Consider the following 115,343-nt stretch of genomic DNA (forward strand, 5'->3'; position numbering starts at 1 on the left):
CTCGGGGCCGCATTGACGCATCCGCATATCACTACTGATTATTCCGAGGCGCTATTGGAATTGATCACGCCGGCATTGCCGGATGGAAACGAGATGCTGGGTTTTCTGACCCACCTGCATCAATACGTCTGTGCCAACCTCGGTGATGAACTGTTGCTGGCAGGCAGCATGCCTATCGGCGATTTGCGGGACCCGGCAATTCCCATCGCCGAATATGGTTCGTCCAATGTGGGAAGGATGAAGCATATCTACCGGCAGGGTTTGAGCTACCGCTACGGCCGTTGCATGCAGGTCATCGCCGGAATCCATTTCAATTACTCGCTTCCTGAGCCATTCTGGCCGCAATACCAGCATTCCATGAAACATGCCGGCGATCTGCGATCATTCACGACGCAGGCTTATATGCGAATGATCAGAAACCTGCAGCGCTATGGCTGGCTTATCCTGTATTTATCCGGCTCGTCCCCGGCGGTCGGCAAGAGCTTCGTCGATAGCCGCAATTCCCTTTATTCCGGTACGTTGCAGCAATTCGATGAGACTTCATATTACAAACCCTTTGCCACTTCCTTGAGGATGAGCGAGATCGGCTATTTGAATCCCGTTCAATCGATGTTTCATGTTTCCTTTAACAGTCTCGATGAATATATTCGGGATTTGGGCAGGGCAACAACGATACCTTATCTCGGATATGAAAGAATCGGGGCGAAGGTGGGCGATCAGTACCGGCAGTTGAATACCCATTTCCTGCAAATCGAGAACGAGTATTACACTTCGGTGCGGCCGAAACAGCCGGCGCAATCCGGCGAGAGGCCGTTGCAGGCGCTGGGAAGCCGGGGGATTCAATATGTTGAAATACGCTCCGTGGATGTGGATATGTTTGAACCCGCGGGCATTGCGATCGAAACCACGCGCTTTCTTGAAGCACTGGGTCTTTTCTGTCTATTCCAGCCCAATGCGGGGCATGACTTGAAGCAGCATGACGAGATCAGTCATAACGCATTGTCTGTGGCCAATCGCGGCAGAGAGCCGGGACTGAAGCTGTTAAACGACGGACGGGAAATCCCGCTGCAGCAATGGGCGTTGAGGCTGTGCGAGCAGATGCGGGAGATCTGTGAGATCCTGGACAACGGCCATGCCGATAAACCCTACACCCGCGCATTGCACCGGCAGATCGAAGCGATTCGCCATCCCGAGTTGACGGCTTCAGCCAGGGTGCTGGCGGCCATGCGCGCGCAAAAGATGTCGATTACCGAGCTGGTATTGCAGAAGTCCCTTGAATATACCCGTTATTTCCAGGATGCCGCACTGGATGCCGCGGTAGGGAGGAGTTTTGATCTCCACGTCGCCGCTTCGCTGGCGCAACAGGATCAGATCGATGCCACGGATGAGATCCCCCTCAACGAATACCTGGACAATTATTTCTCTCAGGACCCCTCCCCCAGCATCATTCATTCACAGGACACACCTCCAGAGATACCTGATGGTTTTCTCAAAACCCGGAATTAGCGGTTATCTTTACGAACGATTTTACGGTGTTTGTCGTTTCTGATACTTTGATACGGCACGATTGTGATCCGCCAGATTGTCGGAAAAATGCGATTCCCCATTCCCTTTTGCGACAAAGTAAAGAGCCTTGGTTTTAGCAGGATTCAACGCTGCCTGAATCGAGGCCAGTCCCGGCATGGCGATGGGGGTGGGGGGCAAGCCGCCACGCATGTATGTATTGTATTCTTGATCAGTCAAAAGATCCTTTTTACGCAGATTGCCGTCAAATTTTTTACCCAGACCATAAATAACAGCCGGATCAGTTTGCAGCAACATGCCTAATCGCAACCGGTTGATGAATACGCCTGCCACCATCGTGCGATCGCTTTCCCTGCCGGTTTCTTTTTCAACGATGGAAGCCAGGATCAAAGCCTGGTAGGGATCTGTCAGTGGCAAATCCGCGGCGCGTTCGGCCCAGGCCGAATGGAGATGGTTTTGCATCGCATGGTAAGCACGTCTCAATATTGCGGTGTCGCTGCTGCCGCGGGCAAAAAAATAGGTATCGGGGAAAAATAATCCTTCCGCTGGCGTTTCGCCTGCGCCGATCAAGCGCAGGATTTCCTTGTCACTCAGGTGGGTAGTGTCGTGCCGGACGGCTGGATGCTCGTCCAGGATTTGTCTAAGCTGTGAAAAAGTCCAGCCTTCGATGAATCTGATCTCACTTTGATTGACGTCGCCTTTGGTGATACGCTCCAGCAATTGCAGGGATGAAGTACTCCCCCCAATTTCATAGTCTCCGGCCTTGAGGGAAGATGCGAGACCCATCACCCGCGACAACAGGACAAAGGACCAGACGTCCTGCAAAACACCTGCATCGGCTAATTGCTTTGCAACACTTCTCAAGCTGCTGCCAGGTTCGATGGAAAACTCGTAGGGAACAACGGGAAGCCGAACGGGTTTGTTGATCTCATAGACAAACCATCCAGCAAACAAGATCGCCCCGGCCAGTACAAGGAGAATAATCCGTTTTAGCGTCCGCATGCGCTACAACGACAGGTTAAATCCTGCGAAAGATCAGCGTACCGTTTGTGCCACCAAAGCCAAATGAATTTGACATCGCCACGTCGATCTTCATTTCTCGCGCGATATTGGGAACGTAATCCAGATCGCATGCGGGATCCTGGTCAAAAATATTGATGGTGGGCGGAGAAATCTGATGATGTACCGCCAAGGCGGAGAATATTGCCTCCACCCCGCCTGCTGCACCCAGCAAATGTCCCGTCATGGATTTTGTGGAATTCACCACAAGTTTCTTCGCATGCTCACCAAAACAGCGCTTCACCGCGATGGTTTCTGCGATGTCACCCAGCGGAGTGGAAGTACCGTGAGCATTGATGTAATCCACCGCGGCGGTCTCTAATCCAGCATTTCTGAGCGCATTGGTCATGCAACGTGCGGCACCCTCACCATCTTCAGAGGGCGCGGTCATGTGATAGGCATCGGCGCTCATGCCAAATCCGGCGAGCTCGGCATAAATTTTCGCTCCCCGGCGCTTGGCATGCTCCAATTCCTCCAGCACCAGAACCCCCGCTCCCTCACCCAGCACAAAGCCATCCCGGCCTTTATCCCACGGCCGGCTGGCGGTAGCGGGCTCATCATTTCGAACCGACAACGCCCGGGCCGACGCAAAGCCGCCAATAGCGAGCGGGGTCACGCAGGACTCGGCGCCACCCGCAACCATTACATCCACATCACCGTATTCGATCAGACGTGCCGAGTCGCCAATGCAATGAGTCGCAGTGGTACACGCGGTGACAATCGCGAGATTCGGCCCCTTGAACCCGAACATGATGGACAGGTTACCGGCAATCATGTTGATGATGGTACTGGGAATGAAGAAAGGCGAGATCTTGCGCGGACCACCCGCGTGATAAGTGTCATGGGTATTCTCGATCATCGATAAGCCCCCGATTCCGGAGCCGATATTGACACCGATACGCTCGGCATCTAGATGCGTACCGGCTATCTCCCCGATACCTGCATCCTTGACCGCCTGGATTGCCGCAGCCATGCCATAGTGGATAAAAATATCCATTCGGCGCGCATCTTTAGCAGAAAGATAGTTCGTGACATTGAAATCCTTGACCTCACCGGCAATCTGGGACGCAAATGCGGAAGCATCGAAACGGGTAATACGGGTAACACCCGATTTTCCCGCGACAACATTCGCCCACGCATCCGGAACAGTGTTTCCGATGGGCGAAATAATACCTAGACCGGTAATGACTACCCTACGCTTGGACAAAGCGACTCCGAGTGGGAATGCGTTTAAAGCAGGAATTAGTTAGAGTGAGAATTGATGTAATCAATGGCCTGTTGAACGGTATTTATTTTCTCTGCCTGCTCATCGGGAATTTCGCACTTGAATTCTTCTTCCAGCGCCATGACCAGTTCTACGGTATCGAGTGAATCAGCGCCCAGATCATCCACGAAGGACGATTCGTTCTTGACATCCGCCTCATTCACTCCCAGTTGCTCAGCTACGATTTTTTTTATACGCTGCTCTACATTTTCCATCTAGATACCTCTTCTCCGGTAAGAAAAACGCCGTCATTCTAGCAAGTTTTTGGTATTAATAAAATCAGAACACTATCAACCATAAAATGAATAACCAGAAGGCACCCGACAGGGCGAGCCATCCTGCTTAAAGTACGTGCCGTTAATCCATATACATGCCGCCATTTACGTGAAGCGTGGCACCGGTAATGTATCCCGCGTCCGGTGAAGCAATAAACGCAACTGCTGAAGCGATCTCCCTGGGCTGCGCCAATCTGCCCAGCGGTACATGCTGGATCAAGTCCTGATGCTGTTTGCCGGTAAGTGCGCGTGTCATGTCGGTCTCTACGAAACCCGGTGCGATGCAGTTGACCGTAATGTTGCGGCTGCCCACTTCACGCGCCAAAGATTTACTGAAGCCAAATATCCCGGCTTTGGCCGCGGCATAATTAGCCTGTCCCATATTGCCTGTAGCGCCCACCACCGACGAAATGTTGATGATGCGTCCGTACCTTGCTTTCATCATGGCCCGCAGCACCGCGCGGCTCAATCGGAAAACTGATTTAAGATCAGTTTCCATGATTTCATCCCACTCTTCGTCTTTCATACGGACGAGTAAATTGTCCCGCGTAATACCGGCGTTATTCACCAGTATTGCGACATCACCAAATTCCTGGCGTACCGTATTAAGCACGTTTTCAATCTGAACTACATTATTTACGTTCAGCATCATGCCGACACCCTTAACGCCTGCCTCTTTCAGGTAACGGCTGATGGTCTGGGCGCCATCTTCGGTGGTGGCGGTCCCAATCATGGTGGCACCTTGCCTGCCGAGTTCAAGCGCGATCGCCTGTCCGATACCCCGGCTGGCGCCGGTTACGAACGCTATTTGATTTTGCAGCATCATCCTCCAGTTTTGTTCAATACGAATCAACCTGCGCGACAAACGCCCGGCTTCTTCATCCTACATTAATACGGCCGCAGCATGCTGAAGTGCAATGCCATCCGTCAGTGCAAAACTCTGCACATTTCCATCTATACGCTTGTTAAGTCCCGACAGCACCTTGCCTGGGCCGCATTCCATCACATGAAGAACACCCGCTGCGGCAAAGGAGCGAATAGTTTCTGTCCATCGCACTGGCTCGCATAATTGCCGCACCAGAATTTTCTTTATTTCAGCAGGCTCATCGTGCTGTTGCACATCCGCATTGTGCAATACCGGGATCTTTGGCCGCATGAGCGTCACCAGCTCCAACTTTTGTTGCATTTTCTCGGCTGCTTCACTCATCAAAGAGCAATGTGAGGGCACACTCACTGGTAACATCAATGTTCGTTTTGCACCCTTCGACGCCGCCAGTTCCATGCCGCGCATCACCGCATTTCTATGTCCCGCGATTACGATCTGGCCAGGCGAATTAAAGTTTGCCGGTTCCAGCAATTCCCCGTCAGAAGCATCCGTGACTTGCTTACATACCGCGCGCACCAGCTCATCCTCAAGTCCGAGGATCGCAGCCATGGCCCCCACGCCTTCCGGGACCGCCAGTTGCATCGCCTCTGCCCGAAAACGCACCAGTGACAAGGCATCGGCAAAAGCCAAAACTCCCGAGGCTACCAATGCAGTGTATTCGCCGAGGCTATGCCCCGCCATAAAAAACGGTTTCGCATCTCCTCCCAGGCTTTCCCAAGCGCGATATACCGCAACACCCGCCATTAACATCAGCGGCTGGGTGTTAACTGTCAAATTGACCTTATCAGCCGGGCCATCTTCGGCCACTGCCCAGAAATCCTGCCCGAGAATATCGGATGCTTCGGCAAAGGTTTTGCGCACAATGGGAAAATCGGCGTATCCATTCATCATTCCCACCGATTGGGAACCCTGACCAGGAAACACGCATGCAAATCTTATGGGAACCGACATTGACGTTCCGTCTTTAATCGAACAGATAGAAAAACTGATAATCCACTGATAACAGGCCGCAAACAGATGCTTGAGGAATCATTTATCCTAAATCTGGCAGTTGGGCGAGATGAAGTGCGCACTTTTGAGGTGCAGGCATTGCAACGCAGCCATGCATCGTAAAAACCGTGCGATCCGCTGCGAGCAAATTCCCCCGCATAGGCGAAGATCAGGGAGCATAAGAAATTTTCGTGGATCATGGAGAGCGGCCAGCCGCGGGATTTAGGTTTATTGACCAGCTTATTCATGAATGCTCGTGCTTTACCAGCGAATCAGCACCGATCCCCAGGTAAATCCCCCTCCTACGCCCTCCAGCAGCACATGCTGACCGGATTTAATGCGTCCGTCACGTACGGCTGCATCCAGCGCCAGGGGAATGGAGGCTGCGGAAGTATTACCTTGCCGGTCCAGGGTAACAACTACTTTTTCCATCGAAATCCCCAACTTCCTGGCAGTGGAGACGATAATACGGATATTGGCCTGATGCGGAATCAACCAATCAATATCGGATACCTGCAGATTATTCTCAGCCAGCGCTTCATATACCACTTCTTCCAATACCTTTATTGCAAATTTGAAAACCGTATTACCTTCCATCGTAACGAATGGCGTGCCCTGCACCTTGCCGCCGCAGATACTCCCGGGCACCGCGAGGATTTTGCTGTGGCTGCCGTCAGCATGCAGATGACTTGAAAGTACTCCAGGCTGGTCACTCCGGGTCAGTATGACGGCGCCAGCGCCGTCACCGAATAGCACACAAGTGGTGCGATCAGTCCAGTCGAGTATACGCGAATAGATTTCGGTACCAACCACCAGTGCGGTGCGGCATTTTCCGGCGCGAATAAACATGTCCGCCGTGGCAAGCGCATAGATGAAACCGCTACATACCGCCTGCACATCAAATACCGGGCAACCCTTGGCCCCGAGCTTATCCTGCAAAATGCAGGCAGTGCTGGGGAAAATCACATCCGGCGTGGTAGTGGCAACAATGATCAGATCGATATCCGCAGCCGTCACACCCGCCGCCTCCATTGCTTCACGGCTCGCGTTGAGTGCCAGATCACTAGCCATTTGATTGTCCGCTGCGATGCGACGCTCCGCGATACCGGTGCGAGTACGTATCCACTCATCGCTGGTATCCACCATGCGCTCAAGGTCATGGTTTGTGAGAATCTTTTCCGGCAGATAACTGCCTGTCCCCACAATCCTGGAATACATCATGTCGGACGCTCCTCCGGCATGGGTTGGGAATATGAAGACGAATTTTCCGGCTGATGCGGCAATCCCGCCACGCGTTCACTCAGGCGGCGCAGCATCCCGCCGCGCACTTCATCCACTGCGCGCGCAATGGCGAAAGCGAATGCATAACTGTCCGCCGCGCCGTGGCTCTTGATGACAATGCCACGCAACCCCAGCAAGCTCGCACCATTGTATTGACGGTGATCCACTCGTCGCTTGAATGCCTTGATGACCGGCAAGGCGATGAGTCCCGCGAATTTCGTGAGAGGATTTCGCCTGAATTCTTCACGCAAGTAAGTGGAAAGCATCTGTGCTACCCCTTCCGACGTTTTTAAGGCAACATTGCCGACGAAGCCATCACATACAACCACGTCAGTTGTCCCTTTATAAATGTCATCACCTTCGATATTGCCGTAAAAATTAAGTCCGCTGTCCCGCAGCAATTCCGCAGCCTGTTTCACGACTTCATTGCCTTTAATCTCTTCCTCACCAATATTCAGCAAACCAATGCTTGGCCTCTTTTTATTTTCCACGGAAGATACCAAGGTAGCCCCCATGACACCGAATTGCAGCAGGTGCTCGGCGCTGCAATCCACGTTGGCGCCCAGATCAAGCACATAAGTGCGTCCCCGTATCGTAGGCAACACCACTGCGAGTGCTGGCCGGTCAATGCCTGGGAGCATCTTCAATACAAAACGTGAAGTTGCTATCAGCGCACCCGTGTTACCAGCACTCACACAAGCTTGGGCTTCCCCGCTTTTCACGAGATCAAGCGCAACCCGCATCGAGGAATTTTTTTTATTACGTAACGCCAGGGCGGGAGACTCATCCATACCTACGACCTCGCTCGCGGCATGAACTCTAAGTCGCGGACCGGGTGCAAATTTGATGGCACGCAATTCTGACTCGATGGCGTCGGGCAATCCCACCAGAATAATGTCCGTCCCGGGATTATGACGGAGATAATCGACGACTGCGGGAACCGTCACATGAGGGCCGTGATCGCCGCCCATGCAGTCTATGGCTACGGTAATATCCAATATTGACGCCTTTGAGACCGGGATAAGCCGGAATTTCGATGTCCCCGGAACAATGGGGCGAAATTTTAATCTTCCTTGGTCTTGACGACTTTCCTGCCGCGATAATAACCGTTGGGACTGATGTGGTGACGCAAATGGACTTCACCGGTTTTAGAGTCCACCGTCAATGGTGAACTGGTCAAAAAATCATGCGAGCGGTGCATACCGCGCTTGGATGGAGATTTTTTGTTTTGTTGGACTGCCATGGGGTGTTACTCCTTAAGTAAATTTCAATGCAGCTTTTTCAGTTGCGCCAGCGCAGAAAATGGAGATTTTTCGCCGGCTGTATCTCCGCCGCCGGCTTTGATGATCGCACATTCGCTCTCCACGTGACGCGGCGAAATCGGCAGGCTCAGGATAATTTCATCTTCAATCAACGCCAGAACGTCCATGCCGGACCCCGCCAGAATAACATCGGTCGATTCGTCTTCATCGAAACGGCAGAGTTCGCTTTCATTACTTGCCAGCAATAGATCCGTCCTCAAATCCAGCACGTGCTTGATTTCCCCGAGACAACGCTGGCACCGGAGGTTTATGGATCCCTGAACAGTGATACGCAAAACCGGTTTGGCAGTCTTGTCCAGAGTGCCGGCAACGGTATACTTCAACTCGCCGCAATTGCCAAGCAGATAATCCTGCAAGCGCCCAAGCCCGGCAATTGAGATTTTACCATGATGCACGCCATCATTACGGGCAAAATCGATGGCATCCACGATGAGCTGTTCTGGCATAAATGGAATCTTTATAAAATCAAATTACACACACCCGGCATTGTCTCGCGAGCCAGATTGCGGGCCGCCTGCCTACCGTACTGCGTGCCTTCAATTGATAAATCAACGCATTTAGTATTAGAATCCCGGAGTTTCCCGTACGGCGCGCATAATATATTTTTTGCCTCCGGGTGTCAAAATCCATCTAACAGCAAACTTGAAAACACAACAAATCGCTCAACGACTTATATTGGGATCCAGCTCTATTTATCGCCATGAACTACTCAAACGCCTGCAAGTTCCGTTTGAGGTATTTAGCCCGGAAATTGACGAAACTCCCCTGACAGACGAGATTCCCGAAGCCACCGCCCTTCGCCTGGCTGCAGCAAAGACCCGTGCGGTTGCGGCCACCTACCCGGATGCGCTCATTATAGGCGCCGATCAAGTAGCGGTGCTGGAAGGCATCCAGCTCGGCAAACCCTTGAACCGTGTCAATGCAACCAGGCAATTACAATTCGTTCGCGGGAAAGAAGTTGTATTTCATACAGCTTTGAGTCTTTTCAATGCTCGCAGTGGCAACATGCAGATACGACTCATTCCTTCCCATGTCAAGTTTCGCAAATTAAGCAATCAGCAAATCGACAACTATCTCGATAAAGAACAGCCGTATCACTGCGCGGGAAGCGCCAAGGCCGAGGGACTGGGTATTGCATTGATCGAACGCATGGTGAGCGATGACCCCAGTGCGCTGATTGGCTTGCCGCTGATCGCCCTAGTGGAGATGCTGGCATATGAAGGTGTGGGTATAGTGTGAACCCCGGTACGCTCTATCTCATTCCCACCCCGCTTGGCGGGGGTGATATTGCCTGGATGATCCCCGCCGCCGTAAGGCACTGCATAGCGGGACTTGGCCACTATGTTGTCGAGCACCCAAAAACCGCCAGGCAATTTTTGAACCAGATTGGCTGTATCCTGCCGTTACAGCAAATCAGCATGCAAGTGTTGAATGAGCATACTCAGACCAAAGAACTGGCGAGCCTGCTTGGACCACTGCTTGCGGGAAATGATGTCGGATTATTGTCTGAAGCGGGCTGCCCCGCTGTCGCCGACCCTGGTGCGGGACTGGTACGCCTTGCTCATCAAAAGAATCTTCGAGTGGTGCCGCTGGTGGGGCCATCTTCCATACTGCTGGCACTGATGGCATCGGGATTGAATGGCCAGCGCTTCGTGTTTCACGGCTACCTCCCGATAGAAAAAAGTAAACGTGTCAAGACAATCGTTGAGCTGGAAAGAGACTCGATAGCCCGCGATCAGACCCAGATATTCATTGAGACCCCCTACCGCAATCAAAAACTGCTGGAATCCCTTCTTTTCACCTGTCACGATGATACTGTTCTCTGCATCGCGTGCAATCTCACGCTGGCAAGCGAATATATTTCAACCAGGACAGTCAAGGAGTGGAAAGGCACGCTGCCCGATCTCGATAACAAGCCTGCCATTTTTTTGCTGCAAGGTTAGCCAGGAATCCTTGGTGAGGCGTATAACCGGAAAATTTGCGGTTTTTTCAAGAATTCCCGGATAAATCGGGATTTATTACCGCAATCCCCAGCCGCTTCCGGTACTAATCAACGTATCCGCCATTACCGCCCCAAAGCGTTTGGCAAAACGCTCGGCAAACCCCTCCCTGGCCGTATAATCCACGATGTGTTCAGCCTTGATAATTTCGCGCGCCACATATTCGGCACTCCCCATGGCGTCGGCAAGTCCGAGATCGATACTTTTCTGGCCAGTCCAGACAATGCCGCTGAATATCTCCGGTACATCCTTCAAACGCTTTCCCCTGCCTTGCCGGACCACCTGAATAAACTGCTCATGGACGTCACCCAGCATTTCCTTGGCATATTCCTCCTGCTCAGTATTGGGCGGCGAGAAGGGATCAAGAAAACCCTTGTTTTTTCCCGCCGTGATCAATCGGCGCTCGACACCCAGCTTTTCCATTGCACCGGTGAAACCAAAACCATTCATCAGCACGCCGATGGAACCGACGATACTGGCCTTATCCACATAAATCTTGTCAGCCGCGGCAGCGACATAATAGCCACCGGAGGCGCAAACATCCTCGACGACGGCATAAAGTGGAATTTGAGGATATTCTGCGCGCAAGCGACGGATTTCGTCGTTGATATATCCCGCCTGCACGGGACTGCCGCCAGGGCTGTTGATACGCAGAATCACACCCTGCGTTTTCTTATCCTTGAACGCATTCTGTAGGCCCGCGTTGACATTATCCGCGCTGCCAATACTGTCGGGCGAGATTACGCCACGCAGTTCGACCAAGGCGGTATGCTTACCGGAGATAGACATTTCTTTGTCATCCAGCCATCCCAATCCAAAAAACAAAAGCATAAACAGATAGATAAATGTCAGGGACTTGAAAAATATGCCCCATTGCCGTACCTTGCGCTGCTCCTGCACGGAAGAGAGCAAAAGTTTCTCAAGTACCTGCTTGTCCCAGTTTTCATTGCGATTATCAGAATCCGCCATGGTTCATTCATCCTTCCAGTAAAGTAGGCAGCAAACCCTTATAGGCATGGGCGGCTGCTCACAAAATATAACCCTCTCGCTTCTCGATTTTGCAGCACTACTCATTTTGTATCGCATACGTCACGAAAAATATCCACCCTTCCCATTTGCCAAATTTAAGACTAAATCGCACCATGCGCGGAACGGATCGGTATTATCATGAATCGCAAATTCACTCTCCATCTGATCTGACTGTCATGAGGGCTTGTTTACTCCTACTCGGTGGACTCATCGCCACTGCCGCCAATATCCAATCCATTCAGGAATTCCTGTAAATCATTCGCCAGCGGCGCCTTCAGAAGTAAACTCTTGCCGGTCACAGGATGTGCTACTTCAACCAGAAAAGCATGCAGGAACATGCGTTCCAGACGGAGTTTTGCAGCGCCCCTCGCCAGCTTCTTGTTCAAGGCGAAATCCCCATACTTGTCATCACCCGCTATAGGAAAGCCGAGATGAGCAAGATGCACCCTGATCTGATGAGTACGACCTGTTTTTAGTTCCGCTTCCAGCAGACTGAAGCCCTGCCAGGATTTTTTCAGCGTAAATACAGTATGAGCCGTCACTCCCACGGTTTTATCGCGCGCATCCATAGCCACCGCCACCCGCCGTTCCCCGGCAGCTGTCACGTATTTATTGAGGGATAACTTCACGCTTTGGCGCGCGTTATGCCACTTGCCTTTCACCAGCGTCAGGTAACGCTTCTCCATCAGTCCTGCACGGATTTGTCGGTGCAGTTCAACGAGCGCCGCACGCCTTTTTGCGAGAAGTAGAACTCCCGAAGTTTCCCTGTCAAGCCGATGAACCAATTCCAGGAATTTCCAATCGGGATGCTGAGCGCGCAGTTGCTCGATAACACCGAAGTTGACGCCGCTTCCGCCATGAACCGCAAGCCCCGCGGGCTTATTGATTACCATGAGCGTGTCATCCTCATATAATACCTCGAATGGAATTAACGCGGATTTAACAATCTTCTTTCTGGGAAGAGGGCTGGCCTGAGCTATTCTCACCGGCGGAATACGCACAATGTCGCCCAGTTTGAGCGCTTGTCCCGCATCGACGCGCTTGCTGTTAAGCCGCACTTGTCCGCTATGCAATAGCTGATAGATATGGCTTTTGGGCACGCCTCTAAGGCGCTTCATCAGGAAATTATCTATACGCTGACCGTCGCTGTCCTCCCCTATGATTTCCTTGATCACAGCACGCGGAGGAAATTCTTTGCCTAAATCCTTAATTCTACTTATACTTACCAATTCGGAGTTCCAGCCTATCCTTTATCCGGTGCGCAAAATGGCGCTGTTGATGAGATTTTGTCCGACAGAGACAAGAGCCGACTTCGAAAACCTGGTTAATGTCGCTCACCAATAAAGTAGCGATGGTAATTGATTTGCGCGCTCAAAGCACACGTAGATTTCAGTTTTCAGTTTCGTAGCGTCCGCTTGCCGGAATAGCCATAGTCGAAACCTGATTGAAACTTAATTTTCCGGTTCTGCTTGGAAAGAAAGCAGGACCCCCAGTGACAAGCCAGAGAAATAGTCATCTTTAACAAGCAGCCCGACACCATGATCAAAGTTGCCTGACTAAAAAAGTTCTCGTATACGTGCGTCGGACACAGTCTCCCTCGCGCGTAGGCTGTCTGCCCGTGACCAGAGCGCGGGAGGCATAAAATGAAACGTATGTTATTTAATGCGACACAGCCGGAAGAACTCCGTGTCGCCATTGTAGACGGTCAGAAGCTTATTGATCTCGACATTGAATCCGCCGGCAAGGAACAACGCAAGAGCAATATTTACAAGGCAGTCATCACCCGTCTCGAGCCCAGTCTCGAAGCCGCCTTTGTTGAGTATGGCGGCGAACGCCACGGTTTTCTTCCATTCAAGGAAATTTCCCGCTCTTACTTCAAGGACAATGCCGATCCGGCCCGTGTTCGCGTTCAGGATGTGCTCCATGAAGGTCAGGAACTCATCGTACAGGTGGATAAGGACGAACGCGGAACTAAAGGTGCTGCGCTTACTACCTATATCTCGCTGGCGGGCCGCCATCTGGTTCTGATGCCCAACAATCCGCGCGGCGGCGGTGTGTCACGCCGCATCGAAGGCGAAGATCGGGCGGAACTGCGTGACGTAATGTCACAATTGAATGTCCCTCCGGGCATGAGTATTATCGCCCGCACCGCGGGAATAGGACGCAGTGAAGAAGAACTGCAGTGGGATCTGAATTATCTGCTACAACTGTGGCGGGCCATTGAAGATGCCTCAAAAAATCAAAGCGGCGCTTTCCTGATTTACCAGGAAAGCAGTCTTGTGATCCGCGCCATCCGTGATTACTTTCATCAGGAGATCGGCGAAATCCTGATTGATACCGAAAGCATCTATGAGCAGGCCTGTCAGTTCATGAGTCATGTCATGCCCGCCAACGTTAGCCGCGTCAAGCTCTATCGCGACGATGTACCGTTATTTTCACGTTTCCAGATCGAGCACCAAATTGAAACGGCCTATTCACGCCAGGTGACGCTACCCTCGGGCGGCGCAATCGTTATCGACCATACCGAAGCCTTGGTATCGGTCGATGTAAATTCCGCACGTGCCACGCGCGGATCCGATATCGAGCAAACCGCGCTGAACACCAATTTGGAGGCCGCCGATGAAATTGCACGGCAATTGCGCCTGCGTGACTTGGGCGGATTGGTGGTAATTGACTTTATCGATATGGAAATCACGCGCAATCAGCGGGAGGTGGAGAATCGGCTGCATGAATCACTACGTTATGATCGTGCTCGCGTGCAGATGGGTAAGATTTCCCGTTTTGGCCTGCTCGAATTGTCGCGCCAGCGCTTGCGCCCTTCGCTGGGTGAGAGCAGTTACATTTCTTGCCCGCGTTGCCATGGCACAGGACACATTCGTGGTACCGATTCCTCCGCATTGCATATCCTCCGGATCATCCAGGAGGAGGCGATGAAGGAGAACACCGCCGTGCTTCACGCCCAGGTACCGGTTGATGTCGCCACCTATCTGCTGAATGAAAAACGGGCGGAAATACATGCCATCGAAGCACGATTGAAGGTAAATGTCATATTAATTCCAAACATTCACCTGGAGACACCGAACTACAATATCACCCGTTTGCGCCATGACGATGTAAAGCTTGGTGAAGTTCAAACCAGCTATCAAATGGTAGAGAAACCGGCACAGGAAATTGCTCTGCCGTCGGCCGCACAGGAAGCCAAACCCGCACGGCAGCAGGCAGCGGTGCGCGGCATCACGCCATCACAGCCGGCTCCGGTGCGCGAGCAAAAACCGCCGCACCGGGAACCCCAGCAACTCTCGTTTCTGGATAAGATATTTGGCTGGTTCAAGCAAATGAGTGGTGAAGAAAGGAAAGTTCACCCGGAACAGGTCACGACCCACCCCCAGCGGCCGGAGCGCGGACGCGGGCGACGCGATCGCGTCCGTGAGGGACGCGATGGTGATTACAATGAAAAACTGCCACGTGGCAATCAGCGCGCACGTGACGAGCGCGGCGGCGAGGCTCCGGGTGTTTCGGGTCCAGCCAGGGAAACAGCGGCTCAGCGGCCCGAGCGTGGCGAAGCCAAACTTCAGGGCGAACGATCCGCTCAAAAAAAACAGCAGCGCGCACCGCGTGAAGAGAAAATTCGGATCGACGCCAAGTTATCTGCGGGGGAAGAGCGACCAGCGACCGAAGATTCCTTGCAGCAAAGCGAGGACGGCGGACGCCGCCGGCGTCGTGGCGGAAGACAGCGTGATCGGGGTGAACGCTCAGAACGCATTCCGCACGAAAGTAAACAAGCCGGTGGGCGAGACCTCCCTCCACAGCAGGCGGGCAGTCAGGCTACGCTCGAAAAAAGCCTTCCACCGACGGCAGTCGCTATTCCTGAACCCATACAGGAGACATCAGAGCCTATTGTTGCTTCTTCTTCGCCTGCAATGGAGTTGCGCCCAGAACCGGAAACCACAACCACTCCCGCATCATTGCAAATGGAGAAGACTATACCCCCGGCAGCGGAGCCAGCAGTACAGGATGAATCATTGGAACCGCGCAGTATTCCGATACTGGTTGAGCCGGAAACCGCGTCAGGCATACAGCCGCCCACGCAGGAATCCGTTCTGGAGCCTTCGTCAGCCAATGCGCCCTCTTCCGCCACCGCGGTCCTGAAACCCTTCAAGAATGAAGCGGAAGTAGAGGATGAAATTCCTGTGCCAATGATCCAGTCAACATTCGTACCGGAACGGGTACAATCCCCGCAGCATCAAGCACCGCATGCAGCCGAAACACCGAATCTGGCTGAAAGTGGGTTGATAATGATAGAGACCACTCCGGAAAAAATAAGACCCACGGAGGCCAATGTGGTGGACGAACCGGCTCCGGCGGAGCGGCGGCGCAAAAGACCTGCTCCAACACCATTAGTGGAACATGATGAACCGTTAGTACAGATCGAGACACATAAATAGATAAGCATCCTTATCAGTAGATAAACAACCCCCTCCCCAAGGGGGCGGTACATTATTCATAATGCGTCGGCTGTTGCAACGCCGCAGGCGGAGGGAGTTTGTCCCAAGGAGATAAAAGGCGGAGAATTGCTTCCACCTTTTATCTCACCGTGAAGAGTCTTGCAGCAGATGGATTATGCAATTGCTCCCAAGGGACCGCTCAAAAGATAAGAATCAATTGGCGCAAGGAATCTTTACGAATCATCGCGCTAAACAAACAGATAAGCGGCTAACTGCGGAATTCAGGTTTTATTCCTTTTTCATTGCGAATTTCATCAAGCAGCCCACGCCCCGCTTCCTCTACCAAATTCAGGACGTGCTCAAAGCCCTGTTGTCCACCAAAATAAGGATCGGGTATCTCTGTTATACCTTCAGAAAACTGTTTGCTATATTGCATCAGCAGCCCTAGCTTGTGGCTGTATTGAGGCGGGCATTCCCGCTTGAGTACGGCAAGATTCCCCCTGTCCATCGCCAGAATATAATGATAAACCTCGAAATCCCTCTCATGTATCTGCCGTGCACGTAATTCCCTGGCGTCATAGCCTCGGCGCACGGCTGCTCTTTGGGCCCTTTCATCCGGCGGTTCGCCAATGTGAAAATCATGGGTACCGGCGGAATCGATATGAACCGCTTCTTCAAAACCGGCGGCCCTGACCTGGTGTCTGAACACCGCCTCCGCAGTGGGTGAACGGCAAATATTGCCCATGCAGACAAAAAGAACTTTAATCATCATATTTCCAATCAATACGTTACAATCCATTTTTCACACCCGGCACAGGGTATGCAAGTTCCTCATGAATCTGATTCACACCTGCTTGCTTATGAGAGAGCTGTGCCCATTCCAAAGTGTACCAAAGATGAGAGATAATTTGGGTGGACCAGAACGTCCGGCCGCATGCCCTGCGGCACAAGCTTCCTGATCGCGACCTTGTCAGGGATAATCAGCATGCAATGACCACGCTGGGCAAGGAATAAATCGAGAAGTAAGATAAAGCCTATGCCCCGCCCCCGATATCCCTCCCTGTTTCAGGTCAACACTCGTGTTTATTTGTCGGAGCACGCCGCCGGGTTAGCTCATCCGGCGACTCTGGATGACATTCCGGACCGTGCGCTGGACGAATGGGTCCAGGCTGGCTTCGACTTGATCTGGTTCCTCGGGGTCTGGCAGACAGGACCCGCTGGCCGACGAGTGTCGAAGTCCAACTCGGAATGGCTGAAGGAATTTCATCAGATACTCCCCGACTTACGCCCATCTGATATCTGTGGTTCCTGCTTCGCGATTCAAGACTATCGGGTGCATGATGAATTTGGTGGAAACGAGGCTCTCGACCGGCTCCGTCAGCGCCTTGGAAACCGCGGCCTGCGCCTGATTCTCGATTTCGTACCGAACCATACTGCACTCGATCATCCCTGGGTAAGTGAGCACCCGGATTACTATGTCTGGGGAAGCAAGAAACAGCTGGCTGCTGAACCACATAATTATTGCCGGACAGAGACGAGTGAAGGAGAACTTATTCTTGCCCATGGGCGCGATCCTTATTTCGCTGGCTGGCCGGACACACTCCAGTTGAACTACGGCAACCCCGCCGTCCGGCAGGCCATGAACAGGGAATTGCGGAGAATCGCCACCCAATGCGACGGCGTGCGCTGCGATATGGCGATGCTGGTGCTGCCCGAAGTCTTCGAAAGGACATGGGGGATTGCCGCGGAGCCCTTTTGGCCATGGGTGACAAAGACCGTTCGTGATGAAATCACGGATTTTCTATTTCTCGCCGAAGTGTACTGGGACCTGGAATCGATGCTCCAACAGCAGGGATTTGACTATACCTATGACAAGCGGCTTTATGATCATCTGCATGAAATGCACGTACCCCCGCTACGGAAACACTTCCTGACCAGCCTGAATTTCCAGGACAAACTGGTGCGTTTCCTTGAAAACCATGACGAGCCGCGCGCGGCGGCAGCCTTCTCTCCGGAAACCCACCGCCCGGCGGCGATCATCACGTATCTGGCACCGGGATTGCGTTTTTTCCATCAGGGGCAATTCGAGGGCTGCAAGATACGAGTTCCGGTCCATTTGCGGCGGAGACCGGCGGAGCCAGTGGATCATGCTCTCGCCGAATTCTATGCGGCACTGCTTGAGTGCGTGCGAGTTCCGGTCTTTCGAGAAGGCGAGTGGCGGTTGCTCGAGTGCCGTCCCGCTTGGGATGGCAACTGGACCTCAGACTGCTTCGTCGCCTATTCCTGGATTGGAAAGGACGGAGAAAGGAGCTTGGTTGCAGTCAACTACTCGGATCACCAAAGCCAGTGTTATGTCGTAATTCCGTGGATCGGCCTCGAAGGACAAATGTGGCAACTGAGCGATCGAATGGGAGCGGTGGTTTATGAAAGAAGCGGGGACTGTCTTGCCGCCCAGGGTCTTTATCTGGATATGCCGGCGTGGACTTATCACGTGTTTGATGTCCATGAGACCGGGAAGCACAGGGTCGGCGGGGATATAAGAATTACTACCCATAAAACGGTGATCCCTTGGCATAACCGTGGGAGACGCAGCTGGGTAGAGCCTAATACGGCAGTAACGAATCCGGTTTGGCCAGCAAGATGACTCTGCGGAAGTCATCCTGGATACGTTTCAAGGCTGCTTCGTTATCCGCCTCAAAGCGTAGTACGATCACGGGCATGGTATTGGATGAGCGAGCCAGGCCAAAACCATCTTTGTATTCCACCCGCAATCCATCGGTGGTGATAACGCGCTCCGGGTTATCAAAGCGGGCGGATTCCTGGAGTTGCGCGATGACGGCGTAGTTTTCGCCTTCTTTCAATCTGATCTGCAGTTCCGGCGTGCTGATCGCGTCGGGGATGCCATGAAGGATAGCGTCAATGTCCGCATAATGACTGAGCAACTCCAGCAGACGGGCGCCCGCATAAAGACCATCGTCAAACCCATACCAGCGCTCCTTGAAGAAAATATGGCCACTCATCTCTCCTGCCAGCAGCGCACCCGTTTCTTTCAATTTCCCCTTGATGAACGAATGGCCGGTTTTCCACATGATAGGCTTGCCGCCATGACGCTCGATCCATGGCGCCAGATTACGGGTGCATTTCACATCAAAAATAATCTGGGCGCCGGGATTCCTGGATAACACGTCCGCGGCAAACAACATCAATTGGCGGTCAGGATAAATAATACTGCCGTTCTTGGTTACCACGCCTACACGGTCACCATCGCCATCGAAGGCAAGCCCGATTTCCGCATCGGTGGTTTTGAGTGCGTGAATCAAGTCGCGCAGGTTCCCGGGCACGGACGGATCGGGATGATGATTGGGAAATGTGCCATCCACTTCGCAAAACAGCTCGATTACCTCGCACCCCAGTCCGCGATACAACCGTGGCGCATAGGCACCGGCTACACCATTACCGCAATCGATGACAATTTTCATCGGGCGCGTCAGTCTTACATCGCCGATTATGCGCCGAAGATAAGTTTCGCCAATGTCATGTTTACGATACCCACCCTCCCCATGAATAAGGTCATTGGTTTCAAGACGCAAACGCAGAGCCTGGATGGATTCGGCGGCCAGGGTTTCACCACCCAGCACCATTTTCAAACCGTTATAGTCGGGGGGATTGTGGCTGCCGGTGACCATTACCCCGGAATAATCGCACAACGTATGGGCCGCAAAGTAAAGCATGGGGGTGGCGACCATCCCTACATCGACCACGTTAATTCCGCTTTTCTGCAAACCCCTCGCCAGTGCCAGCATAAGGTCCGGCCCTGATAATCTGCCATCCCGGCCCACTGCTATTGATGTAAGCCCACGGCCCCGCGCCTCGGAACCAATAGCATGTCCAATGGCTCCGACGATTTCGGCTGTTAGCGTCTTACCTACGATACCTCGAATATCGTAGGCTTTAAATATTTCTTGGGGAAATTCGTGCATGAGATATCCGCGAAACAGGATTTACGCTCTGCTCAATGGTGTCCCGACACCGCGCCGCCCTTGAGCTTGTAGCGTGTGCCGCAGTATGGGCATAGCGCTTCACCCGTGTCCTCTATGGGTAGAAACACGCGCGGATGCGAATTCCATAACAGCATTGATGGCATTGGACAATGCAACGGCAGGTCATCCGCCGTGACTTCGATTTGGCGCTGTTTGTTATCGTTAACTTGATTCTGCATCGACTATTCTCTTGGATTAGTTGGATATTAATCAGATGTAATCAACCGTGATCAGACGTAGGTGAGCCAGGCAGCATGCTTCTCGGTCTTTCCATTGACACAGTCGAAAAACATGGCTTGCAGTCGGGCGGTGATCGGGCCGCGCTTGCCACTGCCTATACTGCGATTATCAAGCTCTCGAATCGGCGTCACTTCGGCTGCGGTGCCGGTGAAAAATGCCTCATCAGCACAATAGACTTCGTCACGGGTAATACGCTTCTCGATCACCTGAATTCCGATTTCCGCAGCCAGCTCGATGATGGATGCACGCGTAATGCCATCCAGACAGGAAGTCATGTCCGGCGTGTAGAGCTTGCCGTGCTTGATAATAAATATATTCTCACCTGACCCTTCCGCCACATAGCCGTCCACATCCAGCAACAGGGCCTCATGATAGCCGTCATGGGCAACTTCCTGATGGGCCAGGATTGAATTAGCGTAGGTGGCGACCGACTTGGCACGGCACATGTTGACGTTAACATGATGGCGTGTGAATGACGAGGTCTTGACACGGATACCGTTTTCCAGACCGTCTGCCCCCAGGTAGGCACCCCACGGCCAGGCTGCGACAGCCACATGTACGGAAAGCGTCTTGGCGGAGATACCCATGGCCTCTGAGCCGTAAAACACTATCGGACGGATATAGCACGATTCCAGGTTATTCTGCTTCACCATATCGCGTTGGGCTTGCATCAGCGTCGCCTTGTCATAAGGCATTTTCATCATGAAAATATGCGCTGAATTGAATAACCGGTCGGTATGTTCCCGCAGACGAAAAATAGCGGGACCTTGGGGTGTCTGATAGGCACGCACTCCTTCGAATACCCCCAAGCCATAGTGCAGCGTATGGGTAAGCACATGTGTGGTAGCATCGCGCCACGGAATTATTTTACCATCGCTCCAGATCACGCCGTCGCGGTCAGCCATTGACATGCAGAGACTCCCAGGGAAAATTAATATCTAAGTATTCTAACGCATTTTCACATTAAAAAATGAAAACACCCGGCCCGTGTCAGCGCTGTTTTTTACATTTATTTCCAGGCCACACAACGAAATTACCGAGCCCGAGAGGGGGGCTGTATGACAAATACCTCTTCCCATAAACGTAACACTGCCGCAACGTTGTCCCTCAAACAATCCAATTCGACACGTGCAAACTGTTGTGATTTATTCCCTGCCGATGGAATACCTCCAAGCCCCGAATCCCCATTTAATCTCAACCGATGCTGCACCCGCCGGAATTCCCGGTAAGCATGAAGCACCTTTTCCGCCGTTTCCACATGAATAAGCCCAAGCTCGCCAGCAAGTCTAAGCAGTCCGATATTACCGATATTGTTTGTTAATTCCGGATATTCGCAAGCGTAGCCCAGAACCAAATATTGCACGATGAACTCAACATCAATAATGCCGCCGCGATCATGTTTAATATCAAACAAGCCGGTTGAATTAGGGTGAGCGTCCTGCATTCTCTGACGCATCCTCAAAACTTCGCTGGCGAGATCCGCCAGATTACGCCGCTGGGAAAGGACTGCTTTGCGGATATTCTCGAACGCCTCTCTTACATAAGCGTCTCCTGCCACGAAACGCGCTCTTGTCAGAGCCTGATGCTCCCATACCCAAGCCTGATTTCGCTGGTATTGATCAAAGGCGTCGATGGAACTCACCAGCAAGCCGCTGCCCCCGTCGGGCCGTAAACGCAAATCGGTTTCATATAATAACCCGGCCGATGTGTAACTGGTAAGCCAGGAATTAACGCGCTGGCATAACCTGGCGTAGATTTCCGGCGCATCGGGATGCGGATCATCATACAGAAAAATGATATCCAGATCGGATGCATAACCCAGCTCCTTTCCGCCCAGCTTGCCGTAGCCAACGATACCGAAAGCCGGGGTATCCCGATGCTTCCTTCTCAATCCAGACCAAGCCAGGTGCAACACGGTATCGAGTATCAAGTCCGCCAGGTCGCTCAAGTGATCACTCAGCGTTTCCAACGGCAGCAATCCTTCCAAATCCCTGGCCAGCAACCGGAATACTTCGGTATGGTGAAAATGCCGCAGCACATCCATTTGCTGCTCAACATTGTCACGTCCGGAATCGCCTATATCGGCTAATTGCCGGTTTAACCTCGCGCTTGACCGGGACCAGTCAGGTACACTTTGGAAATCGGCGGGACTAAGCAGCTCGTCCAGTAAAATAGGATGCTGGCTCAGGTATTCGCCGGCCCATTGACTTGCACTAACAAGCTTGGCTACGCGCTCCAGTGCCTGGGGATATTCCCGCAACAGTGCAAGATAGGCGGCACGCCGGCTTATGCTTTCGAGCAGCAACAACAAACGTTCCAGGGTAATGTCTGCAGGCGGGAATTTGGCAGCCACCTCGATCAAGGCGGGAACGAGCGCATCGACCCGATTTTTACTGGATTTGGGAAGCTGCCGATAGCGGACGCTGGCACGAAACTCCTGCAAGCGTCCAAGAATTCTTTCGGGGTTGGAAAATCCCATGGTAACCAGTTGCGCGGTGGCGGCTTCGGCCCCAGCCCCCTCCATAGCTTGTTCCTGCCACAGCCATGCAAGTGTGTCGAGCTTTTGGGACTGCCGCGGCGCCGCGAATATTTGCTCAAAGTGACCGGTTACATTGCATCGATGACGATCGAGTTCGCGCAAAAAATCGTCATAACCATGAAAACCCATTGTGATGGCTATCAGCGCCTGATCCGCGGAGCTTTCTGGCAACGTCTGGGTCTGTTGATCGTCAAGGTACTGCAAGCGGTGCTCAAGATTGCGTAAAAAATAATAGGCATCTGAAAGTTCCGCGGCTGCTTGGTCCGATAGTTGACGTTTTTCCCGCAGAAGCTCCAACACCGCAAGCGTGGGACGAATTCGCAGGCTGGCATCACGCCCGCCGCGGATCAGTTGAAATACTTGAGCGATGAATTCGATCTCGCGAATGCCGCCTGGGCCAAGCTTGATATTTTCATGCATTTCGCGACGGCTGACCTCGTGGCGAATTTGCGAATGCAGGTCGCGCATTGATTCATAGGCACCAAAGTCCAGATATTTCCGGAATACGAACGGTTGCGTTATCCGCTCCATAAGGACCGATCCCTGCGCCCAGGGACCCGCGATGACTCGACTCTTGATCCAGGCGTAACGCTCCCACTCCCGCCCCTGAGTGACGAAGTACTCTTCCAGCATGGCAAAGCTCATCGCCAGCGGACCGCTCTCGCCATAGGGACGCAACCGCATATCCACCCGAAAAACAAATCCATCGGGAGTCATGTCATTGAGACTGGCAATCAGCCTGCGGCCCAGGCGAGCAAAAAAATCATGATTTGAAATAGACCGGGCGCCACTGGTTTCGCCATCTTCCGGGTAAATGAAAATCAGATCAACATCCGATGAGACATTAAGTTCACCGCCCCCCAGCTTACCCATGGCGATCACCAGCATCTCCTGGGGAATTCCACGCTCCGCACTTCTGGGTTGACCGTAGCGGCCAGACTCGGCTAACCACGCGTGGTGGCGTCCCAGCGCGAAATCGATGACGGTTTCCGCCAGGTCGGTCATGCTCATCATGACTTCGGCAAGATCGGCCAATCCACCCAGATCACGTACTATCAGGCGCAGCATTACCCTCTTGCGCAAGCTGCGCAAGAGATTATTCAGTCCTGCCTCATCATTCGCTGCGCCGACGCTTGCATCCAGAAATGCTTGCATCTCCTCCCGGAAAATAGCGTACTTCAAATTTTGCCTGAGTTCCGTCAGCAACCCCGGCTCGCTTTTCAGCAAGTGCTGTACATAACGGCTGCATGGCAAAACAGCTTCAATTATTTTTTCATGGGGATGATCAGCATGCATGGTTAAGAATTCGGAGTTACAATAAATTTTTCAAAAAACCGGCTATTCCAGCAGCATGGCATAATTCACCCGAACAATTGAACAAAGAATGGCGCACTATATCTAATTCGATAATTTACTCATCCTTTCAACGCTGAGTACACTTTGTATCTTCCCCGCCCGACACGGAAAAACGGATTGTCTGGATATAAAACTGGAACCATTTATTGAACCCATCAGTAATTTTACCTCTTGCGAGGGGGAGTGGCCGTCTATTAAGGTTATTCACGTGGGTACTGATTGTGGCGGCGGTCGTTTTCTCTTTTCTGCTGCTATCGCTACGCTACTGGCTGTTACCCGACATTGAGCGTTACCGTGAAACTATCGCTTCCGCCATCAGCCACGCTTCCGGACAGCACGTAACCCTCGGCGGAATCAGCGCAAACTGGGATGGATTTCGCCCCCATATGATGCTGCGCACCATCAAGGTGCACGATAAAGCGGGCAATATCGCATTGTTGCTACATCATCTGGAAGGTACGCTTTCGTGGCGCTCATTATTGCATGGCGAGTTGCGGTTTCGTGAAATTGGAATCGAACAGCCTGACCTGATTGTGCGTCGCGATACCTCGGGCGGGATTCATGTGGCAGGCTTTGCGCTTACCAGTGAACTGACGGACGACGAGCAGGGTTTTTCTGACTGGCTTCTGCGTCAGCGGCAAGTCCTCATCAATAACGCCAGCATCCTCTGGCAGGACGACCTGCGCGGCGCACCCGAACTGGAATTACTGGTCGACCTGCGACTTGAGAATCATGGCAACCGACATCGCTTCGGTATTCGAGCCACTCCCCCCGCCGAACTTGCTGCACGACTGGACATTCGCGGGGATTTTACCGGTGAATCGTTGAGCATCCCCCAGCAGTGGCGAGGACAACTATTTGCGCAAATCGATCATGCCGATATTGCTGCCGCGCTTGTCTGGCTGCCCTTTCCACAGGAAATAAAATTCAGCCGCGGTACAGGCGCGCTGCGCATGTGGACTCGGGTAGACCAGGGAGATATGAATAAATTGACGGCTGACATGCGCTTGCATAACGTGAGAACGCAGCTGGCGGAAGGCTTGCCGGAGTTGAATCTCATCCGTTTGCGGGGTAGAGTGGGTTGGCAAACGAAAAGTGATGATGCGAAAAAGAGTATGGAACTATTTGCACGCGGACTGAGTGCATCGGTCAGCGGCGAAGGAGAATTGCAGCCGGTAAATTTTTCGCTGCGGCTGATTTCCCCGCATGGCAATCAATCCGGTGGTGGAAGATTAAGTGTCGACAACCTGAATCTGAAAGCATATGGGGATCTGGTGGAGTATCTGCCGATGGGTCGGCCTCTGCGCGAACAGCTTGAAAAGGTATCGCTTCGTGGAGAAATTCACTACATGCGGGCAAAATGGGACGGTGAATGGCCAACACCCTCCCATTTCAGCGCGAAAGGAGGATTTGCCAATCTGGGCATGAGAAAGCATGAAAGCCTCCCAGCTTTCAGCGGCGTTACAGGTAATATCGACGTTACGGAACGAGGCGGCACCCTGAATCTTAATTCTCAACAGGTCAGGCTGGAATTACCCGACACATTCCCCGAACCGCTGATGCTGGATGTGTTTACCGGCCAGACGAGCTGGAGCTTTCTGCCTGAGGGAAATTCCATTGCATTCAAGTTCAACAATATCTCTTTCTCCAATCCCCATGCGGCCGGACTGGTTTATGGAAGTTATCATTTCATTCCGGGTAAACCCGGGGTGATTGATCTGACTGGCCACCTGACCCGGGCGGATGCCGGCTCTCTGCGACACTACACTCCCATAACGGCAAACCCTTACCTTCACGATTGGCTTGGTAAATCCATCATTGCTGGAGAATTTCTGGATGTGCGACTGCATCTTAAGGGCGATCTGGTCGACTTTCCTTTCGCTCGAGGGAATACGGGCATTTTCCGGCTGCATGCGAAAGCGTCGGAAGTCATACTGGATCATATCCAGGGAGCGCCACGGATAGAGAATATATCGGGGAATCTGCAGTTTCAGGGCAACGGTATGAAGCTCGATGCTTCGCAGGCAAGTATCTCTGGTGCGAGATTAAGCAAGGTGAAGCTGCAAATTTCGGACATGACCGCATCCAATGCGGTGCTGGAAACCCAGGGAGAAGCAAATGGCCCCACCAGCGAGTTCCTGAAATTTGCCGCAAAATATGTGACAGACAGCCGCAGCAATAGCCTCACCGATGATGTCAACATTAACGGAAATGGAAAATTATTGCTTAAGCTCGATATTCCCCTGCACGAGGGGGATATCAAGCTCGCGGGCAATTACCAGTTCATCGACAACCAGATCAATCCCGGTGCGCGCATACCCAATATAGGCAACGTCAACGGCATACTCGCTTTCTCCGGTTCCGAGATAAAGATAGAAAATATTACCGCTCAATTTCTTGGTGGACCAGTTACCGTCAACTCCACTCCCATGCCCGGTGGAGGCATGCATCTGTCCGCTATTGGCAAAGCCAGTCCCGGCAATCTCTATCAGTCGTCGCTGGGCGGGATCATGAATCCCGCCCAGCTATGGACGCGGCATCTGCGTGGCAGTGCGGATTGGCGGGCATCCATTCATATCCACAACAAGTTGGTAAATATATCCGTCGAATCATCACTGCAAGGCATGACGTTGGCACTGCCTGAGCCTTTTTCCAAAGCGGCGGCGGATAGTGTGCCACTTCGCTTTGAAAGAAGAGCATCGGAACACGGAGATGTCTTGAGTTTTGGCTATGGCGGGCTGGTAACAGCAAGAATCAGGCGTGCCCAAGATAAAACGGGCAACTATCATGTAGAGCGTGGCGTCGTGAATTTCGGTACCAGACCCGCCCTGTTACCTGAAGAAAAGGGAATATCGTTGACGGGCGCCTTGCCACGACTTGATCTGGATCGCTGGCGAAATCTGCTCGCAGAATTCAACGACGAGGCTGCGCCATCCCTGAGTCTTGCAAGAATCAACGCTCACATCGGCATACTCGACGTTCTGGGTAAGCGCCTCAACGATATTACGCTCAACGCCAGCAAGGAAGATGAATTATGGCATTCCACCGTTACAAGCGCGGAAATCAAGGGAGGCGTGAGCTGGGACCTGACAGGCAATGGCAAGATCATAGCGCGCTTGAGAACATTGACAATACCCGCCGATTCACCGCTCAGCCCAAGCCTGGTAACCTCAGTGCAACATCGAGAAAAAAATCCGCCTGCGCTTGATGTGACGGCGGATAATTTTACTATCGGCGAAAAGCTCCTGGGCGAACTGGAATTGATAGCCGGTCAGCAAGAGCAGGGGTGGCGTGTCGAGAAACTGCACATCACCAATTCAGACAGTTCCCTAATGGCACGGGGAATATGGCAAAGCCGCGCCACTCCGCCACGCATACAGACCACTATCACGCTGCATGCAACCGATATTGGCGAGCTTCTGACGCACCTCGGCTATCCCGACCGCGTGAAACGCGGCAGCGGCAAACTTGAAGGGGAATTGTCATGGCATGGCAGTCCGCAGTCAATAGACTATCCCACACTGTCCGGCAGCTTTAAGATAAAGGCAAGACGGGGACAATTTCCCAAATTTGAGCCGGGAATTGGCAGACTGTTCGGAATGTTCGATCTGCGAGCACTCCCTAGAAGAATAACACTGGATTTTCATGACGTCTTCAGTGAAGGATTTGGTTTCGACGATATTTCCGGCGATGTTAAAATCGTCCGTGGAGTAGCGGCTACCGACGATTTCAGAATCGAAGGACCTGCGGCAAAGATTGTCATGGACGGGGAATTGAATCTGGAGGCGGAAACACAGAAGCTGCACGTGACAGTTACGCCCTCGCTCGGATTAGCCACTCCAGTGGTTGGTATCGTAAGCCAGGCATTGCAAAACTCGCCCCCATCCAAACAGTATAGCGTAACGGGTACTTGGGAGGATCCGATCATCACCCGGATACCCCGGCAGATGCAAGAATAATCCTGATCCCGAATCCAGCGAATAATCGCTCATTTTTGACGCATTTTTTCAACCGGATGCTATGCTTACCCGCCTCCGCTTCAATTTAAGATACCTTTTGATCAACGCAAATCGATAAAATGGACATACTGCGAGCCTCCAATCACAAAATCCAGCCCTCACGGTCAACGGCATTGCATTTTAAGGGTTTATAAAGGTATTCTTTTGAGTTACCCTGTTCCTTACAGTCAAATTCATCTCGGAGCGCTGTCATCAGGGTGTCCAGGCATTTGAAACGTGGGGTCTTATTTTTGCTGCTTATGGAAATCAGGTACGTAAATTATGCTCGATAGAGCCACTCGTGCTGCATCCGCACCGGGAAAAGCGCACGATGGTTCTATTCGCATTGCCGCCATTCAGATGGCGGCGGGGCCCAACATATCCGGCAATCTAGAGGAAGCTGCGCGACTGCTTGATATGGCCGCCTCTCAGGGGGCGAAACTGGCGGCGCTGCCAGAATATTTTTGTATTATGGGAATGCAGGATGCCGATAAAGTCGCGGCGCGCGAGCAGGATAATCATGGGCCAATACAGGAATTCCTGAGCCAAACCGCGAAACGCCTCGGTATCTGGCTAGTTGGCGGTTCCGTACCCCTGGCGTCTTCCAGGCCCGACAAGGTGCGGAACAGTTGCCTGGTTTATGACGATAAAGGCAAGCAGGTAGCGCGTTATGACAAAATACACCTGTTTGGTCTTGAGCTTGGCAACGAACGCTATGCCGAGGAGGAAACCATTGAGGCGGGCTGCGGGGTGGTTGCCCTGGAGTCGCCGTTCGGCCGCATTGGTCTTTCCATTTGCTATGATCTGCGCTTTCCGGAGCTTTATCGTTCAATGGGGAAAGTGGACATCATTTTTGCCCCCGCAGCGTTCACCGCGACCACCGGCAAGGCGCATTGGGAAACGCTAATTCGTGCTCGCGCCATCGAAAATCTCGCCTATGTCGTTGCTCCGGCTCAGGGAGGCTATCATGTCAACGGCCGGGAAACGCATGGTGACACCATGATTGTCGACCCATGGGGAGTCGTGCTCGATCGCCTTCCCCGCGGATCGGGCGTAGTCATTGCAAACATCAATAGGGAATATCAGGCAAGCCTGCGCAATAGCCTTCCCGCATTGAAGCACCGCACTCTATATCACTGTTAAATCTCTCGTCGATGATTTTTCCTTACCCGGATACACCATGATCACAGAAACCGTCACCCAACCCAACGATCTCTTTGCCACTGCCAACAGCTGCCTTCTTGCACCTCACGAGATCGATACAGCGGGATTACAGCAGGTGTTTGGGCAAATGCTTACGCATCATGTGGATTACGCCGACCTGTATTTTCAGTACAGCCGTGCCGAGGGCTGGGCTCTGGAAGAAGGCATAGTCAAGTCAGGCAGCTTCAATATCGATCAAGGAGTGGGCGTACGCGCGGTGAGCGGTGACAAAACGGCATTTGCCTACTCCGACGACATCAGCATGCCCGCGCTTGCCTCGGCGGCACAAGCTACCCGTGCCATTGCCCGGCAAGGGACGGCGCAATCGGTGCAGGCCGTCAGACGCAGCATAGGACGGGAACTTTATCTGCCTCAGGACCCTATCACCAGCCTTAGAGATACTGACAAAGTGGCATTGCTCGAAAAGCTTGAGGGTTATGCCCGTGCCATCGACAAGCGCGTTATCCAGGTCATGGCATCTCTCGGCGGGGAATATGAAGTGGTGCTGGTGGCGCGCAGTGATGGCGTCGTGGCGGCGGACGTGCGGCCTCTGGTAAGAATCTCGTTGCAAGTCATTGCCGAGGAAAATGGCAATCGCGAACAAGGCGTGGCTGGCGGAGGCGGACGCTTCGACTACGCTTATTTCACTGACGATGTGCTGCGAGATTATGCGGCGAAAGCAGTGCATCAAGCCCTCGTTAATCTGGCGGCAAAACCCGCTCCCGCCGGAACCATGACGGTGGTACTTGGCGCGGGCTGGCCGGGTATATTGCTGCATGAGGCCATCGGGCATGGACTGGAAGGAGATTTCAATCGCAAGGGTAGTTCGGCATTCTCCGGACGCATCGGCGAACGCGTCGCTGCCACTGGCGTGACCGTGGTGGACGACGGCACGATTGCACGGCGGCGAGGATCGCTGAATATCGACGACGAGGGGAATCCCACCCAATGTACCGTACTGATCGAAAACGGGATACTCAAAGGTTACTTGCAGGACAGCTTGAATGCTCGGTTGATGAATGTACCTGTCACCGGTAATGGCCGGCGCGAGTCGTTCGCCCATATTCCCATGCCACGCATGACTAATACCTATATGTTGAACGGCGATAAGAGCCCCGAGGAGATTATTGCTTCAGTGAAGCATGGTCTGTATGCGGTGAATTTTGGCGGTGGCCAGGTGGATATCACGAGCGGGAAATTTGTCTTCTCCGCTGCGGAAGCCTACATGATCGAAGATGGAAAAATTTCTTATCCGGTAAAAGGCGCGACCTTGATCGGCAATGGGCCGGATGTGCTTACACGAGTTTCAATGATAGGCAATGACATGACGCTCGATCCTGGTGTGGGTACCTGTGGAAAGGAAGGTCAGAGTGTACCGGTAGGGGTGGGTCAGCCAACGCTACGTATAGATGGACTCACGGTAGGCGGTACTGCCTAAGGGTAATTTGAACAAATCCTCCGTGGAGCATGCTGTTTTTTGGCTGCGGGATGGTTCAAAGGCCTTGCGGGAGTCAGTCCTTGCGTGTCAGGGGTAGTCTCAAGCTCATACATTATCCTCCAATTTTACGATTCGGGTGCCTGCTAGCCTGTCGTGCAGGAACTGGCGGTTGCGGTCAAATAATGCCCAGAATATTCCGCAACCAAAGAAAAAGATACCGATCACCGCAAACAAATAACGCGCAATCGCCTGCTTTATCGAAAGCTGGCTCCCATCAGTGCTGATAACACGAAACTTCCAGGTTTGCATGGGCAGCGTTTGCCCGCCGTGGGTCCAGAACCAGGAGAAGTAAGTCCCCGCAACTAGCAGCAGATAAAGCTGAAATGCGGGTCTGAAAAAAATGGAGCCGGTATCGCGGAATACGAGATGGAAAACAAAGCCGGCTATAAACAAAACCGCGAGCAGAAGCAGCGATTCATATATCATGCTCACCAGCCGCCGCCAAAACCCAGGTGCGGAAATCTTCATTTGTCACCAAAATAACGAGCCCATACGGGACTAGTTTTTGCCTCGCTGACCCTCGGGAATCTGCTTATATTCTCGCCATTTCTGCTTTATTTCCTGGCGCTTGTCCGGCGGCAGTTTTTTGATTGTTTTGTACTTTTCACGCACCAGCTCGCGCTGCTCGGGGGTCAGCGAGTACCAGTCACGCATTTGCAGCTGCGTGCGATGCTGCTCTGAGGGCGTCATTCCTGGGTAGCGTTTAGCAATGCCCAGCCATTTCTTTTTTTTTGCGGCATCCATACTATCCCACTCTTGCGCAAGCGGGGCCAGGACTTCTCTCTGCTGAGGATTCAATCCATTCCAGGCAGGCTGACTGGGTTCAGATAGTACGGGAGCTGAAAGCAACATGCATAGCCAGAACGCTATTGCTAAGGGCGATCTAGCCATGCATCAAACTCGTCATTGAGATAGGCGTTGATTGGCAGGTCATCGACCAGTAGCATTATGTCAATTTCCTCGTTTTCATCGCTCTGCTGGAGTGTCTGCCAATAGATCACACTGAGAAGAGCGAATAGCAAAGTCATCAGGGACAGCAATTTTCTTGTTTTAACATGCGAATCATGTCCGCCTCGCACGGAAGCATTGTGACCGGCCGTGACGATTTCCTCGGCCATGTGATAATTTTCGAGAGCGGCTCTGCGTGCCGATTGCAGCTGATTCAACGTGCTCTGCCTGATGTCACCCAGACCATGATCCAGCAAACGTGCAACTTTTCTCCCCAATTCCGGTTCATTCATAGCTCAATTCCTTCTTTTCTTAGTATGGTAGCAAGAGCATGGGTTGCACGCGAGCAATGAGTTTTCACGCTTCCTTCAGAGCATCCCATAATCGTTGCGGTTTCCGTAACATCCATTTCCTCCCAGTAACGCAGCAGGAAGGCTTCCCGTTGACGCGCCGGAAGGGTTTCAATGGCTTTCTCAATCAAACTGACAAGTTGTGCCTGCTCCAATTGCGCATGAGGATCATCAAAATCTGACTTACTCTTTACCCGCAAAGTTTCCAGGAAGTCATAGTCTTCTTCATCCCTTTCCTGTTTAGGTGCGAACGATGAAAAAAGTGTAGTCCACAAGGAGCGGGTTTTCTGCCGCCGGTAAAAATCCCGTATGGTATTTTGCAGGATACGCTGAAACAGAAGCGGCAGCTCTTCCGTTGGCTTGGCGGCATACTTCTCAATGAGCTTCGTCATGGAGTCCTGAACAATATCCAGCGCCACATGTTCGTCGCGTACCGCAAATAATGCTTGTTTATAGGCGCGCCGCTCGACCTCGGTCAGAAAATTTGAAAATTCCTGTTGAGTAGCCAGGACAATTTGCCTATAAGTAGATAAAAAAAGCGATGGGAAAAAATATTCCTGGCAGCCGCCCGGACTTGAAGAATTAGGGCGAAAAAATGTCTAAGGGCAGATTTTGACGATTTCGAAGACTCGTATCTGGCCTATTTACCAAAAAAACCATCTCTTTTAAGTCCGACAGACTGCCGTCAACAATGTTAGCAAAGTTTTTCCGGTTTCCCGAAAAAAATTTACTGAAAGAAAAGACAGGGCGTAAGGCAATCAGTACTGCAAGTTATTCGCATGAATCAGCTAAGCCAGCCATGCTGCCTGCCTGAAAATCCAATACGAGAGTCAAAGGATATTGCATGAACCCGACAGCATCATCTTCGCGTATTTCACATACGACAGATCCTATAGTGTTTCCGTATGGATCCTTCCATATAACGAACTGTGGGGATTTCATCCATAAATTGTCATCGTAGCCTAACCCATTCTAACTGCGACAATTTGTCGCATTGTGATACTGGCATCTCACGCCTATCATTGTATTTTTCTGAATTAAAATCGGGTACTGTCCACGGAACAGAATTCTGTAATTGGCAAAGGCAGTAAAAAAATATTCATGACACTTCGCATGCTTCGCATCAAGGTACGAATTAAGTGCTAAAATATAAGTGCGATTGATTCTTAATTAGATTTACATTACCTAATGCTCAATATCTTCCAACTTGGATTTTTACCAGCGCATGGCGAGATGAATGGCTGCGGCATCATGGGGAGCCTGCTTTTGGTATTGATGCTCACCTTCATGAATGCTACCGGTGCGGCGGAAAGCGTTCGCCCATTCACACCGGGAAGTCTTGAGAAAGTTCTTGGCCCCCGCGAAGGCAAACCTTTCATTCTCGTTTTCTGGTCGCTTGATTGTCAATATTGCCCAACCGAATTGAAAATGCTGAGTGAACTCAAGCGCAGTCACCCGGCACTGGATGTCGTCCTTATTGCCACCGATTCGGTAAATGATACCCCTCAGCTTATGTCGCGAACAGAAAGCTATGGAATGACCAAGGCCGAGCAATGGGTTTTTGCGGAGGACATGCCGGAGCGCTTGCGTTTTGAAATTGATCGCCGCTGGTACGGTGAAGTGCCGCGTACATATTTTTATGATCGAAAGCATCAACGTGAAACCAAAACCGGTCTGGTCAGCAAGAAGTTTTTTGAGGACTGGCTGGTTCGCACTGCCGTGCCAGGATCCGGGCATTGAACGCATGATAATCAACCGTAATCCAGTCTTTTTACCCGGCCTGATGTTTGTTCTTGCCGCGCATGGTGCGTTACTGTATTTTCTTTTCAAGCAACAGTTGATCCCGCCGCCGGAACAATTAGCGACACTGATTGTCAATTTTATTCCGGCAAATAGGCCCAAGGAAGAACCCAAAGCTGAACCCCCTCCGCCCAAGCTCCAACCGGTAAAGAAACCACCGCAATCGCGCCAATTGGTAGCGGAAGCACCCATATTGTCCCCGAGCGAGCCGGTGGCACCTCCGGCTGCGCCTGAGCCGTTGCCCGATCCGGAACCGGTAGCCATGGCGCCACCTCAGCAAATGGCTCCCGGTCCCGTCACGCTTTCCTCCGAGTTAGCAGTCGCGTGCCCGGAATTGAATGCACCTGCTTATCCCCCACTTTCGCGCCGGCTTGGCGAAGAAGGCAAGCTGGTGTTACGGGTGGAACTGGATGAAAATGGTCGCATCAGTATGACCCAGGTCATCAGTAGCAGCGGTTTCAAACGCCTGGACGAAGCCGCCATGGTCGCGGTAAAAACCTGGCGCTGCACCCCACCCCAGCGTAATGGCCAGCCGGTACGCGCCATTGCGCTTCAGCCCTTCAACTTTGTACTGCAAGGAGATTGATTTAATGGAACAAGGACTCGGATTCTCACACTTCCTCGCCCAGATGGATGGCGTCGGTATCAGTGTACTCATGCTACTGATTGCGCTTTCGGTGGCAAGCTGGTATCTCATACTCACCAAGAGCATTGCCAACTATCTTGCAGGGCGGCGCGCGGACGCTTTTCTCAAGCGTTTCTGGAGCGCCAGTTCACTGCAAGAGGTAAACTCGACCTTGAAGGAAGGTACCGATGATAATGCGTTTGCCCAGCTGGCCCAGCTGGCGATGGATGCCGCAGTCGACTCAGAAAAACATGGCTTGCAGAAACTGGCTGCCGCGGGCGGGGCAAGCGAGTTCATTACCCGGGTACTGCGCAATGGCCTTGACCAGGAAGCGACCCGCGTCGAGAACGGCCTCACGGTAATAGCCTCGGCCGGTTCCGCGGCTCCTTATATTGGTTTATTCGGCACGGTGTGGGGCATTTACCATGCGTTGGTACAAATCGGGCTTTCCGGTCAGGGCACCCTGGACAAAGTAGCAGGTCCGGTGGGTGAAGCATTAATCATGACAGCGCTGGGATTGGCTGTGGCGATTCCGGCGGTATTGGCCTACAATACTTTTGTGCGGCGCAATCGCATATGGCTGGGGCGCCTTGATGCTTTCGCGCATGATCTGTTTGTATTGATCGCTGTCGGAGCCAAAACGAACAGCTCTGCAGGGGATGAGCGTCAACTGCGCGTAGTTGCTCCCTTGGTTACTCCTAATGAAAGGAGGTCATAATGGCATTTGGCAGCATGAATAGCGGTACTCGCCAGACACCCATGACCGAGATTAATGTAGTGCCACTGGTGGACGTGATGCTGGTACTGCTGGTAATCTTCATCATTACCGCACCATTGCTTACGCATTCGGTCAAAGTGGATCTGCCCAAGGCATCGAGTAGTCCGAATATTACCAAACCGGAGCATATCGAATTTGGCCTTCGCGACGATGCAAGCCTCTACTGGAATGGTGAACCCGTCACTATGGATCAACTCGCGCCGCGTTTCACCGCCACGGCAAAACAGGATCCCAATGTCGAACTCCATATCCGTGCAGACAAACATGTTCATTACGAGTACGTGGCGCGGGTAATGTCTATCGCTGCGAAAGCCGGGCTGGTAAGAATCGGATTTGTTACCGATCCATCTCTACAGTAGCACCTGCCCTGGGTATGGTCCGAATCAAAACGTCACTTGCTGGAAATTTGACCGTTGTGTACCTGATTCCCGGCAGGCAATTTACAGTCCTGATGGCTATGATTCTATGTCTGCCGTAATACGATTTCGCGGTTGGCGCCGTTTTCTGATAAATTTCTCCATTGTCGCCGCAGCCCTATTTCTGGGCCTCATGTCATGGTTTATCGCCAAACCCACGGCCACGCGCTTGCATGAAACCGTATCGGGAGAGCGCATGACCTTCGCCGCGACGCCAGATATTGATGTCAGTCTGGATGCCGACAGCAGCGTCACAATCACTAACACTCAACCTCCTCGTATCGAACTGCTGCGTGGCAATGCTTATTTCGATGTCAAGGGTAATGACGCTGGCAAACTGCAGGTAAAGGTAGGTACCACCTATATAAGAGATATCGGTACGCGTTTTAGTGTGAGCAAGCAGACGAATGGGGGCAGCGTCGCCGTAGCGAGCGGACAGATCGAGATCCAGGTTGAGACGGGAAAGTACCTGGTTGGATCTCATGAACGCGCGGATTTCAATAACACGACCGTTACCGGGCAGAGGGTTATTGCCGAGGCGGAGATAGCACCGTGGCGTCCTCGCCGCTAGCGGGTATGCGGCTGCGTTGCCGGCCAGAAAACCAGCGGCCCCCTGTCACCATATTTCTTTCGCGGCGGCTCGGCCATTACTTTCTTTACACATGTATCACGGCGGATAACAAACGAGCGCATTTCCATGAACCCTGTCGCAATCTTCAGGCAATTCCCCACTGAGGGTCCGGGGTACTTCACTACGTTTCTTGATTCACATTCCATTCCATGGCGGCTCGTGAAGATCGACGCCAATGAAAAGCTCCCGGTGAGTGCAGGTCAATTCAGTGGATTGGTATTCATGGGCGGCCCCATGAGCGTGAACGACGACCTACCCTGGATTGCACCGGTACTTGCACTCATCCGGCAAGCGGTAGCGAACGATATCCCGGTGTTGGGCCATTGTCTTGGCGGCCAATTGATGTCAAAGGCGCTGGGCGGTACGGTAAGCAAAAGTCCGGTCAAGGAAATAGGCTGGGGCGAGGTCAGAGTCGCGGATAACGCTGTTGCCCGCGAATGGTTCGGGGAAACGTCCAGATTCGAGTCATTCCACTGGCACGGCGAAACCTTTACCCTCCCGGATGGCGCGACTCGCCTGCTTTCCAGCCCTTATTGCAAAAATCAGGCCTTCACATTGAATATGCATTTGGGAATGCAATGCCATGTCGAAATGACTGAAGACATGGTAAAAACCTGGTGCCAGGCAGGCACTGACGAAATCGCCGGCAGTTCCGGACCAGCGGTACAATCGGCTGCAGACATGCAAACGGATCTGGTCGATCGGGTATCGGCCCTTAATCAGATCGCCCACCATTTATATGGAAAATGGATTTCCGGTCTGCCATAGCAATGGTTGCTACAGCAGAATAAACTTGCGGGTTATTCCCGGAAATTCTGGAATTGCAGCGGAAATTCCGTGATGGATTTCTTTACCAGTTGTATTGCTTCTTGCAGGGTATCGCGCTTCGCACCTGAAATACGCACGGCCTCCCCCTGAATAGAGCCCTGTACCTTGAGTTTGCTGTCTTTGACAAGCCTGATAATCTTTTTTGCCAGATCGCTTTCCACTCCGGTTTTAACCGTGACCTGCTGTTTGACTTTATTGCCGCTGACTTTTTCTACCTGCCCTTTGTCCAGACAACGTACGTCAACATTGCGTTTCGTAAGCTTGGCCATCAGAATATCCAATACTTGGCCAAGTTTGAATTCGTCATCAGCATAAATAGTAAGCACGTAATCTGTCTGCTCCACACGCGCATCGGACCCCTTGAAATCAAAACGTGTGCCGACCTCCTTATTCACCTGGTCGATCGCATTTCTGATTTCCTGCTTATCCACTTCGGAAACAATATCGAATGATGGCATAGACCCATTCCTTCAGTTAGCGGTGACAGCGCGCCTGGCCCCGGAAGATAAAGCCGAGTCGTAATCCCGCAATTATTTTCTACTTTTCAAATTTTCCGCAATACGCATGCGCAGCGCACTCAACTTGATGAATCCCTCCGCATCGGCCTGGTTATAGGCGCCCTTGTCTTCCTCGAAAGTAGCGATGCGCGGATCAAACAACGAGTCCGTTTTGGAGTCTCGTCCAACCACGATCACATTGCCTTTGTAGAGCTTTACACGCACCCAGCCGTTTACATGACTTTGAGATGCATCAATCATGGTTTGCATCATCTTGCGTTCCGGACTCCACCAGTAGCCGTTGTAGATGAGGGCGGCGTAACGTGGCATCAACTCATCTTTCAAATGCGCCACCTCCCGGTCGAGAGTGATGGATTCAATGGCACGATGAGCGCGCAACATTATAGTGCCGCCGGGGGTCTCGTAACAGCCACGGGATTTCATGCCCACGTAACGATTCTCGACCAGATCCAGACGTCCGATCCCATGCTTGCCGCCTAATTGGTTGAGTTTGGCGAGTATGCGCGCGGGAGAAAGCTTCTTACCATTCAAGGCGATGATATCGCCGTGCTTGAACTCCAGATCAAGGTATTGCGCCTCGCCGGGTGCCTTTTCCGGCGAAACACTCCAACGCCACATCGATTCTTCCGGCTCCTGTGCGGGATCTTCCAGGATACGGCCCTCATAGGAGATATGCAGTAGATTGGCGTCCATGCTGTAAGGGGAGCCGCCCTTTTTCTTCATTTCCACCGGAATGCCATGCTGTTCCGCATAAGACAGAAGTTTTTCCCGGGATGTGAGATCCCACTCCCGCCATGGCGCGATCACACGAATATCGGGTTGAAGCGCGTAATAGCCAAGTTCGAAGCGCACCTGATCATTACCCTTTCCCGTTGCACCGTGCGAGACCGCATCCGCTCCGGTTTTACGCGCAATTTCAATTTGACGCTTGGCAATCAACGGGCGCGCGATACTGGTACCGAGCAGGTATTCTCCTTCGTATACCGTATTGGCGCGAAACATGGGAAAAACGAAATCACGCACAAATTCCTCGCGCAGATCGTCAATGAAGATTTCCTTTACTCCAAGTTGTCTGGCCTTTGCACGCGCAGGCTCTACCTCTCCTCCTTGACCTATATCCGCGGTGAAAGTAACAATCTCGCACTGGTATGTATCTTGCAGCCATTTCAAAATCACCGACGTATCGAGTCCGCCGGAAAAGGCCAAAACGACCTTGTTAACTTTAGACGTGCCGCCTTTCTTCATTTTTTTCATGTTTGACTCATGGATAAAAACTCTTGAAACTGCTCACAATACTCCACACTCCGCGCGCTCCGGCAGCTGACAAAAAAATAGGGCGATGAGGATTCCGCCATGTGAATCGCGGGTTAATATTTGGCACTAACGGAAGCACCGCTTAATCTTCCCAATAGCAAATATTCCATCAGCGCCTTTTGGGTATGCAACCGGTTCTCGGCTTCTTCCCAGACAATTGATTGGGGACCGTCAATAACCTCCGCCGCCACTTCTTCTCCTCGATGGGCCGGCAGGCAGTGCATGAACAAAGTATCTTTCTTTGCACAAGACATCATTTCAGTGTCCACGCGAAAATTGGCAAAATCCTTTTTCCGCTCTTCGGTTTCCGCCTCGAAACCCATACTGGTCCAAACGTCCGTGGTAACAAGGTCGGCATCCTTCACAGCGTCATGTGGATCAGCGAATTCCTCGTAGTGGCCGGTGCCATAAAGCCCGGCCCGTTCCGGCTCGACCTCGTAACCAGGAGGAGTCGAGACATGTACATTGAAATCGAACACCTCCGCCGCCTGAAGCCAGGTATTACAAACATTATTGGAATCCCCGATCCACGCCACGGTCTTGCCCGAGATGCTTCCACATTGCTCGATGAAAGTAAAAATATCACCCATGATCTGACAGGGGTGATACTCGTCAGTCAGCCCATTGATTACGGGTACCCGCGAATGCGCGGCGAAACGCCTGATGATATCGTGCTCATAGGTACGAATCATGACGATATCTACCATCCGTGAAATGACACGCGCCGCATCTTCCACCGGCTCACCGCGCCCCAGCTGGGTATCTCGTGTGGAGAGATAGATCGCAGCGCCGCCCAGCTGATGCATACCCGCCTCGAATGATAGGCGGGTGCGAGTCGAGTGCTTATCGAAAATCATCGCCATGGTACGATCTTCGAGCGGCCAGTAGCGGCGGTATTGCTTGAACTCATGCTTGATCCAGCGCGCCCTTTCAAACAGATACTCGAACTCTTCCCGGGAAAAATCGTTGAACTGTAAAAAATGATTAATCTGCATAATTATTCTTGAATCATGGAAGGTGAGCTTCGAAGCCGGAAACATGAGCTGAGGATACTTCGCGTTTCACTTTTCACGATCCTCGATTCTCCGTCATGCCATCAGGAATTCCTTCACCAGTGCGGACAAGGTATCCACCACCTGCTCAGCCTCGCTCCGTTGCATCACGAGCGGCGGTAACAGGCGTATCACCTTATCCGAGGTCACGTTGATCAGCAGTCCTCGTTTTAACGCTTCTTTCACGAGTTCGCCGCAGGGCTTGGAGAGCTCGATACCAATCATCAGTCCCTGTCCACGAATTTGCTTGACATCCGGGAGACCCGCCAATCGCGCTTTAAACATGCTGCGCATGAAATCACCCACTTCCAGTGCATTTTTTAGCAAATCATCTTCCCCGATCACCTCGAGGGTCGTGAGCGCTGCGGTACAGGCTAAGGGATTACCGCCAAAAGTGGAAGCATGATTACCAGGTTTGAATACTTCCGCCGCGGTGCCTTTCGCAAGACAGGCGCCAATGGCAACACCCGAACCCAAGCCTTTAGCCAGCGTTATCACATCGGGCATAATGCCGCTGTGTTGAAAGGCAAACCATTTTCCGCTACGGCCAATCCCGCATTGCACCTCGTCCAGCATCAGCAGCCAGCCGTTCTGATCACACAGATGGCGCAAACCTTGCAGATAATTCGCCTGGGGCACATTGACCCCACCCTCGCCCTGATAGGGCTCAACCAGTATTGCGACAACACTCTTGTTGTGTACGCCCACCTGCGCCACGGCTTCCAAATCATTGTAGGGAACCCGTGCAAAACCAGTGAGTAATGGCTCAAAACCCGCCTGCACCTTGCGATTTCCGCTTGCAGTCAGCGTTGCCATGGTACGACCGTGAAAGGATTTTTCCATTACGATAATGGTGGGCAGATCGATGCTGCGGCCATGCCCATAAAGCCTTGCCAGCTTGATTGCCGCTTCATTTGCTTCGGCGCCCGAGTTGCAGAAAAACGCATTGTCCATTCCTGACAATGCCGCCAGCTTGCTGGCCAGCTGCTCCTGTTTACCTATATGATAAAGATTGGAGGTGTGGATAAGCGTCCCGGCCTGTTTACAAATCGCCGCGACAAGCCTTGGATGACAATGTCCCAGACCGCATACCGCGACGCCGGCAAGCGCGTCGAGATAACGCTTCCCCGTTTCGTCCCACAGCCATACGCCCTCCCCCCGGGCAAAAGTGACAGGTAGCTGCAGGTAGGTGTTCATCAAATTCGACATAAGCACGTCTCTATCAATCCAAATTTTATTGTGATACTACGTTACTCAAGAAATCTGCCAATTACAGATCAGCAAGCATATATGCCGCACAAAAATTTCTTGCGCACTTTCGCCCGGCACCGCGTTGGCAATGAGCGGCTGGGATCTTCTGATTAAAAAGGTGCTCATCATCCCGGAAGAGCACCCATCAACGAACACATTTTCCCAAAGCCAGAATGCAGCACGGCGGCATGAGCCGCCGTGAACTGTTTGTTTTTTACACAATCTGTATCTTTACCTATTTAACCAGCTTTTTCAAGCCTTTTTCCTCAGCGGCCGTCAGTAACCGCAAACACGGCAGATACCCATCATAAACGATCCCGTGTACTTCAACACGTTTCTGTGAACGCAGCATGCTTACTAGATATTGCACGACCGCTTGCGTGATGGTTTGTCCGGGCACCAGCACTGGTATGCCAGGCGGATAAGGAGTGATTTGATCCGCGCATATCCTTCCATCCAGATTGTTGTTTACTTTTTCCTGCTCGTCGAGCAGCGGCATCAGTTCACCGCCACAGTAGAACGCATCACGCGGCAGATATTTCAGATCGGTAAAACCGGGAATTTCCGGAGTCTGATAGAGCCGGCGGGGCGCGCGGCCTTCGCGCGCAATGCGCATCAGCGCATCATAGAGCCGTGAAACCTTGCTGCGGGTGGTACCAATGGTAAGCAGGAGCGTCAGGGTATTGAATGTGGATTTTTCCACCTGAATATTATAACGCTCGAATAATTCCTGAATTAAATCCTCAACCGTGAAGCCGCAACGGGAAATGTCAACGGTGACCTTGGTGGAATCAAGTTGAATATTGTCATGCTTGACTTCGTCAGGCAGCAAATCAGCAAGCTCCAGTACCCGGAACACCCCGGTGGAATTGATTTGCGTGCGCACTTCCTTCGCCAGCTCCAGTGTGCGTGAAAGCAGCTTGTACCCTTCCATCATCGCCTGCTTGCGTGCCACATCGAGGCTTGCAATCATGCTGTATTGCGGGCTGGTGGATGTATGCATGTTGAAGTTCTCACGAAACAGGTGCTCCTTGAAGCTTGGGTCGTTGACATGAATCATGCTGGATTGAGAAAAAGCCGACAGTACCTTGTGCGTACTCTGGGTAGCATAGTCTGCGCCCGCCTCCATCGCGGTGGGACGAAAAGCCGGATGAAAGCGGGCAAACCCGTACCAGGCTTCATCAATGATAACTTTGATTCCCTTGGCGTGTGCCGCCTCAATGATAGGCGGCAAGTCGTAACGCAGACCATCATACGTACAACTGGTGAGTATGAGCGCCTGTGCATCCGGGTGTTCTTCAATGGCACTGAACAAGGTCTGCTTGGGCACCGGTCCATAAACACTGAATTTCTTGTTGACCGACGAGTCAAGATAAATTGGATGAGCGCCGGATAACACGACACCGTGATGCACGGATTTGTGGCAATTCCGGTCCAGCAGCAGCTTCTCGCCGGGAGCGAGCAATGTCTGGAATATCACCTTGTTCGCGGTGGAGGTGCCGTTAGTGGCAAAAAAAGTGCGCCGCGCCCCGAATGCCTTTGCCGCAATCTTCTGTGCCTCCGCGATTACGCCGGAGGGTTCCATCAGCGAATCAAGCATCGGTACCGACACCGACAAGTCTGCACGAAAAATATGCTCACCGATGAACTGGTAAAAATCGCTGGCCCAGGGACTGTCACGGAGCGAATCACCGGAAGAATGCCCGGGAGTGTGCCAGGCATCCTTCGCCATCAGCACATAATTCTTGAGCTGGTCATAAAACGGGGTGCGCGCTTTTTCCTGAAGCTGAGCATTGAGAATGCGGTACATCCCCCGATAATCACGTTCCTCACGGTAGAAATAACCGTCCACCGTTTCGGAAAAAAGCGCATCTACTACTTCATCCTCTTTTTCCTGTGCAATCAGGATGTAGATATCCAGTTCCGGGCGAAACCGGGTGATTTTCTGTACCAGCGTCAATGCCGTCATTTGCAAATTACGAGAGCCCTTTTCACCATTTTTCAGGGTATAGAGCGTGTCGTCCACCACTACCGACTGAATATCGCCGTCTTCCTCGATTGCCTGCAGTGCTTCGCGTGCGGTGGTAACTCCTGCAAAAGTGATGCCTAACGGGTTTTCCAGGGACTTGGCGGCCGCATTCAGCCCCTTGATAAGTTCCTTTAATATCAGTTTCTCATCGTTGATGACGAGAATTCGGCTGATGGGTCTCTTCATGAACTACTGCTTTCAATATAAAAACCGCTTTATGCGCTAAAACCACATTGATTGCAAGCCCGGGAAGAGATTTCAATCCGGATAGTCCCTGTGGACGCGAGATCATAGCAACGCGGGTTGCCAGACAGTGCTGCCAGTTGGGAGAAATCCATAGCCTGGCTAGAATGGCCGCAAATTGACCGCCAGCACTCGGATAGGCTCGGAGAGCCGCCTGATGAATTATCCCGATTCAAGCCGGGGGCGCTGCAACGACATTGCGTTGCACCCTTCGCATGGGTGTGACTGAATGCAGTCAAGAATGAAACGGTCTATATTAAGAACCATGAAACCGATCATTTCTGTTTCGTATCATGGTGTGGCGGCGATACTGCTTCTGCTGCCGGCTCTCGTTCTGGCCGCGCCAGTGATGATACTGAAAGTACAGGGACCGATCGCACCGGCCAGTGCTGACTTTATCGAACGCGGCCTTCAACGTGCCAGCAACGAAAAGGCGTTACTCATCGTATTGCAACTGGACACACCCGGCGGTCTCGATAGCTCGATGCGTCAGATCGTGCGCGACATTTTGGCGTCATCCGTCCCGGTGGCGGTTTTTGTGGCGCCGGGCGGAGCACGGGCAGCCAGTGCCGGAACCTATATTCTTTATGCCAGTCATATCGCCGCGATGGCTCCCGGCACCAATTTGGGCGCGGCCACGCCGGTTCAGATCGGCGGTTTGCCGGACTCGCCCGAACCGCCAACCAGGCCCAAAACCAAGCCGATGCCGTCACCGGATTCACCCGCCACAGGGCCGAATGAGAGCCCAGATCAGAATGCACGGGATGACAGCTTGCCGGCGCGGGATAAGATGTCGCGTAAAATGATCCATGACGCCGCCGCATACATCCGCGGGCTTGCGCAGATGCGCGGGCGCAATGCGGAATGGGCAGAGCGGGCTGTGCGCGAAGCGGTAAGCCTGTCGGCGACTGAAGCCCTGGATCTCAAAGTCATCGATTATGTTGCAACTGACGTGCCGGATCTATTGAAGCAAGTAAATGGCAAACAAGTCACCATACTTGGCCGGAATCTTGCCCTAGACACGGCTCCAGCGACAATGGAAGTCGTCGAACCGGATTGGCGCACGCAATTACTGGCGGTAATAACCAATCCCAGCGTGGCATATATACTGATGCTTATCGGCATTTACGGACTGTTCTTCGAATTTTCCAATCCCGGGTTTGTATTGCCCGGCGTGGCAGGTGCTATCTGCCTGCTGCTTGCCATGTATGCATTCCAGCTGCTACCGGTGAACTACGCCGGCCTCGCCTTGATCCTGCTCGGTATCGCATTTATAGCAGCGGAACTCTATCTGTCGGGCTTTGGTGCATTTGGCATGGGTGGCATTATTGCTTTTGTCGTCGGCTCATTGATGCTGATTGACACCGATATGCCCGGTTATGGCATTTCCTGGCCCGTGATTGCGGGAATCACCCTAGCCAGCGGATTATTCCTGGTCTCCATCATCGGCATGGCGCTGAAGTCGAGGCGCAGCCCCATCGTCAGCGGCCGTGAGGAGTTGATAGGCGCAGTGGGAGAAATGCTGGAAGATGCCTCGAGAGAGGGTATGGCGCGCATTCATGGCGAAATATGGAATGTACGTTGCGCGCAACCTCTAATCCAGGGACAGAAGGTGCGCGTAACAGGCATGGACGGTCTGGTTTTACAGGTAACTTCAGCAGAGCAGTAATCCTCAATCTGGCACTTGCAGCAAACTTCCCCAAAAGGGTAAAGGTGAGACGGCGCAGAAAGTCTCTGTGGATCATTGCTCTAAACTGAAGAATAAGTGATCAACTGTTGGATTAGGATAATCAAAGGAGGCATTCCATGGTTGCCAACTTCGGGTTTGGTACCCTTGTCATCATTCTCATGGTGCTATTTACCGCATTTCGCATCTTGCGGGAATATGAACGCGGCGTCGTATTCATGCTCGGCCGCTTCCACAAGGTAAAAGGTCCGGGCTTGATCTTGATAATTCCCGGTATCCAGAAAATGGTACGAGTTGACCTGCGCACCGTCGTGATGGATGTACCCAGTCAGGACGTGATCTCACGCGACAATGTCTCGGTGAAAGTCAGTGCGGTGGTGTATTTTCGTGTAGTTGATCCGCAAAGAGCGATCATTCAGGTGGAGAATTTCCTGGCCGCCACCAGTCAGTTCGCGCAAACGACTCTGCGCTCCGTGCTAGGCAAGCACGAGCTCGATGAGATGCTGGCGGAACGCGAGAAACTCAACATGGACATCCAGAAGGCGCTTGACATTCAGACCGACGCCTGGGGCATCAAGGTCTCCAACGTCGAGATCAAGCATGTGGATATCGACGAATCCATGATACGGGCCATTGCCCGCCAGGCGGAGGCAGAGCGCGAGCGGCGCGCCAAGGTAATTCATGCCGAAGGTGAATTACAGGCATCGGACAAATTGATGCAAGCGGCACAAGTTCTTTCCCAGCAAACAGGTGCGATGCAACTGCGCTATCTACAGACCCTCACCAACATCGCTACGGACAAATCCAATACCATCATTTTTCCAATACCCATGGACTTGGTATCGGCGCTAACGGACTCGCTCAACCGCAATCCCAAGAAAACCTCTGAATAAATCCTCTGCGGCGTGCCGCTGACAAACCAAGGGTATATTCTATCATTCCCAAGGTTTTCGGAAAATAGTGACACTGGCACTGCACAAACGAAGGGTAAACGAAAAGAATAGAGAGAACGAAGAAGTCCGGTGGGTTCCTGGACTTCTTTCTTTGAATGCGATTAACCTATCAGGCCATCGCCTTGATGGCGGCAGACAAGCGGCTCTTGTGACGAGCAGCTTTGTTCTTGTGAATGATTCCCTTGTCGGCAATCGAATCAATGGTGCCAATGGATGCCGCGAACGCAGCTTGTGCGACAGTTTTGTCGGTGGCCCCAACAGCCTTCCTCACGTGCTTGATCGCGGTGCGCAATTGGGAACGCAGACTGGTGTTGTGGTCACGTTGCTTAACATTTTGTCTCGCACGTTTTCTCGCTTGTGCACTATTGGCCATATAAATTCCTCGAATTGACGATTGCTTAAAATCTTTGAATATTACGGATATTCTTACCATATTGCAAGGAAAAACCGCGCGGCCCGGCCTCGTCAATTGAACTGGCGGCGCAAAAATCCAGCGAAAATCCATCTGAATCCACGGTTGTTCCGAAGCAAATCAGCGATACGCGGCCACAACAGAGGCATTCAGGTTAACATACTCCCCCATGAATCTGCTCAAAACCCTTGCCACCGTTAGCGGGATGACGCTGATATCCCGTATTTTGGGGTTCATACGCGATGTACTGATTGCTCGTATTTTCGGTGCCGGAATCGCGACCGATGCTTTCTTCGTTGCCTTTCGCATTCCCAATCTGTTGCGCCGGCTGTTTGCCGAGGGTGCGTTTTCGCAGGCATTCGTTCCTATACTTGCTGAATATAAAAACCGTCGCACCTCGGAGGAAACCCATGAACTGATCAATCATGTCACGACGCTGCTGTCGATTGCGCTGTTCCTGGTTACATTGATAGGGATAATCGCCGCACCCTTCATAATATACGTAAGCGCGCCGGGATTTGCGGCCAGCCCGCAGAAATTCGAGCTGACGGTGGCACTCCTGCAAATCACCTTCCCTTACATCCTGTTCATCTCATTGGTCGCCCTGGCGGGAGGAATACTCAACACCCACGGCAAATTTTCGGTGCCGGCGCTCACTCCGGCACTGTTGAACCTGTCGTTCATCGGCTGCGCCCTGTGGCTTGCCCCCTTCATGAATCCGCCGGTACTTGCACTCGCCTGGGCGGTATTTATCGGTGGCATGCTGCAACTTGCCTTCCAGGCGCCATTTCTAATACGCCTCAAGCTGATGCCGCGTCTACGGCTGAAATCCCCTGATACCGGCGCGTGGCGCGTACTTAAGCAGATGGGTCCCGCAGTATTTGGCGTCTCCATCGGGCAGCTAAGCTTGCTCATCAACACAATATTTGCCTCATTCCTGATTACCGGCAGCGTGTCATGGCTCTACTACGCCGACCGGTTGATGGAATTCCCGGCCGGCCTGCTGGGTGTCGCCCTGGGAACGATATTGCTGCCCTCATTGTCCCGCCACTACGCCGACAACAGCACTGAAGAATATTCCCGCCTGCTGGACTGGGGCCTGCGCCTGACCATGCTGTTAACGCTGCCTGCGGCGCTGGCGCTGGCGCTGCTCGCCACTCCGCTTATCACCACGCTGTTTTATCACGGCGAGTTTTCGGTCAACGATGTGTGGATGACGCGCAATGCGTTAGTGGCTTACAGCCTGGGACTGCTGGGACTCATCCTGGTAAAGGTGCTCGCTCCTGGATTCTACGCACGGCAAAATATCAAAACACCCGTGAAAATCGCCATCATCACCCTTATCGCGACCCAATTAATGAATCTCGCGTTCATCATACCATTGCGCCATACCGGGCTGGCACTGTCCATCGGTCTGGGCGCGTGCCTCAACGCCGGATTGCTCTACTACAAACTGCGCAGCCAACAGATCTATCAACCTCAACCGGGATGGGCAATTTTTATGACCAAGGTATTGGTGGCGCTCACGGCAATGGGGGGTATATTGTGGTTTGCTTCAGGCAGCGATGCATCGTGGTTGTTGATCTCCGCCCTGGAGCGCGCTACCCGGCTGGCATGGGTAGTCATAGCCGGCGCCCTAAGTTATTTCGCCATGTTATGGCTTCTTGGTTTCCGTCTCAGGAATTTCACGCGACGCGACGCGACATGAGCAAGAGTCTCGGAGCGTAACAAATAACTGGAATAAAATCCGCCTGCATGCGCCTGCCAATACCCGCAATCATTAATTACCGCCGTGTCATTTCCTCCCTCGCCCATCGCACCCCTCAGTCGCAATCACAGCATGCCCAAACCACTTTCCCCTCAGCGCTCACGCCCCTAATTCTCTTCACGGAACCCCCATCCGGAATCTTGATGGGAGATAATATAAATCCTGCAATCATTATCTTATACAACCCATTACATATTTGTCATTAGCATCCAGGATCTGGATAAGTGACCTCTTTTAAAAAGAGTAACTTACTGGCAGCGGCAAGCAAGAACAAAAGCTGCGCCGCACATCAGAAAAAAATTCATTTTCAACTCGAATTAGCCCTATAATGTCGGCGGTTACTTCGTGCTGGCTGCACATAATTTATATATTTTAAACATGGCTCACCTCGTCAGATCTTCCACCCTAATATTACTCCTGGGATTTCTTCTTAACGGCTGTGCTACAACCAACAAGAGCACAACGACTAGCGAGAGCGCTTCGGCCCATGCCAGTGCGCCCGCTACGAGCGCTCCGGTTGACGACACGAGCACGTCTGCCACAGGCACCAAGAGCGCCGATACGATTACTTCGGCTGACACAAGCAAAGGCGCTTCGACCGATAAGAGTGCCGCAGCCAATAATGGAAAGAGCTCACCGGAATCAGCGAGCGGTCCGGTATTCAAGAATGGCGCGCCGACCGCCTATCCGAAATATAGGGACAAAAAAGACCCATGGGAACCCGTGAACCGCAAGGTGTTCACGTTTAATGAGTCGGTTGATGATTATGTCTTCAAGCCGGTGGCGAGGGGCTACAAGTGGATAGTGCCCGATCCCATCGAAATGGCGGTGGGGAATGTTTTCTCCAATTTGAACGATATTCCCGTAACGGTTAATAACCTTCTACAACTCAAATTCAACAATGCATTGACAAGCAGCATGCGGTTTGTTGTCAACAGCACCTTCGGCCTTGCAGGTCTGGTTGACGTGGCTAGCGATATTGGCTTGGAGAAACACGACGAGGACTTCGGACAAACCATGGGTTATCATGGCATCGCGAGCGGGCCTTATGTGGTAATACCTTTTCTTGGACCCAGCTCGGCTCGAGACGTTGGCGGCCGTGTGCTTGATATAGCCTCCGATCCTGTTTTCATAGGCAGTTTCTTTGTAGCGCCTTTTATAGGTCCCGTAGTTGGCGGAACCCGGGCTACCGATACGCGTGCCGGATTGCTTAAATCCGAGAAGACACTGGATGAAGCCGCATTGGATAAATATGAGTTCGTGCGCGACGCCTACCTCCAGCGGAGGCGCAGCTTGGTATATGACGGCAATCCCCCCAAGAGCAAAGAAATCGAAGAAGATTGAGTTGTCCTGAGAACTCAGGAACCACAGCATCTCGTTCCGGACAAGAAGCAGACCCTGCAATGCAATACGGAGTTGTCGCTGTGCGACAACTCCGTTTCCAATTATGCTACGTTGATCTCCCCTGAGCAATATTACTTGCTTGGGGAGAAGAAAATACACGGAATCCCAAATACTTCCGAGCAAGCTCTCGAATCAAACGCCTTTCTGAATCAATTCTATCTCAAAAACGGCGAGTTACTAAGAGACTTCGCCACTTAATATTAGAGGTTAACCTAAATCAAGGCATTGCACGTAATGCCTCGATACGTGTTTCGAGTGGCGGGTGCGACATGAACAAGCCCTTGAGACCCTCACCGCCGCCGGAGATGCCGAACGCCGCCAGCCTTTCCGGCAACTGCGATGGTTCATGCTGTTGTCTAAGGCGTTCCAGCGCCGCAATCATTTTGTTCCGGCCTGCCAGCTGCGCTCCCCCCGCATCGGCGCGGAACTCGCGCTGGCGACTGAACCACATGACGATCATGCTGGCAAGTATTCCCAATACCATTTGGGCCACCAGGGTTGTGATCAGAAAAGCCGGGCCATGATCGCGCTCCGTTTTAAACACAACCCGATCCACAAAATGGCCGATCACTCTCGACAGGAAAATAACGAAAGTATTGACCACCCCCTGAATCAACGCAAGCGTTACCATGTCGCCATTTGCGACGTGGCTTATTTCATGCGCAAGCACCCCTTCGATTTCATCTTTCTGCATGGTATGCAGCAGGCCGGTGCTCACAGCCACCAGCGCATCATTGCGGTTCATGCCCGTGGCAAAGGCATTCACATCGGGCGCATCATAAATCGCCACTTCCGGCATGCCAATTCCTGCACGATCGGCCTGACGCCTGACAGTCTCCACCAGCCAACGCTCGGTTGGATCGGAAGGCTGTTCGATCACCACCGCGCCGGTCATGCGCTTTGCAGTCCACTTGGACATGGCAAGTGAAATCAGGGATCCGCCAAATCCAATTACTCCCGCCATGATAAGCAGGGAATTGAAATCGATGCCGCCACCCTCCGCATCGAGAATGCGGTCCACGCCTAACAGGCGCAGGGTAATGCTTAGCACCAACAGAATTGCCAGATTGGTAATTACAAACAGGAAAATTCGTTTCATAGAAGTAGATTCGTTTTATCATGTAAAAGACAGAGTGTAGATGGCGCTGAAAATTCAGTTTTCAAGTGCGAAAATACTCTCCATCGCTATTATGTCCAGCAAAAAAAATATAAATCGCCAAGCCGGCCAAGACCAAGAAAAAAATCGCCGACCAGTCCGGAAGATTGAGCAATGCAAATTTCCAGATCGCATCCGCGCAATCTCCGTTTGCTTCGAACATGGTGGGCCACCATCGGGCAATGGGCAGAGCATTCAAGAATTCCTCTTCGGGGCTGATACCGCATTCGAATGCCTCGGGGTAACGCACCAGCCACGCCTGACGCAGCGCAACCACCGCTCCGGCGACTGCGAGGACCCCCATCGTACCGCTGTATATCCGCCGGCCCGTTACCCGGGGATTATGGAGAAACGCCGATAGCGCAATTAAACCCACTAGCCAATAGGCTACGCGCTGCACGACGCATAATGGGCACGGCAAAAGGTTTTTTATCAGCTGGAGATAAAGAGCGTAACCGATCAGGCTGGCGCAGCTCAGAAATATTAGTAGAAAAATCGCTCTTGTTCCCGGCTTCATCGGCTAATTAAAATGACTGTTAAGATCGGACGGCCTCCTGGACTTAAAGGAAATCGGCTACAAACCCTCAATTCTTGAAGTCCACAGGTTGCTGGTCTGACTGGCACGTAATGTCGATTTCCCGAATCCTCCGCATACCACCCGCCACCATTTTGTATTCCAGTAAACGGCATTCCAGCGCACCGTTGAACAGGGGCGTACGACGCGAAGCGGTCAAGCGTATACATTTTGGCAGAAGCGGATCAGCGGTAAAAATATAAGCCTTCCAGCCGCTAAATTTTTTCTTCAACATATCTCCCAGCTTTGGATAAAATTCCAGAAGTTTCTCAGATTCTCCTATGCGGACACCATAGGGAGGATTGGTAACAAGAAAGCCAAAAGGAGCGGGTGCGGAGATTTCCAGCACATTCGCCTGCTTCAGGGTGACGATCTCGGAAAATCCCGCGGCGGACAAGTTTGCATGAGCATCCGCCAAAATGTCACCATACAAGTCGCTGCCGAATAGGGGCTGGCGGACCAACGGCTTTTGCCGTGCCAGGGCTGCATCCTTAAGCCGGATCCAGAGCCTTTTATCAAATTTCTTCAGCTTTTCAAAAGCAAAACCACGTCCCGATCCAGGGGCAATGTTTAATGAAATTTGTGCTGCTTCCAGCAAAAATGTACCGCTGCCACACATCGGGTCAAGCAGTGGAACACCCGGTTGCCAGCCCGTCAAGCTTAAAATTCCGGCAGCCAGATTCTCCCGTATCGGAGCTTCTCCGCTACTTTTTCTTAGACCGCGCTTGAATAGCGCATCACCGGAGGTATCCAGATATAAGGAAAACTGCCGCGCATCAAGAAAACCGTGAATGCGCATATCCGGCTGCACCGTATCCACACTGGGACGACTGCCGGTAATCTCGCGAAATTTGTCGCAGACCGCATCCTTGATTCTGAGAGTGACAAAATCGAGACTGCGCAGCGGGCATTTGATTGCAGCCACGTTGACACGAATAGTGAGCGCAGGAACAAACCATTCATTCCACGGCAAGGCGCGGGCAATTTTATATATGTCGCCCTCGTTCGCATAGGATTGACTTGCAACCTGCCAAAGAATGCGGCTGGCAACGCGGCTTTCCAGATTAGCCCGATAGCAGATGCGCCAGTCGCCCTGAAATTGTACTCCGCCATCGTGTCCGCGCACAGACAACGCACCCAGTTGTTCCAGCTCGGAGACAAGTACGGGCTCCAGTCCGCGCGGACAAGGAGCAAAAAAATAGTGATGCGTCACCGATGCAATGAAATCATAGATGCAATCATCGTCTCATTTGGCCGACCATACACCATACGCAAGCATCGCCCATGCGCTTAGAAACGCTACCCCGCCCAGCGGCGTTATCGCGCCGAGTCCGCGTACCCCTGTCAAACTTAGTGCATACAGGCTGACTGAGAACAAAATGATTCCCGCAACCATCGACCAACCGGAGAACACGATCAGTCTGGATTTGGGAAAGTGCAGCAGTATCAGACCCACCGCGAGCAGACCCAGCGCATGATAAAAATGATACTGTACCCCGGTTTGATACACCGCAAGCATGTCGGTGGAAAGCCGCTGTTTCAGACCATGCGCGCCGAAAGCGCCGAGAGCTACGCACAGAAATGCGTTGATAGCGCCGAGCATGAGGAAGGTTCTTGGCATGGGAGATAATTTCCTGGTGAAGAAGGCTAAACAAAATACGGTAGCTGGAGAGTCGCATGAATTAATGCGGAAAAACAGTACCTCGTACCGGGGACTGAGGCGGGTGTCAGACACATCCCAAGTCTGCATTACCGCACCCTAAATGTCCACAATGATCGTGATTTTTTTACAATCGCCATGGGTATCAGCGTGGCGATGCGTCGGATACGCCCCCTCCCCCCTGTTGGCTACTCGCCCTTCTCCGACACGTTTGCCTTGCTCCACCCTTTGGCAAATTCCACCCGTATGAGATCGCCGACGCCAATCTGATCACTATTTCTCAGTATCGTGCCATCGGCGGTATAAGCGATACTGTAGCCGCGCTCCAATACCGACGCAGGGTGAAGATGCGCAAGGTTGGCCTCCTGACGCCGCAAACTCATCATGAGCATTTCAATGCGGCGGGCACCCGCCCGGTTCAGCCGCAGACCGAGTTCATGCTGCCGCTCGATCAGGCGGGAAACGTCAGGCCGGGTAACGGTAATGCGCTGATCCAGGTCGCGCAGGCGCCAGTATCGGATCTCCAAATTCCGTTGCCACGAAGCGGCGAGGCGTTCACGCAAACGCTGAAGGTGTATCAGCTGATTCTCGATCCGCTCGCCGGGATGTATCAGCCGGCCGGCGAGCAAATCGGTATTTTGCATACGGCCTTCGATACTCCGCTGCATATCCCGTTGTATACGGCCATACAGAATTTTCGCACGATGCCATATTTCTTCCCGATCCGGACAGACGAGCTGGGATGCGCCCGTCGGCGTGGGTGCGCGAATGTCGGCGACAAAATCAGCAATGGTAAAATCGGTCTCGTGACCCACGCCACTAATAATAGGAAGGGGGCATGCGGCAATCGCCCGCGCCACGATTTCTTCGTTAAACGGCCACAGATCCTCGATGCTGCCACCCCCCCGGCATACGATCAGCACATCACACTCCGCACGGCTCGCAGCCTTCTGAATAGCTGCGGCTATTTTTACGGCCGCTCCAGCTCCCTGCACCGGCGTGGGGTATACGACTACCGGCAGGGAAGGCATGCGCCGCCGCAATGTCGCTAGAACATCATGCAATGCGGCAGCGGCCGGGGAAGTAATGACGCCAAGCTGTTTTGGGAATAATGGCAGTGGTTTTTTCCGGTCAGGCTCAAACAGTCCCTCTTTTCCCAATCGGCCCCTGAGTTGCTCAAAAGCCTCGAATAACGTACCTAACCCTAGCCGCCGGATGGTCTCGACGTTCAACTGAAAATCTCCGCGCGCCTGGTACAACGTCACAAGCGCACGCACTTCCACCTGCATGCCGTCCCTGGGCTCCCAGCCCAGATACTGGTTTTTATCCCGGAACATGACGCAACGTACTTGAGCGCTCGAATCCTTAAGGGAAAAATACCAGTGCCCCGAACCGTAGCATTTGATATTCGAAATTTCGCCGCTCACCCATAACAATGGAAATGCCTGCTCAAGCAAGTCCTTAGCGCCACGGTTTAATTCACTCACACTCAAGACAGTGCGAGCAATCTCCATTTCCATAAGAAAATTCATCTTGACATTCTACAGTAATCCACATTCGTCACAAAAATTGCATAATTGTCCCGGTCAAACCCGCATGGATCCTATACATATGGATAACTTACTGTTTTACAACGATTATATAGAAGTTCAAAAATTGACCTATCCAAAAAATATTGTTATGGGAAGCCTACTTAATCTTCTTATCTGCAAGCTATCCACAAACTTATCCACAGCAATTGTGGACAAGAAAATAATGCCTCTTACCCCTTATCCTTGCCGAAATTACATGAGCAAGATACATTATCCCAAATTCGGTAATTGAACGAGCCGGTGAAATGTAAGGCATTTGTGGGCTGCATTTACGATTATGGCTCGGATTTTATAAACCGGATTACCAAGGAGACCATCGCGTGTTCGCTTTGATTCAAGCTGCCGGCTGGCCAATCTGGCCGATTATTCTGGCCTCCGTCGTTGCTGCCGGCATTATTGGTGAGCGCTTATGGACTTTGCGCCTGGGCGTGGTAACGCCGAGAGACCTCCTGCCGGAAGTGGTGCACGAGTACCGGAAAAGCGGTGTCAGTGAAGATATGCTTACCCGTCTCCAGAATCATTCTCCCCTTGGGCAGATTTTTGCGGCGGGTTTGAGAAATGACAAGAGCACGCGCGAGATCATGAAGGAGTCCATCGAAGAAGCGGGGCGTTCAGTAGCTCATGACCTTGAGCGTTATCTCACCACGCTGGGAACCATCGCTTCCCTGAGTCCGCTGATGGGTCTGTTCGGAACCCTGGTGGGCATGATCGAAATTTTTGGCGCGAATACGTCTTCTACCGGGAGCGGCAATCCGGCACAACTCGCTCATGGTATTTCCGTGGCGCTTTATAATGCGGCATTCGGCATCCTGGTAGCTATTCCCAGCATGATTTTTTATCGTCACTTCCGCGCCAAGGTGGATGCACTGGTGGTGGAAATGGAATTACAAGCGTTAAAGCTGGTGGAAATCATTCACGGCGAGCGGCGGGACTGATCACTTGCCGTTATTTGCCATGACACTGCCAATCCCATGAATTTCCAGCGCGGCCGACAAAAAGAAGAGCCTGAAATTAATCTGGTGCCAATGATCGATGTATTACTGGTAATTCTGATTTTCCTGATGATTACCACTACATACTCGAGATTTTCCGAACTCGAAATCAATCTGCCGCAGGCAACGTCCGGCGAACCTGCTGACCGCCCCAATGTCATCGACATCTCGATCAGCGCTACCGGGAGCTATACGGTCAACCGTACACCCGTTAAAAACCCAAGCACTGAAGGACTCAGCAGTGAATTACGCGCCGCGGCGGCGAATCGCCCTGATCCGGTGATCGTTATCAACGCGGATGCACACGCCGCGCATCAGTCGGTTATAGCGGTCATGGAGGCAGCCCGTCTGGCGGGATACGGTCGCATTACTTTCACGACAGAAAACCCTCGATAACACTCCCGCAGTCATGGAACGAGCGTTAAAATGTATAGCTTTTGCAAATGATAAATCTGGATCGTCCTGAATCCGTCAGTTGGAGAGGGTGAGGTAAGCGCTTTTCGGGTGCAGGGTAGCGCATAACGCCGCATAATGATCATTCCATTTTAAATGGTTGCAGTACAACCTTTGCGAAAAATCATCCAATTGGCCCTGAGCAAACTACCCGGAATTAAGGCTCAAATGACGCAAGAAGTCTTTTTGAATCATAACACTGAAATGAAATACGCCTGTCAACTGCCGGATTCAAATCATGTGGCTGGCTGAATGTACAGGTTGATTCCGTGTAGTCTTATAAAATTGAGGTAATTTATGGATGCAAAATTGCTGGATATTCTGGTATGTCCATTGTGCAAGGGACCGCTACTTTACAGAAAATCGGAGAATGAGCTGATCTGCAAGGCGGATCGGCTGGTTTTCCCCATTAAGGATGGCATACCGGTGATGCTGGAAGACGAGGCACGCAAACTGCCTCCCGAAGAAGAAGTTTAGAGTGCGGCCGGATAATCAAAAAAATCCGGGCAAATTCATTCCGAAGAACCTGAGATCCCGGATATCATGAAGAATCCCAATAGCACCGCCATTCTTGGCGCCCTTGTGGCGGATTCCGCCGCGCTTGGTCTGCATTGGCTTTACGATCCGGTGCGCATTGCGGAAATTGAAGCGGCCCGGGGATTAGCATTCCTGCGCCCTGATGCCGACAATTATGCGGGCGCGAAAGGGTACTTCGCCCATGGTGGCAAATCTCCCGGAGACTCGACCAGCTACGGCGAGACGTGCCTGTTGATGCTGAGGCATCTGGCAAAACATGGAAAATTCGATCGTGTCGGGTATCAGACCGAATACCGCGCACACTTCGGGCCCGGTGGCGCATTCGTGGGTTATGTCGATTCCCCGACCCGTCAGACTTTGCGCACGCTGTTATCAACGGAGTCCCCTGAGTTTCCGGCGGCATCCGGTGCTGATGATGATCAGCATCCTGCCCTGGCAGCGCTTCCAGCGCTGGTTGCAACTCACATCGGAACGCTGGACGAACTGCTTGACCGGATCGACGAAGCCGTGCGCGTAACCAATAACAATGAACTGGCGGTCGCCGCGGCGCGGTGTTCAGCGGCAGCTTTGTTTGAAGTGTTGCAAGGTGCTCCGATGGGCATGGCATTGACGCATGCCCTGCCATTTGCGGGGAATACGCTCACGCCCCTGCTTGAAGAGGCGCTTGCTCTGCCCACCCTGGATTGCGTTGCAGCTGCCCGGCGCTTCGGCATGTCCTGCCATGTCGCGGAAGGCTTGCCGGTAATTTTCCATATTGCGCAGCATGCGTCAGGCTATCGTAATGCAATCGAATCCAACATTCGTGCCGGCGGCGATAGTTGCGGGCGCTCAATCGTGCTAGGCGCCCTGGTTGCGGCACATGCGGCGATACACAATAGCTCCGGATTCCCTGTTCCACTATCGTGGCTGGCACGATATGGCAAGTTTGCCATGGCTGCCGACGCGCTTGCGGCACTCTGAAGCTGGCCCCTGAACCGGGTCGCATGGGCCAGCCGTTGACAAGTCATCGAGGAGAACACGCATGAATTGCGATAGTGAACTGGATGTGCGCGGCCTGCACTGCCCCTTGCCCATTCTGCGAACAAAGAAATCCCTGGCGGAAATGACTACCGGGCAAGTACTAAAAATCCTGGCAACCGATCCTGGCGCGGTGATTGATTTCCAGGTCTTCGCTGATCAGACGGGCAATGAACTGTTATCCTCCTCGGAAACCGCCGGAGAATTCATGTTTTACCTGAAAAAGAAATAAACGTATTAGCGATTGATATCCGCAACTCCTTGAACCGCTCATCTCATTCCCGGCCGCTTCATTATGCCTGTTAACTTCATCCCCTCCCTCCCCGAGCAATTACTTCCGGTAAAAGGTGTGTCTCTCGGCATTACAGAAGCCGGAATCCGCAAATCCGGCCGTAAGGATTTGCTCGTGATCGCACTGGATGACGGTGCAAACGTTGCCGGTATTTTTACGCAAAACGCTTTTTGCGCTGCACCGGTGGCCGTTGCCAAAGAGCATCTTTCGAATCCGGATTCCAGATCCTCGATCCGCGCATTAGCCATCAATACCGGAAATGCCAATGCAGGCACGGGCAAGGAAGGAATTGCGCACGCCCGCGCAACTTGTGCCGAGCTCGCCCGATTGCTGAGCTGTGCCAGTCATCAAGTGCTGCCCTTTTCCACCGGGGTGATCATGGAGCCCCTGCCGCTGGAAAAAATTATCACGGGTTTGCCCGCGGCGGTAGCCGATCTCAAGCCGGACAACTGGTTCGCTGCCTCCCAGGCAATCATGACAACCGATATCGTCCCCAAGGCGGTCTCGAAACAGATTTCACTCGACGGCATGACCGTGACTGTTACCGGCATTGCAAAAGGCTCCGGGATGATCCATCCCAACATGGCGACGATGCTGAGTTATATAGCCACCGATGCGGCCTTGACTCAACCGCTGTTGGAGGAAATCGTGCGGCATGCGGCAGCCAAGTCATTTAACCGCATCACCGTGGACGGCGATACATCCACTAATGACGCTTTCATTCTGATTGGCACGGGTCGTGCGGGCAATCAAGCCATCGTGGATAAAGCAAGCCCCGGATTCACCGCACTGCAAGATGCGGTAACAGAAGTTGCGGCGTGGCTTGCGCAAGCGATCGTGCGTGATGGCGAGGGGGCCACCAAGTTCATTACCATACGGATTGAAGGAGGCAGGACACCGGACGAATGCAACCAAGCCGCATACGCCATTGCTCGCTCACCACTCGTTAAAACCGCTTTCTTTGCATCTGATCCCAATCTGGGCCGAATACTCGCGGCCATTGGTTATGCGGGCATAAACGGACTTGACGTGAACAGGTTGCAGCTCTATCTGGATGATGTATTGGTTGCAGAGAATGGAGGGAGGGCATCCGGCTACCGGGAACAGGACGGCCAGCGAGTGATGAAACAATCGGAAATCACCGTACGGGTTGTGCTTGATCGGGGATCGGCATCTACCACGATATGGACCTGCGATCTGTCTTATGATTATGTAAAGATCAATGCGGATTATCGAAGCTAGCGATACACCCGTAACACCCGTAAGCAATAATCAGCGGAGCAAGGCGGGGCCGAAAGCCAATCGCATAAACAGGGCCGCTGTGCGCCGACAAGGCGCGCAACGGCCCTGCCCTTTCAACGGCTTACCCGCGCCCTCGAGTCTTATCATCGATGCTGGCCGGACAAAGCGGCCAGCATCGGGCTATTTCTATTCGCCCATGGGTTTCATGTGCTGCAAGTTTTTCCCACCCCATCCCGCCTCGTATTCACCGGCCAGCGGAGATTGATCACCGGACCCGTAGCCCTGCCCGGATCGGCTCGAATGATCGCGCCTATGCTTCATTCTCATTTTATTCGCCTCATCCTTGTCGATATACCCATCTCCGTTGGTATCCATTCTTTCAAACATCAACTGACTATGACGAGCATGTTCTTCCTTGCTGACCCGGCCATCTTTATCAGTATCCGCCATGGACATTCCACACCGGCCTTCACCGGACTTCTTTTCACCATATCCTTCCTTTTTACTGCCCTCATGATACTCCGCCACCATGTAGCCTTTACCTAGAGATTGCACGGCGAAAGGGCTCTCCCCCGCGGAGGCGATGGGTGCAGCGCCAAGCACGGCGGCAATAGCGGTTCCAAGAGCGAGAGAGCTGATTGATTTTTTGCTGGGCATATTATTCATGGTATTTTCTCCTGTAGGTGGTACTTGGTTTGGATAACAAGCTTTTGAAACAGCATGCGCTTACCGACCCGCTTGCCGTTTTGTGGTAACTCATTAGCAAGATCCTTTTTTAAAGATCCGCACATGAGCAATCTGTTACGCTTCTATAAACCGCTACCCTTGCGGATGCTGCCGTAACATACTAAATTGTCTTGTTTTCCGAGATACTGTTCAGTACGATAACGCACATAAGGCAAATACTGGAGTGCAGCACCAGGCTCCAGAATCCCGCCCTTCAGATATCCATTCACTATTGATCACATGAATAACTGGGACACGCTATACGGCCGCGCCGAAATACTGCTCTCCCGGCTGGAGGGACTGCTATCCATTGAGCAGCCTGACCCTGGCTGGGATACGGCGGTTGCATTCCGCTGGCGAAAATACGGTCATATCGGATTCATACAGCCAGTCGCCCACCCTCATCACGTTACGCTTGATGCATTGCGGGGCGTCGAGCGGCAAAAAGAACTTTTGGACCGGAACACTCGTCAGTTCGTGCAGGGCTATCCCGCGAATAATGCGCTGCTCACGGGCGCGCGGGGTACGGGCAAGTCGTCGCTGGTGAAGGCAATGCTTAATAAGTATGCCCCTGCGGGATTACGTCTAATTGAAGTGGAAAAGCATGACCTCACCGGTTTGCACGATATCGTCGAAAAGATATGCCAGCGCCCCGAGCGCTTCATTCTGTATTGCGACGACCTGTCGTTCGAGTCGGATGAGCCTGGCTACAAGACGTTGAAGGTGGTGCTGGACGGTTCCATCGCCACCGCTTCCGAGAATGTTCTGGTCTACGCCACTTCCAATCGCCGTCACCTGATGCCGGAATCCATGAGGGACAATCTGGATACGCGGCATATCGAGGGAGAAATCCATCCCAGTGAATCGGTCGAGGAGAAAATTTCGTTGTCGGAACGCTTCGGTCTATGGTTATCATTCTATCCTTTCGATCAGGACGAGTACCTGGATATTGCTAGCCAGTGGCTCGCCTATTTTGGAATCAGGGAAATGACTCCTCATGCACGTGAAGCGGCGCTGCAATGGGCGCTGGGGCGTGGTTCGCGGAGTGGGCGCGTCGCATGGCAGTTCGCGCGTGACTGGACAGGGAAACGGAAAACGGAATTCGGCGGGGAGCGGTAAGAAATTCCTTCCGGCATGTTTCATCCTTCTGATATCGTTGAGGTAGCCGCTGCGGTCATTACCCGGCTTGATGGCGGCTTCCTTCTTGCCCGCAGGCCCGCGGGCAAGCCCTATGCCGGCTACTGGGAATTTCCCGGCGGCAAGGTGAAGCCCGATGAACCGCTGTTGCATGCCCTCAAGCGCGAGCTGATGGAAGAACTGGGCATATATGTCGAACACGCCTATCCCTGGATCACCCGCACCTTTACCTATCCTCATGCCACCGTGCGCCTGCATTTTTATCGCGTGGTGCAATGGCATGGCGAACCGTACCCTCATGAGAACCAGGAGCTGTCGTGGCAGTTTTCAAACAATGTCGCGGTTGAACCCATGCTGCCTGCTAATGCACCCGTATTGCGAGCGCTTGATCTGCCACCGGTTTACGCAATTACCAACGCGATGGAAGTGGGTACGAACCTTTCTTTGCAACAGATAAGGCACGCGGTGGAAGGGGGGGCGCGCCTGGTGCAAGTGCGTGAAAAGGAGATGACGCACGAGTCGTTGCATGTTTTTGCCGGTGAAGTAGTTGCATTGGCTCATCGTTACGGCGCCAAGGTTTTAATAAACGGTGATATTGGCTTGTGCCGCGAAGCTGGCGCGGATGGAATCCATTTCCCGTCAGCACAATTGATGAATATTACGGAACTGCCCGGCATCGACTTGTGCGGGGCGTCCTGTCACAATGCGGAAGAGCTTTCTCAAGCCGAGCGATTAGGGATGAGTTTTGCTGTACTCGCGCCAGTGCTGCCAACACAGAGTCATCCCGAAGCGCAAACGCTGGGGTGGCGAAAATTCGCCACCCTCGTTCGGGGATGCTCGCTTCCAGTATACGCGTTGGGTGGCTTGCGCCAGGACGATTTAACCACGGCATGGGAGCATGGCGGCCATGGCATCGCCATGATGCGGGCTATTGGGTAGATATTATTTTTAATGAAGGGAAAGCTGCGTAAATATGCCAACCTTGAACCCCTCTCTATTCCTCATCCTTCAATGCCTCACCCTCTTGTTTCTCCGCTTCTGGAATGCGGTAGGATTCTGCGGCCCACTCCCCCAGGTCGATCATCTTGCAGCGCTCCGAGCAAAACGGGCGATAACGATTGGCGTTAGTCCAGATAACGATCCTGCCGCACCGGGGGCAATTGACGACGGGTTGCTTCATTTAACCTGAATCCGGCAGAGAAACTTCTGTCTGTGAAAGCATTCATGACTCCACCAGGCAACGCTATCCAATGCCGTGGAATCCGCTCGGAGATCCTAAAAATATTATAGATTAAAATGGGGAATCCGCGAAGATTCGCCTTGTACAGATGACCAGAGCGAGTATAGGCCAGAAAAAATGAGTCAAGACCCTCACGATTTCCGCCGTGCAATCAATATGTTTTCTTATCAATATTTATTTTCCAATACATACTATGCTAAAATGGTTAAGTTTTTTACAAGTTTTCTTTAAAACTTACAAACCGGAAAACGGGACTGCAAAATATGGCAGATTTTGAAAAAAAACAGGAAATGAATAGTCGGCGGCGTTTCCTTATCGCCGCAACTTCGGTGGCAGGCACGATCGCAACCGCCGCTGTCGCAACACCCTTCGTGATGAGCATGATGCCCAGTGAACGCGCCAAGGCGGCAGGGGCACCGGTTGAGGTGGATCTCAGCAAGCTCGAGCCGGGCATGCTATTGATGGTGGAATGGCGTGGCAAGGTTGTGTGGATATTGGACCGCACCCCCGACATGCTGGCCAGCCTGAAGCAGCTTGACGGTCAGGTCGCCGACCCTAAATCGGAAAAGCCCCAGCAGCCTGCTTACGCACAGAATGAAACCCGCTCCATCAAGCCGGCAATTCTGGTCGTGGAAGGTGTCTGCACCCATCTGGGATGTTCCCCCGTTTATCGCAAGGACATTGCTCCCGCGGATCTCGGAGCCGACTGGCTGGGTGGTTTTTTCTGTCCCTGCCATGGTTCCAAATTCGACCTGGCGGGCCGCGTCTACAAAAGTGTTCCCGCGCCGACCAACCTGGTTGTCCCCCCCCATACATATTTGAGCGACAATCTCCTGTTGATCGGGTCTGATCGTAAGGAGTCCGCATAATGAGCAAGCGACTGGATTCAATGGTGGAATGGCTGGATGCACGTTTTCCTTTGACCGAGACCTGGAAGTACCATCTCGCCGAATATTACGCACCGAAAAACTTCAATTTCTGGTACTACTTCGGTTCGCTTGCCTTCCTCGTGCTGGTGAATCAGCTTCTCACCGGCATTTTTCTCACCATGAACTACAAGCCGGACGCCAGCATGGCATTCGCCTCGGTCGAATACATCATGCGAGACGTGGACTTCGGCTGGCTGATCCGCTACATGCACTCCACCGGCGCATCCATGTTCTTCGTGGTGGTCTACCTGCATATGTTTCGCGGAATGATGTATGGTTCCTACCGCAAGCCGCGCGAGCTCCTCTGGTTGATCGGCATGGGCATTTTCTTCATCTTGATGATGCTGGCGTTCACGGGATACATTCTGCCGTGGGGCCAGATGTCCTACTGGGGCGCCCAGGTGATCATCAGCATGATTGGCGCAATCCCGGTGATTGGACAAACCCTTTCCAACTGGATCCTGGGCGATTTCATGCTGTCGGACGCCGCGCTCAACCGTTTCTTCGCCTATCATGTGGTGACCCTGCCAGTCCTGCTTGTGACGCTGGTATTCGTCCATGTCGTCGCATTGCATGAAGTCGGTTCGAATAATCCGGACGGCATTGAAATCAAGGCGAACAAGGATCCGGTCACCCATATTCCGGTGGATGGAATCCCCTTTCATCCGTATTACACGGTGAAGGATATTTTCGGAGTGGTCGGATTTTTAATTGTGTTCTGCGGCATCATATTTTTTGCACCGGAGATGGGCGGTTATTTCCTTGAATACAATAACTTCATTCCAGCCAATACGCTCCAAACCCCCGATCACATCGCGCCGGTATGGTATTTCACCCCATACTACTCGATGCTGCGGGCGGTTACCGTCAACTTTCTCTGGATAGACGCAAAACTCTGGGGCATCGTGCTGATGGGCGCTTCGGTCGCAATCTTTGCCCTGCTGCCCTGGCTGGACCGCAGTCCCGTAAAGTCGATCCGCTATAAGGGGCCTTATTTCAAGATCGCCCTCACGCTTTTTGTCATTAGCGTTTTTGTGCTCGGCTGGCTCGGCACGAAATCGCCCACCCCGCTCTATACGCTGCTGGCACAAATATTCACGGTCATCTACTTCGCCTTCTTCGTTCTTATGCCGTGGTACAGCAAGATAGACAAAACCAAGCCTGAGCCGACAAGAGTGAAAGAATGAGAAAAATAACACAGATCTTATTTATTTTTTGCCTGGCTCCCCTTGTCGCATTTGCCAGCGGTCCTGAAATGAAACTGGATAAGGCACCCATTCATCCAGCCGACAAGCTATCGCTGCAACGCGGCGCACAGGCTTTTGCCAACTATTGCCTGACCTGTCACAGCACCGAATACATGCGCTACAACCGGCTAAGAGACCTCGATCTCAGCGAGAATCAGATCAGCGATAACCTCATATTTACCGGGCAGAAAGTAGGCGAGCTCATGACGGTTGCCATGAGGAAAAAAGAAGCCAAACAGTGGTTCGGTGTAGCTCCACCCGATCTGTCTGTAATTGCCCGCTCGCGTGGCGCAGACTGGCTCTACACCTATCTTCGCAAGTTTTATCGTGATGAGTCCACAGCCACGGGCTGGAATAACCTTTTATTTGATAAGGTTGCCATGCCCCATGCACTCTATCAGTTGCAAGGAATACAATCGGTTGCGGTTAAAACCGTTGATGACGGCCACGGTGGAAAACATGAAGTCAAGGAATTGAAACAGGACGCACCGGGTACGCTTTCGAAAACCGAATATGACATGTATATCGCAGATCTGGTGAACTATCTGGTTTACGTAGGGGAACCCGCAGCCACAAAACGGGTACAATTGGGAATTATCGTCATGCTCTTCCTGTTTGCCATGCTGGGACTGACTTATGCCCTGAAACAAGAGTACTGGAGAGATATCCATTGATCATTTCACTTCCATCGAAAGTGCCTAGTCCAATTATGCGGGAAAGTAATAAGTCATGATGACGCTGTACTCAGCCACCACTTGCCCATTCAGCCATCGCTGCCGTATCGTGCTGTATGAAAAGGGAATGGATTTCCAGATTATTGATGTCGATCTTCACAACAAGCCCGAAGATCTGGCGGTCATGACCCCCTATAGCCGGGTTCCGGTACTGGTGGAACGCGATCTCATTTTGTATGAATCCAATATCATCAACGAATATATTGATGACCGCTTCCCACATCCGCAGCTCATGCCCGCTGATCCGGTAATGCGTGCCCGCGCACGGCTGTTTCTGCATCGCTTCGAGCAGGAACTTTTTTGCCATATCGACTCTGTCGAGAGCAGCAATCAGAAAACAGCGGATAAGGCGCGCGCGACGATCCGCGATAATCTGACGGTGATTGCACCGGTATTTGTCAAACAGAAATACATGCTGGGAGACGAGTTTTCCATGCTCGATGTAGCGATTGCGCCACTTCTCTGGCGACTCGATCATTATGGCATTCAGCTGCCCAAGCAAGCCGCGCCGCTATTGAAATTTGCCGAGCGCCTGTTCAGCAGACCGGCGTTCATTGACGCGCTCACCGCTTCCGAGAAGGCGATGCGCAAATGAAAGAGCGTTCCACCAAACCCTATCTGATTCGCGCTATTTACGAATGGTGCTCCGATAGCGGTTACACCCCTTATCTATCGGTCAAGGTGGATGCCCAGACTCGTGTACCCACCGAATTTGTGAAAAACGGTGAGATCATACTCAACATCAGTTTTGATGCGGCACATCATCTTACGTTGGGTAACGATTTAATCCAGTTTTCTGCCCGCTTCGGCGGCTTATCGCAAGAAATCTCAATACCGGTTAATGCGGTTCAGGGAATTTTTGCCAAGGAAACCACACAGGGTATTCTTTTCCCGCCGGAGGGTGAGGCAGATGCGGTACAACCCGAGAATGGCATTGAGAATCCGGATAAGCCACCGTCATCAACTCAAATCTCGCCCGCACCTGCTGGTAAAAAGCGCCGTTTCCAGGTTATCAAATAATTCCCGCTTGTTTCTGCAGCGCCTCCTCACAAGTTTGCTCCCTCGCTTCCCAGTCTCTATAATTACACCCGCGCCGGCATAGCTCAGTTGGTAGAGCAGCTGATTTGTAATCAGAAGGTCCCGAGTTCGACTCTTGGTGTCGGCACCAATAAAAACAGCTAGTTAAGTATTAATTGGAGGGTATTGTATGTTGACCCCTCCAATTTTAAGTAAATCATAGTAAAATTCCAACGTGTCCATTACTCGCACAGATTTCGACGCGATTTGCGAAGCAGATCTGGCGGAGCTGGTTGCGGGTCAAGTACCCGAAGGCTTGCATCTCGATTACAAACGCGATTCCTACGGACCTCGTGACGAGGATAAAAGAGAACTGCTTAAGGATGTATCAGCTTTTGCAAATGCAAACGGCGGGCATATTGTTATCGGCCTTGATGAAACGGAAGGCGTTGCATCTCAGCTTTACGGAATTAAGACTGCGGATATTGATGTTGAAGTATCTCGCCTAGACCAGATTGTCAGGACTGGTCTCGAACCCCGCATTCCCGGTATCCGAGTACGTGCCATCCCTTTAGAGTCTCAATCCCACGCGATAGTTGTTCGGGTTCCGCGTAGCTGGCGCCTACCCCATCGAGTCTGCGCACAAAATTCCAATAGGTTCTGGATTCGCAATTCGGCGGGTGCTCACGAGGCAAGCATGGACGAACTTAGGCATCTTTTTACGTTATCAGCATCAGCGATTGACCGCGCGAGGGCATTCCGCGCTGAACGCATGGGACATATTACGAGTGGTGCGGGCGCCGTGCCCTTAACCGGCAATGGCCGTTTTATACTCCATATCATACCGCTGTCAGCTGTGGCTTCTACTGCCACTTTAGATGCGAAACAGATATACCCTCACGTGGACGCATTTAGGCCTCTAGCTAGCAGCGGCTTTTCCCCACGATACAATTTGGATGGTGTTATAAGCGAATGTGGGGGTGTGGTGGGTCTTGGTTATACGCAATTATTTCGCAACGGCGTTATAGAAGCGGTGATTTGCAATCTCGTCCACGCTTCCAACGGAAGAAATGGGATAGCTGGTTTACGTCTAGAAAAAAATATTTTTAGCCTACTTTCAGGATACATCAATGGCTTAAACACAGTTGGTATCGAGCCACCGCTAATCCTTATGTTCACGCTGGAAGGTGTGGAAGGAGCTTACTACCACGTAATCGATCAGTTCCGTGACGAACAAATACCCTTTGACCGACCTGTGGTAGCTTTGCCGGAGTGCTATATTGAAGACTTCGGCAGCGATGCGGACTACCACCGCGCAGTTAAACCAGCGTTTGATGCGTTGTGGAATGCAGTAGGGTTGGATGGTTCTCGCTTCTTTGATAAAGAAACGGGATTGTGGAATGGGCGCTAATCCGGTTACAAAGCAGTTGCACGCTACATCCATCCCTCACCAATATTCATGAATACGGTCTTTATTATTGGCGCAGGAGCCAGCAAAGAAGTAGGTCTACCAACCGGTGCAGAGCTCAAGAAAGCGATCGCCAAATCTTTACTACCAAGGCTAAGGTTCGAATTAAATGTCTTAGACTTTCGCCACAGACAGAAACGTGCCAAAAGCTGCCGGGAGCTCGAAATACCGCTTCAAACCTCCTAGCATTTGCTATATTAAATCCATGGGAAGATTGCGGGACAGCCAACCGACTATGGGATCTGTCCCGCTCATGCCAAACGCTAGGCACTCGTTTCCTGATCCTAGAAGGAGGAAGAACAAAATGAAATCAAAACTCGCTAGCACCCTGTTAACACTCCTTGCATTGAGTCTTGCCTCTACACAATCGTACGCCGTTTGCGACTTCGGCCCCGACACCTGCTTGCCAGGATTCGTGTGGCGGGAAGCGTTTAATGGAGATCACGTTTGCGTAACAGGGGCTACTCGCACTCAAGCCGCCAATGACAATTCGATTGGATCGCAAAGAAAAGTACCGGGTACTGACGCATGCAAACCGGGTTTCGTCTGGCGCGAGGCGTCCCCTACCGACCATGTCTGTGTGCTTGGAAGCACACGCACCCAAGCGACTTTAGATAATTCTCAGGCAAATGCCCGACGAGATCCGCAATGCGCTAATCCATTGCAAAACGACACTTCACCGCCCAGTTTTATTCAGAACACAATTACGTTTGTACGTGTCTCTGACAATCTTCAGGTCGGGTCAGAGATCATACCGCCCGCCGGATTGACAAAATCGTCACTGGCCAGAGATCGACGGCTTGTAATAGCAGCTTCTGCAGGCGACAACGAGAGCGGCATTGCCAACATACGTCTGCAAGGTGGAATAAGCTGGAGTTGCACAGCGCGTCTTGAGAATATCGGCGCCAATAGACAAGGGACGCTGGGTGCGCAGTCTGACGAGGAAAAAAATAACACCAGCACACCGGGAAATCCGCTGCTGCGAAGCGTTCATTTCACCATTGACCCTTTTGAGGGCAATCCCTCACGCCTAGTTTGCCCATGTACCAATGATTCTGGCTCGCTCACGGTTACCATCACGTTGGTAGCCCGTAATGGGAAGGGATTGGAAGCAACTTCTGCACCAATTACAGTGCAGTATGCCCCGCAATTACCGACCTGCGGCGTTGCGTCGGGTGAAATCTGTGGCAATAAAGAACTCGGCCAAGTCCTGACTTGCACAGACGGACAGAGCTGCGACTTCAAAAGGTCGACCGTTTGCTCGGGATGGTGGATATTCAGAACATGCGATAACGTTCAGACAACTGACATGTTTTGTCCATAGGTCATACAGCATTAAAGTGGGTGGCCTTACATTCCAATATACGTCTGACGAGATGCTGGAGAGGAACGCCGCGAAAGCGCGGCGCCCTTCAGCTTAATTCGTTGAAGCTGTAGAAAAAGTCTCGCGCAACATGGAAATGCTGAGTGTCATGCACTGCTTCTTGCCGCTCGTTCAGCGAGCAGTCCATGACCGGCTGAAACGTGTCGGGAAGAGCCCATCGCGAGCAGCAGTTCCGTGCCAATTCCGGTCATTCGGGTAAGGGGGTGGAGGGACCCCAAAGAAAATCAAAGCTGTTCTTCGACCGGAAGCAGTTGCACTCGACACTTGGTTGCAATTCGCTGATGCAGCTCCTTGGCAACTGGCTCATCACTCAACAAGATGAAAAACTGGTAGCATGAAACTCACCCGTTTGAAGACGAAAAACCGAGAGAGCCTCACTCTTCTGTCTACCAATGAGAAAAACTTCCTTCTTGCTACTCATGTGGCCGATGCTATTTATGGCGGCGGCACTTGCAGATCCACGGCAGGATAAGGATATTAAAGTTAAGGTGCAAGTCGCGGGGGAAAACGTTATTGTTGACGTAATCCTCTCTGTTCCGGCCACCCGGCAGGAGGTCTGGGTCGTGCTGACTGACTTTGAACACATGGCTGATTTTGTCTCCAACCTGAAGGAGAGCAAAGTGGTCAGTATTTCGGGAGACACGCTAAAGATTTTCCAGCGCGGCTCTGCAACGTATGGCCCGATCAGTTTTCCATTTGAGTCAACACGGGAAATACGGTTGATCCCCTTCGATAAAATCTGGTCGCACATGATCAGTGGCAACATGCGCAAGATGGAAGGTACGACGCAGCTGATCGATGAAGGTGGGCAAACTCAGATTATCTATCATACCGATACCATCCAAGAATATTGGATTCCTCCAATAGTGGGAAAGACTTTCATCGAGCACGAAATTCGGGAGCAATTCTATGAAATGCGGAATGAAATAGTCAGGAGAAAACGGGCCTCCGCTTCTTCGAAACCAACCCGAAGCTCTGCACGCGGAATTTGATGATGCTTTCCTGCTGATGAGTAGGAAAAGGAAGTGCAGTGCTTGAGGCTGTTGGAGTGGATGCGCTCGCGCAGTTGGTTGTGCACCGACCGGTTTTTAATCAGCCTGACTTGTATTAATTCTTCCGCCTGCTATTCTGCGAATGTCGTGTAGTTGAAACGATCGCTGGATGCATCCTCGGAAGAGCCGGTGATAAATCAAGAGAGAGGCACAAGAATGAAACCTATGATTATCATTGCTTCGTTATGGTTAACGATGCTGCTTATCCCATCTACTTCATTTTCACATGATGAATCGACGGACATTCCACCTATTCATGCCGAGACCGGCCATGTTTACATTGCAAACCGCACAAACGAAGAGATTATCTTCTATTTGGAGTCGGCAAACACAATTCGAACAAAGCATCGTCTCCCTCCCGGATTTGGAGCGACGTTTAGCGGAGCAGCTGCGGATGCATGGTTTAACATTCACATTTACACCGCTAACACTCATGTGAATTATGGTCTTGACGCAGGCAATCGGTACTATATCAAGCAAAACCCGGCCGGAATTCCAAATGTATACAAAATGCCCGGACGCTGACATACCTGATCGATTTTCCAACTTTGGTAATTGATAACCGCCGAAGTAATCTACGGTGGCCAGAATATCCAATAAGGTGTCGTGGACGTGGTGCGATTGAGCCCATTTCCCGGCCCCAGCGGCTTTGCTTTCATAAAGCGCCTTTGCCTGGTGCTTGCTCTCGACTTACGGTGAATCAGTATGCATCCAGCAAATGGGGGGGCATCCATTTCTTCTTACCACTGTAACGCTGTGCAAACAGAAAAACGATTCCTTTCACTTCAAACAGCGAAAGGAACAACATTGGGTCTGTTCCAATTTCTTTCCAAACCGCAAAGCTTTTTAAACCCGAATCGCCAACCTTTCCGCATCTTGATATAGAAATTCAATGCCGTTTGGCTAATAGCTGCTTAATCTGGTCCAAGTCCTGCTGGATCTGCTCCACCGATGCAACCAGATAGATCAGGCCAAGGTAAAGATTATATTTTTCTGGCTGGCTTTGTTCATTGCCAAATGAATTGAGATTTTCAACGAACATTCGCTTTGCATCCGCGGCTGCTGACATGTTGGACTCCTTAAAAATGGTTGATAGATCTCACTGTTAAACATCAGAAGGATCGCACGGATGAATGCGTATCACAACAGGGTAATGTGAACGCCCCGCCGTGCCACCTGTCATACAGCCAAGCGCGCTTGACTCAAAACCCCCTATCTATCCATCGCTTTCTTGAAAACTCATGGCATCCCAAGGGATTTTGTTATTTCATAAAGGGGATGCTAAGATTGGATTTCTTGACGGAAACACACTGTAGACAGGGCGTACTAAACCTGAAGACGCAGGTGACCCCTGCCATCCAGGCTTTATTTGAATTCAAATTTGATTGATCAATGAGAGGATTATGAAAAAGGACGACTCATCGCTGCCGCCCAATGTTATCCCCCTATTCCGCTCCTCCCCTTCCGCAGACTTGAATCCAAAGCGGGAATATAAACGAAGGGGACCGGAAAGGCGGCAATATAGCAGAAGGCGGCCCGATCCGAATAATCAGCAAGGCGCCGGTGAGAGAGAGCTGCCCGACCGGCGTCGGCATGGTCGACGCCACTGAATAGTCCAATTCCAGGGACTGAGAATGGCATCATGCTCATAGCCTCTTAAGGAGATGTTGGCCATGAAACACGCAAAAACTGGATCAAATAAAGAAATTATTGAATTAAACCAGCAAGTCTCAGGTCCGTCGCTTGAGGAACTTCAGCGATCTCATTACATCGTTGAGGCTCTTATGTCGACGCTGCCTCCTCACACTAAAAGTGAGCTTGTTGATCTGCTGCAAACTCTTGCCAAGGGTGGCGAACCCCAGGCGGCCATTGATCACGCTCATCAAAGGGCGATGCAGATTGTGTCCGATATTTGCAAGCCCAATTCCCTTCATGGAGCTGAGGGCGAGGCATATAGGCGAGAAATGGGTGAAAGACGGCAACGTGAGAGGCGGCAGAAATAAGAATACGATAAATCATCCACAAGTGAATTCATCGATATGCCGTGAGTGACCCAGGATTACCAGAATTTCTCATGCGCCACTCTTCCGATATACTTCCATGCGCCCATAAGAGCGACCTCCTTAATCCGGGCTTCTTCCTTGCCTGTCCTTCAGACAGGCGTACTTCAGTCCAATAGTAAAACCTGTTGATGCGTTTAACATGTAAGGGAATGATTTTACCCGCTGGTTGACTATTTTTCACCCCTGCATACACGAGCAGAACAATGAATCTGACGTTTTCTCGGATAGACAGCCCTGGCCGGTATGCAATTGAATTTAATATCCCATAACCTCATAACAGGCAAACATGATGGCTGAGATGTCAACTTTTGACCAGACATATGAACTGGCGGATATACTGATGGAGAACGCGACAAAAGAGCAGCTTGCCGAATGCGCGCGAGTGCTCGCTTTGAATCTTGCACATCACCAGATAAAGCATGGGGAAGTGCCGGTAGATCAAACGTTAGCGTTATTACGTACATTCGAGCCCAACGAGGAGCATTTGGATTTGCTCGTAGATGGCATGGTGAACCTGATAGGCGTCCTGTTGAACGTTTGCAACGGATCGGGAGAAACACGACATTGAACTGGATTTTCAGAAAGAATAATCAGAAAGCCCGATACCTTGTCCGGTCATGTAAAAACAAGAATATTGAACCTGAATCACCGACCCGCTGCGCGAGCGATGCCGTTTCCGGCCAAAAAAAAGCCCGGAACGGAAGTTATCGTGGCCGGGCGGGGTGATCACTATTGGAGGAGATAGCGACCCAGGATGTTTACAAAAGGGGTGAATGTAAACACCTGGACTGATCTTATCATGCCAACATGCAGGATTTATGACAGTCCATCAACATTTTACAGAATTTTCTCTTTATATACCGACGCATGGGTATAAAACCCCAGAGAAATTATAACCAGCTTCAGCGTCGTTACATGACTATTACGAGGCCAATAATAAGGCCAAAAATAACTCTTGCCAATACATTATCTTTTAACCAGCCGTCGACATTTCTCATGAAAACGGAACGGTTCTTCTCCATGGAAGCCGGGTCAAATACTTTATCCGGCCATCCGGCTTCAAGCTGGTGATTTTCACCAGGTTTTCCGAACTTTCTTACCAGAGAGCCGGATAAGCGCTCCGCCATCCAGGCAGATCCATATAACGATGCCGCAATGAGAAGGCAATAAGGAAGGGCAACAAAAAATTTTATGGACTTATCGTGGTATTTCTCCATTAAAGGAAAACCATACTCATTTAATGAAATACCAATCATCCACAGGATGGGGAGAAAAAGGCAAAGCATCGAAACATGAAAAAGTAATTGCTTCATGGTATCTCTCCTTTTAACCAACATGAGATAAGCACCTGGTAGTTGCTTAAAGAACAGCCTGGTAGGGCAGACAAACTCATAAATCACTTTCTCCGCTTTATGAAACGCATAGAACAACTGCTTCTGCTATGTATATTTCATGATGAACAGACTGCCACACCATATGTTAAGAAGATGTCACATAGATGTGATTTATTTGTGAAATGTGAGTCCACGACTTAGGACTGATAAGGAGAATTGCAGCCATGAAGCAGAGGAGGCCTGTAATTCTAAGAGCATGATCCTGCATGTAGAACGCGGAATCACGTGGTGACAAAAGCGGAAAATGGAAAATGCCTTGACCGGGGGCAAATGGTATGACCCAGCGATCGCAATGGAAAGCGGATTAGCCGATTAACGGATCAGAAAAATAACCTTTATTTTCGATGCAGAGAGGAAGTACTGATACCGGAGCCCGAGCGTCCCTGGCGAAATTCCCGGCTGCCTGACATGCGGGCAGCGGATGCCGCGAGATGGTTGATTGAATCACCCGCCAAATGTCCGATCCTGCCTCTTGAACCAGGAGAGCGCGTGCTCGAAATGCTGTGGATCAAAATCCGGCCAATATTCATCTCTAACATAAAAATCTGCATAAACCGATTGCACCGGAAGAAAACCGCTCAAGCGGCGCCCTCCGCCCCATCGTACTATAAGATCCAGACGGGAAACTTCGTTTGAACGCAGACAGCCATTCTTGAGGCCACCCAGGTCCCATTCCCAGCCATAGTTGATGAGCAGATTCACCTTCATCCCGGTACCCTGCCGCTGCCTGAATACCTCCAGCACCTTGGGAAATTGTGCTGAAGTCTCATCGCCAACAACCAGCAGCGCAGCACCGCGGCGCGCAATCTCGAACGCAAACGCCACGGATGCATCGGTAAATGCAAGCTTCTGGGCAGGAGGCCGCTTGGTATTATCCTGCGTAAAGCAGTAAATGGAAGCCTCGGTGATCCCGCGTTCCTTGCATATTTCGTACAATGACAATCCCGGATCAATTCCATGAGCATACCCCTGCTCTTTAGGCAAACCCTGGTCCAGGGCCCAGCGGCGATTTCCGTCGGGAATGAAACCGATATGACGCGGGGTGCTATTTCTTGCCATGAGGGTCCTCAATAACTTGATCTGGAGTTACACGGCTTCGCTCTGAGACAACACCGCTTCTTTTGCTTCTTCCGCCAGATACAGCCATGTTTCCACCACCGTATCAGGATTAAGCGAGAGGCTTTCGATACCTTCCCTCATAAGCCATTGTGCCAGATCGGGATGATCAGAGGGTCCCTGCCCACAAATCCCGACGTACTTGCCCGCTTTCAGGCACGCCTGAATTGCCATACGCAACAGGGCCTTCACCGCCGGGTCACGTTCGTCGAAGGATTCGGCAACCAGGCTGGAATCGCGATCCAGTCCAAGGGTAAGTTGGGTCAGGTCATTGGATCCGATGGAAAAACCATCGAAGTATTCCAGGAATTGATTCGCCAGCAATGCGTTGGACGGAATCTCACACATCATGATCAGGCGCAAACCATTCTCGCCTCGTTTCAGGCCGTTCACCGCCAGTAACTCTACCACTCGCCTCGCCTCGGTCACGGTTCGCACAAACGGGATCATGATCTCCACATTGGTGAGTCCCATTTTGTCACGCGTTTCTTTCAAGGCCCGGCATTCCAGCTCGAAACAATCCCGGAAACTTTCCGCGATATAGCGCGAAGCGCCGCGAAAGCCCAGCATCGGGTTTTCTTCCTTGGGTTCGTATTGCTGCCCGCCAATGAGACTGGAGTACTCATTGGACTTGAAATCCGACATGCGCACGATCACCGGTTTGGGAAAAAATGCGGCGCCCAGGGTAGCAATACCCTCGGTCAGCTTCTCCACGTAGAAGCTGACCGGATCACGATAACCCGCGCATCGGTTTTCCACCTCCTTTTTCAAATCCGACGGGATATCGGGATAATCCAGTATAGCTTTAGGGTGTACCCCGATCATGCGTGTAATGATGAACTCCAATCGCGCCAGCCCTACACCATCGTTGGGTATGCGCTGGAAATCGAACGCCAGCTCCGGGTTGCCCACGTTCATGGTAATCCTGACCGGGGGCTTTGGCATCTTTTCCAGCGCAAGATCAATCACTTCAGTCTCCAGAGCACCCCGGTAAATGTTGCCGGTATCGCCTTCGGTGCAGGATACCGTGACCATCTGATTTTCACCCAATACACGTGTGGCGTCGCCACAGCCGACCACTGCCGGGATACCCAACTCACGCGCAATGATTGCGGCATGGCAGGTGCGGCCACCGCGATTGGTGACAATAGCGGCAGCGCGTTTCATTACCGGCTCCCAGTCGGGGTCGGTCATGTCGGTTACCAATACGTCGCCGGCTTGCACTCGCGACATTTCTCGGGCATCCAGGATCAGACGCACCGGGCCGATGCCTATTTTCTGACCAATGGCGCGCCCCGATATCAACACTTCTGATTTGCCTTTCAAGCGATAGCGCCGCAATATCTCCCCCCCGGCCCGGGCCTGCACCGTCTCGGGCCGCGCTTGCAGGATATAGAGTTTCCCGTCTATGCCGTCCTTGCCCCACTCGATATCCATCGGTCTTTGATAATGCCGCTCGATGACGAGTGCGTGGCGCGCCAGTTCCTCCACATCCGTATCGGTGATGGAAAACCGCCTGCGCTCCGCTTCATCCACGTCCAGTGTCTCCACCGGGCAGCCGGTTTCGTGACCTGCGGCAAATTGCATCTTGATGAGTTTGGAACCGAGATTCCGCCGTAGGATCGCGGGTTTTCCCTGCTCCAGCGCGGGCTTGTAGACATAGAACTCGTCGGGATTAACCGCACCCTGCACGACGGTTTCGCCCAAGCCATAGGCCGCTGTGATGAGTACCACCTGGTCAAAACCCGACTCGGTATCCAGTGTAAATATTACGCCGGAAGCGCCTATGTCACTGCGCACCATCCGCTGCACTCCCGCGGATAGCGCTACTTCGGAATGGGCGAATCCCTGGTGGACGCGATAGGAAATAGCACGATCATTGTAGAGCGAAGCAAATACGTTTTTGACCGCTTGCAGTAATTTGTCCAGTCCTTGGATATTGAGAAAAGTTTCCTGCTGCCCCGCGAAGGAAGCATTTGCCAGATCCTCGGCGGTGGCGGAGGAACGCACCGCCACGGAGATATCGCCGGTCTCCGCTTCCCGCAACATCTTCTCGTAAGCAATGGATATTTCCTTCTCCAGTCTCGCCGGCAATGGCGTCCCCACTATCCATGCGCGGATTTGCGCGCCGGCCGCTGCCAACGCCCCGACATCTCCGATGTCCAGGGTCGCCAGGGTGTTTTCGATACGCTGTGCGAGACCGAGGTGAGCAAGAAAATCGCGATAAGCGTTGGCGGTCGTCGCAAAACCGGTGGGAACCCGAACTCCCGCATGAGACAATTGGTTGATCATCTCTCCCAGCGAGGCATTCTTGCCGCCCACGCTGCTCACGTCGGCCATGGACAGCTCGTCGAACCAGACTATATATCTTGAATCGTTCATTTTCACTCCCGTTCACGCACACGCAGCAGCGTGTCCAAGCCGGATTGTGTTACACGCCAAAACACGATATTTTAATCGCAGTCAACATTATTGGCGCATTACAACAAATGTCAACCATGGCGAAGCTGCCCCGGCGCAGCGCATTCTTCCTTTCCGATCGCACCGGCATCACCATCGAGATGCTGGGGCACAGCCTGCTCAGGCAATTTGAAAACCTGACTTTCACTGAAATCGTCCTGCCCTACCTGGATACCACGGAAAAAGCCAAAGCCATTGTGGCACAGATCAATGAGTACGCCGCCTTGGATGGTGTGCGCCCCCTGGTATTCAGTACGTTCGTGAATGCCGAAATCCGATCCCTTCTCGATTCCGCCAATGCTCTTCATATGGATTGCTTCAATATTTTCATTAACCCGCTGGAAACCGAGCTGGGTGTACGTTCGTCGCACACCGTGGGGCGCTCCCATCGGGTGGATGACAGGATGGATTACGGCCAGCGTATCGAGGCAATAAGGTATACCCTGGAACACGACGATGGCGTCTCGCACAGAAATTGGCAGCAGGCCGGCATTATTCTGATCGGGGTCTCCCGCAGCGGCAAGACCCCTACCTGCCTGTATCTCGCACTGCAATACGGTATCTGTGCCGCCAATTATCCTCTTGTTCCCGAGGATTTTCGCTACCGGCGGCTGCCAGTAGAGCTCCAGAATCTGCGTGAGAAACTGTTTGGCTTCACCGCCGATCCCGTAAGGCTGCACCAGATACGCAATGAACGCAAACCGGGCAGCGAGTATGCATCTCTCAAGAATTGCGAATATGAAGTGCGGGAAGCTGAAGCGCTGATGCGCCAGGAGGGAATCCCCTACCTGGATGCAACCAGCAAGTCCATCGAGGAGCTGGCAACGGCTGTGCTGCATGAGGCCAAATTGGAACGGAAGATTTATTAGTGCGAAATATCAATAGCATGTGGCCCAGCTGAATATATTGGAATGTAAAGGGCTCGCCGCAAATACGAACTACCCCGCCTCCAAAATTTAATCTGACGCATTCGCGCCCGCCATTCACCTTGACATAAGCGGATCCTGGTCTAAATTGAAAATTAACCGGAAATTTAATTTCCTAATTTTATAAGGAGAATGGACCATGGCTATACCTATGCAGGGTGCGTGGACCGTATCGGTCAAATCAAAGAACGCCGCATTTGCGCAACGCTTCGTCATTGCCGGAGCGGATTCCGGAAATGGTACTTACGCTGGTGATGTGACCACCCCTGCTGTTTTCGTTACTGGAGACAATTGGCGCATACAGATTCAAAATAATCCCGGAGGAGGATTCATCGATTCAGCGGACCAGATCAAGTTCCCGACAGCTTCCGGCGGACAATACGAATTTGATATCGAAAGCAACGATGCGGGGGCTGATGAGGACTTCAATGATCTGATACTCACGTGTTCCACTCCCATCACCGCAACGGACTTTATCGTCTACGGCAGCGCAACATCCTATAGCGGACTTTGCTTCTTCCCATGCAGGCGCGACTGGCTTATCATTGACTCCTGGGCCGCCCTGGCTCGCGCACTCGCCTACCCGCCGATACGCAAGGCAATCGAGACCCTGTATCCCGAGCGGGTACGGGTCAAACCGATTCCACAGCCCGATCCACCGCCATTCGTTCCAATGATGATCCCCCTGGACGAGAACAGGCCGATTCCTCCAAGGCGAGTACAAGTCATACGCCTGCCCAGCGAAAACATGGGCCGCGAACGTGCCAGGGCGGCGGAAGCGGCGGAGCAGCGATTCCGCGTACGGACTGCGGCCATCACGGATATCAGGGCAAGCGCCGCCCTCGCGATCGATCGTGTTGCTATCGGCTCCATACTCGACAGAGTCATTCCGATTTGCACCACCCAGACGCTTGCCGGATTTCCCATCAGCTTTGAAGAATACGACCGCACGGGTACCGAACTCGGGGGAGGCGCATACTCCGGCACCGGCAACAGAGAGAATCTCGGGCAGACGGTTACGGATCGAAATGGCAACTATATTTTCCGCTTCACGCGATCAATTGCCCAGTTCATTGAAGAAAGCAGCATTGATGTCGGTCCCGGTGAAAATGAAGTCGTACAGTCAATGCCAGACCTCATTGCAAAAGTCCTGGATGCCATGGCGCCTGGTGGTGTCGCTTTCGAAAGCGCACCCTACTGGAACGTGCCAGTGTTTAAACGCATCGACCTCTGCTTCCCGAAACCGGCACGAATGGGGTGCCAGGGAGGCCGCAACATCCAATCCTTGGGCGCCATCCGCCTGGGAATCTCGGATACGGTTTTTGATAGCGATGGACGCATCACCTGCACCGACATGTCGCTGTCTGACGTGCCACAAGCCCGCTGTGCCGCGTGGGCCGGCAAGGTTCGCCTCTTCGGCTGCTTCATCGGCAGTGAAGCAGCGGTCACGCAATACACGATTCGCCACCGGCGCAAGGTGGGAATGGGATTCAGCGCGTGGGAATTCTATCAGGAGGGCATGTTTCTGCAGAAAATTGGTTTCGTGCAGCCGCAACAGATCGGACCATTCGATCGCAATCTCGAGGTCGTGAATGGTGGAGGCATGATCGCGGCGAAGGCCTATGACAATATCGAACAGAACCTGGCCTGGGCAGCCTCGGACTGGTTCCTGAAAGCGGTCATCAACACTGCCGGCGGCTCGCCAGCCTACGCGCCCTCACCCGGCACCGTCCAGTTCCAGATACAGGGATATGATGCCGCGGGAAACTTTATCGTGGGCGCCACGGATACGGTTACGATGTATATCGATAACACGATACCCGACCTTGATCTGCCCTCGGTACAAATGGGAGCGCAAACAGGAGGAGACTGTGCGTTGTTCAGCCTCGCTGGCGAGCCCGATCCCGCGGTGCTCACCGTGCTTTTCAAGGCGGTCCAGAACCGGGGGTTCCTGGGCTCGTACAGCCTGACCGTGCGTAAAGGCAACATTGGCGGATTTCCCATCACGAGCACCACGGGACCGATGGGTGAAACGAGCGGGAGGCTCTCCGGCACTTACACTCACGGAAGCGCCGTCAATTGCGGCCAGCTGTTTGGAACCCGGCCGCCGGACGAGCCGCTGGCTGATGCAGCCGATTATGTCACCGCGTATATCATTCCGGACAGCGGCAATTGGCTGTCACCGGACCAGCCGTTTTGCACATTCTCAGTAAATGTCGGTGCAACGATGCGCCGAACCAATGGGTACAATTCGGCTGAGGATTCGTTCGGACCGGTACAGTACCTGCTTGGCATCCAGCAGTGAGGTGCGTTTCTACTGGTTGATTGTCGGGATACTGGCAGTTTGGAGAATTACGCACCTGCTCGCCGCTGAGGATGGTCCCTGGCAGTCGCTGGCCGACCTTCGGCGGCGAGTGGATAAAGGATTCTTCGCTGAACTGCTCGATTGTTTCTACTGCTTGAGTCTATGGATTGCGGCACCAGTGGCGTGGCTGATCGGCGAAGACTGGAAAGAATGGATATTGCTGTGGTTTGCGCTCTCCGCCGCCGCCATTCTCCTGGAGCGAGCGACAACCCGGCGCAATGAGGCTCCGCTTGCAACCTATATTGAAGACCCGGAGAACGATGATCCCAAGTCCGGCGGGTGAGCGCTCTTAATTTAACGCCATGATCCACAAATACTTTTTTCGAAACTTGACCATCACCCTTTTGGTAAGTTCGCTACAGCCGCCGGATTCAGGATGATGGGATGCTGCGGAAGGAACAGATCTGCGCCACAGTTCAAGAGAACAGACGTAAGCATTCCTGCACGCATCACGCACACGCCCCAAACGTCCAGCGCGCAGTATTTCGAGTACGTCGGGAAGACAGGCCTCACCGCATTTGGCCCGATAACCGGCCGGCGTTACCGCTTTGCGCATCCCGGAATGCAGCTGCAGGTGGACGAACGTGATGCGGCGTCGCTGATGGCGGTACCCAACTTGCGCAGAATCAAGCCTCCGGCGACCTAACGGCGGTTAGAAAGCCCCTGAACAGGTGCTGACAGGCCCGGCAAGCGCCGCATGACCCAACGGCCATTGCGGCTCCGGTGAAATATGCGGGTTAAAGCCAACTCGCTCCATTGTCATAGCGGTGCTTTGCCAGCAGCAATTTCACATCGCCATCTTCTGAAACCTGATTGGATGAATCCTTCAGGGGCTTATCATCGGGGTATAAATCAGAAAATGCAACGATTGACATCGCCGCCAATTCCCATTCCCGCCTCGCAGACTCATTGTCGCTACCCTCCCTGAATTCCGGGCTGGCATATACCGATCTGGGTCTGTCCACTCTCAGACTCATGTGATAGAGGATGTACCCGATCATAAATAATATCATGCCCGCCATGAATAATTCCTTGGAAACATAAACCGCGCCCAGGAAAAATGATGTCAGATACAAAATTACGCTGTTGCGCTGCTTTTTCCAGGAAGTGACCGGATAGGCGAAGGCCATCCAATATTTAATAATATAACCGGCCAACTCCTCGGCATTATTCCATTTGTCATTAAGTGTTTTTTTTATTACCACCCGGGGCATATCGGGCCTTCCGATCAACGCATGCGGCGCAACCACGATCGCGTATAGCACTGGCAGGACAGCGCCCCAATAAATCGCGTTCATGTGATTCAGGGAAAATGAAGCACAAATTGCAATGATATTGATGATGAAAATCATGATTTATGTACCCAATCCCGGCGTACACACGGCTCCAAGGCTAGGTAATGGACGTGACGTAAGTAAATCCATACGGGAGCGTATTGCCGGCTAATTTGGAGCTTATCGGAAATCAATGGTCATGAAGGCCAATGCCAGTCGCGAATCTCCGGCATATCCTCACCGTGGCGCGTGATGTATTGCTTGTGCTCGATCAGCTTATCGCGCATCAATTGCTTGAGGTAAGCCCCTTTTGAGCCCAGTTTCGGCACGCGGTCGATCACGTCCATTACCAGATGAAAGCGATCCAGGTCGTTGAGCACCGTCATGTCGAACGGTGTGGTGGTAGTACCTTCTTCCTTATAGCCACGCACATGCAGATTCTCATGATTGGTGCGGCGGTAAGTCAGGCGATGAATGAGCCAGGGATAGCCGTGATAAGCAAAAATAACTGGCTGGCAGGTGGTGAAGAGCGTATCAAAGTCACGATCGGATAGCCCATGCGGATGCTCTTCTTTCGGTTGTATTGTCATCAGATCCACCACATTGACCACCCGCATCTTGAGTTCCGGCATGTGGCGCCGCAACAGATCCACCGCAGCCAGTGTTTCGAGAGTCGGCACGTCGCCCGCACATGCAAGCACCACATCCGGCTCGCCGCCTTGATCGTTGCTTGCCCAATCCCAGATACCGATGCCGGCGGTCCCGTGCTTGACAGCCGCATCCAGGTCGAGCCACTGTAGCGCCGGTTGCTTTCCCGCTACGATAACGTTGATGAAATTACGCGAACGCAGACACTTGTCGGTAATAAACAACAGCGTGTTGGCGTCGGGTGGCAGATAAACGCGAATGATGTCGGCCTTTTTGTTCACCACGTGATCGATAAAGCCAGGGTCCTGGTGTGAGAAGCCGTTGTGATCTTGGCGCCATACATGCGATGTCAGCAGATAATTGAGCGAGGCTATCGGCCTGCGCCAGGGAATCTCCTTGCTGGTTACCTTGAGCCACTTGGCGTGTTGATTGAACATGGAATCAACAATGTGAATGAATGCCTCGTAGCAGGAAAATAGACCATGCCGGCCGGTCAACAGGTAACCTTCAAGCCAGCCTTGGCAGGTATGTTCGGAAAGGATCTCCAGCACCCTTCCATCGGGTGAAAGATGTTCATCCTCGGGCAGGATTGGCGCGACCCAGGTTCTGTCCGTCACCTCAAACAGGGCGTCCAGACGATTCGACGCGGTTTCGTCGGGACCCATTACGCGGAAATTGCGGTTGTCCAGATTGAGCTTCATGACATCACGCAGGAATTTGCCTATCTCGCGCGTGGATTCAGCTATTACTGTGCCCGGCGCAGGCACCGCGACAGCATAGCTACGGAAGTCAGGCATTTCCAGATCCCTGAGCAACTGACCCCCGTTGGCATGAGGGTTAGCCCCCATACGACGCTTGCCCGTGGGTGCAAGTGCCGCAAGCTCTGGCATAAGAGTGCCTTTTTCATCGAATAGTTCTTCCGGCCTGTAGTGCTTCATCCAGTTTTCCAGAAGTTTCAGATGCCCCGGCTTTGAGCCGATCTCAGCAAGCGGCACCTGATGCGACCGCCAGAAATTTTCTGTTTTCTTGCCATCGACTTCTTTCGGACCGCTCCATCCCTTGGGACTGCGCAGGATGATCATGGGCCAGCGCGGGTATTGGGTTGCTCCAGCAGCTGAGCCGCTGACACGCGCTTCATGCTGGATCGTCCGGATCTTGCCAATCGCAATATCCAGGACGGCCGCCATCGCCTGATGCATAAGTTCGGGATCCGATCCCTCGACAAAATAAGGCTGATAACCATAGCCCAGGAACAGGCTTTCCAGTTCATCATGACTGATGCGCGCGAGCAGCGCAGGATTCGCTATCTTGTAGCCGTTAAGATGCAGGATCGGCAACACCGCGCCGTCGTGGACAGGATTGAGAAATTTGTTCGAATGCCAGGAGGCGGCAAGCGGCCCGGTTTCAGCTTCGCCATCACCCACCACACAAGCCACGATCAGATCGGGATTATCGAAAGCTGCCCCAAAAGCGTGAGACAAGGCATAACCCAGCTCTCCACCTTCGTGAATCGAGCCGGGGGTCTCCGGCGCAACGTGACTGGGGATGCCGCCGGGAAATGAAAACTGTTTGAACAGCCGCTGCATGCCCGTCGCATCCCGGGAAATGTGAGGATAGAACTCGCTGTAGCTTCCCTCAAGCCAGGTATTGGCGACCATTGCCGGTCCACCATGGCCCGGGCCGGCAATGTAGAACATATTCAAATCGTATTTTTTGATAATGCGGTTTAGGTGCACATAGGCAAAATTGAGCCCCGGTGTGGTGCCCCAGTGGCCAAGCAACCTGGGCTTGACATGAGTGGGCGCGAGCGGCTCCTTGAGCAAGGGATTGTCGAGGAGATAGATTTGTCCGACGGAGAGGTAATTTGCCGCGCGCCAATACGCATTCATCTTGCGCAATTCTTCAGCGGAGAGCGGTGTGCTGCCGGATTTGACCGGCTGGCCAGACTCATTCATGTGGATTCTCCTCCAGCGATTGATTCTCTTTCGCCGCCATCACCGTCGCTGCTTCCTGCGCCAGGACAGCTGCCTCGTTCACCGGAATAATCCATACTTCTATCCGGCTTGTCCGTGTGCTGATGCACGATACTTCACGGGCATCATTGTTTTTTTCCGAATCGATTTCGATTCCACACCACGTCATGCCGGCGAGAATTCTTGCTCGCACTGCCGGCACATTCTCGCCCACCCCTCCGCCAAAAATAATTGCTTCGGCACCCCCCAATACCGCCAGATAAGCACCCAGGTATTTACGCGCGCGGTAACAGTATAAATCCACGGCCAGGCGGGCATGCTCATCCTGTGATGAGAGTAACTGGCGTATGTCGGCGCTGATGCCGGACACGCCCAGCAGCCCTGACTGCTCATTCAGAAGCCGATCCACCTGCCCTAAGGTAAAACCCTCCTGGCGCTGCAGGAATGCGACCAGAGCAGGATCGATATCGCCCGAACGGGTCGCCATCACCAAGCCTTCCAGCGGAGAAAACCCCATCGAAGTGTCGCATGGCAATCCCTTATCAATCGCCGTGATCGAGCAGCCCGCGCCGAGCTGCATGGAAATCACCCTTCCTCCATCCGGAACACCTGGTTTGAGCTGGCGCCATCTGCGCCACATGTCCTGATGCGCCAGTCCGTGAAAGCCATAGCGGCGCAGCCCATGCTTCCGGGCAAGCGCATGATCAATTGCATAAGTCCGCGCGGTTTCCGGCAGGGATGAAAAAAAAGCGGTATCAAACACCGCGACCTGGGCAATGCTCGTATCCAGCGCCTTCCGCGTTTCGCATATCCAGCGCAACGCGACCGGGTTGTGCAATGGCGCGAGAGGCGCCAGGCGTTCGATCTCGCGTTCCGCTTCCTGGTCGAGCAAACGGGATGCCGTGAATTTCGTGCCTCCGTGCACCACGCGATGCGCTGACACATCTATCCGGCCGGCCCCCAGTGCCCGCACGAATTCTTTCAGTATATTCCCGGGTTCGCCAGCTGCAAGATCATGCCTTGCATTCGCCAGCTCTGTTAACTCATTATCGTCATTGACGAATGCCGCCAGGCGAACAGATGAACTACCGGTATTAACGGTCAATATGATCATGGGTAACCCCATCGAACCAATGGCGAGCTGGAACAAGTCCTCTGTAATGCGTGTTGCCAGCAAAGTTGAGTTTGCTTACCGCGTTTATCTACGGACTAACCACCAGTACGTCGCATGGCGTTTCATAGAGCACATGTTTGGTGACGGACCCGAATAGCGTTTCGTCCAGCTCCGTTTCTCCGCGCTTGCCGATGACGATCAGGTCGGCACCGAGAGATTGTGCCTTGGCCCGAATCATGTCAGGTGGAGCACCATACTCGATAATGGAATTGACGCGGGCATCGCCAGATGCGCAGTCGACGATAATATTTTCCATGGCGCAGCGGGCCCGGTTAAGAACATCGGCACGATAGAGTTCAATCGTTTCCGTTTTCAAGCCATTTTGCTGCATTTTTCGTTCAAGCGGCGCATCCACGGCATGCAGCACGTGAATTGAGGCCTCTATCGGCGCTATTCCGGCGGGAATAACTTTCAATGCCATCTGTAGTGCCAGCCGTGAAGGATACGAGAAGTCCACCGGTACCAGTACGCGATGGTATCGCTCCCCGGCCTCCTGTTTTACTATCAGTAATGGATGATGACCCTTGGTAAGGGTTTTTGATGCGGTCGTACCCAGAAAAAATTCCTGAAGAAAGCTTTCGCCCTGATCGCCGATCACGACCAGGTCGACTTGATGGGATTCAGCATAGTGATTGATTTCAACATGGGCTCTCCCGATCGCAACGTGATACCTGACGTCTATGCCCTCACCGGCCAGTATTTCAGCCTTCTTATGCAGTATTGCCGTGGCTTCATTGTAAAGTCGCTGCTCCGTTTCCAGCGGAGTGTCTGTCATTAAATGCTTGAAGGCTTCAAGTGGAAGCGATGGAAGCACACGCAATAAATACAATACCGCCTTGTGCTCAACTGCCAGCTTGGCGGCGCGCCGCACTGCCTGATCTGCCCGGGAAGAAAAATCCGTGGCGGCGAGAATGCGTTGAATTTTTTCCACTGTACAGGTTCCTCACGGTAGTCATGGCATATTCCAAACAAAAACGTCCATTGCTCTCAGCGTCACCCTGACGAATTACAACTGATTATGCAATATATACGAAAGCAAGGAAACTCTTATGATACGCATCGAATTCGTCAAGGATGGCTCCTTCGGTGGCGATGATGGTGAATATTCCCTTTGAGCAGCAAGCCTGGCCGGCGAACAAAACGATATCATCCCGTTAACTCGCCACGTCAGGCAGACGTGCGCACATTACAAATTGCCCACAAGCCGTATATCGGTTATTTTCATAATACAGTCTGCCATTCGAATGAATCGATAGTGCTATACTCTCCGCTTCAACCCTATTCCAGGAGACCTTCATGAAGAAAATATTGACCCTGCTCACCTTGGCCATTCTTAGCTTCGGATTGGCCGCCTTTGACGCTGAAGCAAGACGCTTTGGCGGGGGTAAAAGTATCGGCAAGCAACGCGAAGCGGTGAGTCCGCAAGCTGCACCCAAGCCGGGACAGGCGCCAACCGCCGCCCCCGCTGCAGCCGCAGGCGGCAATAAATGGATGGGGCCCCTGGCGGGTTTGGCCGCAGGCGGATTGCTGGCGGCACTTTTCATGGGCGGCGCATTTGAAGGTATCAACATGATGGACGTGCTGATGCTGGCCGCGCTAATGGCCGCGGTGTTCTTTGTCGTGCGCATGCTGCGCAAGCCCCGGCAAGAACCGTCTACGCGTCCGATGCAGTATTCGGGTATGGGAGCGAACGCCGGAAACACCCCTGTTCCTCCGGCTACCGCAGTGCCAGCAGTCTCCACGGCAGATGCAACCGCGCCTGCGCACGGCGGCACAGCAAACATTCCGGCTGATTTTCAGGTGGAACCGTTTCTACGCAATGCCAAAACTTCGTTCATTCGCCTGCAAGCGGCCAATGATGCGCGTGACGTAAGTGATATCCGGGAATACACCACTCCCGAAATGTTTGCCGAAATAAGCATGCAGATCAATGAGCGCGGCGATGAACCCCAAAGAACCGAGGTCATGGCCATCAACGCCGAATTACTTGAAGTCGTTACCGAGAAAGACCAGGCTATCGCCAGCGTCCGCTTCAATGGACAACTGCGTGAAGCTCCCGGAGGGTCACCGGAAACGTTTGATGAAATCTGGCACGTTCAGAAGAACCTCAAGGACCCTGAATCCGTCTGGCTGCTGGCGGGAATTCAACAGGTTTCGTAGATTCTAGCGGCCATGCTGGCATCCGTCGCGATAGTCCCGCTCAACCACTTGCTGCGTGGGGAAAGCTGGGCGCGCAAACGGTTGCAGCCCTGCGCGGGCAAGACTGCGCGTTTTCGCCTTCCGCCTTTCCTTAACCTCGCCCTGACCGTGCAAGCCAGCGGCGAGGTATCCACCGCCTCGAGCGGGACATTGGACGATACTGTCTTCACCGTTACACCCCGTTTGCTGCCTCGCCTGCTTGCCCATGACGAGGATGCCTACCGTGAAATCCGGATTTCCGGCGATAGCGCATTCGCCGAAGAAATTCTCCATATCGGAAAAAATCTGCATTGGGACATGGAACAGGATTTAAGCGGGGTAGTGGGTGATATCGTCGCGCACCGCGTAGTGCAGGCAGGCAATCATCTAATGCATTGGCACACCGAGACCCTTCGCAATCTGTCTCAGACGCTCGTGGAATACTTGACGGAAGAGCAGCCACTATTGGCTAAACCCCTCGATATGCAAGAACTTAGTCAGGAAATAAATGCATTGTGGGACGATGCGTCACAATTGGAAGAGCGGGTAAAAGTACTGACGGCCGACAGGCTATCGGGTAACAGAACACCTCTATAAACCTGAGAAGATTATTAAGGAACCACTTCGTAAAGCGCGTTGCGGACAAACGCAGGTCGCTTACTCAGAGGTTCTACCTGCGGATGAACTGGCGTTTCTGGAATAAATGCGTTTCTTTCGTCTTCTCAAAATACTCGCGGTAGCATTTCGTTTCGGCCTTGATGAATTTTTTCTCGGCCATGAGCGGCTGCGTTTCCTGCGACCCGTTGTCAGGGTGGCCACATTCTGGCGACGGCTAGATAGGGCTCGTGGCGAACGCCTTCGTCTGGCGCTGGAAGCGCTGGGACCCATTTTTGTCAAATTCGGCCAAATGCTTTCCACCCGGCGCGATCTCCTGCCGCAGGATATTGCCGATGAACTGGCCAAGCTGCAAGATCAGGTTCCACCGTTTCCTTCCAGCCTCGCCCTTGCGACACTGGAACAGATCTATGGAAAGCCCGTCAACGAAGTCTTCCTGCTATTTGACGCGGAGCCGGTAGCCAGCGCGTCGATCGCCCAGGTTCATCTGGCTGTGCTGCAAGATGGCACGGAAGTCGCAGTAAAGGTGCTGCGCCCCGGTATCGCCCCGATAATCGCCCACGATGTGGCGTTGATGGAAACCGGTGCGTGGCTGGTTGAAGCACTGTGGCCCGACGGCAAGCGATTGAAACCGCGCGAAGTGGTAAGCGAATTTTCCCGGCACCTGGAAGACGAGCTCGATCTCATGCGCGAAGCCTCCAACTGCAGTCAGTTGCGGCGCAATTTTCTTGATTCTCCTCTGCTTCTGGTGCCGGAAGTTTATTGGGACTACTGCTATTCTGGCGTCATGGTGATGCAGCGCGTAAAAGGTACGCCCATTAGCCATGTGACCAAGTTGCGCGAGCAGGGAGTGGATATTCCGAGGCTCGCCCGTGTAGGTGTGGAAATCTTTTTTACGCAGGTGTTCCGTGATGGTTATTTCCATGCGGACATGCATCCCGGCAATATTTTCGTTGGCAGCGACGGCCGTTACATTGCGGTGGATTTCGGCATAATGGGAACGCTCACCGATGAGGACAAGAATTATCTTGCACAAAATTTCCTGGCATTTTTTCGTCGCGACTATAAACGCGTGGCGGAGGCGCATGTCGAGGCGGGATGGGCGCCAAAAGACACGCGGGTGGATGATTTTGAAACCGCGATCCGCGCCGTATGCGAGCCGATTTTTGACAAACCACTGAAAGAGATTTCCTTTAGCCGTGTGTTGCTGCGGCTGTTTCAGACCTCACGCCAGTTCAACGTTGAAATCCAGCCGCAACTGGTGATGTTACAAAAAACCCTACTGAATATCGAAGGGTTGGGACGCGACCTCGATCCCGATCTTGATCTTTGGACTACCGCAAAGCCATACCTGGAAAACTGGATGGCCGAGCAACTCGGTTGGCGCGGACTCACCCGCCGCTTGGGCAAAGAGGCATCAAGCTGGGCAGTAATGCTGCCGCAGTTCCCTCGTCTGCTTCATCATGCCTTGAGCGAAATCCGCACAAAGGAGCTCGAACAGAAAATGAGCGAGCTCGTATTGGAAAAGAAACGCCAGAATCGCTTGCTTTCCTTTCTTGTAATGTTACTTGCGGTAGCAATGCTGTGGCACATATGGCAATAAGATTATAAGTCTTCGACCACCGTTTTCTCCCCCTATGGAGGAGGCAGAAACTCAGTCAGCAGGTCCCGTCGTCCCGCCGCAGGCAAGTCCGCCCCGCTTCCTTTCAGCTCAACGAGGCGCTCCTGTAAGTGCCACGTATGTACGGCGGCAGTCTCAAATGCGGCGATCTGAAAGAATTTTGGTAAAATTCCCGATTTTTCATTGGCACGACTATGTCGCTCCTGGAAATCCGTAATGTAACCCGGCGCTTTGGTAACTACACCGCTGTCGATAATGTCAGCATTAGCGTTGAAACAGGTGAGTTCTTCACGCTGCTGGGGCCATCGGGTTGCGGTAAAACCACGCTCTTGCGAATGATCGCCGGATTCGATCTTCCCGATTCCGGTCAAATTCTTCTGGATGGCAAGGATATGGTTGGCACGCCGCCGGAAAAACGCCCTGTCCATACCGTATTCCAAACCTATGCGTTGTTTCCGCATATGACGGTAGTAGACAATATCGCATTTCCGCTCAAGATGGCGGGAAAAACACCGCAAGAAATAAAAACCAGAGTTGCGGACGCACTGGATAGCGTGCGTTTATCGAATTTCGGCGGCCGTTTTCCACACGAATTATCGGGCGGGCAGAAACAGCGCGTGGCATTCGCCAGAGGACTGGTCAATCGTCCCCGGCTACTGTTGCTGGACGAACCGTTGGGCGCACTGGATGCGAAATTGCGCGAGGAGATGCAGATCGAACTCATCAACCTGCAGAAGGAGGTGGGAGTGACCTTCGTTTTCGTTACCCACGCCCAGAATGAAGCCCTGGCATTGTCGCATCGCATCGCGGTGATGAATCGTGGCAATGTTGAACAAACTGACGAGCCCTCAAAAATCTATGGTTTCCCAAGAAACCGTTTCGTGGCGGATTTCATCGGCAAGATCAGCATGATGAATGCACGGATTGTGGAAGCCACGCCGTCACACCTGAGGCTTAATGCAGGGGAATTGGGGGAAGTGATAACTGCCGCTAAGGAAGGTGTAAAAGCGGGCGATGATGGCGTGATGGCGATTCGTCCCGAACAGGTTCGAATTTCCCATCCTTCGGAAGAACCCCGGTTGAAGAACCATTTCCTCGGCAAAGTACATGATTTTCTGTATATCGGGGATGTCACAACCTATATCGTGGAACTCTCCAATGGCACCTATATCGAGGCGTTGCTGCCCAATTCGTCACCGGGGCGCGCCACATTTTTCGAAGTTGGGGATGAAGTAGGCGTCTCATGGCGCCATGATGCGGGTATTTTCCTTAATGACTAAGGAAACCCCGCGAGAAAGCCGCACCGCCAGATTTCTGGTGAGCGGACCGCCGCTATTGTTCCTTGTGGTTTTTTTTGTCGCGCCGAGCCTGATCATGATTCTCACCTCGTTCCGCTTTCCGGGCGAGTTTGGAGGCCTGGCGCCCATTGCCGCGCCTGCGGAAAAAATTTCCGGCGAATATGGCCTCACGTCCGAGGCTTATCAGTTCTTTTTCAGTGATATCCTGTATGCCAGAATTTTTCTCAAATCCTTCGGTGTTGCGCTTGCCACCACGCTGATTTGCCTCATCATGGCCTATCCGCTGGCACTGCTGATCGCACGCAGCGAAAAGCGGTTCCGCAATCTGATGGTCCTGCTGGTGGTACTACCATTTGCCAGCAATTTCCTCATTCGCATTTATGCCTGGATGATCATTCTCGGACCGGAATCCGCGTTCAGCCATTTCGTTAATGCCTTCCTCGGCGCATTCGGTATCCCTCCAGTAACATTATTGTTCTCCCCATTCGCAGTATTGGTAGGTATGGTTTATGTACACCTGCCATTCATGATATTGCCCCTCTACACCAATCTCGAGAAACACGACGCCTCCCTCCTGGATGCGGCGCAAGACCTTGGCGCCACCGGATGGCAACGCTTTTGGCGTGTTACATGGCCGCTATCCCTGCCGGGTGTATTTTCGGGTTCCGCGTTGGTATTCATTCCGGTGCTGGGCATGTTCGCGGTACCCGATATACTCGGTGGTACGGGAGACATCCTCATTGGCAATCTGATCAAGGATCAATTCCTCGGCACCCGGGACTGGCCTTTCGGTTCTGCGCTTTCAATCATGCTGACACTGGCGGTGCTATCCGTCGCGGGACTGGCGACATGGTTCGCGCGCGCTGCGACCGGACAGCGAGCCTAGCATGAACCGGGGCAATATCTGGCTGTGGTTCGTGGCGGTGGTGATCTACGCCTTTCTTTATATTCCGCTCGCGATCGTGGTGATATATTCATTCAACGATTCCAGGCTGAATGCCGAGTGGGTAGGCTTTACACTGTCCTGGTATCAAGCGCTGTTCAACAACACGGAAATGCTTACCGCCGCGCGCAATTCGCTCATCATCGCGCTCAGCGCGAGTTTCAGCGCCACCGTGCTCGGCACGATGGCCGGCCTGGCGATACATCGGTACAAACTCAAGGTATTGCCGGTATTGGTATTCACCCCGGTGGCAATGCCCGAGATCCTGCTGGGCGTGTCGCTGCTGCTCTTCTTTTTGCAAGTCCTGAATATAACGCTCGGCATGATTTCCATCATCATCGCGCACACCACGTTTTGTATCGGCTTCGTCGCCATAATCGTACGGGCACGGCTTCAGGGCATGGATGAAAGCATCTTTGAGGCGGCACGCGATCTCGGCGCCTCCCGCTGGCAGACTTTTCGCTTGGTAACATTGCCGCTTATCATGCCGGCGGTGGTGGCAGGAGCCTTGATGTCATTTACATTGTCCATTGATGATTTCGTCATCACTTTCTTTACCAAAGGCGTTGGTGAACCGATACTCCCCATCCAGATCTATACCATGATAAAGGTCGCGGTGACGCCGGAAGTGAACGCCATTTCCACACTGCTGATATTGCTCACACTATTCATGATCATCATCGCGGCCCGGCTGGAATCACGCGCCTCGTCGGGCGGAGTCAAAATGCCACGCGAAGCGGGAAAACAATGAATTTGCGGCATTTGCTCACACTACCGCTGATATCGCTTTTACTGCTCGCGTGGCTGGTCCTATCCACCGCGAGCTGCGCGAGACAGGATCAAAATACACCCAGCACGGCGGGAAATGTTCTTCATCTATTCAATTGGAATAATTATATTGCGTCGCAAACAATTGAACGCTTCCAGGAACTATGCAACTGCAAGCTCGCACAGGATTATTATTCTGATAACGAGGAAATGCTGGCCAAGCTTGCAGCTGGTGCAACCGGCTATGACCTTATCGTCCCCACCGGCAACGCGATGGATACGCTTATTCGGCAGGGCGCGCTCAAGCCGCTGGACAAATCGCTACTGCCCAATCTCAAGAATATCAATCCCGCATATCTCGACACAGCTTTCGATCCCGGCAACAAGTATTCCGTTCCGTATGCTTATACGATTACCCTGCTTGGCTTCAATCAGGAAAAAATAAAGGAGCTCGGTCTGCCCACCGACACTTGGGCAATCATTTTTGAGCCGGAATACCTCGAAAGAATCAAGGGTCGCGTAACCGTACTCGATAGCCAGCGAGAATTGATGGCGGCAGCGCTAAAATATTTAGGCTATTCGGTCAACGATACTGATGAGGCGCATTGGAAGGAAGCAGCAGACCTGATCGTGCGCGCGAAGCCTTACTGGGCGGCTTTCAGCAACACCAGCTATGTCAAAGAACTCGCAATAGGCAATCTGTGGGTAGCGCAAGGATATTCTAATGACATGTTTCAGGCGGCGCTTGACGCCAGAAAGACGGCGCGGGAATTCACGATCACCTACTCAAGCCCAAAGGAGGGCGCGGTTCTGGCACTCGACAGCATGGTGCTGCATCGAAGCGGGAACCGCCCCGATCTCGCCCATCAATTCATTAATTTCATGCTGGACGGGAAGAACTCCGCCGATCTCACCAATCTCATAGGATCCGGCAACCCCAATACGAACGCGATGCAGTATGTCCGGCCCGAAATCGGGAGCAATAAGGCCATATTTCCAGACCCTGAATTACTCAGCCGGCTGGAAATGCTTCGGGATCTCGACCGCAGGCAACGCCGCCTGCTAAGCCGGTTATGGACCGAAATAAAGTTGAGATAGCTGGCAACCCATGGGACTTAACCTGAAACGGGAAACTGATTGGGCGGGGACGGATTTGACGGTTTTGAAGGCCAATAGCCGTTGCCTTGGGCTGAAAAAGCCATGAAATATGGAACCGGCCGGATGCTTTTTCAGCCAATTTCCCCTGGCCCCGACAGGCTGTAAGAAGCCTGTCCGTCACGCTTGGCGGATATGACGGGCTGCCATGGAAATACTCGTTCATTCCGGTATAATCCTTACTCATCCATTGCTAAAAAATATTTTTTTATGAGCTACTATCAACGGCACGTATTTTTCTGCGTCAACCAGCGCGACGCAGGAGCGGTATGCTGTAACAATCATGGCGCCCAGGCAATGCGCGATTACGCCAAGGAGCGTGTCAAGACGCTCAGGCTCGACGGCAAGAGCAGAAGAGTGCGGATCAACAATGCGGGATGTCTTGACCGTTGCAATGAGGGGCCGGTTATTGTGGTCTATCCTGAAGATGTCTGGTATACGTATGTGGATAAGGAAGACATCGACGAAATCATCGAGGAACATCTGAGAAACGGCCGCGTGGTCGAACGACTGAGAATCTGACGCCGTGCAAATTACAGGACCGCTATCATTGTCGAATTCACGTCCCAAAAGGTTTTTTGTTGATGGCCCTGCGGGAAAGCTGGAAACAGTTCTGGCCGAGCCGGATATCGATCATCCGCGTGGGATAGCTGTCATTGCGCATCCTCATCCGCTGTATGGCGGAACGATGAACAACAAGGTGGTTTATACCCTCTTCAAGGCTTTGCTCGAGTTGGGATTCATTGCGGTTAAATTCAATTTTCGCGGCGTGGAACAAAGCGAAGGTAATCGTTACTCCGGTAACGGCGATGGGACAGGCGAAATTCAAGATGTGCTGGCGGTAGTCGAAACCACCCGGAATCAATCTACTTCCCCGTTCAATGGGTCCGCGCCATTGGTGCTGGCTGGATTTTCCTTCGGCGGAGCCATCCAGGGGTATGCCGCCCAACAACTCAGGCCACAAAAATTGATCATGGTGGCGCCGTCGGTGGAACGATTGAAGGTTCCTCCTCTTGCTCGTCCCGGCGCCCAACACGACAATGAATCCATCAGGGACATTCTCATCATTCAGGGTGACCAGGACGACGTGGTTCCTCTCCACACTGTTCTGGACTGGGCCGCTCCGCAGGAATTGCCGGTAGTCGTCATTCCGGGCGCCGAACATTTTTTTCATGGCCGGCTGCACATTCTCAAACGCGTTGTTCAAGATTCGTGCCGACCCTGAGTGCCATCAAACTGGAGAGTTCGCAAGGACAGCTTGAAATCCTTGGTGCGAGCTGAAAGGGCGTCATATGCAGCTAAGCATCATTGACCGGATATCATCAAAAAATCCCATTTTCTTTGACATATCCGGAATTTTTGCATTAGGGTCGACAAATTTGTCCTGATCACGGAAATTGCGATTGTCGTAAATGGTGACATTGGCTCTGGGACCGGTTTCGAGGCTGCGAATCTTATTTTCCCAATTGAAACCAAAGGGACCCATCATCTGCGCCAGATTGACCGGGCCCACCAATAGCAGGCTGTCCCCTTTATAGTCTTTTTTATCGTATAGCTTCACCCAGCATCCTTTATCCTTTATAAGATCACTCGAAACCTGGACGGGAACCATCACGATGATCGGTACTTCAACGATCACTTTTCCGTCCTTTTTCCCTGTCGTGGACTGCTGCGCATGGGCGACGCCAGTCAAGACGAATCCGCCGAACATCATCACAGCGGCTACCAGGGTTCTACGGAAATTCGCTACCAGGATATCCATATCATGCTCCTTAAAAAATCAAATAAAGCCTATGTTGCAACACGGATACGAATCGTGTTGAAACCATAAACGGACCCTCGCACCTTAGCAACTCTAGATCCTGATTCCGATGTGTTCCGTTCGTTAGCCTACATAGTCACGGAATCTTCCGCTGTTAATAAAAACCTCCCCATCTGCGGTGCTGTATGGCTGGATCAAAAAGGATAGGATTAAACGTCGCTTTATAGCCATACTTACCCAGGAATGGAGCGAACAGAAAACCGGGCTATCGAAGTCATGCCGGGGAGCCTTATAAGCCGTGAGAGAGAATGTGAGGGACGCAAATTGATCTTTTCAGGAAAAACTGTTTACATTAGCATCAGGAAGCGAAGCGCATCCCGGTAGGCGCTGGGGGCCATCCAAAAATCATTATGCAACGTCTACTCATCATATTCGGAATACTGCTGCTGTTTGCGGGTCTTGCCTGGCCGTGGCTGTCGAAACTGCCCTTCGGGCGGCTGCCGGGAGACATTATTATCGAGCGAGAGAATTTCAAGCTTTACTTTCCTCTGACCACGGGCCTGCTTGTGTCCCTTTTCCTGTCGCTGCTGCTGTGGTGGTGGTCCCGAAAATAACCATTCTTTTGAAAGGATAAATAATTGGATCTTTATGAATCGATGGTATTCTGGTTCGTCAAGGAATTTCTAAAGGCCGTTCTGGGTCTTGGATTTATCCTAGGATTAATCGTCTTCTTACGCTGGATCAGCAGTGATGATTGAGCCATGTGCGAGTCTCGCATCATTCCCCCGGTTTTAAGGTTTTAACTTGAGTTTACTCTGGACTTTTTCTTTACTTTGGGCAAGTCGTGTTTGGCCGCCCTTTTCTCCGAAACTTGCTCCGGCAGGGGCTGGGCCGTGTCGGTGAGAGGTTTCAGGACAGGCAGGAGATGCTTCACAACTTGCGTGGAGAGTGCTGACGTAAATTTATAATCCGCGGCATCCGCACCCGGGACAAACGCCGTCATCGTTCCGAAGAATCGATCGCCGATGAAGAACACAAAAGTGGCTGAACGGTTTACTGCGCGGGACTCCTTGACGACGCCAGGAGACGAGAAGGTAATGTAGCGATGATCTCCGGTCCCTGTCTTTCCTCCAATCAAAATCTCATTGCCATCCTCTTCCACCATGGCGCGTGCGAGCCGCGAAGCGGTTCCCGTCGCCACCACATCGGTTAATACCCCACGAACTGCTGCCGCCAATTCGGGAGAAAATACCCTTTCGCCCTGGATCGGTGTCCGTTCGACAATGGTTTCAAAAGGCGTGCCAGCTCCAAAGTGCAGGCGTTCGATCAGCACGGCCGGAACCCGCACTCCATCATTGAGAATAATACCCATCAGTCCGGCAAGTGCAGCGGGATGATCCGCCGAACTCCCGATAGCGGTGGCGAGAGACGGCACCAGTGAATCGAAAGGATAGCCGAGCCGTTTCCAGCTGCGATGAATTTCAAGAAATGCTTCAAGCTCCAGAAGTCCGCGAATCCGGGTGTCCTGCGAGTTCTTGTATTTCGTCTTGAACAACCAGTCGTAGACAGCCACCCGCTCATCCGCGCTGGCCTCGATCACGTCCGTGTATCGTGCGGCCGGATGAGTCATCAAGTAGCGTACCAGCCATAATTCCAAAGGATGAACGGTAACAATATAGCCCCGGTCGGCCAGTGAGTATTTGCCGGGGCCATAACCCTCATAAAGATCTTGAAGGAAATCCGGGGTCATACGCTTGAAAACGGACCGATAAGGCCGCATGAATTTCTCGAATTCCATGAATGTCGATTCAGGGTAAATATAACGGTATGCGGCTGCCAGACGGCGCGGCGTGTGCCGGAAACTGGAAAAGAATATGTTACGAATCATAGCCGGCGTCGCCGTTTTACCCTCGTATTTAAGATAAAACCGGTTCATAAACTGCTTGCCTTCCTTGTCCGCGAATCGTCTGAGATACCCTTTCCGGTCAGGATCTCCGGCATCTTTAAGTATCCTGGCGGACGAGCCCGCGACGTGGAACATATAGTGGCGCACGATATCTCGCATCAGACGGATGTATACGAGATTGACTGATTTCAGCGTTGCCTCGCGGACACTCAGAAACTTGCGGTCATCCTCTCGCTTGAAATTGTGAAAGAAATGCGCTCCGCCACCCGTAAAAAACCGCTCATCGGGATTGGCCGAATAGTTACGCTCCAAGGCGGCATCCAGCATGGCTGCCAGACTCTTGTCCGCGCTTTGCAGTAGATACCCGATCGCCCAGCGGCTAAGCATATCACTTGGATCAACTTGTTGTTTAAGAAGATCTTTTTTGGACAATGCTGCATATTTTTTGTGAAGGGCTTCGACAATTTCAAGGTAGGTTACCAATGTTCTTAATTTCGCGGTGGAACCCAAATCAAGCTTGGTCCCCTTGTTGATATCCAGGGGCTGGTCGAAATTGTCAGCCTGAATCCGGAACTTGGCTCCTTCCGGGGTTAGCTCGGAGAGCATGAAGCTGTAGACAATCTTGCCCGGATCCTCCGTCTCCAGCATGCGGGGTCCATAAAGTCCCGCCACGTTTGCGTATTCCGGGTTCTTGAGCCGGCGCAGTATATCGGTGGTTTTCTGTTGAAGGTCTTCGTCGAGAGTGCTTTGCACTGATAAATCCAGCCGGTCCAGATCATACATGCGCTTTAATCCGAGCAGGGACGCAAGGCGCATGCGCACCGCATTGACGGCCTTTTGAGCGGAAAAATTCCTGATTTCTTCGGGTGCGGCTGTGGCGGTATCACGGAAGCGTAACGGAATTTCCAGCGCTGCGTCCCTCAGAGCGGGAGGAATCACGCCAACCTGCGTAAGCACCCGCAGATGACTGTCAGTAAGTTCTTCGAGCGCTTTGCGTCCAGCGAGCAGATAATATGAGGGTCTGCGCTGGGCAATGATCAGACTCAGCACATGTTTGTAGAGGCGGGCCGCCTCGACAAGGGCATCACCTTCGACCAATCGAGAACTGAGGATGCGATTGGTCTCATCAAAATCCAGGCCGTACCATACCCATAGACCATCCCCCAATCCATTCGCTTCGCCGAAACCCGCGGCCCCGGCAAGGGGAACCGTATTGAGATAATCGACTACGATACGCTTACGGGCGGGCAACGTTTCCTCTCCGTCCAGGTAAGCACGCACGGAGGCGGATGCAACCTGCTGCAGCTTGTCTTGTGGCGTGATCGTCATTCCGTTGGGAGAATGGCGGTATTTCTCAATCTGTGTCGCCAACGTGCTGCCCCCTACCACGCCATGTTCGGGATGGAAGACCTGGATTATCTTGTCCAGGATGGCCCTGCCCAACCGGTCCCATTCAATAGCGGGATTCTTTTTTGGATGGGTTGGATCCAGCAACTCGCGATTTTCAATGAACAACAGGCTGTTCGCCACTAATGGGGGAACCGCTTCAAAGTTTTCGTAAGCACGGCTCGGAAATACGGCGCGATACAATGGCCTTCCCCCGCTAGCAGAAATCTCCAGACCAGCTTGGGATTTCTCGTGATAGGGGACAAACAAACCCTCCGCAACAAGTTCTTTCATGCGCGCGGAAGGTCGTGCCTGCGCCTGCACGCGGAAGCCTTGTATGACGAGATTGTGAATCAGTTCCGGCAAGCGGCTATAGCCCAGACGTATGTCATAGGGTCCTGACTGCGGAAAATAGGAATCCTCGTTCGGTCCGCTTTTTACTTCCCAGCTCAGCTCATCGGCCAATTTTCCAAGACGGCGTGCCTGGTATGTGGAAGTTTCCGCTTCCCAGTAAAGCAGGAAAGCGGCAATGGTCAGCGCAACGAGAAGCAGGATCAGGACAACAAGGGCAAGAAGCTTGAGCGCACGCCTCACGATGGAGTTATCAAAACCGTATTTTGATCTCTATATAAGTTATTGAAAATCCGTGATACATGGATTCAGTTTTACGAACTGCATGGTTGATTGAGTAAGCGCGAGATATCACAGCAATTATTGATATCGTTGATTTTCTCCGCATCCGATACTCTAAATGCCCGATAATCTCATATATCGCGGCTGATAATGCTCTGCAACAAGAGAATTTTGAGCCACATAATAAACATGGATGGGAGTCTGCAACGGCATCTCAGAATTGTGGGCTGTCTAGCTCACTGAACCAATGGAATCCCGATGGAATTTTTCAGCCTCCTCCTTAAGACAATTGCCCTTCGCCCTTATGTTTTCGTGTTTCTTACCGCTTTTCTATTTTCTGCGGCGCGCCTGATCGGCTGGCGAAGGACATGGTATTTCATGGGAATTACGTGGCTTGTGGCACTTTTGTGCGAATTTTCTTCCACTCGTACCGGTATTCCGTTCGGCTGGTATTACTATACCGGTTCAACCGTCGGGCAGGAATTGTATATCGCCGATATTCCATTCATGGATTCTCTCTCGTTTCCCTTCCTTCTTTATGCAAGTTACTGCATGGCCCTGGCTTTTCTTTTGCCTGCCACCCGCACATTGAGTACCGTGTCCGGTATCGGCATAATCCGGATGCAATTCCCTCTCGCTACAAGAACGGGCTGGCCTGTCATTCTACTGACCGTTCTTTTTTTCAGTTTCGTTGACATGATCATTGATCCGGTCGCGCTTCGCGGGGAACACTGGTTCCTCGGCCAGATTTATTACTATCCCGATCCCGGCACTCATTTTGGCGTACCTGTGGCTAATTATATCGGCTGGGCTATTGTCGGCCTGCTCTCGCTGCGCGCCTATCTTCCTTTGGATCGCAGGCTTCTCCAGACCTGTCTTTCGCCTGACGGATCGGTGACTGGGCATGTGCTCCTGGGTTGCGGTCTTTATTATGGCGTATTGATCTTCAATCTCACAGTAACCTTCTGGATCGGTGAGTCTCTTCTCGGCATGACGGGCCTTCTCATTTATCTTCCGCTCACTGTGTTGCTGGCCCTACGGCTACTCGGTCACTTGGGAAGCTCGGAATAGTTTAGTCAGAGGTCAGAGGGAATCTCACTCACACAGCGCAACATACCACGTTTTCAGGCCGCACTAAAAACCGGAACCGAGCAATACAATACCTGAACCATCAGATAGACGAGATATAATGCCGTCCTTGAAATTCATTCCAGAATTCCTACACTGATAATAAATTGGAGCATTAAAAATGAAGAAAATGACTTTGTTGTTGGCTGTCTGCACATCGGTGAGTTTGATTGGCTGTTCGAAGATTGATAATTACACGCCCCCCGAGAGTGCAAGCGGGGAAGATATATTTTACGCAAACTGCACCAAATGCCACAAGCCGGAAGCTGCCGGCAATGTGATGACATTGACTTCCTCCGTCGCGAACAAGGATGCCATTATCCAGAAAATACATAAAGGAAGCATGTCCATGCCCGCATTCCCCAATATTAAAGGTGAACCTGCACAACGTCTGGCCGAATTTATACTCTCAAACAGCAAAACCAAGTAGCTCGTTGATCGGAAAAGCATTATATGACCCCATGAACAAGGGGATGGCAAGTGGCAGCCGGGAATGAATGGTATCCGGAATGGATGAGCATAAAATGATGGCATTTCTGTATCCGAGAGCTTCCTGCCGTATCTGAAAAATCGGAGCGAAGAATTGAAAAAACCGGCGGGCTGCACAACGTCCTCTAACGCTTCAGTTTTACGAGTCTCGATATGGTCATTATCAAGTGGCTGCTTATTGTCATGGCCCTCGTGGTCATCACGGGGGTGCTCGCGGGTCAACTCGGGCTGCTGAAGGGCACGCCGCCCGCCGATCTGGGTGTGCATGAGGGCAGACTCAAACCCCCCTCAAAAACCCCCAACAGTGTCTCAAGTCAGGCATCGCTCTACCCGGATCATCCCCAGCATGCGTATGCCAGCATCCCGCCACTACCGGTGAAGGATGACGGTCCCGCCACGCTGGCCCGCATCGCGGGCATCATCAAGGCTATGAATGGCGCACAAATAGTCAAAATGGACCCTGATTATCTTTATGCGCAGTTTACTACCCGGATCATGAAGTATGTGGACGATGCAGAGTTCTGGTTTGACCCGGCTGCGGGCGTAATTCAAGTGCGCTCGTCCTCGCGCTTGGGTAGCAGCGATTTAGGCGTAAACCGCGAACGCATCGAGTTCATCCGGCAAAAACTGGAGTCTTCCTGAGTTGGCTTGATTAGCATGAATGCCTCGGCTGGCCGCAAGCCTGGCTCCTGGAAATCGGATGCACCAAGCTAGGCCGGCAGCGGCACAACCGTTTTACTCTTCCCATATGACCGCCGCGCTGCGCCCAATCTACCGGCTCCTGCTTGGACTGCTTATACTGGTATTGCTGCTGATAGGCAGCGCATGGCTGGTGCTACGCGGCAGCCTGCCCCAGTACGATGGAACAATGGGCATGACGGCGCTGGCTGCGCCGGTAATCGTCGAGCGGGATGCGCTGGGCAGCGTGACGCTGCAAGCGCAGAATCGTCACGATCTGATTCGGGCACTCGGTTATGTCCATGCGCAGGAGCGCTTTTTCGAGATGGATCTGATGCGGCGCAAGGCCGCCGGAGAACTGGCCGAATTGTTTGGGCCTGTCGCCTTGCCAGCAGACCGCAAAGTACGGATGCATCGCATGCGTGCGCGTGCATCGGCAATACTGGAAGAGTTGCCGGCCAAACAGCGCGAGTTGCTCGATGTCTATCGCGATGGCGTGAATGAAGGTCTCGCTGCCCTGATGGTGCGTCCATTTCCGTATCTGCTGACGCGCACCCGCCCGCTCGCGTGGCGCAGCGAGGACAGCATACTGGTTGTCAAGGCAATGTATTTCATGCTGAATGGTGGCGATAATCATCGCGAGCTTGCATTCTCCACTATGCGCGCAGCTCTCCCGGAAGCTGCCTATCGGTTTCTCACCGCTGGCGGCGGCGCGTGGGATGCGCCTCTCATCGGCACGGCATTTGATTGGCCACGGCTTCCCTCCGCGAGCGAGCTGGATCTGCACAAGCTTGAGCCCGGTCTTGTGCGCGACACCGAGGAGCACAGCGACAACCTGCCCGGCAGTAACAGCTTTGCCGTCGCTGGTTCGCTGGCTGCTGGCGCGGCACTAGTCGCCAACGACATGCATCTGGATCTTCGTGTCCCGAATATCTGGTTCCGCACGCGCCTGATCTATCCTGATCCGCGCCAAACCGGGCTCATGAACGACATCGCCGGTGCCAGTCTGCCCGGTACACCTGCCATCGCCGTCGGCTCAAATCGAAAGATTGCCTGGAGCTTTACCAACAGTTATGGCGATTCCGCCGACTGGATTCGCGTCATCCTTCATCCGGAGGATGCTACCCGTTATCGCAGCGCAAAGGGATGGAGCTCCATCACCATTCACCGCGAAATCCTGCATGTACGGGGTGGACAGGATGAGACGCTGGATGTGCACGAGACGGAGTGGGGCCCTGTCCTGGCTACCGACCACGACGGTACGCCGCTCGCACTGGCTTGGGCCGCGCACCGGGCTGGCGCGGTAAATATGGAGCTGACCCTGCTGGAGCAAGCGGAAACCGTGAACGAGGCAATCGCGATTGCACAGAATGCGGGCATTCCAGCCCAGAATTTTATCGTCGGCGATCGGGACGGCAGAATCGGATGGACCATCGCAGGCCGCATCCCCGCGCGGACCAGCGGCTATGATCCAACCCTTCCCGCGGACTGGAGCAAACCGGATACGGGGTGGAACGGCTGGCTCATGCCTGCACAATACCCGCTGATTGTCGACCCCCCGGAGCGGCGTCTTTGGACCGCCAATGCACGTGCCGTTGACGGTTTGCTGCTCGATCGGATTGGCGATGGCGGCTATGACCTTGGCGCTCGCGCAATGCAGATCCGCGACAGGTTGCGCGAATATGAGCGCTTCTCTCCACCCGGCATGCTGGCGATCCAGCTTGATGATCGCGCATTGTTCCTGGCGCGCTGGAAAGAATTTCTCGAACTGACCTTGAAACGAATGGAACCAGCGCCCTGGCGCGTGGAGATGCAGCACGCGCTCCTCGATTGGAATGGGCATGCTTCCACGGACTCCGTGGCCTATCGCGTGGTACGCGCATTCCGCCAGGAAGTCACTAAGAGTGTACTCGGCGGCTTTGCCACCGCCATCCGGCGCATCGATCCAAACTTTGAGCTGCCAAAGCTGAATCAGGCCGAACATGCGGTGTGGAGATTGATCGAGCACCGTCCGCAACACCTGTTGCCGCCGGTTTATGCCGACTGGGATGAGCTATTCGTCAGTTGTGCTGAACGTGTTGCCAAGCACATGCAAAGTCAGCCGGGGGGGATTGCCGAACGCAGCTGGGGTGAACGTAACACCGCGCGCATCCGGCATCCGCTTAGCCGCGCCCTGCCTGAATTTGTCGCGAACTGGCTGGACATGCGGAAAGACGCACTGCCTGGTGATATCCACATGCCACGCGTACAAGCGCCTGATTTCGGCGCTTCACAGCGTTTCGCGGTCGCACCGGGTGACGAAGAGCATGGTTATTTCGAAATGCCTGGCGGACAGAGCGGACACCCGCTCTCCCCCTATTATGGTAGCGGTCACACGGACTGGGTTGCCGGCAAACCCACGCCGTTCCTGCCGGGTCCAGCCCGGCAGACACTGCACCTGCGCCCTGTCGCACATCCTGTTGCGAGGACACCGTAATTATTGAGATCCGGGCAAGGGTCCGCATGAGGTGAATTCTTATTGGACAAGAAGCCAATATCATCTCTTTCCTTATTGCAGACGCTTATCCCGGGCTCGGCTCGGCAGCCTGGATTCCCTTCTCGTAACGGGTATAGATGTAGATGGGCAGCGCCAATTCGCCCAGGTGATGCGCAACCAGTGGTTGTACCACGTCCCAATCCAATCCACCCGCGCCGGTGGCAAGGCGCGGCAACGCCAGGCTCGTGACCCGGTCATATTCCAGCAAATAACGCAATTCATGCAATGCCTCATCGACGTACTCGATCCTGGCACGCCCTGATCCGTTGCCTTGACTACGCGCTTCGTGGGTGAGCAGGTTGATAATGCGCTTACTCATCGCACCAGCCCACACCCATGCCTCCCCGGATTTCGGCTGCGCAGTATGGCAGTAGTGCCGAAAATCCTTGACCATCGCCGGCCATTGCTCACCCAGGCTCAATGCCAGTCCTTGATTGAAATGATCATCGGGAGCAATCCCGTGAGCAATGACCTGAGCATGACTCAATAGAATATCGCCCCTCACTTCATGAATCACGCAGCCTCCCAGTAATGGGGACAATTAAAAAATTTAGTATAGCAATTTAATTTTTCTTTGCCGGCGCGCCCATCTTGCAAAAAATTTGCATAAGCGCTACATCAAAATTATTTCCCGTTCTTTCGCTATGCGATGGTTTCAATCCTCGCCCGACCAATCAGCTGGGCGCTACTTGCGTAAGATCTTGGGTTACGCTACGCTCCATCCATCCTACGCGAGAAACATAAACGATGAATCTGACCTCATTTTACTTGAGCTCCAAATTATCGTTTTTATTGCGGCTTCATTAACACCTCCACTCAAAATCTGAAGTTTCTCTTTCTAATACCCGCTTGAAGAACACAATATCTTGACGTTCAGGTTCGGCACCATGTAATGTTCGGCCCTGATTGAGCGTCTTGGAATTCCTATCTTTGAGCAGCGATCCCACCACACACGAGCTTCTGCATGGCATTCTCAAGCAGGTTTCCCGGTCGTTTTATCTCACGCTTAACGTGTTGCCGGCGGGGGTACGCGATCAGATGGGATTATCGTATCTGTTTGCCCGCGCAGCCGACACCATCGCCGATACGGATCTTATCGACCGCGGGCAGCGCCTGAAATACCTGAATCAGTTTCGTGCGCAGTTTCGAAGCGCTGAAATTGATTGGCAGGCCATCCAGGAGATCCAAGCCGCGCTCATTCCTCATCAGAAAGACTCCGCCGAAAGCATCCTTCTCCAGCGGCTGGAAGACTGCTTGAAGTTATATAAGACATATTCTACTGGCGACCAAGAGCGTATCCAATGGCTGATGGACGTGCTGCCCAACGGAATGGAAATGGATCTGACCCGGTTTCCCGGCGAGTCAGCCGGGCAGCTTACCGCATTATCCACTCTGGACGAACTGGATCAGTACACTTACTATGTCGCGGGCTGTGTCGGAGAATTCTGGACCAGAATGGTTTGCGCGCACAGCCCGGAAATGGCCCGGTGGGATGTCACGGAAATGTCCGTCATGGGCGTGCGATTCGGAAAAGGACTTCAGCTTACCAATATTGTGAAGGACATTGCCCGCGACCTGCGTAATGGCCGCTGCTATGTGCCGGAGCCACTCCTGCAGGAAGCTGGATTACAGCCTGCCGATTTGCTGAACGAAGACAGTCTGCCGAAATTCAGACCCGTCTTGAATCGGCTCATCCGGCTTGCCGTGGAGCATCTAAACGAAGGCTGGAAATATACCATGGCGATTCCTGCCTCCGAGATTCGCCAGCGATTGGCCTGCATGTGGCCAATATTATTGGCCGGGGAAACGTTGAAACGCGTCGCCATAGCGCCTGGCTTACTTAATCCGGCCGTCAATGTGAAGGCACCTCGGAGTACTGTGTATCGTGTAATGGCGATAACGATTCTGACCGGCGCTAACGAATCCGTGGCAACCGCCTGCTGGAACCGTGTCAGGGAACACATTGTCTGAACCGTAGCCCCTGTAAGCCGGTTGGCGTAACGCTAGTCCAGCGCATGGTGGTGTGCGCAATCCCTGAAGCAATGTACGTAAGGAAAATTTAAGCGCCCCGCACCCCGATAATAATCAAGAAAAGACGCTCTTATGACAACCGCACCCCCTTCCATCGGATTCGTTGCTGCCGTGGGCCGCTGGCTCGACGCCAATATTTTCGCATTGGGACGGGAAATGCGTCTGTCATACCTACCGCCGCTCATGGTTTATGCCGCCGCCGGTATTTCCGGCCTGACAGGGATCGTGGGCACATTCTATGTCAAGGAACGACTGGGTCTTTCCGCCGAGTTTCTGGCGGCACTCGGTTTCTGGATGATGCTGCCGTGGGCGTTGAAGATGCCACTGGGCCACCTGGTCGACCTGGTATGGCGCTGGAAGGGTGTGCTCGTGTATCTGGGTGCAAGTCTTATCACGCTGAGTCTGCTGATCATGATCGGACTGCTTGGCCACACGGATGCAATGCGTGCCATAGCCTCAGTGGAAGCCTGGTACGTTACCGCGGCATTGCTCGCACCCATCGGCTACGTGCTCCAGGACGTGGTTGCGGATGCCATGACGGTCGAAGCCGTCCCGCGCACGGACGAATTTGGGCAGCCGCTGGCGCCGGAAAATCGCAAATCCATGCACGTCACCATGCAAACGTTGGGGCGTGTTGCCATTATCAGTGGCGGAGTTCTGGTTTCGGTGATGAACGTCTTCCTGCTGCGGGGTGTCGGTGAACTACCCGAAGCAGAGAAGGCGGCCACTTATCTTTTCGTCTATGAACTCGCCTTGATAATTCCGCTGGTTTCGGTTTTTGGTGTTTTATTCGCCACTTGGCTGCGGCGGCGGGATATGGCGCGGTTTGCGGCACTAGGGCATAGCCGTGAAGAATGCGAGGCATTGCTTGGCGTCGACAGCGAGCCGCCTCCGGTCAACTGGTGGATTCTCGGCGGCGGCGTGGCCTTTACCCTGATCTCCCTGAGCGTCGGTCTCAACCGCGTTGCCGGCGGGGAAGAAATCGTCTTCTGCGTCTCCATGGCGATCGTGCTATTTCTGATGTGGCGGCTAACCGGAGAACTCGAGCCCCAGGCACGCAACGTGCTGGTGGGTACCGCGATTCTGATATTTGTATTCCGCGCCATGCCGGGGCCGGGTGCCGGTTCGACTTGGTGGATGATCGACGACTTGGGTTTCGACCAGCAGTTTCTCGCCACCTTGTCGCTGATTGGCGCAACGCTCACGCTCGCAGGAATGTTCATTTTTCGCCGCTTCATGGCGGAGCGCTCGATTGCCTATATCATAGGCGCTCTTACCATCGCGGGGACTTTCCTGTCATTGCCGATAATCGGTATGTATTTTGGCTTGCATGAATGGACCGCTTCCGTTACCGGCGGTGTCGTGGACGCCCGGTTTATCGCCGTCATCGATACCGCGCTGGAATCACCTCTGGGCCAGATCGCCATGATCCCGATGCTGGCATGGATCGCCAACTCGGCACCTGAAAAGCTCAAGGCGACTTTTTTTGCGGTGATGGCTTCATTCACCAACCTTGCCCTGTCCGCTTCACAGCTTGCAACCAAGTATATGAATCAAATCTTCGTGGTCGCCCGCGAGGTGAAGGACCCCGCCACCGGCGAGATCACGCTACCCGCCGATTACAGTGAGCTGGGCCTGCTCCTCATCACCGTGACCGCCATCAGCTTTGCGCTGCCGCTACTGGCCATCTTTCTCGTCAAACGAACGCGCTTCCGCAACGCCTGAAATCGGTTATCCCGACTATTACAGAATCATAAGGGCGTCCGCTGCCATGATCGATGCACGCCTTGGCCGCAAAGAGCGCATGCGAGTTCATATGTAAAATGCAAGCGTGCTATTAGGAATGACTGCTTCGGTTCCCTCATTACTTGACAACATTTCACCCGGAGTACATCATTTGGCGGAGCGAGGGTTGGGGCTCCCAGAAAAGAAAATACAAGCTCCATCGGGCTTTCCACCCATCTGACGCCTGGCCCGAACAAAGCCATTGAATTTCCGGTTCTTCAAATCAAGCCCTCCCCCAGGGGAGCAGGAAGAAATGCAGCCAGTATCGCGACAAAAAGGTGGTGTAACGCTATTTGCACTGCTGCTGATCATTTTCACGGCATCCATGGCGTATTGGCTCTGGCGCGCCCATGGCCAAGTGTCCCTGGAGATTGAGCTTGCCTGCCGCCTGCCCGCGGCGGAGGCCTGCATTTCCGCCAAGGGCCGCTATATGAACAGTTTTTATGCCGCATGGCTTGCGCAGATGTTTCCGTGGATTCTTCCTTTCGTGCCAGCCTTTATTTACGTATTCTTTTTTCGCTGGCTGCGCAAAGACCGGCAACCTGAAACCTGAATCGGCAGTTGCCCATGATAATTTATTGTATCTTTCGCCTTTCACTTTCCTGGCAAGCTTGCTAAAAACCACCGGACCCGATTGAATGTCCCGCTTATCCCTGTTGCTTTTCTATGGGTGCGGTCAATGGCAGTTCACTCTGCCAGGACATGCCGGCACTCTGCTGCGCAGCTCTCCCCGAGGATAAGGCGCTGGCTCGCACGCCCAGCAACCGCAACTTCTGATTCAGCGGCGCGCGCCGCAGGCATTCCTCGGCCGCCCGGCGAATGGTAACGGGATCGGCGGTAGGAAGGGATAGCGTAAGGTCGCGGGTTACGGTGTGGAAGTCGGCATACCGCAACTTGATGCCGATCGTACGGCCAAGGTAACCCTTGCGCTGCAGGTCATGTGCCACATCGGTGCATAGCGCCGTGAAAATTTCCGTGAGAATGGAACGATCCTGGCGGGCATGGAGATCCCGTTCGAAAGTAGTCTCCCGGCTCATCGACTTGGGCTCCGCATGCGTGATCACCGGACGGTCGTCGATCCCGTGAGAAACCTCTTGCAGCCAGCGGGCATAGGAGGGGCTGAAGTGCATCCGCAGAAATGAGGGCTCGGCTGCCGCCAGCTCGGCGATCGTGGTGATGCCAAGCGCCGCGAGCTTTGCAGTCGCCTTGGGGCCGATACCATTGATTTTCTTGACCGGTAAAAGCCAGATCCGGCTTGGGATATCCGGCAAGCCCAGAATGGTGAGACCATCCGGTTTTTCGAGATCCGAGGCGATTTTCGATAACAGTTTGTTGGGTGTCACGCCAATGGAACAAGAGAGTCCTGTAGCCTCATATACCGCCTGTTTGATGCGCCGGGCGAGCGTCATTGTGTCGCCTGGCAGATCGCTCAGATCGATGTAGATCTCGTCAATGCCATGATCTTCGATCCAGGGGGCGATCCCGGCCACAGCGGATTTAAAAAGCCGTGAATAATGGCGGTAGGCGTGAAAGTCTGCCGGCAGCAGGATCGCATCCGGTGCCAGCTGCGCGGCTTTCATGAGACCCATGCCGGAGAAGATGCCGAAAACACGGGCTTCGTAAGTAGCCGTGGTCACCACGCCGCGTCCAGCGTAATCGCGCAGCCGCGTGAAAAGCCGGCTGCCGTTCTCGAGAAGCGCCGGTTGCCGATCACTCTGTCCGCCGATCACGACAGGGGATCCGCACAACTCGGGGTAGCGCAGCAATTCAACCGATGCGTAGAAAGCATCCATGTCAAGATGTGCAATGCGCCGAACTATTTTACCCATCTACCTGCTCAAAACGTAAACGATAAATTCCTGAAAACGTTTAACCCAAATCCGGCAGTTGACCACGCATTTTTCAATTAAGCATCCTGCCCACAAAGGCCCTTGGCGCGACTGGGCCTTCAATTCTGTGGTTTGCTATAGGACGGATTCAGCCTCATCAAATTTTGCGTAGCGTCATGAGGGGTGGGGTTGAAAGCGCAGAGCGAGTCCCCATCAGCCCCGCCACGGTGACGCCTATCATTCCCGAAAGCAAGCCAGTCAGCCAAATGGATGGGTTGAAAGTATAGGTCAGATTCAACGCATACTCACCGATGATATAGCCCAGCGCACTGGCTCCCGCCGCAGCGAAAAGACCGGCCAGTCCGCCGAGTATGGCGAATTCCGCTGCCCAGGCGCGTGCCAATTGGCTGCGCCTGGCCCCCAGCGTGCGAAATATGGCGGCTTCGTGAATGCGTTCGTCCTGGGTGGAAGCAATCGCGGCGTATAGCACCGCCAATCCCGCCAGCAGCGTAAACAGGAAAACAAATTCGACCGCTTTGGTCACTTGTTCAATCACCTTGTGGACTTGACTGATGATAGTCGCCACATCGATCACAAGCAGATTGGGAAAGGCCTTGATCAGTTTGTTTGTCACTTCCATACGCTCCGGCGGCAGGTGAAAACTGGTAATGTAGGTCGCCGGATATTTTTCCAGTACGCCCGGTGGCGTAACCACGAAAAAATTAACGTGAAACGTATCCCAGTCCACCTTTCTCAAGCTGGTGATCTTGGCGGAAAATGTGCTGCCCGCCACGTCGTAAGTCAGCGTGTCACCGAGACCAACCCCTACCGTTTTTGCGATACTTTCCTCCAGGGACATCATCGCTTTTCCCTTGTCCTCCCTTTTCCACCAATGGCCCTCGATAATCTGGTTATCACTTTGCATCTCCTCTGCCCACGAAAGATTGAATTCGCGCTCAATCAGCCGTCTTGCGCGGATGTCGGCATAATCTCCGGCTGCAATGGCCTTGCCGTTGATTGCGGTCAGTCGCCCCCGGACCATGGGAAAAACCGGCGGCCGCTTGAGGCCGTGCTGGTCAAAGAATGCGGCCAGCGGCTCCAACTGGTCGTCCTGGATATTCACCAGAAAATGATCGGGTGCGTCCGGGGGCAAGCTGGTGCGCCAGTTCTGCAGCAGATCATCCCGAATCAGGGTCAGCGCCAGCAGCGCCATCAATCCCAGCCCCAGCGCCACTGCCTGCACCACGCTGGCGGTGGCACGCCGCCGGATACTTGCCAATCCATAGCGCAGCGCCCCGCCTGTCTGGCCCCGCATGTGCGCCAGGGCTTTGACCAGCAGGAATCCAAGGGAACCGAAAACCGCTATCGCCGCGGCGAATCCGCCCATGACAGAAGCGCCCAGACGGACGTCACCAGCCTTCCACATGAATAGTACCGCCAGCGCTATCAGTCCCAAGGCGTAACCCGTCAAACTGTGAGTGTTCGTCATCCCGATATCCCGGCGCAATACGCGCAACGCGGGCACACTACGCAAATTGAGTAAAGGCGGCAGCGCAAAGCCAAGCAATAACACCATGCCGGTCAGCAATCCATGCACACCGGGCCACACGCTGGGATAGGGCAATTCCGCCTTCACCAATCCAGAGAGCCAAAAAGTCAATGCTTCCTGTGCGAAGAAACCGAGTAGACAACCGGCCCCGCTGGCGATCAATCCCAGTGCGGCGAAATGCCAGAGATAGAGACGTAGCATCGCCGCCTGGCTGGCACCCAGACAACGCATGACGGCACAGCCGTCGAGATGGCGCTGCGTGAAGCGACGCACCGCAAGCGCCGCCGCCGCCGCCGCCAGCACCACGCTTGCGAGGGCAGCAAGACTGAGAAATTTTTCCGCCCGCTCCAACGCCGCCTTGATTTCAGGGCGAGCATCACGGATGCCTTCGATTCTTTCGCCCAGTGTCAAATGCGATTGAGCCCAACTCCGGAAATTTTCCACTACCCCGTCTTCCCCCGAAACCAGAAGACGATAGCCAACCCGGCTCCCCTGCTGCACCAGGCCGGTCGCGGGCAGATCGACCTTGTTGATCAATACACGTGGCCGCAGATTAATGAAACCAATCGAATAGTCCGGCTCCTGCGTTATCAGTGCGGCGACGGTGAAGTGCGCCGCGCCCAGCTCAATCGTGTCGCCCCGATTGAGACCAAGTCGAATCATGAGTTTTTCATCCACCCATGCCGATCCGGGTGCTGGAATTGCCTCGGCAATATGCGTAGGCCGGGGAGATGACACGTCGCTAAAATCCTCACTGATGCGCAGTTCACCTCGCAGCGGATAACCGGCGGTAACCGCCTTGATCTCGGTCAGGAGGCTCATCTCTCCCTTCGCGGCCATGCTCGGAAATTTGATTGCGATGGAAACGGCCAGCCCCCGCCGTTGCGCTTCATCCGCATAATGAGGGGGCAGTGGATGATCCGCAAAAATTATCAAGTCCGCGCCCAGCAACTGATTGCCCTGGCGCGAAAGCGCCAGTTGCACCCGGTCGGCGAAAAACCCCACCGTGGTCATGCCACCCACGGCGATTACCAGCGCAAAGGCCAGCACGCGCAACTCACCCGCGCGCCAATCGCGGCGAAGCATTCGGAAGGAAAGCTTGATGAGATTCATAAAGGCAATACTATAAATTCAATTTTCATAATGATGCGTCCTTATATTCCCGTTTCTCCATCAACTATGCTGTTTGCTGCTGATCCGTTTCCAGTTTGAGCGGGCCCTTGCCGGAAAAACGATCCAGATAAAGATAGATCACGGGCGTAATGAAAAGCGTGATGATCTGCGAGAACAACAGCCCTCCGACCACGGCGAGACCCAGCGGCTGACGCAGCTCGGCGCCAGCACCGAGTCCGAGCGCAATGGGAAGCGCTCCCATCAAGGCCGCCAGCGTGGTCATCATGATAGGTCGAAAACGCAGCAGGCAGGCGGTCCGGATCGCTTCACGCTGCGACATGCCAGCGTTGCGCTGCGCATCGAGCGCGAAGTCGATCATCATGATGGCATTCTTCTTGACGATACCGATCAGCATCAGGATGCCGATCATGGCGATGATGGACAATTCCATATTGAATAACCACAGCATCGCCAGCGCACCCACCGCTGCGGAAGGCAGCCCCGAAAGAATCGTGAGCGGATGGATATAGCTCTCATACAGCACGCCAAGCAGCACGTAGATTACCAGCAATGCGGCAATAATCAACACCACCTGGCTCGCTTGCGAAGACTGGAACGCCGCGGCGTCGCCCGCATAACTGGTCAGCACACTCGCCGGCAGATTCAGCTCGCGCTTGAACTGATCGATACGGACGGAGGCATCACCCAGGGCCGCACCGGGAGCAAGGTTGAACGAGATGGTCAAGGCCTCCAGTTGTCCCGCATGGTTGATCGCGACCGGTCCTACCTCGCGTTTGACCGACGCAACGCTCGATAACGGAACCAGCACGCCATTCCTGGCACGCAAATAGATTTTGTTGAAAGCACTTTCGTCGGCACGATCTTCGGCGGAAACCTGCAGAATAACCTGATACTTGTCGGTTGAAGTATAGATTGTTGAAACCTGGCGTTCACCGAAGGCGCTATAGAGCGCGGAACGGATATCGGCCATTTGCACGCCTAACAGGCTGACCTTGTCGCGATCGATATCGAGCGTCGCTTGCAACCCTTTCAGTTGAGAGTCGCTGGTAACATCTCGAAAGATGGCGTCTTCGCGCATGCGTGACATGAGACCATCCGCCGCGGCGCGCAACTCACCGGCACGCACGCTGCGCATGACATATTGATAGCGACTCTTGCTGGTGCGGCCGCCAAGCCTGAGATTCTGAATGGGATTTATGAAGACATTCACACCAGGGACAGCGCTCACGTCCCGGCGCAGGTCCTCGATAATCTTATCAAGGGACGCTCGCTCCCCGCGCGGCTTGAGGGTCATGAATAGCCGGGCGCTATTGCTATCGGTAGCGTTGACAATTAATGTATCGACCGCGGGATGGGCGCGAATGACATCGCCGGTGCGCAGCAACAACCCAGACATTGCGGGAAACGAAATATCCTCCACAGCCTCCACTGTGATCAGGGCCTGACCGATATCCTCGGTAGGGAAAAAACCTTTGGGCAGGGCCACGAACAACAGACCTGTGGCAACGAAGGTGCCAACGGCAATACCTAAAACCACCCTGTGATGATGGAGCGCCAGATCGAGCATGCGTTCATAGGCGCCCAATAGTTTAGTAAACCCGCGCTCGAACCATTCGGTCCATCTCAGGCTGCGCCCTTCGGTTTCATGCCCGGTGATATAGCGGCTAGTCATCACGGGAACCAACGTGAGCGATACGACAGCCGACATCAGGACTGCGATCCCCACGACGGCGGCAAATTCGTGAAAAAGCAGCCCGATCACCCCGGGCATGAAAAAGATCGGAATGAAAACGGCAACCAGCGAGAGCGAAATCGAGATGATGGTAAAACTTACTTCCTTCGATCCCTGCAAGGCTGCCTGCAGGGGCGGCATACCCTTCTCGATGTGACGTACGATATTCTCGAGCATCACGATGGCATCATCCACCACCAAACCGACCGCAAGGGTGATGGCAAGCAAGGAAATATTGTCCAGGCTGTAATCAAAAACGCGCATCAGTGCCACTGTTCCCAACAGCGAAATCGGTAATGACAGTGCAGGAATCAGTGTCGCGGAGGCCTTGCGCAGAAACAGAAAAATCACCAGCAAAACGAGGACTATGGTTATCCCCAGCGTGACTT

At 52.9% G+C, this 115,343-nt stretch carries 106 protein-coding genes and 1 tRNA gene (2 of these 107 cut by a window edge); 60 read left to right on the top strand and 47 right to left on the bottom strand.

Going from position 1 to position 115,343, the window contains the following annotated elements; genetic code table 11:
- Positions 1-1,506, top strand: the 3' portion of a protein-coding gene (gene gshA / locus EBAPG3_RS12590) for a glutamate--cysteine ligase (protein ID WP_085922043.1). The gene continues 150 nt to the left of window position 1, outside the view; the window shows 1,506 of its 1,656 coding nt (coding positions 151-1,656); its start codon lies beyond the left edge, outside the window; the stop codon is at positions 1,504-1,506.
- Between the two features lie 21 nt (positions 1,507-1,527).
- On the opposite strand, the gene mltG is transcribed toward gshA, so the two are convergent.
- The 9 genes from mltG to EBAPG3_RS12635 form a co-directional block, all read right to left on the bottom strand.
- Positions 1,528-2,526 carry an endolytic transglycosylase MltG gene (gene mltG / locus EBAPG3_RS12595; RefSeq protein ID WP_004177215.1) on the bottom strand — a complete coding sequence of 333 codons (999 nt, stop codon included), beginning with the start codon at positions 2,524-2,526 and terminating at the stop codon, positions 1,528-1,530.
- Positions 2,527-2,542: 16 nt separating this feature from the next.
- Positions 2,543-3,790 (bottom strand): beta-ketoacyl-ACP synthase II, encoded by a 1,248-nt coding sequence (gene fabF, locus EBAPG3_RS12600; protein ID WP_004177214.1) that lies wholly within the window; start codon positions 3,788-3,790, stop codon positions 2,543-2,545.
- A gap of 35 nt (positions 3,791-3,825) precedes the next feature.
- Positions 3,826-4,062, bottom strand: a complete 237-nt coding sequence (acpP, locus tag EBAPG3_RS12605) for an acyl carrier protein (RefSeq protein WP_004177211.1) — start codon at positions 4,060-4,062, stop codon at positions 3,826-3,828.
- 142 nt (positions 4,063-4,204) lie between these two features.
- Positions 4,205-4,948: a 3-oxoacyl-ACP reductase FabG gene (fabG, locus tag EBAPG3_RS12610; protein ID WP_040852037.1), complete on the bottom strand. Its 744-nt coding sequence runs from the start codon at positions 4,946-4,948 to the stop codon at positions 4,205-4,207.
- Between the two features lie 57 nt (positions 4,949-5,005).
- Positions 5,006-5,947 (bottom strand): ACP S-malonyltransferase, encoded by a 942-nt coding sequence (gene fabD / locus EBAPG3_RS12615; RefSeq protein WP_040852051.1) that lies wholly within the window; start codon positions 5,945-5,947, stop codon positions 5,006-5,008.
- 312 nt (positions 5,948-6,259) lie between these two features.
- Entirely contained in the window at positions 6,260-7,219 is a 960-nt protein-coding gene (locus tag EBAPG3_RS12620; protein WP_004177205.1) for a beta-ketoacyl-ACP synthase III, read from the bottom strand.
- On the bottom strand, positions 7,216-8,277 hold the full coding sequence (gene plsX, locus EBAPG3_RS12625; RefSeq protein WP_004177203.1) for a phosphate acyltransferase PlsX: 1,062 nt from the start codon (positions 8,275-8,277) through the stop codon (positions 7,216-7,218). The genes EBAPG3_RS12620 and plsX overlap by 4 nt, the downstream gene beginning before the upstream one ends.
- Before the next feature lie 65 nt (positions 8,278-8,342).
- Positions 8,343-8,522, bottom strand: a complete 180-nt coding sequence (rpmF, locus tag EBAPG3_RS12630; protein WP_004177201.1) for a 50S ribosomal protein L32 — start codon at positions 8,520-8,522, stop codon at positions 8,343-8,345.
- A gap of 24 nt (positions 8,523-8,546) precedes the next feature.
- Positions 8,547-9,047: a YceD family protein gene (locus EBAPG3_RS12635; protein WP_004177200.1), complete on the bottom strand. Its 501-nt coding sequence runs from the start codon at positions 9,045-9,047 to the stop codon at positions 8,547-8,549.
- 196 nt (positions 9,048-9,243) lie between these two features.
- On the opposite strand from EBAPG3_RS12635, the gene EBAPG3_RS12640 reads away from it, so the two are divergent.
- Positions 9,244-9,840, top strand: a complete 597-nt coding sequence (locus tag EBAPG3_RS12640) for a Maf family nucleotide pyrophosphatase (RefSeq protein WP_004177198.1) — start codon at positions 9,244-9,246, stop codon at positions 9,838-9,840.
- Positions 9,837-10,544, top strand: a complete 708-nt coding sequence (locus tag EBAPG3_RS12645; protein ID WP_004177196.1) for an SAM-dependent methyltransferase — start codon at positions 9,837-9,839, stop codon at positions 10,542-10,544. The genes EBAPG3_RS12640 and EBAPG3_RS12645 overlap by 4 nt, the downstream gene beginning before the upstream one ends.
- 75 nt (positions 10,545-10,619) lie before the next feature.
- Here EBAPG3_RS12645 and EBAPG3_RS12650 read toward each other — a convergent pair whose 3' ends face one another.
- Together EBAPG3_RS12650 and EBAPG3_RS12655 are read right to left on the bottom strand one after the other, a co-directional pair.
- Positions 10,620-11,570 (bottom strand): S49 family peptidase, encoded by a 951-nt coding sequence (locus tag EBAPG3_RS12650; protein ID WP_004177194.1) that lies wholly within the window; start codon positions 11,568-11,570, stop codon positions 10,620-10,622.
- A gap of 254 nt (positions 11,571-11,824) precedes the next feature.
- Positions 11,825-12,859: an RluA family pseudouridine synthase gene (locus tag EBAPG3_RS12655; protein WP_004177193.1), complete on the bottom strand. Its 1,035-nt coding sequence runs from the start codon at positions 12,857-12,859 to the stop codon at positions 11,825-11,827.
- A 414-nt stretch (positions 12,860-13,273) separates the two neighbouring features.
- Here EBAPG3_RS12655 and EBAPG3_RS12660 point away from each other — a divergent pair, with 414 nt between their 5' ends.
- The gene (locus EBAPG3_RS12660) at positions 13,274-16,075 is read left to right on the top strand and encodes an Rne/Rng family ribonuclease (RefSeq protein ID WP_004177189.1); all 2,802 of its coding nucleotides are present in this window, start codon (positions 13,274-13,276) and stop codon (positions 16,073-16,075) included.
- 268 nt (positions 16,076-16,343) lie between these two features.
- Here the strand turns inward: EBAPG3_RS12660 and EBAPG3_RS12665 are convergent, their stop codons facing one another.
- Positions 16,344-16,844 carry a low molecular weight protein-tyrosine-phosphatase gene (locus tag EBAPG3_RS12665; protein WP_004177187.1) on the bottom strand — a complete coding sequence of 167 codons (501 nt, stop codon included), beginning with the start codon at positions 16,842-16,844 and terminating at the stop codon, positions 16,344-16,346.
- A 267-nt stretch (positions 16,845-17,111) separates the two neighbouring features.
- Between EBAPG3_RS12665 and EBAPG3_RS12670 the strand changes: the two genes are divergently transcribed.
- Positions 17,112-18,719 (top strand): alpha-amylase family glycosyl hydrolase, encoded by a 1,608-nt coding sequence (locus tag EBAPG3_RS12670; RefSeq protein ID WP_004177185.1) that lies wholly within the window; start codon positions 17,112-17,114, stop codon positions 18,717-18,719.
- On the opposite strand, the gene EBAPG3_RS12675 is transcribed toward EBAPG3_RS12670, so the two are convergent.
- From EBAPG3_RS12675 to glnE, 4 genes are all read right to left on the bottom strand, one after another.
- Positions 18,679-20,055, bottom strand: a complete 1,377-nt coding sequence (locus EBAPG3_RS12675) for a phosphomannomutase/phosphoglucomutase (RefSeq protein ID WP_004177183.1) — start codon at positions 20,053-20,055, stop codon at positions 18,679-18,681. The two genes, EBAPG3_RS12670 and EBAPG3_RS12675, sit on opposite strands and share 41 nt — an antisense overlap.
- Before the next feature lie 32 nt (positions 20,056-20,087).
- Positions 20,088-20,294 (bottom strand): zinc-finger domain-containing protein, encoded by a 207-nt coding sequence (locus tag EBAPG3_RS12680; RefSeq protein WP_004177181.1) that lies wholly within the window; start codon positions 20,292-20,294, stop codon positions 20,088-20,090.
- Positions 20,295-20,345: 51 nt separating this feature from the next.
- On the bottom strand, positions 20,346-21,266 hold the full coding sequence (locus EBAPG3_RS12685) for a branched-chain amino acid transaminase (protein ID WP_004177179.1): 921 nt from the start codon (positions 21,264-21,266) through the stop codon (positions 20,346-20,348).
- 122 nt (positions 21,267-21,388) lie between these two features.
- Complete coding sequence (gene glnE / locus EBAPG3_RS12690; RefSeq protein WP_004177175.1) at positions 21,389-24,190, bottom strand: bifunctional [glutamate--ammonia ligase]-adenylyl-L-tyrosine phosphorylase/[glutamate--ammonia-ligase] adenylyltransferase; 2,802 nt, start codon at positions 24,188-24,190, stop codon at positions 21,389-21,391.
- Positions 24,191-24,396: 206 nt separating this feature from the next.
- Between glnE and EBAPG3_RS12695 the strand changes: the two genes are divergently transcribed.
- From EBAPG3_RS12695 to tldD, 3 genes are all read left to right on the top strand, one after another.
- On the top strand, positions 24,397-28,209 hold the full coding sequence (locus tag EBAPG3_RS12695; protein WP_227869214.1) for a YhdP family protein: 3,813 nt from the start codon (positions 24,397-24,399) through the stop codon (positions 28,207-28,209).
- A gap of 321 nt (positions 28,210-28,530) precedes the next feature.
- Positions 28,531-29,391, top strand: coding sequence for a carbon-nitrogen hydrolase family protein (locus tag EBAPG3_RS12700; RefSeq protein ID WP_004177171.1), 861 nt, complete (start codon positions 28,531-28,533; stop codon positions 29,389-29,391).
- 37 nt (positions 29,392-29,428) lie between these two features.
- On the top strand, positions 29,429-30,889 hold the full coding sequence (gene tldD / locus EBAPG3_RS12705) for a metalloprotease TldD (RefSeq protein WP_004177170.1): 1,461 nt from the start codon (positions 29,429-29,431) through the stop codon (positions 30,887-30,889).
- A gap of 105 nt (positions 30,890-30,994) precedes the next feature.
- On the opposite strand, the gene EBAPG3_RS12710 is transcribed toward tldD, so the two are convergent.
- From EBAPG3_RS12710 to EBAPG3_RS12725, 4 genes are read right to left on the bottom strand one after another with little or no spacing between them, the layout of a single operon-like run.
- Positions 30,995-31,417 carry an RDD family protein gene (locus EBAPG3_RS12710; RefSeq protein ID WP_004177167.1) on the bottom strand — a complete coding sequence of 141 codons (423 nt, stop codon included), beginning with the start codon at positions 31,415-31,417 and terminating at the stop codon, positions 30,995-30,997.
- 30 nt (positions 31,418-31,447) lie between these two features.
- Positions 31,448-31,840: a DUF3106 domain-containing protein gene (locus tag EBAPG3_RS12715; RefSeq protein ID WP_040852033.1), complete on the bottom strand. Its 393-nt coding sequence runs from the start codon at positions 31,838-31,840 to the stop codon at positions 31,448-31,450.
- Complete coding sequence (locus EBAPG3_RS12720; protein ID WP_004177163.1) at positions 31,822-32,190, bottom strand: DUF3619 family protein; 369 nt, start codon at positions 32,188-32,190, stop codon at positions 31,822-31,824. The genes EBAPG3_RS12715 and EBAPG3_RS12720 overlap by 19 nt, the downstream gene beginning before the upstream one ends.
- Entirely contained in the window at positions 32,187-32,756 is a 570-nt protein-coding gene (locus EBAPG3_RS12725; protein WP_040852030.1) for an RNA polymerase sigma factor, read from the bottom strand. The genes EBAPG3_RS12720 and EBAPG3_RS12725 overlap by 4 nt, the downstream gene beginning before the upstream one ends.
- A 679-nt stretch (positions 32,757-33,435) precedes the next feature.
- On the opposite strand from EBAPG3_RS12725, the gene EBAPG3_RS12730 reads away from it, so the two are divergent.
- From EBAPG3_RS12730 to EBAPG3_RS12755, 6 genes are all read left to right on the top strand, one after another.
- Positions 33,436-33,987, top strand: coding sequence for a TlpA family protein disulfide reductase (locus tag EBAPG3_RS12730; RefSeq protein WP_004177160.1), 552 nt, complete (start codon positions 33,436-33,438; stop codon positions 33,985-33,987).
- A 4-nt stretch (positions 33,988-33,991) separates the two neighbouring features.
- Positions 33,992-34,633: an energy transducer TonB gene (locus tag EBAPG3_RS12735; protein ID WP_004177159.1), complete on the top strand. Its 642-nt coding sequence runs from the start codon at positions 33,992-33,994 to the stop codon at positions 34,631-34,633.
- Positions 34,634-34,637: 4 nt separating this feature from the next.
- Entirely contained in the window at positions 34,638-35,390 is a 753-nt protein-coding gene (locus tag EBAPG3_RS12740) for a MotA/TolQ/ExbB proton channel family protein (protein ID WP_004177158.1), read from the top strand.
- Entirely contained in the window at positions 35,390-35,809 is a 420-nt protein-coding gene (locus EBAPG3_RS12745) for an ExbD/TolR family protein (RefSeq protein ID WP_004177156.1), read from the top strand. Before EBAPG3_RS12740 ends, EBAPG3_RS12745 begins: the two co-directional genes overlap by 1 nt.
- A 106-nt stretch (positions 35,810-35,915) precedes the next feature.
- Positions 35,916-36,437, top strand: a complete 522-nt coding sequence (locus EBAPG3_RS12750; RefSeq protein WP_004177154.1) for a FecR domain-containing protein — start codon at positions 35,916-35,918, stop codon at positions 36,435-36,437.
- Positions 36,438-36,563: 126 nt separating this feature from the next.
- Positions 36,564-37,265, top strand: a complete 702-nt coding sequence (locus tag EBAPG3_RS12755) for a type 1 glutamine amidotransferase (protein ID WP_040852027.1) — start codon at positions 36,564-36,566, stop codon at positions 37,263-37,265.
- A gap of 32 nt (positions 37,266-37,297) precedes the next feature.
- Here EBAPG3_RS12755 and EBAPG3_RS12760 read toward each other — a convergent pair whose 3' ends face one another.
- From EBAPG3_RS12760 to EBAPG3_RS12780, 5 genes are all read right to left on the bottom strand, one after another.
- Complete coding sequence (locus EBAPG3_RS12760; RefSeq protein WP_004177146.1) at positions 37,298-37,783, bottom strand: YajQ family cyclic di-GMP-binding protein; 486 nt, start codon at positions 37,781-37,783, stop codon at positions 37,298-37,300.
- A gap of 72 nt (positions 37,784-37,855) precedes the next feature.
- A complete protein-coding gene (locus tag EBAPG3_RS12765; RefSeq protein WP_004177144.1) occupies positions 37,856-39,097 on the bottom strand; it encodes an argininosuccinate synthase in 1,242 nt (413 codons plus the stop codon).
- A gap of 113 nt (positions 39,098-39,210) precedes the next feature.
- Positions 39,211-40,152, bottom strand: coding sequence for an ornithine carbamoyltransferase (argF, locus tag EBAPG3_RS12770; RefSeq protein ID WP_004177143.1), 942 nt, complete (start codon positions 40,150-40,152; stop codon positions 39,211-39,213).
- Between the two features lie 93 nt (positions 40,153-40,245).
- Positions 40,246-41,418, bottom strand: a complete 1,173-nt coding sequence (locus EBAPG3_RS12775) for an aspartate aminotransferase family protein (RefSeq protein WP_004177140.1) — start codon at positions 41,416-41,418, stop codon at positions 40,246-40,248.
- Between the two features lie 277 nt (positions 41,419-41,695).
- Positions 41,696-43,675, bottom strand: a complete 1,980-nt coding sequence (locus EBAPG3_RS12780) for an aminotransferase class I/II-fold pyridoxal phosphate-dependent enzyme (RefSeq protein WP_004177135.1) — start codon at positions 43,673-43,675, stop codon at positions 41,696-41,698.
- 322 nt (positions 43,676-43,997) lie between these two features.
- On the opposite strand from EBAPG3_RS12780, the gene EBAPG3_RS12785 reads away from it, so the two are divergent.
- Together EBAPG3_RS12785 and EBAPG3_RS12790 are read left to right on the top strand one after the other, a co-directional pair.
- A complete protein-coding gene (locus EBAPG3_RS12785; RefSeq protein ID WP_151898949.1) occupies positions 43,998-45,401 on the top strand; it encodes an NfeD family protein in 1,404 nt (467 codons plus the stop codon).
- A 137-nt stretch (positions 45,402-45,538) separates the two neighbouring features.
- Positions 45,539-46,312, top strand: coding sequence for a slipin family protein (locus EBAPG3_RS12790; protein ID WP_004177131.1), 774 nt, complete (start codon positions 45,539-45,541; stop codon positions 46,310-46,312).
- Positions 46,313-46,481: 169 nt separating this feature from the next.
- Here the strand turns inward: EBAPG3_RS12790 and rpsT are convergent, their stop codons facing one another.
- Positions 46,482-46,745: a 30S ribosomal protein S20 gene (rpsT, locus tag EBAPG3_RS12795; protein ID WP_004177129.1), complete on the bottom strand. Its 264-nt coding sequence runs from the start codon at positions 46,743-46,745 to the stop codon at positions 46,482-46,484.
- 208 nt (positions 46,746-46,953) lie between these two features.
- On the opposite strand from rpsT, the gene murJ reads away from it, so the two are divergent.
- The gene (murJ, locus tag EBAPG3_RS12800; RefSeq protein WP_004177124.1) at positions 46,954-48,492 is read left to right on the top strand and encodes a murein biosynthesis integral membrane protein MurJ; all 1,539 of its coding nucleotides are present in this window, start codon (positions 46,954-46,956) and stop codon (positions 48,490-48,492) included.
- Between the two features lie 438 nt (positions 48,493-48,930).
- Positions 48,931-49,896, top strand: a complete 966-nt coding sequence (locus EBAPG3_RS12805) for an MlaA family lipoprotein (RefSeq protein WP_081607257.1) — start codon at positions 48,931-48,933, stop codon at positions 49,894-49,896.
- A gap of 277 nt (positions 49,897-50,173) precedes the next feature.
- Here the strand turns inward: EBAPG3_RS12805 and htpX are convergent, their stop codons facing one another.
- The 5 genes from htpX to xseA form a co-directional block, all read right to left on the bottom strand.
- The gene (gene htpX, locus EBAPG3_RS12810) at positions 50,174-51,055 is read right to left on the bottom strand and encodes a protease HtpX (protein WP_004177119.1); all 882 of its coding nucleotides are present in this window, start codon (positions 51,053-51,055) and stop codon (positions 50,174-50,176) included.
- A gap of 61 nt (positions 51,056-51,116) precedes the next feature.
- Positions 51,117-51,629, bottom strand: coding sequence for a disulfide bond formation protein B (locus EBAPG3_RS12815; RefSeq protein ID WP_040852025.1), 513 nt, complete (start codon positions 51,627-51,629; stop codon positions 51,117-51,119).
- 67 nt (positions 51,630-51,696) lie between these two features.
- Positions 51,697-52,899, bottom strand: coding sequence for a THUMP domain-containing class I SAM-dependent RNA methyltransferase (locus EBAPG3_RS12820; protein WP_004177115.1), 1,203 nt, complete (start codon positions 52,897-52,899; stop codon positions 51,697-51,699).
- Between the two features lie 33 nt (positions 52,900-52,932).
- On the bottom strand, positions 52,933-53,307 hold the full coding sequence (locus EBAPG3_RS12825; RefSeq protein WP_004177113.1) for a DUF423 domain-containing protein: 375 nt from the start codon (positions 53,305-53,307) through the stop codon (positions 52,933-52,935).
- Positions 53,308-53,534: 227 nt separating this feature from the next.
- Positions 53,535-54,878 (bottom strand): exodeoxyribonuclease VII large subunit, encoded by a 1,344-nt coding sequence (gene xseA, locus EBAPG3_RS12830; RefSeq protein WP_040852023.1) that lies wholly within the window; start codon positions 54,876-54,878, stop codon positions 53,535-53,537.
- A gap of 380 nt (positions 54,879-55,258) precedes the next feature.
- Between xseA and EBAPG3_RS12840 the strand changes: the two genes are divergently transcribed.
- The 6 genes from EBAPG3_RS12840 (at position 55,259) to argJ (ending at position 59,471) form a co-directional block, all read left to right on the top strand.
- Complete coding sequence (locus EBAPG3_RS12840; protein ID WP_085922044.1) at positions 55,259-55,873, top strand: MotA/TolQ/ExbB proton channel family protein; 615 nt, start codon at positions 55,259-55,261, stop codon at positions 55,871-55,873.
- A 36-nt stretch (positions 55,874-55,909) separates the two neighbouring features.
- Positions 55,910-56,326, top strand: coding sequence for an ExbD/TolR family protein (locus EBAPG3_RS12845; RefSeq protein WP_085922045.1), 417 nt, complete (start codon positions 55,910-55,912; stop codon positions 56,324-56,326).
- A 354-nt stretch (positions 56,327-56,680) separates the two neighbouring features.
- Positions 56,681-56,860 (top strand): Trm112 family protein, encoded by a 180-nt coding sequence (locus tag EBAPG3_RS12850; protein WP_085922046.1) that lies wholly within the window; start codon positions 56,681-56,683, stop codon positions 56,858-56,860.
- 66 nt (positions 56,861-56,926) lie between these two features.
- A complete protein-coding gene (locus EBAPG3_RS12855; RefSeq protein WP_085922047.1) occupies positions 56,927-57,880 on the top strand; it encodes an ADP-ribosylglycohydrolase family protein in 954 nt (317 codons plus the stop codon).
- Positions 57,881-57,941: 61 nt separating this feature from the next.
- Entirely contained in the window at positions 57,942-58,169 is a 228-nt protein-coding gene (locus EBAPG3_RS12860; protein WP_085922048.1) for a sulfurtransferase TusA family protein, read from the top strand.
- Positions 58,170-58,232: 63 nt separating this feature from the next.
- Positions 58,233-59,471 carry a bifunctional glutamate N-acetyltransferase/amino-acid acetyltransferase ArgJ gene (argJ, locus tag EBAPG3_RS12865; protein ID WP_085922049.1) on the top strand — a complete coding sequence of 413 codons (1,239 nt, stop codon included), beginning with the start codon at positions 58,233-58,235 and terminating at the stop codon, positions 59,469-59,471.
- Positions 59,472-59,657: 186 nt separating this feature from the next.
- On the opposite strand, the gene EBAPG3_RS12870 is transcribed toward argJ, so the two are convergent.
- Positions 59,658-60,137, bottom strand: a complete 480-nt coding sequence (locus EBAPG3_RS12870) for an EF-hand domain-containing protein (RefSeq protein ID WP_227869215.1) — start codon at positions 60,135-60,137, stop codon at positions 59,658-59,660.
- A gap of 300 nt (positions 60,138-60,437) precedes the next feature.
- Between EBAPG3_RS12870 and EBAPG3_RS12875 the strand changes: the two genes are divergently transcribed.
- Together EBAPG3_RS12875 and EBAPG3_RS12880 are read left to right on the top strand one after the other, a co-directional pair.
- Complete coding sequence (locus EBAPG3_RS12875; protein ID WP_085922050.1) at positions 60,438-61,316, top strand: ATP-binding protein; 879 nt, start codon at positions 60,438-60,440, stop codon at positions 61,314-61,316.
- 15 nt (positions 61,317-61,331) lie between these two features.
- Positions 61,332-62,273, top strand: coding sequence for a Nudix family hydrolase (locus EBAPG3_RS12880; RefSeq protein WP_085922051.1), 942 nt, complete (start codon positions 61,332-61,334; stop codon positions 62,271-62,273).
- A gap of 55 nt (positions 62,274-62,328) precedes the next feature.
- On the opposite strand, the gene yacG is transcribed toward EBAPG3_RS12880, so the two are convergent.
- Positions 62,329-62,514 (bottom strand): DNA gyrase inhibitor YacG, encoded by a 186-nt coding sequence (gene yacG, locus EBAPG3_RS12885; RefSeq protein ID WP_085922052.1) that lies wholly within the window; start codon positions 62,512-62,514, stop codon positions 62,329-62,331.
- A 323-nt stretch (positions 62,515-62,837) separates the two neighbouring features.
- Between yacG and petA the strand changes: the two genes are divergently transcribed.
- The 11 genes from petA to EBAPG3_RS12930 all read left to right on the top strand — a co-directional run bounded on the left by petA (position 62,838) and on the right by EBAPG3_RS12930 (position 70,930).
- Positions 62,838-63,443 (top strand): ubiquinol-cytochrome c reductase iron-sulfur subunit, encoded by a 606-nt coding sequence (gene petA / locus EBAPG3_RS12890; RefSeq protein WP_085922053.1) that lies wholly within the window; start codon positions 62,838-62,840, stop codon positions 63,441-63,443.
- Positions 63,443-64,690 carry a cytochrome b gene (locus tag EBAPG3_RS12895; protein ID WP_085922054.1) on the top strand — a complete coding sequence of 416 codons (1,248 nt, stop codon included), beginning with the start codon at positions 63,443-63,445 and terminating at the stop codon, positions 64,688-64,690. The genes petA and EBAPG3_RS12895 overlap by 1 nt, the downstream gene beginning before the upstream one ends.
- The gene (locus EBAPG3_RS12900) at positions 64,687-65,424 is read left to right on the top strand and encodes a cytochrome c1 (protein ID WP_085922055.1); all 738 of its coding nucleotides are present in this window, start codon (positions 64,687-64,689) and stop codon (positions 65,422-65,424) included. The genes EBAPG3_RS12895 and EBAPG3_RS12900 overlap by 4 nt, the downstream gene beginning before the upstream one ends.
- Positions 65,425-65,479: 55 nt before the next feature.
- Positions 65,480-66,079, top strand: coding sequence for a glutathione S-transferase N-terminal domain-containing protein (locus EBAPG3_RS12905; protein ID WP_085922056.1), 600 nt, complete (start codon positions 65,480-65,482; stop codon positions 66,077-66,079).
- A complete protein-coding gene (locus tag EBAPG3_RS12910; protein ID WP_085922057.1) occupies positions 66,076-66,504 on the top strand; it encodes a ClpXP protease specificity-enhancing factor in 429 nt (142 codons plus the stop codon). The genes EBAPG3_RS12905 and EBAPG3_RS12910 overlap by 4 nt, the downstream gene beginning before the upstream one ends.
- A 72-nt stretch (positions 66,505-66,576) precedes the next feature.
- Positions 66,577-66,652, top strand: a tRNA-Thr gene (locus EBAPG3_RS12915).
- Positions 66,653-66,736: 84 nt separating this feature from the next.
- Positions 66,737-67,912, top strand: a complete 1,176-nt coding sequence (locus tag EBAPG3_RS12920; protein WP_085922058.1) for an AlbA family DNA-binding domain-containing protein — start codon at positions 66,737-66,739, stop codon at positions 67,910-67,912.
- 361 nt (positions 67,913-68,273) lie between these two features.
- The gene (locus EBAPG3_RS15060; RefSeq protein ID WP_151898950.1) at positions 68,274-69,293 is read left to right on the top strand and encodes a hypothetical protein; all 1,020 of its coding nucleotides are present in this window, start codon (positions 68,274-68,276) and stop codon (positions 69,291-69,293) included.
- Positions 69,294-69,493: 200 nt separating this feature from the next.
- Complete coding sequence (locus tag EBAPG3_RS15065; RefSeq protein ID WP_004177383.1) at positions 69,494-69,691, top strand: hypothetical protein; 198 nt, start codon at positions 69,494-69,496, stop codon at positions 69,689-69,691.
- Positions 69,692-69,790: 99 nt separating this feature from the next.
- Positions 69,791-70,345, top strand: coding sequence for an SRPBCC family protein (locus tag EBAPG3_RS12925; protein ID WP_004177381.1), 555 nt, complete (start codon positions 69,791-69,793; stop codon positions 70,343-70,345).
- A gap of 216 nt (positions 70,346-70,561) precedes the next feature.
- Positions 70,562-70,930 carry a hypothetical protein gene (locus EBAPG3_RS12930; protein ID WP_040852078.1) on the top strand — a complete coding sequence of 123 codons (369 nt, stop codon included), beginning with the start codon at positions 70,562-70,564 and terminating at the stop codon, positions 70,928-70,930.
- 364 nt (positions 70,931-71,294) lie between these two features.
- Here the strand turns inward: EBAPG3_RS12930 and EBAPG3_RS12935 are convergent, their stop codons facing one another.
- A complete protein-coding gene (locus EBAPG3_RS12935; protein WP_004177379.1) occupies positions 71,295-71,474 on the bottom strand; it encodes a hypothetical protein in 180 nt (59 codons plus the stop codon).
- Positions 71,475-72,078: 604 nt separating this feature from the next.
- Here EBAPG3_RS12935 and EBAPG3_RS12940 point away from each other — a divergent pair.
- Together EBAPG3_RS12940 and EBAPG3_RS12945 are read left to right on the top strand one after the other, a co-directional pair.
- On the top strand, positions 72,079-72,408 hold the full coding sequence (locus EBAPG3_RS12940; protein ID WP_004177378.1) for a hypothetical protein: 330 nt from the start codon (positions 72,079-72,081) through the stop codon (positions 72,406-72,408).
- Between the two features lie 358 nt (positions 72,409-72,766).
- Positions 72,767-73,036, top strand: a complete 270-nt coding sequence (locus EBAPG3_RS12945) for a hypothetical protein (RefSeq protein ID WP_227869216.1) — start codon at positions 72,767-72,769, stop codon at positions 73,034-73,036.
- Between the two features lie 343 nt (positions 73,037-73,379).
- On the opposite strand, the gene EBAPG3_RS12950 is transcribed toward EBAPG3_RS12945, so the two are convergent.
- The 3 genes from EBAPG3_RS12950 to ppsA form a co-directional block, all read right to left on the bottom strand.
- Entirely contained in the window at positions 73,380-73,781 is a 402-nt protein-coding gene (locus tag EBAPG3_RS12950) for a hypothetical protein (protein WP_004177375.1), read from the bottom strand.
- A gap of 525 nt (positions 73,782-74,306) precedes the next feature.
- A complete protein-coding gene (locus tag EBAPG3_RS12955; RefSeq protein ID WP_004177371.1) occupies positions 74,307-74,921 on the bottom strand; it encodes an undecaprenyl diphosphate synthase family protein in 615 nt (204 codons plus the stop codon).
- Between the two features lie 27 nt (positions 74,922-74,948).
- Positions 74,949-77,360, bottom strand: coding sequence for a phosphoenolpyruvate synthase (gene ppsA, locus EBAPG3_RS12960; protein ID WP_004177370.1), 2,412 nt, complete (start codon positions 77,358-77,360; stop codon positions 74,949-74,951).
- 107 nt (positions 77,361-77,467) lie between these two features.
- On the opposite strand from ppsA, the gene ppsR reads away from it, so the two are divergent.
- The 4 genes from ppsR (at position 77,468) to EBAPG3_RS12980 (ending at position 81,375) form a co-directional block, all read left to right on the top strand.
- Positions 77,468-78,307 (top strand): posphoenolpyruvate synthetase regulatory kinase/phosphorylase PpsR, encoded by an 840-nt coding sequence (ppsR, locus tag EBAPG3_RS12965; protein WP_004177368.1) that lies wholly within the window; start codon positions 77,468-77,470, stop codon positions 78,305-78,307.
- Between the two features lie 196 nt (positions 78,308-78,503).
- Complete coding sequence (locus EBAPG3_RS12970) at positions 78,504-80,669, top strand: hypothetical protein (protein WP_151898951.1); 2,166 nt, start codon at positions 78,504-78,506, stop codon at positions 80,667-80,669.
- Entirely contained in the window at positions 80,653-81,012 is a 360-nt protein-coding gene (locus EBAPG3_RS12975) for a DUF1360 domain-containing protein (protein WP_227869218.1), read from the top strand. The genes EBAPG3_RS12970 and EBAPG3_RS12975 overlap by 17 nt, the downstream gene beginning before the upstream one ends.
- A gap of 93 nt (positions 81,013-81,105) precedes the next feature.
- Positions 81,106-81,375, top strand: a complete 270-nt coding sequence (locus EBAPG3_RS12980; RefSeq protein WP_040852813.1) for a hypothetical protein — start codon at positions 81,106-81,108, stop codon at positions 81,373-81,375.
- Positions 81,376-81,466: 91 nt separating this feature from the next.
- Here EBAPG3_RS12980 and EBAPG3_RS12985 read toward each other — a convergent pair whose 3' ends face one another.
- From EBAPG3_RS12985 to EBAPG3_RS13000, 4 genes are all read right to left on the bottom strand, one after another.
- Entirely contained in the window at positions 81,467-82,027 is a 561-nt protein-coding gene (locus tag EBAPG3_RS12985; protein WP_151898953.1) for a hypothetical protein, read from the bottom strand.
- 173 nt (positions 82,028-82,200) lie between these two features.
- Positions 82,201-84,606, bottom strand: a complete 2,406-nt coding sequence (locus tag EBAPG3_RS12990) for a phosphoketolase family protein (protein ID WP_004179345.1) — start codon at positions 84,604-84,606, stop codon at positions 82,201-82,203.
- Positions 84,599-85,801 carry an acetate/propionate family kinase gene (locus EBAPG3_RS12995; protein WP_004179346.1) on the bottom strand — a complete coding sequence of 401 codons (1,203 nt, stop codon included), beginning with the start codon at positions 85,799-85,801 and terminating at the stop codon, positions 84,599-84,601. The genes EBAPG3_RS12990 and EBAPG3_RS12995 overlap by 8 nt, the downstream gene beginning before the upstream one ends.
- A 25-nt stretch (positions 85,802-85,826) precedes the next feature.
- Positions 85,827-86,729: a universal stress protein gene (locus tag EBAPG3_RS13000; RefSeq protein WP_004179347.1), complete on the bottom strand. Its 903-nt coding sequence runs from the start codon at positions 86,727-86,729 to the stop codon at positions 85,827-85,829.
- Positions 86,730-87,094: 365 nt separating this feature from the next.
- Between EBAPG3_RS13000 and EBAPG3_RS13005 the strand changes: the two genes are divergently transcribed.
- The 9 genes from EBAPG3_RS13005 to EBAPG3_RS13045 all read left to right on the top strand — a co-directional run bounded on the left by EBAPG3_RS13005 (position 87,095) and on the right by EBAPG3_RS13045 (position 95,601).
- Positions 87,095-87,958: a Tim44 domain-containing protein gene (locus EBAPG3_RS13005; protein ID WP_004179349.1), complete on the top strand. Its 864-nt coding sequence runs from the start codon at positions 87,095-87,097 to the stop codon at positions 87,956-87,958.
- Positions 87,959-87,970: 12 nt separating this feature from the next.
- Positions 87,971-88,573: a ubiquinone biosynthesis accessory factor UbiJ gene (locus EBAPG3_RS13010; RefSeq protein ID WP_004179351.1), complete on the top strand. Its 603-nt coding sequence runs from the start codon at positions 87,971-87,973 to the stop codon at positions 88,571-88,573.
- 106 nt (positions 88,574-88,679) lie between these two features.
- Entirely contained in the window at positions 88,680-90,194 is a 1,515-nt protein-coding gene (gene ubiB / locus EBAPG3_RS13015; RefSeq protein ID WP_004179352.1) for a ubiquinone biosynthesis regulatory protein kinase UbiB, read from the top strand.
- 212 nt (positions 90,195-90,406) lie between these two features.
- Positions 90,407-91,492, top strand: coding sequence for an ABC transporter ATP-binding protein (locus EBAPG3_RS13020; protein WP_004179355.1), 1,086 nt, complete (start codon positions 90,407-90,409; stop codon positions 91,490-91,492).
- Positions 91,485-92,396 (top strand): ABC transporter permease, encoded by a 912-nt coding sequence (locus EBAPG3_RS13025; protein ID WP_040852814.1) that lies wholly within the window; start codon positions 91,485-91,487, stop codon positions 92,394-92,396. The genes EBAPG3_RS13020 and EBAPG3_RS13025 overlap by 8 nt, the downstream gene beginning before the upstream one ends.
- Before the next feature lies 1 nt (position 92,397).
- Positions 92,398-93,204, top strand: a complete 807-nt coding sequence (locus EBAPG3_RS13030) for an ABC transporter permease (RefSeq protein ID WP_004179358.1) — start codon at positions 92,398-92,400, stop codon at positions 93,202-93,204.
- The gene (locus EBAPG3_RS13035; RefSeq protein ID WP_004179359.1) at positions 93,201-94,319 is read left to right on the top strand and encodes an ABC transporter substrate-binding protein; all 1,119 of its coding nucleotides are present in this window, start codon (positions 93,201-93,203) and stop codon (positions 94,317-94,319) included. Before EBAPG3_RS13030 ends, EBAPG3_RS13035 begins: the two co-directional genes overlap by 4 nt.
- 267 nt (positions 94,320-94,586) lie before the next feature.
- Complete coding sequence (locus EBAPG3_RS13040) at positions 94,587-94,898, top strand: (2Fe-2S) ferredoxin domain-containing protein (RefSeq protein WP_040852869.1); 312 nt, start codon at positions 94,587-94,589, stop codon at positions 94,896-94,898.
- Between the two features lie 28 nt (positions 94,899-94,926).
- On the top strand, positions 94,927-95,601 hold the full coding sequence (locus EBAPG3_RS13045; RefSeq protein WP_040852815.1) for an alpha/beta hydrolase: 675 nt from the start codon (positions 94,927-94,929) through the stop codon (positions 95,599-95,601).
- Positions 95,602-95,664: 63 nt separating this feature from the next.
- Here EBAPG3_RS13045 and EBAPG3_RS13050 read toward each other — a convergent pair whose 3' ends face one another.
- On the bottom strand, positions 95,665-96,138 hold the full coding sequence (locus tag EBAPG3_RS13050) for a beta/gamma crystallin domain-containing protein (protein ID WP_004179364.1): 474 nt from the start codon (positions 96,136-96,138) through the stop codon (positions 95,665-95,667).
- 410 nt (positions 96,139-96,548) lie between these two features.
- On the opposite strand from EBAPG3_RS13050, the gene EBAPG3_RS13055 reads away from it, so the two are divergent.
- Complete coding sequence (locus EBAPG3_RS13055) at positions 96,549-96,752, top strand: DUF2905 domain-containing protein (RefSeq protein ID WP_004179365.1); 204 nt, start codon at positions 96,549-96,551, stop codon at positions 96,750-96,752.
- 185 nt (positions 96,753-96,937) lie between these two features.
- Here EBAPG3_RS13055 and EBAPG3_RS13060 read toward each other — a convergent pair whose 3' ends face one another.
- A complete protein-coding gene (locus EBAPG3_RS13060; protein ID WP_004179369.1) occupies positions 96,938-100,024 on the bottom strand; it encodes a transglycosylase domain-containing protein in 3,087 nt (1,028 codons plus the stop codon).
- 297 nt (positions 100,025-100,321) lie between these two features.
- On the opposite strand from EBAPG3_RS13060, the gene EBAPG3_RS13065 reads away from it, so the two are divergent.
- The 4 genes from EBAPG3_RS13065 (at position 100,322) to EBAPG3_RS13080 (ending at position 104,834) form a co-directional block, all read left to right on the top strand.
- Positions 100,322-101,134: a carotenoid biosynthesis protein gene (locus EBAPG3_RS13065; RefSeq protein ID WP_004179370.1), complete on the top strand. Its 813-nt coding sequence runs from the start codon at positions 100,322-100,324 to the stop codon at positions 101,132-101,134.
- Between the two features lie 178 nt (positions 101,135-101,312).
- Positions 101,313-101,621 (top strand): c-type cytochrome, encoded by a 309-nt coding sequence (locus EBAPG3_RS13070; RefSeq protein ID WP_004179372.1) that lies wholly within the window; start codon positions 101,313-101,315, stop codon positions 101,619-101,621.
- 212 nt (positions 101,622-101,833) lie between these two features.
- Positions 101,834-102,322 (top strand): DUF1499 domain-containing protein, encoded by a 489-nt coding sequence (locus EBAPG3_RS13075; RefSeq protein ID WP_004179373.1) that lies wholly within the window; start codon positions 101,834-101,836, stop codon positions 102,320-102,322.
- 58 nt (positions 102,323-102,380) lie between these two features.
- Positions 102,381-104,834, top strand: coding sequence for a penicillin acylase family protein (locus EBAPG3_RS13080; RefSeq protein WP_004179375.1), 2,454 nt, complete (start codon positions 102,381-102,383; stop codon positions 104,832-104,834).
- A gap of 85 nt (positions 104,835-104,919) precedes the next feature.
- Here EBAPG3_RS13080 and EBAPG3_RS13085 read toward each other — a convergent pair whose 3' ends face one another.
- Positions 104,920-105,411 (bottom strand): macro domain-containing protein, encoded by a 492-nt coding sequence (locus EBAPG3_RS13085; protein WP_004179378.1) that lies wholly within the window; start codon positions 105,409-105,411, stop codon positions 104,920-104,922.
- Between the two features lie 398 nt (positions 105,412-105,809).
- On the opposite strand from EBAPG3_RS13085, the gene EBAPG3_RS13090 reads away from it, so the two are divergent.
- The 3 genes from EBAPG3_RS13090 (at position 105,810) to EBAPG3_RS13100 (ending at position 109,263) form a co-directional block, all read left to right on the top strand.
- Positions 105,810-106,865, top strand: coding sequence for a phytoene/squalene synthase family protein (locus EBAPG3_RS13090; protein WP_227869219.1), 1,056 nt, complete (start codon positions 105,810-105,812; stop codon positions 106,863-106,865).
- A gap of 132 nt (positions 106,866-106,997) precedes the next feature.
- Positions 106,998-108,650 carry an MFS transporter gene (locus EBAPG3_RS13095; RefSeq protein ID WP_040852817.1) on the top strand — a complete coding sequence of 551 codons (1,653 nt, stop codon included), beginning with the start codon at positions 106,998-107,000 and terminating at the stop codon, positions 108,648-108,650.
- A 313-nt stretch (positions 108,651-108,963) separates the two neighbouring features.
- Positions 108,964-109,263 (top strand): hypothetical protein, encoded by a 300-nt coding sequence (locus tag EBAPG3_RS13100; protein ID WP_004179383.1) that lies wholly within the window; start codon positions 108,964-108,966, stop codon positions 109,261-109,263.
- Positions 109,264-109,357: 94 nt separating this feature from the next.
- Here EBAPG3_RS13100 and dinB read toward each other — a convergent pair whose 3' ends face one another.
- The 3 genes from dinB to EBAPG3_RS13115 all read right to left on the bottom strand — a co-directional run.
- Positions 109,358-110,539, bottom strand: a complete 1,182-nt coding sequence (dinB, locus tag EBAPG3_RS13105; protein WP_004179385.1) for a DNA polymerase IV — start codon at positions 110,537-110,539, stop codon at positions 109,358-109,360.
- Positions 110,540-110,696: 157 nt separating this feature from the next.
- Positions 110,697-113,201, bottom strand: a complete 2,505-nt coding sequence (locus tag EBAPG3_RS13110; protein WP_004179387.1) for an ABC transporter permease — start codon at positions 113,199-113,201, stop codon at positions 110,697-110,699.
- A 64-nt stretch (positions 113,202-113,265) separates the two neighbouring features.
- A protein-coding gene (locus tag EBAPG3_RS13115; protein ID WP_004179389.1) for an efflux RND transporter permease subunit crosses the window boundary here: on the bottom strand, positions 113,266-115,343 show its 3' portion. Its footprint extends 1,006 nt past the window's final position; 2,078 of the gene's 3,084 nt are visible here — the last part of the coding sequence; the start codon falls outside the window, past its right edge; the stop codon is at positions 113,266-113,268.

The organism is Nitrosospira lacus, assembly GCF_000355765.4.
GTDB lineage: Bacteria > Pseudomonadota > Gammaproteobacteria > Burkholderiales > Nitrosomonadaceae > Nitrosospira > Nitrosospira lacus.

Bases quoted from the DNA above. Each gene is read 5' to 3' on its own strand.
- mltG (WP_004177215.1), bottom strand. From the start codon at position 2,526: ATGCGGACGCTAAAACGGATTATTCTCCTTGTACTGGCCGGGGCGATC.
- acpP (WP_004177211.1), bottom strand. From the start codon at position 4,062: ATGGAAAATGTAGAGCAGCGTATAAAAAAAATCGTAGCTGAGCAACTG.
- fabG (WP_040852037.1), bottom strand. From the start codon at position 4,948: ATGATGCTGCAAAATCAAATAGCGTTCGTAACCGGCGCCAGCCGGGGT.
- EBAPG3_RS12620 (WP_004177205.1), bottom strand. From the start codon at position 7,219: ATGATGTATTCCAGGATTGTGGGGACAGGCAGTTATCTGCCGGAAAAG.
- rpmF (WP_004177201.1), bottom strand. From the start codon at position 8,522: ATGGCAGTCCAACAAAACAAAAAATCTCCATCCAAGCGCGGTATGCAC.
- EBAPG3_RS12635 (WP_004177200.1), bottom strand. From the start codon at position 9,047: ATGCCAGAACAGCTCATCGTGGATGCCATCGATTTTGCCCGTAATGAT.
- EBAPG3_RS12650 (WP_004177194.1), bottom strand. From the start codon at position 11,570: ATGGCGGATTCTGATAATCGCAATGAAAACTGGGACAAGCAGGTACTT.
- EBAPG3_RS12660 (WP_004177189.1), top strand. From the start codon at position 13,274: ATGAAACGTATGTTATTTAATGCGACACAGCCGGAAGAACTCCGTGTC.
- EBAPG3_RS12665 (WP_004177187.1), bottom strand. From the start codon at position 16,844: ATGATTAAAGTTCTTTTTGTCTGCATGGGCAATATTTGCCGTTCACCC.
- EBAPG3_RS12670 (WP_004177185.1), top strand. From the start codon at position 17,112: ATGCCCCGCCCCCGATATCCCTCCCTGTTTCAGGTCAACACTCGTGTT.
- EBAPG3_RS12675 (WP_004177183.1), bottom strand. From the start codon at position 20,055: ATGCACGAATTTCCCCAAGAAATATTTAAAGCCTACGATATTCGAGGT.
- EBAPG3_RS12680 (WP_004177181.1), bottom strand. From the start codon at position 20,294: ATGCAGAATCAAGTTAACGATAACAAACAGCGCCAAATCGAAGTCACG.
- EBAPG3_RS12685 (WP_004177179.1), bottom strand. From the start codon at position 21,266: ATGTCAATGGCTGACCGCGACGGCGTGATCTGGAGCGATGGTAAAATA.
- glnE (WP_004177175.1), bottom strand. From the start codon at position 24,190: ATGCATGCTGATCATCCCCATGAAAAAATAATTGAAGCTGTTTTGCCA.
- EBAPG3_RS12700 (WP_004177171.1), top strand. From the start codon at position 28,531: ATGCTCGATAGAGCCACTCGTGCTGCATCCGCACCGGGAAAAGCGCAC.
- tldD (WP_004177170.1), top strand. From the start codon at position 29,429: ATGATCACAGAAACCGTCACCCAACCCAACGATCTCTTTGCCACTGCC.
- EBAPG3_RS12710 (WP_004177167.1), bottom strand. From the start codon at position 31,417: ATGAAGATTTCCGCACCTGGGTTTTGGCGGCGGCTGGTGAGCATGATA.
- EBAPG3_RS12715 (WP_040852033.1), bottom strand. From the start codon at position 31,840: ATGGCTAGATCGCCCTTAGCAATAGCGTTCTGGCTATGCATGTTGCTT.
- EBAPG3_RS12720 (WP_004177163.1), bottom strand. From the start codon at position 32,190: ATGAATGAACCGGAATTGGGGAGAAAAGTTGCACGTTTGCTGGATCAT.
- EBAPG3_RS12730 (WP_004177160.1), top strand. From the start codon at position 33,436: ATGCTCAATATCTTCCAACTTGGATTTTTACCAGCGCATGGCGAGATG.
- EBAPG3_RS12735 (WP_004177159.1), top strand. From the start codon at position 33,992: ATGATAATCAACCGTAATCCAGTCTTTTTACCCGGCCTGATGTTTGTT.
- EBAPG3_RS12740 (WP_004177158.1), top strand. From the start codon at position 34,638: ATGGAACAAGGACTCGGATTCTCACACTTCCTCGCCCAGATGGATGGC.
- EBAPG3_RS12745 (WP_004177156.1), top strand. From the start codon at position 35,390: ATGGCATTTGGCAGCATGAATAGCGGTACTCGCCAGACACCCATGACC.
- EBAPG3_RS12750 (WP_004177154.1), top strand. From the start codon at position 35,916: ATGTCTGCCGTAATACGATTTCGCGGTTGGCGCCGTTTTCTGATAAAT.
- EBAPG3_RS12755 (WP_040852027.1), top strand. From the start codon at position 36,564: ATGAACCCTGTCGCAATCTTCAGGCAATTCCCCACTGAGGGTCCGGGG.
- EBAPG3_RS12760 (WP_004177146.1), bottom strand. From the start codon at position 37,783: ATGCCATCATTCGATATTGTTTCCGAAGTGGATAAGCAGGAAATCAGA.
- EBAPG3_RS12765 (WP_004177144.1), bottom strand. From the start codon at position 39,097: ATGAAAAAAATGAAGAAAGGCGGCACGTCTAAAGTTAACAAGGTCGTT.
- argF (WP_004177143.1), bottom strand. From the start codon at position 40,152: ATGCAGATTAATCATTTTTTACAGTTCAACGATTTTTCCCGGGAAGAG.
- EBAPG3_RS12775 (WP_004177140.1), bottom strand. From the start codon at position 41,418: ATGTCGAATTTGATGAACACCTACCTGCAGCTACCTGTCACTTTTGCC.
- EBAPG3_RS12780 (WP_004177135.1), bottom strand. From the start codon at position 43,675: ATGAAGAGACCCATCAGCCGAATTCTCGTCATCAACGATGAGAAACTG.
- EBAPG3_RS12785 (WP_151898949.1), top strand. From the start codon at position 43,998: ATGAAACCGATCATTTCTGTTTCGTATCATGGTGTGGCGGCGATACTG.
- EBAPG3_RS12790 (WP_004177131.1), top strand. From the start codon at position 45,539: ATGGTTGCCAACTTCGGGTTTGGTACCCTTGTCATCATTCTCATGGTG.
- rpsT (WP_004177129.1), bottom strand. From the start codon at position 46,745: ATGGCCAATAGTGCACAAGCGAGAAAACGTGCGAGACAAAATGTTAAG.
- murJ (WP_004177124.1), top strand. From the start codon at position 46,954: ATGAATCTGCTCAAAACCCTTGCCACCGTTAGCGGGATGACGCTGATA.
- EBAPG3_RS12805 (WP_081607257.1), top strand. From the start codon at position 48,931: ATGGCTCACCTCGTCAGATCTTCCACCCTAATATTACTCCTGGGATTT.
- htpX (WP_004177119.1), bottom strand. From the start codon at position 51,055: ATGAAACGAATTTTCCTGTTTGTAATTACCAATCTGGCAATTCTGTTG.
- EBAPG3_RS12815 (WP_040852025.1), bottom strand. From the start codon at position 51,629: ATGAAGCCGGGAACAAGAGCGATTTTTCTACTAATATTTCTGAGCTGC.
- EBAPG3_RS12825 (WP_004177113.1), bottom strand. From the start codon at position 53,307: ATGCCAAGAACCTTCCTCATGCTCGGCGCTATCAACGCATTTCTGTGC.
- xseA (WP_040852023.1), bottom strand. From the start codon at position 54,878: ATGAATTTTCTTATGGAAATGGAGATTGCTCGCACTGTCTTGAGTGTG.
- EBAPG3_RS12845 (WP_085922045.1), top strand. From the start codon at position 55,910: ATGAATTTCCAGCGCGGCCGACAAAAAGAAGAGCCTGAAATTAATCTG.
- EBAPG3_RS12850 (WP_085922046.1), top strand. From the start codon at position 56,681: ATGGATGCAAAATTGCTGGATATTCTGGTATGTCCATTGTGCAAGGGA.
- EBAPG3_RS12855 (WP_085922047.1), top strand. From the start codon at position 56,927: ATGAAGAATCCCAATAGCACCGCCATTCTTGGCGCCCTTGTGGCGGAT.
- EBAPG3_RS12860 (WP_085922048.1), top strand. From the start codon at position 57,942: ATGAATTGCGATAGTGAACTGGATGTGCGCGGCCTGCACTGCCCCTTG.
- argJ (WP_085922049.1), top strand. From the start codon at position 58,233: ATGCCTGTTAACTTCATCCCCTCCCTCCCCGAGCAATTACTTCCGGTA.
- EBAPG3_RS12870 (WP_227869215.1), bottom strand. From the start codon at position 60,137: ATGAATAATATGCCCAGCAAAAAATCAATCAGCTCTCTCGCTCTTGGA.
- EBAPG3_RS12875 (WP_085922050.1), top strand. From the start codon at position 60,438: ATGAATAACTGGGACACGCTATACGGCCGCGCCGAAATACTGCTCTCC.
- EBAPG3_RS12880 (WP_085922051.1), top strand. From the start codon at position 61,332: ATGTTTCATCCTTCTGATATCGTTGAGGTAGCCGCTGCGGTCATTACC.
- yacG (WP_085922052.1), bottom strand. From the start codon at position 62,514: ATGAAGCAACCCGTCGTCAATTGCCCCCGGTGCGGCAGGATCGTTATC.
- petA (WP_085922053.1), top strand. From the start codon at position 62,838: ATGGCAGATTTTGAAAAAAAACAGGAAATGAATAGTCGGCGGCGTTTC.
- EBAPG3_RS12895 (WP_085922054.1), top strand. From the start codon at position 63,443: ATGAGCAAGCGACTGGATTCAATGGTGGAATGGCTGGATGCACGTTTT.
- EBAPG3_RS12900 (WP_085922055.1), top strand. From the start codon at position 64,687: ATGAGAAAAATAACACAGATCTTATTTATTTTTTGCCTGGCTCCCCTT.
- EBAPG3_RS12905 (WP_085922056.1), top strand. From the start codon at position 65,480: ATGATGACGCTGTACTCAGCCACCACTTGCCCATTCAGCCATCGCTGC.
- EBAPG3_RS12910 (WP_085922057.1), top strand. From the start codon at position 66,076: ATGAAAGAGCGTTCCACCAAACCCTATCTGATTCGCGCTATTTACGAA.
- EBAPG3_RS15060 (WP_151898950.1), top strand. From the start codon at position 68,274: ATGAAATCAAAACTCGCTAGCACCCTGTTAACACTCCTTGCATTGAGT.
- EBAPG3_RS12925 (WP_004177381.1), top strand. From the start codon at position 69,791: ATGGCGGCGGCACTTGCAGATCCACGGCAGGATAAGGATATTAAAGTT.
- EBAPG3_RS12930 (WP_040852078.1), top strand. From the start codon at position 70,562: ATGAAACCTATGATTATCATTGCTTCGTTATGGTTAACGATGCTGCTT.
- EBAPG3_RS12935 (WP_004177379.1), bottom strand. From the start codon at position 71,474: ATGTCAGCAGCCGCGGATGCAAAGCGAATGTTCGTTGAAAATCTCAAT.
- EBAPG3_RS12940 (WP_004177378.1), top strand. From the start codon at position 72,079: ATGAAACACGCAAAAACTGGATCAAATAAAGAAATTATTGAATTAAAC.
- EBAPG3_RS12945 (WP_227869216.1), top strand. From the start codon at position 72,767: ATGTCAACTTTTGACCAGACATATGAACTGGCGGATATACTGATGGAG.
- EBAPG3_RS12950 (WP_004177375.1), bottom strand. From the start codon at position 73,781: ATGAAGCAATTACTTTTTCATGTTTCGATGCTTTGCCTTTTTCTCCCC.
- EBAPG3_RS12955 (WP_004177371.1), bottom strand. From the start codon at position 74,921: ATGGCAAGAAATAGCACCCCGCGTCATATCGGTTTCATTCCCGACGGA.
- ppsA (WP_004177370.1), bottom strand. From the start codon at position 77,360: ATGAACGATTCAAGATATATAGTCTGGTTCGACGAGCTGTCCATGGCC.
- ppsR (WP_004177368.1), top strand. From the start codon at position 77,468: ATGTCAACCATGGCGAAGCTGCCCCGGCGCAGCGCATTCTTCCTTTCC.
- EBAPG3_RS12970 (WP_151898951.1), top strand. From the start codon at position 78,504: ATGGCTATACCTATGCAGGGTGCGTGGACCGTATCGGTCAAATCAAAG.
- EBAPG3_RS12980 (WP_040852813.1), top strand. From the start codon at position 81,106: ATGATGGGATGCTGCGGAAGGAACAGATCTGCGCCACAGTTCAAGAGA.
- EBAPG3_RS12985 (WP_151898953.1), bottom strand. From the start codon at position 82,027: ATGAACGCGATTTATTGGGGCGCTGTCCTGCCAGTGCTATACGCGATC.
- EBAPG3_RS12990 (WP_004179345.1), bottom strand. From the start codon at position 84,606: ATGAATGAGTCTGGCCAGCCGGTCAAATCCGGCAGCACACCGCTCTCC.
- EBAPG3_RS13005 (WP_004179349.1), top strand. From the start codon at position 87,095: ATGAAGAAAATATTGACCCTGCTCACCTTGGCCATTCTTAGCTTCGGA.
- EBAPG3_RS13010 (WP_004179351.1), top strand. From the start codon at position 87,971: ATGCTGGCATCCGTCGCGATAGTCCCGCTCAACCACTTGCTGCGTGGG.
- ubiB (WP_004179352.1), top strand. From the start codon at position 88,680: ATGCGTTTCTTTCGTCTTCTCAAAATACTCGCGGTAGCATTTCGTTTC.
- EBAPG3_RS13020 (WP_004179355.1), top strand. From the start codon at position 90,407: ATGTCGCTCCTGGAAATCCGTAATGTAACCCGGCGCTTTGGTAACTAC.
- EBAPG3_RS13025 (WP_040852814.1), top strand. From the start codon at position 91,485: ATGACTAAGGAAACCCCGCGAGAAAGCCGCACCGCCAGATTTCTGGTG.
- EBAPG3_RS13030 (WP_004179358.1), top strand. From the start codon at position 92,398: ATGAACCGGGGCAATATCTGGCTGTGGTTCGTGGCGGTGGTGATCTAC.
- EBAPG3_RS13035 (WP_004179359.1), top strand. From the start codon at position 93,201: ATGAATTTGCGGCATTTGCTCACACTACCGCTGATATCGCTTTTACTG.
- EBAPG3_RS13040 (WP_040852869.1), top strand. From the start codon at position 94,587: ATGAGCTACTATCAACGGCACGTATTTTTCTGCGTCAACCAGCGCGAC.
- EBAPG3_RS13050 (WP_004179364.1), bottom strand. From the start codon at position 96,138: ATGGATATCCTGGTAGCGAATTTCCGTAGAACCCTGGTAGCCGCTGTG.
- EBAPG3_RS13055 (WP_004179365.1), top strand. From the start codon at position 96,549: ATGCAACGTCTACTCATCATATTCGGAATACTGCTGCTGTTTGCGGGT.
- EBAPG3_RS13065 (WP_004179370.1), top strand. From the start codon at position 100,322: ATGGAATTTTTCAGCCTCCTCCTTAAGACAATTGCCCTTCGCCCTTAT.
- EBAPG3_RS13070 (WP_004179372.1), top strand. From the start codon at position 101,313: ATGAAGAAAATGACTTTGTTGTTGGCTGTCTGCACATCGGTGAGTTTG.
- EBAPG3_RS13075 (WP_004179373.1), top strand. From the start codon at position 101,834: ATGGTCATTATCAAGTGGCTGCTTATTGTCATGGCCCTCGTGGTCATC.
- EBAPG3_RS13080 (WP_004179375.1), top strand. From the start codon at position 102,381: ATGCACCAAGCTAGGCCGGCAGCGGCACAACCGTTTTACTCTTCCCAT.
- EBAPG3_RS13095 (WP_040852817.1), top strand. From the start codon at position 106,998: ATGACAACCGCACCCCCTTCCATCGGATTCGTTGCTGCCGTGGGCCGC.
- EBAPG3_RS13100 (WP_004179383.1), top strand. From the start codon at position 108,964: ATGCAGCCAGTATCGCGACAAAAAGGTGGTGTAACGCTATTTGCACTG.
- dinB (WP_004179385.1), bottom strand. From the start codon at position 110,539: ATGGGTAAAATAGTTCGGCGCATTGCACATCTTGACATGGATGCTTTC.
- EBAPG3_RS13110 (WP_004179387.1), bottom strand. From the start codon at position 113,201: ATGAATCTCATCAAGCTTTCCTTCCGAATGCTTCGCCGCGATTGGCGC.